A 113796-nucleotide genomic window follows, 5' to 3' on the forward strand; every position below is an offset into this window, starting at 1 on the left:
CTCTGAGAGCCCTGAACACTACAAACGGATGGATCTGGTATGCGGGTAATAGCTTTTTTCATTCTGGCATTAACCAGCAGTGCAGTTTTTGCTGGGTACGATTTGCACATCACTCGAAAGGCCTTTTGGGCAGACGAGGATGGGCCAACCATCAGCATTTCAGACTGGGAAAAATACATTGCCCAAGACCCGCAGATCACTTTGGACACGAAGAACACCAAGAACGATTTTTTAGTAACGCTAGGTACTGAGACATTCCCAATCTGGTTTAACCCGACACTGGGAGAGCTCTACACCAAAAACCCGTCTGATGACGCGATAAAAAAAATGATCGATGTCGCGAGTCGACTTGGCGCGAACGCCCAGGGTGATGATGGCGAGCTGTATCCTCCAGCCCCATAAATAGAGAATAAAAAAAGCCCCGCCAGCAGATCCTGAGCGGGGCTTTTTAATGCCTGAAGCAATCCTTTTGCACCCACCCCGCACCCATGAGGTTTTGAAGCTGAGGGCTTAAATCGCTGGAGGCCTTGAATTATATGGTGTCCCAGGGCAGGTTCGAACTGCCAGCCTTCCCCTTAGGAGGGGGATGCTCTATCCAATTGAGCTACTGAGACAAACGCCACTGCGCGAGGACCGCGCTGCGATGGACGGCGTGCATGTTAACGGCCACACCCGTTTTTGTCATGTCGTCCGTGGGCTTTTTAAGTGTAGGCAAGTGCCACAGGTCTCTGTGGCTTTTGTTTACCGTGCAAATTGCATTACCCCAAACCCATCCTCATTGCAAAATGCAATCACACCTCTCCACCATAGATAGCTAATTCATTGTTTTTAAAGGATTTAATAGCCTGTAAACTCTTGGCATGCCGGCTGCTTGAGCTGTTTTCGAAGAACAGCGGAGGACAACCTCTTGAAAAGCGCCCTTTTACTCTCGAATGCGATGGCTCTGGCCATGTTGCTCGGTGTTCATTTTGCACCTGAGAGCGGCGCTGAACCGGTTGCCCAGCGCATGCCTCATTACCTGCAATTGCAAAAAGCACCACAACTAGCGGTCATGAATGTTCAGCGCGGCGCTGTAAACCAAGCGGTCAACCAACCTGTTGACGGGGCAGGACAGCCGCCTTCAGAACGCTGGATATTTTGAATCACCTCACCAGGAGCACCCGATGTCCAAATCTGCGACAGGATTTTTAATTCTGGCCTTGTTTAGCGGCCTTCTTCATCTGTCATGGGTCAAGGACACGTTTGTCACTCCGCCCCTGATTGCCTGCGGCGTATTTGGCGGACTGTTTGTACTGGCACTGATTGCCGGGCGACGGATCAAGTTCGATCCGGTACTGCGCTAGAAGCCAGCAGCCTGAGGAGATTGGCGACCGTGACGTCCAGGTCGCCCGAGTTATCTAGTCGATGAAGAGGTACTTCGCCGATTGAAACTCCAGTTGTAAACAACTCATTACGGCGCAGCCTTGCTTCGATTTCCTCCAGGCTTTCACGGCCGCGCCTTAGCAATCGCTCACGCAATACTTCATCCTTGACGGTCAACATCACCGGCACCAGCGCAGGGTATTGACGCAGCGCCTCAGGCAAGTGCGCACGAGAGCCGTTGATCACTACGTGTATACCCTCGCGAAGCCACTGATCAATGACGACAGGAATACCGTAATCCAGGCCATTGGCGTGCCAAGACAGGGCGAATTCACCGTCAGCCTGCTGATATTCGAACTCCTCGCGGGACACACCCACGGCATCTTCGCCCACGGATTCGGCAGAACGCGTGATGACGCGGCGCACTATCTTGCAATTAAGCGCCCGCAAAGGCACTCGGGCGGCCTCAATGAGACTGTCTTTGCCCGACCCGGAAGGCCCCATCAGGTAAATCAGCCTGCCATCCATCCTGAAATCATCCCGCAAAACGCGTTCGCCTCTAGTAAATCGGCCATTTGCCACTATCCTGTACAGGTAAGGAACAATGATCGAATCCGCATAGCATGCACCTTCAGGCGTCTTCGGACATCACCTGATAGGCACGAGGACGCGGTCAGCGATGCAGACCCAGGCAGAGATTTCAAACCAGTCCGCATTTCTGATAATTGGTGCTGGCATAAAGCCTTTAGCCAGTTCAATATTTGTCACAGAATTGACGCCAATGATCTGGCAACCTTGAGGCATGATGCGAGCCTCTATCAATTCAGGTTGAACATTTGGCCAGAGTTCTTGTCCTATCAGACATCCTGCGGCCAATCCCGAGAACCGCTCCCCTGAACTAACCGGTTAAATATATGCGCCCATTGAAACAGGCAATTTATTCGAGCCGTACGGCTGACAAATTCGTCGTACGTCTGCCAGACGGAATGCGTGAACGCATTGCCGAAGTGGCTCGCAATCATCATCGCAGCATGAACTCCGAAATCATTGCGCGTCTTGAGCAGAGCCTTATCCAAGAAGGCGCGCTGGGTGAAGAGTTGAGCATGCGTCTGGACAGCCCTGAGCTGTCTTTGCACGAGCGCGAGCTGTTGCAACGCTTCCGCCAACTCTCTCATCGCCAGCAAAATGCGCTCGTTTCGCTGATCGCCCATGACGCTGAAATGGCCGCAGACGCTTCCTGATTCAACGCGAACGCTCAAGCCAGCTTAATTGCTGGCTTTTTTTTGTCTGAAATTTGACCGAAAGATGCTCTATCGGCAGCGAGGCCAATATTGAAAATACTGAACTGAAAAAGAAACAGCCCACCGATTGGCAGGCCGTATTAACAAATCAAAGCAGGAAAATGGTTGCCAGCCCGAGGAAGATAAAGAACCCGCCACTATCGGTCATGGCCGTGATCATTACGCTGGCGCCCATTGCCGGGTCACGCCCCAGTCGCACCAACGTCATGGGAATCAACACCCCCATCAATGCCGCCAACAGCAGGTTGAGCGTCATGGCTGCAGTCATCACGACGCCAAGCGACCAACTGCCATAAAGCAGATAGGCCACAACACCAATCACCCCACCCCACACCAGTCCGTTGATCAGCCCGACCGCCAATTCCTTACGCATCAGGCGCGACGTGTTGCCCGTACTGACCTGATCAAGGGCCATGGCTCGAACAATCATAGTGATCGTTTGATTACCCGAATTGCCACCAATACCCGCCACAATCGGCATCAATGCCGCGAGCGCCACCAGCTTCTCAATAGAGCCTTCGAACAGACCAATCACTCGGGACGCAATAAACGCCGTAATCAGGTTCACCGCCAACCAGGCCCAACGGTTACGCAGAGACTTCCAGACTGAGGCAAAAATATCCTCTTCTTCGCGTAGACCCGCCATGTTGAGCACTTCGTTTTCGCTCTCTTCACGAATCAGGTCGACCATTTCATCGATGGTCAGACGACCGATCAGCTTGCCGCCCTTGTCGACGACGGGCGCGGAGATCAAGTCATAACGCTCGAACGCCTGAGCGGCGTCATAGGCATCTTCGTCCGGGTGAAAACTCACCGGGTCGCTGGCCATGACGTCCGTAACTTGCTTGTCGGGGTCGTTGACCAGCAAACGTTTGATCGGCAGCACGCCCTTGAGCACGCCATCATAATCAACCACAAACAATTTATCGGTATGGCTTGGCAGTTCCTTGAGACGACGCAAGTAGCGTAGAACCACTTCGAGACTGACATCCTCGCGAATGGTCACCATTTCAAAGTCCATCAGCGCACCGACCTGCTCCTCGTCATAGGACAACGCGGAGCGGACGCGCTCGCGCTGTTGACCATCAAGGGTTTCCATCAGCTCGTGGACGACGTCTCGCGGCAGCTCTGAGGCCAAGTCGGCAAGCTCATCAGCATCCATGTCCCTGGCCGCTGCCAAGAGCTCCTGATCGTCCATGTCAGCGATCAGGGTTTCACGAACCGAGTCGGATACTTCGAGCAGAATGTCGCCGTCGCGATCAGCCTTGACCAACTGCCAGAGCATCAGACGATCGCCCAGCGGCAAGGCTTCAAGAATGTAGGCAACGTCGGCGGAGTGCAGATCATCAAGCTTGCGTTGCAGCTCAACGAGGTTTTGACGATGAACCAGGTTCTCGACCCGGTCGTGATTCGGACCTTCCTGGCGATGCGTCAGGTCTTCGACCACCCGCTGGCGCTGCAGCAGCTCAACGACTTGAGCGAGGCGGTCTTGCAAGCTTTCCTGCGTTTTCTTTACTTCTACTTCTGACATAGGCGAACTCCACTCCCAGCAGCGGGGAACGCCGGAAGGATCAATCAGTCAATTCATGATTGGAAAAACGGGACACTGAGCAACTACTGGGTAAGTCCATGGAGGTTTTCCACAAGCCCCGGCGGGGCTGACGGGCGCAATGATACACCGCTCGACGGTTTAAACGTTAAAAAAGCGCGGCCGAAACAAGCGCTTGCGAGACAAACCTAAGCACTGTCTTGATCCATGAAACTGCGACGACTCATCCTGAAAAGAAAACACACCACTGCCGCAAAATGTAGCGGCTACCCTTTAGACAGACCGTCATGGAGGACGATTAATGCCATCGCGCACCCAGTATTTTTTACTCACCACCCTGCTCTGGCTGCCCACCTGGGCGCCCGCGACGATGATTAATCGATGCGCGTCGCCCGATGGCAGCGTCACCTTCACCACAATGAGCTGTGCAACCGGAGACAGCCTCTCACACCAAGACGTAAAACCGTTTACGCCAGGCACCACCGCTGCGGTCATGCCCGAAGCCAGCGATCACGCCACATCCGGTAAAAATATAAAAAGAAGGGAGCCTACCGTTGTCGGTCAATCAGAGGATCCATGCGCAAACGTGATCAACGCCAAACAACGTCGCGAGGCCATCATCAATCAGAGGGTCATCTCCGGCATGACCCAGCGGGATGTTGAAAGCGCCCTCGGCAAACCCGACAAGATCAGCATTCGAAATTCGACGACAAACTACCGCTACGAGCTCAAGCAAGGTCGCACGGCACAGGTCTCATTTGATGAGAAAGGATGCGTCAAAGGAAAACCTAAAACCCAGACAGCAAAAAGCCCGCGTTAGACGCAGGCTTTTTGGTGTTTGGTGCACTCGACAGGATTCGAACCTGTGACCGCTCGGTTCGTAGCCGAGTACTCTATCCAGCTGAGCTACGAGTGCATTTTGTGTTTTTTAACCAGACCACAACTGGTTGAAGCAAAGTCATTCACATTACTGCAAATGGCTCTTAAATGGTGCACTCGACAGGATTCGAACCTGTGACCGCTCGGTTCGTAGCCGAGTACTCTATCCAGCTGAGCTACGAGTGCATTTGTTGCCGCGCATTATAGGCCGTTGAATCTTTTTGTAAAGCGCTTTTTTCTAGTAATTTCAACAACTTACCGAAGAAGCCAGATTACAACGTACTACGCAAATAATGGCGGAGAACGGGGGATTCGAACCCCCGACACCCTTTTGAGGTGTACTCCCTTAGCAGGGGAGCGCCTTCGGCCACTCGGCCAGCTCTCCGCAACACGGGGCGTATATTAACCAGCTTCTTCCCCGTTTGCAAACATAAAAAACGATAAAAATTAATGGCTTGGTTCTTCGTCCTTCTCTTTCTTGATACGCAGGTAAATTTCCTCACGATGCACAGCCACCTCTTTCGGGGCGTTGACACCAATACGCACTTGATTTCCTTTGACGCCGAGCACCGTCACAGTGATTTCGCCATCACCAATAATCAGGCTTTCTGCGCATCGACGAGTCAGAATCAGCATACCTTTCTCCTCACGCATTTCATTTCAGGAACAACAGTCTGCAAAAAAAAGGCACCCGACCTACAACCGAAATGATCGCAGCCCTACATGCCTGAGTATTGACCAGCGCGAGCAAAAGAAAAGTTTTAGGTCGCGCCACTCAAAAAAACGAAGGGCGCGGTCTGACCGCGCCCTTCGAGGAACGCACTCACTCGCCTTGACGGGCCGGCGCATCCAATTCGAAAGCTGTGTGCAGAGCGCGCACAGCAAGCTCCAGGTACTTCTCTTCGATCACGACGGAAACTTTGATTTCCGAGGTCGAGATCATCTGGATGTTGATGCTTTCCTTGGCCAGCGATTCAAACATGCGGCTAGCCACACCTGCGTGGGAACGCATACCAACACCGACGATAGAAACCTTGGCGATCTTGATGTCACCAACGATTTCACGGGCACCGATCTCACGAGCCGTGTTTTCCAGCACGGTTTGCGCCGCCTGGAAGTCGTTGCGGTGTACGGTAAAGGTGAAGTCGGTGGTGTTATCGTGCGCAACGTTCTGCACGATCATGTCGACTTCGATGTTCGCGGCGCTGATCGGGCCGAGAATCTTGAACGCAACACCCGGGGTGTCTGGCACGCCACGGATGGTCAGCTTGGCTTCATCGCGATTGAAAGCGATGCCGGAAATGATCGGCTGTTCCATGGTTTCCTCTTCATCAATAGTAATGAGGGTGCCCGGACCCTCCTTAAAGCTGTGCAATACGCGCAGCGGAACGTTGTACTTGCCGGCGAACTCCACCGCGCGAATCTGCAACACCTTGGAACCGAGGCTGGCCATTTCCAGCATCTCTTCAAAGGTAATCTTGTCCAGGCGCTGAGCCACAGACACCACGCGCGGGTCGGTGGTGTACACACCGTCGACATCGGTATAGATCTGGCACTCATCCGCCTTCAAAGCTGCTGCCAACGCCACACCAGTAGTGTCGGAACCGCCGCGACCGAGGGTGGTGATGTTGCCGTGCTCATCGACGCCCTGGAAACCGGCGACAACGACAACACGACCGGCCTTCAAATCAGCACGAATCTTCTGATCGTCAATCTGCAAGATACGCGCTTTGTTATGCGCGCTGTCCGTCAGAATCCGTACCTGGTTGCCCGTGTAGGACACCGCAGGCACGCCACGCTTGATCAACGCCATGGCCAACAGGGCAATGGTCACCTGTTCTCCGGTGGAGACGATCACATCCAACTCACGCGGGACGGGTTGATCGTCGCCACTGATTTGCTTGGCCAGATCGATCAGACGGTTGGTTTCGCCGCTCATTGCAGACAGCACAACCACCAGGTCATCACCGGCATCGCGGAATTTCTTAACCTTGTCGGCGACCTGCTCGATTCTCTCGACGGTGCCGACTGAGGTGCCTCCAAATTTCTGTACGATCAAAGCCATTTCAAAGCCGCCTCTGCCCATGAAGGGCGCCCAATAATCACTCAAACAGCTGCTGGGCCCGCCACTAGACTGCGAGCCCGGCACACTGCCTTATAGACCCTGTTCCACAAATGGAACGGTCAGGGCCAATGCAGCGTCCAGTGCGCCAGCGTCTACACCACCGCCCTGCGCCATGTCCGGACGACCACCGCCCTTCCCGCCCACTGCCGCAGCGGCTTGCTTCATCAAATCACCGGCTTTGAGTTGGCCAGTCAGGTCTTTGGTTACGCCTGCAACCAGAACGACCTTTTCCTCATGGACACTGCCGAGCAGGATCACTGCGCGGCCGAGTTTATTTTTCAGTTGGTCGACCAGCGCCAACAACGCTTTGCCGTCCTGACCGTCCAGACGCACGGCCAACACTTTTACGCCTTTAACATCCAGCGCCGAAGCCGACAAATCGTCGCCGGCCGCGCTGGCTGCCTTGGCCTGCAACTGCTCGAGTTGTTTCTCCAGCAGACGATTGCGCTCCAGCACAGCCGACAGCTTGTCTATCAGGTTCTCGCGACTGCCCTTGACCAGGTTCGCCGCTTCCTTGAGCTGCTCTTCCGCACCGTTCAAGTAAGCCAATGCAGCGGCACCGGTCAAAGCTTCAATACGACGCACGCCAGAGGCCACACCGCCTTCGCTAATGATTTTCAGCAGGCCGATATCGCCCGTGCGGTTGGCGTGGATGCCACCGCACAGCTCGACGGAGAAATCACCGCCCATGCTCAGTACGCGCACATTGTCGCCGTACTTCTCGCCAAACAACGCCATCGCGCCTTTTTTCTTGGCGGTGTCGATGTCAGTTTCTTCTGTCTCAACGGCGGAGTTCTTACGAATCTCGGCGTTGACGATATCTTCCAGCGCCTTCAACTGCTCGGGCTTGATGGCTTCGAAGTGGCTGAAGTCAAAACGCAGGCGCTGACTGTCGACCAGCGAGCCTTTCTGTTGAACGTGATCGCCCAGTACCTGGCGCAGTGCAGCGTGCAGTAAGTGAGTGGCCGAGTGGTTCAGCGATGTGGCGTGGCGCACGTCAGCTTCAACGTGAGTGTCCACTGGCGAACCTACCATCAGGCTGCCTGACGCCAACACGCCGTGGTGCAGGAATGCACCACCGGTCTTTGTCGTGTCGCGCACGTCGAAACGACCGCTGCCGGTCTGCAGATAGCCGCAATCACCGATTTGACCGCCGGACTCAGCGTAGAAAGGGGTCTGATCGAGAACAACCACGCCCTCTTCGCCTTCACTCAACACATCGACCGACGCGCCGTTTTTATAGATAGCGACAACTTTCGCCGAACCGCGGGTGGCGTTGTAGCCGGTGAACGCGGTCGCTACGTCGACCTTGACCAGTGTGTTGTAATCCAGACCGAACGAACTGGCCGAACGCGCACGGACACGCTGGGCTTCCATTTCGCGCTCGAAGCCTTCCTCGTCCACGGTCAGACTGCGTTCGCGGGCGATGTCGGCGGTGAGGTCCATCGGGAAGCCGTAGGTGTCATACAGTTTGAACACCACGTCGCCCGGCACCACTGTGCCTTTAAGCTCAAGCAGATCCTGCTCGAGAATTTTCAGACCGTGTTCCAGGGTCTTCGAAAACTGCTCTTCTTCAGCCTTGAGCACACGCTCGATGTTGGCCTGTTGCTGCTTAAGTTCAGGAAAGGCTTCGCCCATCTCGGCCACCAGCGCGGCAACGATCTTGTAGAAAAAGCTGCCCGTGGCCCCCAACTTGTTGCCGTGACGGCAGGCACGACGAATGATCCGGCGCAGCACATAGCCACGACCTTCATTGGATGGCAGTACGCCGTCGGCAATCAGAAAGCCACATGAACGGATATGATCGGACACGACTTTGAGGGACGACTGATCGTCATTGCTGCACCCAATAGCCTGAGCCGACGCGACTAACAGGTTTTTGAACAGGTCGATTTCATAGTTGGAATGAACGTGCTGCATCACCGCACTGATCCGCTCCAGGCCCATGCCGGTGTCCACCGACGGGGCTGGTAAGGGATGCAACACGCCGTCGGCGGTGCGGTTGAATTGCATGAACACGTTGTTCCAGATTTCGATGTAACGGTCGCCGTCTTCTTCCGGCGAGCCCGGTGGGCCGCCCCAGATATCAGCGCCGTGATCGTAAAAAATCTCGGTGCAAGGACCACACGGGCCGGTATCGCCCATGGTCCAGAAGTTGTCAGAGGCGTATGGCGCCCCTTTGTTGTCGCCGATGCGGATCATGCGCTCGACAGGAACCCCGATCACCTGAGTCCAGATGTCATAGGCTTCGTCGTCGCTCGCGTAGACCGTCACCCAGAGCTTTTCTTTGGGCAGGGCCAATACACCCGTCAAGAAGGTCCAGGCGTAGGTGATCGCATCACGCTTGAAGTAATCGCCGAAGCTGAAGTTACCGAGCATTTCAAAGAACGTGTGGTGACGAGCGGTATAACCGACGTTCTCCAGGTCGCTGTTCTTGCCACCGGCACGCACACACTTCTGGCTGCTGGTTGCGCGTGTATACGCACGTTTTTCCTGGCCCAGGAAGCAGTCCTTGAACTGGTTCATCCCCGCGTTAGTGAACAGCAGGGTTGGGTCGTTGCCCGGAATCAAAGAGCTGGAGGCTACACGGGTGTGGCCTTGTTCTTCGAAGAAGCGAAGGAAGGCTTCACGGATTTCTGCGCTTTTCATAGGTTCTTCCACGGAGGCTGCGGCCAAAGGCCTGTGCAAAACGTCATCAGACGAAGCGACGGCAAAGGGCCGCATTATATCGGCCCTGCGCGCGGGGTACAGCGTGTTTATACGATAGAAACGGCCAATTGGACGGCTAATGCCCTCAGTGGCGAGAAAACTCGACGAATCTAGCGACCACCTGCTCGATTTGCGCAGCACACACGTCCATGTGCGTGACCATTCGCAGGCGCGAGGCAGCGCTGAGCTTGATTGCACGTTCAGCGGCGAACGCCTTGATCGCTTCGGCCTTATCGCCCACGTTCACGTAAACCATGTTGGTCTGCACCGGCTCGACCTCATAACCCGCGGCTCGCAGCCCCTCGGCCAGGCGTTGAGCGTTGGCATGATCATCGGCCAGACGCTGAACGTTGTGATCAAGCGCGTACAAACCTGCCGCTGCCAGAATCCCGGCCTGACGCATGCCGCCGCCGACCATTTTGCGCAGACGACGTGCCTTGGTGATCAACTCCACCGTGCCAAGCAACACCGAACCAATCGGCGCCCCCAGGCCCTTGGACAGACACACCGACACGGAATCGAAATGCTGCGTGATCTCTCGGGCATCAACGCCTAATTTAACCGCCGCGTTATAGAGCCGAGCCCCATCCAGGTGCAAAGCCAAGCCGTGCTCACGGGTAAAACTGCGCGCCTGGGCCAGATACTCCAACGGCAGGACCTTGCCCTGCATGGTGTTCTCCAACGCCAACAGGCGGGTGCGGGCAAAGTGGAAATCGTCGGGCTTGAGCGCGGCGGCTACATGCGACAGGTCCAGGGAGCCGTCAGCCTGCATTTCCAGCGGCTGCGGCTGGATCGACCCCAGCACTGCCGCGCCGCCACCTTCGTACTTATAGGTATGGGCCTGCTGGCCGACGATGTATTCATCACCGCGTTCGCAATGCGCCATCAGGCCCAGCAGGTTACTCATGGTGCCCGTAGGGACAAACAATGCAGCGGCAAAACCCAGTCGACTTGCCAGCTCAGCTTCCAAACGATTGACCGTCGGGTCTTCGCCGTAAACGTCGTCACCGGTGGCCGCGCAGGCCATTGCGTCGAGCATCTCTGGGGTCGGCTGAGTGACGGTGTCGCTGCGAAGATCGATCACGCTCATGAATCTGGCCTCGGTTAACAGGGGAAGTCCCTTTCTGGATTGAATTACTGCGGTCATACCGAGGAATAATCAACCCTTGGGTTAGGAAAAGGCGCTTTGAGCCTTCGAAAAACTCGATATCACTTATCAGAAAGCAGCCATGCGCAGGCACCGAATATGTGTTAAAAACGCTTCGCCGCCAAACAAACTGGCGGGGAAACGTTCTCAGGGCGGGGTGCAACTCCCCACCGGCGGTAATTGCGCGCAACGCGCATAGCCCGCGAGCGCTTGGTGGCAGGCACGGCTTCGGCACTGCCTGACGGCAAGGTCAGCAGACCCGGTGTGATCCCGGGGCCGACGGTCATAGTCCGGATGAAGAGAGAACGGGATTGGCGCCAAAGGGCCGTCCGCGAGCATTCGTGCGAGCGTGCATACCCTTTAAATCCCATTCGATTCATAAGCCCTGTTTTTTACACAAACAGGAGTCAGAACATGCAACCCACCGCAATCGACAGCAAAAGTAAAAACCACCAAGGCGAGCGCGTAGCGTTTATCCAGGCCTGCTGGCACAAGGAAATCGTCGACCAGAGCCGTAAGGGCTTCGTCGCTGAAATGATTGCTCAGGGTTATCAGGAGTCGGACATCGACTGCTTCGAAGTCGGCGGCGCCTTTGAAATTCCGCTGCACGCCAAACTGCTGGCTAAATCTGGCCGGTACGCCGGCATCGTCGCCGCTGGCCTGGTAGTGGACGGTGGGATCTACCGCCACGAGTTCGTCGCCCAGTCGGTGATCAGCGGCCTGATGCAGGTACAACTGGAGACTGAAGTGCCCGTGTTTTCAGTGGTTTTGACGCCGCACCACTTCCATGCGGGCGAGGAACATCAGAAGTTTTTCTTCGAACACTTCGTGCATAAAGGTCAGGAAGCGGCGAAGACGTGTGCCGACACACTGCACAAAACGCGTGCGTTGCGTCGTAGCGAGCCGCGGGCTCTAGCGGTCTAAACACAAACCTATGTAGGTGGGTGAGGTCTCAGGCCTCACTCAAATCAAACGTGGGAGCTGGCCCGCTCTCGATGACGCAGTGTCAGTCGACGACTATTTTGACTGATACACCGTGATCGGCAGCAGGCTTGCTCCCGTGTTTTGTGGCGTGCTTAAACGAGGTTTTCTTCGGTCGCCGGCACCACCAAAATACCGGCGCGCAGGCCGTTCTTCACTTTAGGGTTCGGGAAAATGATCCGGGCACCCTGCTCTTCGATGACCCAGCGGGTCTGGGCGATGTCTTCGGCCAGTACGTAACCCACTTCTAGCTCCGAAAAATTCTCGATATCCGCTGGCAGGTTCAAGCTGAAGCTGTCGCTGTGCTTAATGATTTCCCGCGCAACGCTAAATAGCTGCAACCCGTCCAGCCCCGCGTCGGTCATCGCAGGCTCGTCACCTTGGATGATTTGCTTCAGGCGATTTTCCAGCAGAGAAACGTTAACCCCTTCGTTTTGCCCGAACGGGCGCGCCTTGCCCAACTCGAGGGTAAACGACTCAGCTCCGAGTTTGTCGTAGGTATAGGCGCTGAACACGATGGAAGGTTTGTTCTGCAACAGCACCGCTTCCATGCCAGCGGCGCGCAGGCGTGCTAATTCAAGACGCGAATGCTGGCGACCTTCCTTCCACGGGTACAGGGCGAACTGTTCGATTTTCGAACCACGAATCGCAGTATGCAGGTCGTAGTGCAGTCGGTTTCGATCCGGCAGGCTAAAGAAACTGGCCGCCAGTCGCTCCAGTTCACATGCCCGTAACGCTTCAGAGCCGCTGCTGTGTTCGTGACGGCCATTGAACAGCCGGTTGACGTCCTGCTCGACGAAACGCTCGCCGCGACGGATAGCCTCGGGATTGCCAAACAAAAACAGAATACGGGCACGCGGTTTAAGATCACCGCGGGCGATGTCATGCAACAGGCGATCAAGCAACTCGATAGGCGCTGTTTCGTTGCCATGAATCCCGGCCGATAACAGCAGATCGAGGCCATTATCGCGGGCTTCAGGTGGCCGAACTTCCAGCGCACCTTCGCTCAACCAGCGCATACGCACGCCTTCGACAGTCAGTTGAGTCTTCTCTGCCGGTTCGCGGCCGGCGAGGGTCAGTTCAAGCAGTTTGCCGAGGGCGAGCATAGCGCTATTCCTTAGTGGTCGTGATTGCAATCCGGGCCGTGAACATGGTCTTCGTCGTCGCCGACCTCAGCTGGTTCCATCTCCAGTTGCAGACTGACCAGATTAGTCGCCAATGGGCGCAGCAGCAGGTTTGCGTATTCAGCGTCGCCTTCTTCGACGTCCACACCGATCAGCAATTGGCCGCGACCGTCCTGCTGGATCCACAGCTCTTTGCCTTGCCACATGACCGCGACACGGGTGCAGGAAGTTTCCAGTTGCGTGCCGTCGGTGTCTTCAAGGATCAGCTGCAGGGTATCGCTCATTTTTTACGCTCTCATTGGGAGATAAAACGCAGCGCTCACTCATTAAATGAAGCAAGCGCAACGATTTTCAATTGATCTGGAATGGATAAACCGCGCCCAGTTTAAGGATTTGCGTCAGTTCATCCAGTGCCGTCCGGCACTCAAGCAGCAATTGCGGGTCCGCGAGATCATTTTCGGTCATGCGGTCGCGATAGTGTTTTTCGACCCACTGGGTCAGCGAGCCGTAAAGCGGCGCCGTCATGATAACCCCAGGGTTGACGGCCGCCAGCTCAGTTTCGTTGAGCGCGACACGAAGTCTCAGGCACGCCGGGCCACCGCCGTTCTGCATACTCTGCTTGAGGTCGAACACCTTGACTTCACGGATCAGGCCGCCAGAGCGGGTCAACCCTTGCAGATACTGCCAGACGCGCTCGTTAACACGGCACTCTTCCGGCACGATCAACAGCATCGAGCCGTCAGGACTCGACAGCAACTGGCTATTGAACAGGTAGGACCGAACCGCATCTTCAACGGTTACCGCAGCCCGCGGCACACAGATCGACTGAAATTTGCCACCCACCTTTGCAAGTTTTGCTGAGAGTTCAGCCAGCATCTGCTCGGTGTCGAGAAACGCGTCCTCGTGATAGAACAACACCTCACCGTTACCCACCGCGATCACGTCGTTGTGAAACACGCCCTGATCGATCACCGACGGGTTCTGCTGGGCATAGACCACGCCGTCATCGCTTAAACCGTGCAGACGGGCAACGGCCTGGGAAGCTTCAAGGGTTTGCCGCGCCGGGTATTTCTGCGGTGCCGGGTAACGGCTGTCGAACGCGCTACGCCCGAACACGAAGAACTCGACACCGGCCTCGCCATATTCACGGCAGAAACGGGTGTGGTTGGCCGCGCCTTCGTCACCGAACTGGGCCACTGCAGGCAACGCTGCGTGGTGTGCGAAATGGGTCTGGTCGGAGAACATTGCGCCCAGCACCCGGCTGGTGGTCGGGTGTTCGATGCTGCGGTGGTACTTGCAATTCAGGTTGGCGGCGGTGAAATGCACACGCCCGTCGGCCGTGTCGGCGCTAGGGCTGACCGTGGCGGCGTTGGCCACCCACATGCTCGACGCCGAGCAACTGGCAACCAGCAACGGCATCGCCTCTTTGGCGGCGCGCTCGATCACTTGGGCATCAGTGCCACCGAAACCCAAACGGCGCAACGCGGCGACGTCCGGACGCTCTTGCGGTGCCAGCACGCCTTGCTGAAAGCCCATTTCCATCAGCGCTTTCATTTTCGCCAGACCTTGCAACGCCGCTTCCTTCGGATTCGAAGACTGTTGACTGTTGCTCTGGGACGCGACGTTGCCGTAGGACAGGCCGCCGTAGTTATGGGTAGGCCCCACTAGACCGTCAAAATTGACTTCATAGGATTTCATCAGCGAGGCTCCACAAGAATCTGTTTTTTATAGGCATCAAGTAACTATTCAGTAAGACCGAGGCGCGGCCTTCGCGAGCCGGCACGCTCCCACAGGGATTGTGCAAAACCTGCTCGCGGAGGGGTGTCACGACATCCGTACACCCGGCGTCAGCGAGGCAGGCATCACCAGATTCGGGGTCTCTAGCGAAGCCACCGGGTACGCGCAGTAATCTGCCGCGTAGTAGGCACTGGCACGATGGTTACCCGAAGCACCTACGCCACCGAACGGCGCGCTGCTCGCGGCACCAGTCAACTGTTTGTTCCAGTTAACAATGCCGGCGCGGCTTTCCAGCCAGAACTGCTGGTAACGCGCTTGCGAGTCCGACAGCAGGCCCGCTGCCAGGCCATAGTTGGTGTCGTTGGCTTCAGCGATCGCAGCTTCAAAATTAACGTAGCGGATCACTTGCAGCAGCGGACCGAACAGCTCTTCGTCAGGACGATCAGCCACTTCGCTGACATCCACAATCCCCGGCGTCAGCAAGGCGGACTGAGCCTGGGGCTGAGTCATTTCCAGCAGTGCGACGGCGCCATTGGCCAACAAATGCTCCTGCGCATCCATCAACGCTTTCGCCGCGCCAAGGGAAATCACCGAGCCCATGAACGGCGCAGGCGTCTGATCGAATGCACCCACTGTAATCGTCGAGGTGACCGCAACCAGGCGCGCCAGCAACGTGTCGCCCCAGGCGCCCTGAGGAACCAGCAGACGGCGGGCACAGGTACAGCGCTGGCCGGCGGAAATGAACGCCGACTGAATAATCGTGTAAACGGCGGCATCGAGGTCCGCAACCTGATCGACTACCAGTGGGTTGTTACCGCCCATTTCCAGCGCGAGGATCTTGTCCGGACGACCGGCGAACTGTTGGTGCAGGTGATTACCGGTACGGCTGGAACCGGTGAAGAACAAGCCGTCGATACCCGCGTTCGCCGCTAGGGCGATCCCGGTTTCGCGGGCGCCTTGCAGCAGGTTCAACACACCTGCCGGCAGACCGGCGTCGATCCAGCACTTGACCGTCAACTCGGCAACTTTCGGGGTCAGCTCGCTCGGTTTGAACAGCACGCTGTTTCCGGCCAGCAGCGCGGGCACGATATGACCGTTCGGTAAATGGCCCGGAAAGTTGTAAGGGCCGAACACTGCGACCACGCCGTGTGGCTTGTGGCGCAGTACGGCAGTGGCATCGCCCAACGGGCCGCTTTTCTCGCCGGTTCGCTCGCGGTAGCTCTGCACAGAGATCGCAATCTTGTTGACCATACTGGTGACTTCAGTCGCCGCTTCCCACAGCGGTTTTCCGGTTTCTTCGCCAATGCAGCGAGCCAGTTCTTCAGCGTGATTTTTCAGGGCAGCAGCAAAAGCTTCCAAAACCGTGATGCGTTCATCCAGGGTACGTCGGGCCCAGCCCGGAAACGCCTGACGTGCGGCCTGCACGGCCGACTCAACTTGCGCAGCGGTGGCGCCTTCACCGGTCCACAGCACTTGCTGGGTCACTGGATTAAGCGATTGGAACGCTTCACCCTGGCCGGCCAGCCACTCACCTGCTATGTATAGCGAATTCATTATTTGGACTCCCGGGCAGCGGACAACGGAACGGCGCGCACCTGATCGCCGGCGTTGAGTTGAAGACGTTTGGCCGTCAGCGGATCGACCACCAGCGTACCGGCAGCGAAGCGTGCGGGAGCAGCAGTGATCCGGCAGTCTTCGCGCTTGCGGTTGTGAATAAGGAATGGGGTGGCATCGTCACCCGGCGTGCCGATGGCCAGCACCAGCGCCTGACTGTCGCGTACAGCGCGAATTTTTCCGGTTTCGCATTCAACCGCAGGGCCGGCGTCGAAGATATCGACATAGCCTTGGTAGCTGAAGCCTTCACTCTTGAGCATGGCCAGGGCTGGCTCGGTGTCGGGATGTACCTGGCCGATAACGTTGCGCGCATCGGGCGACAGAAAGCAGGTATACAGCGGGAATTTCGGCATCAATTCAGCGATGAACGCCTTGTTGCCGACGCCGGTCAGGTAGTCCGCCTGGCTGAACTCCATTTTGAAGAAGTGTCGGCCCAAGCTCTCCCAAAACGGCGAGCGTCCGGCCTCGTCAGACACACCGCGCATTTCGGCGATGATCTTGTTGCCGAACAGTTGTGGGAACTCTGCGATGAACAGCATCCGCGCCTTGGCCAACATACGACCGTTGAGGCCATTGCGAAAGTCGGCGTGTAGGAACAACGAGCACAGTTCGGAGTTGCCGGTCAGGTCGTTGGCCAGGAACAGCGTCGGAATTTCGCGGTAAATGTTCAACTCTTGCGAAGCGCTGACGGTCAGGCCGACGCGAAAGTTGTACCAGGGTTCACGCATGCCGACGGCGCCGGCAATGGCAGAAATACCCACGACACGACCGTTGTCATCTTCGAGCACGAACAAGTAGTCCGCATCGCCACGCCCGGCCTCGCCGCGAAAGGTCTTCTCGGCCCAGCCGACTCGATGGGCCAGGCGTTCTTCGTTGGCCGGCAAGGTAGTCAGGCCGGTGCCGGTGCTTCGGGCCAGGTCGATCAGCGCGGGTAAATCGCTACTGCGTACAGGACGAACGATCATGCTTTCTCCTCAAACGGGCCGCTTGCGCCACCCGCGAAACTCACTGTAAGGCGTTAAACCGCCACCAGGCGCACGCTGGCACCCTCACCGACGCCCAAGGCTTCGGCCGCTTCAAGATCCAGGGTCACGGGCTTGCCTGGCGCGTAATCGAGCTCAAGCAAAACAGCCCGGTAATCCTGTAACTGAGCGTTGGCCACCAGGTACTGACGACCGGCGCCTTTGACGGGTTCACCGATTTTCACCGGAACCACACGGCTCTGGGCGATCGAGCGGATCCCCGAGACGCGGGCATGCAGGGTTGGGCCGCCGTCGAAAATATCGATGTAGTGGTCGGTCTCGAAGCCTTCGCGCATCAGGATGTCGAAGGTGATCTGCGCCCGCGGATGAACCTGGCCCATCGCCTCCTGAGCGGAGTCCGGCAGCAGCGGCACATAGATCGGGTAGTGCGGCATCAATTCGGCAAGGAACGTCCGACTCTTCAGCCCGCACAGACGCTCGGCGGCCGCGTAATTGAGGTCAAAGAAGTTACGACCGATGGCATCCCAGAATGGAGAATCGCCATTCTCGTCGCTGTAACCGACGATCTCAGTGACGACAGAATCGGCAAAACGCTCCGGGTGGCTCGCTACAAACAGCAGGCGACCGCGCGAATTGAGCTCCGCCCAAGGCGACCCCACCAGTTCCCGCTGCACGTAGAAACTGGTCAGCAAGCTGTTGCCGGTCAGGTCATGGCACTGCGAGAGCACATGAATCTTGTTATGAATTTTCAGTTCACGAGAAGCGTGGACAAAGGTTTCATTGCGGAAGCTATAAAACGGCTCGGAATAACCGGCCGAGGCAACAATGGCCGAACAGCCCACCAGTTTGCCGGTGACCGTGTCTTCAAGAACAAAGAAATAGCTTTCTTCACCGTTGAAACTGACCTCGGCAGAGAAAGAGGCTTCGCTTGCCGCGATCTTGTCGCTCAGGCGTTCAACGTCATCCGGCAAGGAAGTGACACCAATCGGGCTGTCCGCAGCCAGACGCTGTACCTCGCCCAGATCAGCCATTTGCGCGGGGCGCATCACCAGCATGGTGTCACTCCTTTCTCGAAAAACTCTTAGAGGAAAATAGTCCAGACAGACCACTGAGCCACTGCGGGAGCGCAGCCTGTTCGCGATAGCGTGGCCTGACAGAAAACAATAACGTTGGCTGTCAGATCCTCTTGGCGAGTCGGCCAGCCCCACATGGGCTCTGGTCTGGAACACAAAATTTGGATCGACACCTGAACAGTCAGGCGTCGAAGGGTCTATCAGGCTTGCGTCAGTTTCACCGCAGCGCGCTCGAAACGGTCGAGGCCGGCATCGATATCTGCGTCTTCAACCACCAGGCTTGGGGCGAAACGAATCACGTCCGGGCCGGCTTGCAGAATCATCAGGCCTTCACGCTCGGCGGCGTTGAAGATGTCCTTGGCCTTGCCTTTCCAGGCATCGCTCAAGACGCAACCGATCAATAGGCCCAAGCCACGCACTTGAGTGAACAGGCCATATTTCTCGCCGATCTGCTCCAGACGTGTCTTGAACTTGTCGTGCTTTGCATTCACACCGTTCAGCACTTCAGGGGTATTGATGACATCGATCACGGCTTCAGCCACCGCACACGCCAGCGGGTTGCCGCCGTAAGTGGTGCCATGAGTGCCGACGACCAAGTGTTTAGCCAACGCCTCAGTAGTGAGCATTGCCGCTATCGGAAAACCGCCGCCCAGGCTTTTGGCGCTGGTCAGGATGTCCGGGGTCACGCCGTAATGCTGATAGGCAAACAGCTTGCCGCTACGGCCCATGCCGGTTTGCACTTCATCGAAAACCAGCAGTGCGTCGTGCTCGGTACACAACGCACGGGCAGCTTGCAGGTAAGCCAGTTCAGCCGGCAGCACGCCGCCCTCACCCTGTATAGGCTCCAACACCACCGCACAGGTCTTGTCGGAAATGGCGGCTTTCAAAGCAGCCAGATCGTTGAAAGGAACGTGAGTGATACCGGTGATCTTGGGGCCGAAACCGTCAGAATATTTCGACTGACCACCGACATTGACGGTGAACAGGGTGCGGCCGTGAAAGCTGTTCAACGCGGCGATGATTTCGTATTTTTCACTGCCGAAACGGTCGAACGCGACGCGACGGGCCAGCTTGAAAGCGGCCTCGTTAGCTTCAGCACCAGAGTTACAGAAGAACACCCGCTCGGCAAAAGTCGCGTCGATCAGTTTATGCGCCAGGCGCAACGCCGGCTCATTGGTGAACACGTTCGACACATGCCACAGCTTGTTGGCCTGCTCGGTCAGCGCGCCGACCAGCGCCGGGTGCGCGTGGCCCAATACGTTAACGGCAATCCCGCCGGCGAAGTCGATCAGCTCGCGGCCAGTCTGGTCCCAAACGCGGGAACCGGCACCACGCACAGGAATGAAAGCGGCAGGCGCGTAGTTGGGAACCATTACCTGGTCGAAATCGGCGCGTTTTACCGCAGCGTGCTCAACGGACATCGGAGTCTCCTGATGAGGAACACCCGCCTGAAACTGGCGAGCGATGGGGGGATTGTAAGGACAGTTCTCAGCCCGGCCTTGCCGCCAAGCGACAACTTCTTATAGCGCAAACCCCGGTTTCAGCCGGGTTTACGGCAATGCGACATATAGCGTCGCAAAGGCGCAGTTTAAACTGCCGACGGCGCATTGCGGCATGTTAGCGGGATATGAATTGAGTTCTGGCATAAATATGTACCGCACCTTCAATCGCATATCCTGCTTTCATTTCTAGCCGAGAGGGTTGCTCAGCCGCCTGCAATTGAATGGGTAAAAACCTGCGCGTCACCGCCACCCACTTTCAACGCACAGGGGATTACTTGGGAGTCGACGAAGTCGTTTGCGCACCTGAGGCGTCGCCCTCAGAGGGCAATGAACAGCAGCGCGGTCAACCGCGCTCTGAAGGCACAGACGACAATTCGAATGGGCTGCTGCTGCGTCGCTGGTTGCGATCTTCCCGCGGCGTAGCACCGAAGAAGTTGCGATAGGCGCTGGAAAAATGCGGCCCAGAGGAGAAGCCACAGGACAGGCCGATCTGGATGATCGACTTGCTGGTTTGCATCAGCATTTGTCGGGCTTTGTTCAAGCGCAGTTCCAGGTAGTACTGGCTCGGAACCCGGTTGAGGTACTGCTTGAAAATCCGCTCCAATTGCCGACGAGACACACACACATGCTGGGCGATTTCGTCAGTGGTCAGGGGCTCTTCTATATTGGCTTCCATCAGCAACACCGCCTGGGTGAGCTTAGGATGGCTGGAGCCGAGGCGGTTTTGCAGCGGAATGCGCTGGCGTTCACCACCTTCGCGGATGCGTTCGACCACCAACTCTTCCGACACCGCACCGGCCAGTTCGGCGCCGTGATCACGAGCGAGCACCGCCAGCAGCAAGTCGAGTACCGACAGACCGCCGCATGCGGTCAGGCGATCACGGTCCCAGTCAAACAGGTGGCTGGTGGCGATGACTTTCGGGAAACGCTCTGCGAAATCGTCCTGCCAGCGCCAGTGTACGGCGGCGCGATAACCGTCGAGCAGGCCCAGCTGCGCCAACGGATAAACGCCTGCGGACAAGCCACCGATCACACAACCGGCGCGCACCAGTTGTTTCAGCGCGCTGCTAAGGGGCGACGCAAGCGCAGTCGGCGGCTCATCAGCGAGCAGAAACAGCTTCTGAAAATTTTCCAGCTTGCCCACCCAAGGCTCACCCGGCAATTGCCAGGCGCCTTCCGTCGGCGGTTCGGCCTGCAAAAACGACAGTTCGTAAACAACGTCCGGATGCACACGCTGAGCAACACGCAAGGCCTCCTCAGCCAGCGCAAGCGTCAGAGCTTTAGTGCTGGGCCAAATCAGGAAACCAATTCGATGGGCAGTCATGGCGGGCAATCCGAAACGAAAACAGTGTTAAAGCCGAAAGCGGCTGCAACCAAATTAGACCATCTGGCGCGCGGCGCGAAGCATGACCTAATTAGGTGCATAACGGCAGCGATTACTTGAGGCTGCCGGAGAGGAATTGCTGCAAACGCTCGGACTGTGGATTAACCAGCACCTCACGCGGGTTGCCGCTCTCTTCAACGACACCTTGATGCAGGAAAACCAGCTGGCTCGATACTTCACGGGCAAAACCCATTTCGTGAGTCACCACCACCATGGTCCGGCCTTCCAGCGCCAGGGCCTGCATGACTTTCAGCACGTCACCCACCAGCTCAGGGTCGAGGGCCGAAGTCGGCTCGTCGAACAGCATCACTTCAGGCTCCATCGCCAACGCACGGGCAATCGCCACACGCTGTTGTTCGCCGCCGGACATGTGGCCAGGGTAGGCGTCCTTGCGATGGGACACACCCACCTTGTTCAGGTAGTGCTCAGCCTTCTCGCGCGCTTGCGCCTTGGTCATGCCGAGCACGTGGACCGGCGCTTCCATGATGTTTTCAATCGCGGTCATGTGCGACCACAGGTTGAAATGCTGAAATACCATCGACAGGCGCGAACGCATGCGCTGCAACTGTTTCGGGTCGGCGGCCTTCAGCGCGCCGTCCTTGTTGGCGACCAGTTTCAGCTCTTCGTTATTGAGCAGAATCCTGCCCGCGTGCGGCTGCTCCAGCAGGTTTATACAGCGCAAAAAGGTACTTTTTCCGGAGCCACTGGAGCCGATGATGCTGATCACATCGCCAGCCGCCGCTTTCAGGGACACGCCCTTGAGCACTTCGTGACTGCCATAGCGTTTATGCAGGTCTTGGACTTCAAGTTTGTACATGCGGTCGGTTCTCACAAAAACAGTCAGTCAGTCGTTGAGCAAGCGCCCGTGACGCAGCGCTTCGCGCCCCGCCACCTTGGCCAGCCAGAAACCGGGTTGGGCATAACGTAGCCGTTCAATGGCAAACAGCACCCCGCAGGTGCCAGCACACACCGTGCTGACCCGATCGGATAAAGGATCAATCACTTCAAAGATCTCGTCGCCAGCTTCAATCCACTCGCCGGGTTGACGCAAAAAGCTCACCACACCAGGGTGCGGCGCAAACAGCAATTCAGTCCCCTCGAACGGCATGCCTTCGCACGCGTCGTGCGCAGGTTTCGGCCATTCGCCGCTGATCAGGCCTTGCTCGGCGAGGAACGCCAAAATACCTTCAGCGTGAGCCTTCGCCTCGGGGCGGCCGGTGTCAGCCTGGCCGCCCAATTCAAGGGTGGTCGCCAGGCACGCCAGCGGAATCTGCGCATCAGGAAACTGTCGCGCCAGGTGCAACCACGGCAGCGAGCAGGCCTCGTCAAAGGAGCTGCCACCGGAATCTTCCGCCAACAGGCAAACCCGCATATTCAAATGGGCGGCCAACGAGCGCCATTGCGGCCAGTGTTGCGGCAACGCATACATGTGCAGCGCGGCTTCGGCATCGCAGTGCAAATCCAGCACCACATCGGCGGTGCAGGCATGACTGAGCAAGATGCGCTGCATGCCTTGCAACTGACTGGTGGCCGCAGGTAATGCAGCGAGGGCATCACTCATGGCCTGACGGATCATTCGGATGTTGGCGTGAGAATCATCGCCAAGGCGCCCTTCCAACTCGGCGATCACTGGCGCGCTAAGCGCCACAAAATCCCGGTTGAAATTCTTACCACTGCCGGCCTCGAAGCGCCCTTGATGATTGCCTTGCAGCAGTTGACCGAGGCCCAGCGGGTTGGCCACTGGCACTAACTCGATCACGCCATTGAGCATGCCTTTGGCTTCGAGTTCAGCCAGGCGTTTCTTCAGTTCCCAAGCGGTACGCATGCCCGGCAGTTCATCGGCGTGCAGGCTGGCCTGGATATAGGCTTTACGCTCGCCATGACCAAAGCGGAACACCGAAATCTGGCGCTCGCTGCCCAAATGGCTCCATGGCAATGCATGATCGATACGTTCCATATCAGTGCTTCCGCGGGGCCAGATAGCCCAGCCAGCGGTGCTCAGCCAGCTTGAACAGGCGCACCAGAATGAATGTCAGGCACAAATAGAAAACACCCGCGGTGATGTACGCTTCGAACGGCAAGTAGTACTGAGCGTTGACCGTGCGCGCGGCACCGGTGATGTCGATCAGGGTCACGATGGAGGCCAGACTGGTGGTCTGCAGCATCATGATCACTTCGTTGCTGTACTGCGGCAGCGCCCGACGCAGGGCCGACGGCAACAAAATACGCTTGTACATTTTGTAGCGCGACATGCCCATTGCCCTGGCCGCTTCGATCTCACCGTTCGGCGTAGCTCGCAGGCTGCCGGCGATAATCTCGGCGGTGTACGCACTGGTGTTAATGGCAAACGCCAGGCACGCACAAAACGTTGCGCTGGACAGCCATGGCCAGAGGAAGCTTTCACGGACTGCCTGAAACTGCGCCAGACCGTAGTAGATCAAAAACAACTGCACCAGCATCGGCGTGCCACGGATCACGTAGGTGAACAGCCAGGCACTCATGTTGACGACGGGCTGCTTGGAAACGCGCATCAGCCCCAAAGGCAATGCCGCCATCAGACCGAAAAACAGCGAAATCGCCAGTAATTTCAGGGTTGTCAGCAAGCCACCGAAGTACAGCGGCAAGGCCTCATAAATGACGTTGTAGTCGAAGATCATAGATCAGCCGCCCTTACGCCTACCGAGTAGCGCTTCTCAAGTTGACGCAGTACCAGCAACGAGACACTGGTGATCACCAGGTACATCGCCGCTACTGCAAGGAAGAAGGTGAAAGGCTCACGCGTGGCATCTGCCGCCTGCTTGGCCTTGAACATCATGTCTTGCAGACCCACCACCGAAATCAGCGCGGTGGCCTTGGTGAGGACCAGCCAGTTGTTGGTGAAACCCGGAATCGCCAAGCGAATCATCTGCGGCACCAACACCCGGAAAAACACCTGAAAACTGCTCATGCCATACGCCATACCGGCCTCGGCCTGACCTTTAGGAATCGCCATGAAGGCGCCACGAAAGGTTTCCGACAAGTACGCACCGAAGATGAAGCCCAAGGTGCCGATACCGGCCGCCAGTGGGTTCAGGTCGATGTAGTCGTTGAAGCCGAGCATCGGCGCAACGCGGTTGAGCAGGTCCTGACCACCGTAGAAAATCAGCAGGATCAGCACCAGATCGGGGATACCGCGGATTACCGTGGAGTACAGATCGCCCAGCCAGGCCAGCCAGCGTACCGGCGAAAGACGCAGCGAAACGCCGATCAGCCCCAGAACAATGGCCAGGGCCATGGACGACAAGGCGAGCTGAAGCGTCAGCCATGCGCCATCGAGGATGACAGCCCCGTAGCCTTTCAACATGATTCAGGTCCTCGAAAGTTGGGATGAAAAAATGGCGCAAACCTCAGAGATCCTGCTGCTTGCGCCATTTCGAACGTGTCGCCGGGACGTGTTACTTGCCGTAGATATCGAAGGCGAAGTATTTGTCCTGGATTTGCTTGTACTTGCCGTTCTCACGAATGGCAGCAATCGCGGTGTTGATTTTGTCTTTCAGTGCGTCGCCCTTACGAACCGCGATACCGACGCCGTCGCCGAAGTATTTGATATCGGTGAAGGCCGGACCCACGAACGCAAAACCTTTGCCAGCGTCGGTTTTCAGGAAACCGTCGTCCAGCAAGGTGGCATCTGCCACGGTACCATCAAGGCGACCAGCGGCCACGTCGAGGTAGATTTCATTCTGCGAACCGTAAGGCTTGATCTCTGCACCCAGCGGGGCGAGGACTTCGCGGGCGAAACGCTCGTGGATCGAGCCACGTTGCACGCCGATGTTCTTGCCCTTGAGCTCAGTCAAGCCTTCGCTGACTTGAGTGCCAGCCTTCATCACCAGACGAGCCGGGGTGTTGTAGTACTTGTTGGTGAAGTCCACGGACTTCTTGCGGTCTTCAGTGATCGACATCGAGGACAGGATCGCGTCGATCTTGCGCACTTTCAGTGCAGGGATCAGACCGTCAAACTCTTGTTCGACCCATACACACTTGACCTGCATCTGTTCGCACAGGGCATTACCGATGTCGTAGTCAAAACCGACGATGTTGCCATCCGGAGCCTTTGAAGCAAACGGAGGGTAAGCCGCTTCAATACCAATTTTCAGAGGCTTTTCATCGGCGAAGGTCGGCAGGGACAGAACGGACAGCGCCAGGGCGCCGAGCAGCACAAGTTTCTTCATCTTGGGACTCCATCGGTAAAGGGCAAAAACGGCAGAGTGAGCACAAGCCCAATATGCGAATGGGTGGAACCGCAAAGCGGTGCTGCGTCCTAGGAAGCCCACGTTGATTTCAACGCGAGCAACGACGAGCGAGTGATCGGCATTCTAACGACAGGCCCGAAGCCGATATTTCTTCAATGCGACAACAAATTACAGATGCACCGAGAAAGCCGCTTGAGCTCATTGACAGCCTCGCACTTTCATGCAAGAGCAAAAGATTTAGAACCGATCTATGTTGCAAATTGCGGGCCTATTATTGGCAAACCCTTCTAATCCGGCAAGCGCAGCGTGGTGTCTTATTTTTCCGAAGGGCTTGGGACGCCCTGATCCTGGACTTTGCGTTTCCCAATGCCCCGGATCAGGGCGGGCGGTTACACATTCAGTTACTTTCATCGGGCGGGGTAACAGTGGGAAATCGCTTACAGGTGAGGCCGATAATTATTGGACGTTGTTTAAGTGATCGTTCCCTGGCGAAGCGGAACGAGCAGGCAATAAAAAACCCCGCCAGGCTCATCGCCTGACGGGGCTTTGCGTCACTCATGAACGGCGGTTACGCAGCGTTCATGGTCTTGTGCGTATCAATCAAATGCTGCACCACACCTGGGTCCGCCAGCGTGGAGATATCACCCAACCCGTCATATTCGGCGGTCGCGATTTTGCGCAGAATTCGCCGCATGATCTTGCCCGAACGGGTTTTCGGCAGTCCCGGAGCCCATTGAATAACGTCTGGCGAAGCAATCGGGCCAATTTCTTTACGCACCCAGTTTTTCAGCTCCAGGCGTAGTTGCTCGCTCGGTTCCTCGCCACCGATCAGGGTGACGTACACATAAATGCCCTGCCCTTTGATGTCATGCGGCACACCGACCACCGCTGCTTCGGCGACTTTGGGGTGAGCAACCATCGCACTTTCAATCTCGGCAGTACCCATGCGGTGGCCAGAAACGTTTAGCACGTCATCGACGCGACCGGTGATCCAGTAGTAACCGTCTTCGTCACGACGAGCACCATCACCGGTGAAGTACATGCCACGGAACGTCTTGAAGTAGGTGTCGACGAAACGGTCATGGTCGCGATACAAGGTGCGCGCCTGACCCGGCCACGAATCGAGAATCACCAGGTTGCCCTCGGCAACGCCTTCGATAATGTTACCCAGGTTGTCCACCAAGGCAGGCACCACGCCGAAGAACGGGCGCGCAGCCGAACCTGGTTTCAGGGCATGAGCGCCGGGTAAAGGACTCATCAGCGTTGCGCCGGTCTCGGTTTGCCACCAGGTATCCACGATTGGGCAACGGGATTGCCCTACGTTTTTGTAGTACCAATCCCACGCTTCCGGGTTAATTGGCTCACCGACCGAACCCAACAGACGCAAGCTGCTGCCATCGGCGCCTTCAACAGCCGCCTTGCCCGACGCCATCATTGCGCGGATCGCGGTAGGTGCGGTGTAGAGGATGTTGACCTTGTGCTTGTCGACAATCTTCGCCACCCGGGTGATGTCTGGGTAGTTCGGGACGCCTTCAAACAGCAGCGTGGTCGCGCCATTGGCCAACGGACCATAAACGATATAGGTGTGGCCGGTGATCCAGCCAACGTCGGCGGTACACCAGTACACTTCGCCCGGACGGTAGTCGAACACGCGCTCATGGGTCATGGCCGCATAAAGCAGGTAACCGCCGGTGGTGTGCTGTACGCCCTTCGGCTTGCCGGTAGAGCCGGAGGTATAAAGAATGAACAGCGCTTCTTCAGCGCCCATCTCTTTCGGCGCGCAAACACTGCCCGCTACTTTCATCAGGTCTTCGTACCAGATGTCGCGATGCTGGTTCCACTTGATATCGCCGCCGGTGCGCTTGCACACGATGACTTTCTGGATGCTGCTGGTTTCTGGATTGGTCAGCGCGTCATCGACGTTGGTCTTGAGCGGGATCCGCTTACCGGCACGAATGCCTTCGTCAGCAGTGATCACCACTTTGGAGCGGCAATCGATGATCCGGCCAGCCAGAGCTTCCGGCGAGAAGCCACCAAACACCACCGAGTGAATCGCACCGATCCGGGTGCAGGCCAACATGGCGACCACAGCTTCGGGGATCATCGGCATATAGATAGTCACCACGTCGCCGCGGTGTACATCCTGCCCGCGCAGGGCGTTGGCAAACTTGCAGACTTCTTCGTGCAACTCGCGATAGGTGATGTTGCGACTCTCGGCAGGGTCATCCCCTTCCCAGATGATCGCGATTTGATCGCCACGTTCGGCCAGATGACGGTCGAGGCAGTTGTAGGAAACGTTAAGGGTGCCGTCGGCGAACCACTTGATATCAACATGGTGATCGTCAAAAGAGGTCTGCTTCACCGTGGTGAAAGGCTTGATCCAGTCGAGGCGCTTGGCTTGTTCGCGCCAGAAGCCGTCGGGGTTGACGACCGACTGCTGGTACATGGCTTTGTAGGTCGCCTCGTCAGTCAGCGTATTGGCCGCTACCTCGGGACGAACGGGATACAGAGAAGCCGCACTCATCTTTCTTACCTCGGTGGAATAGTTGTTTTTGTAGACCTATGTTGTAGCCGGGCTGGGCCTATAGAACCATTCGACGATGGTAGTAACAAGCCCCTACAAAACGTGCCTATACCTCGATAAATCGCTCAAACACGTTGATTTCAGAGGCTTGAGGGACTTTGTGAAATTGTCGTCATCCACGACTAAAGTACGCTTTCGGGAGATTGTTACAGAATTTGTCAAAGGTGTTTATCAAAAGCACGGGTATATGAATGTAAACCTCACGCCTAGAATCTGCCTCGCCAACAAGGCAAACCTGATTAACCAAGTTGCAGCCCCCACGAAGGCAGTTAATCAAACACCCAGTACCGAAGTTCCACACGCAATCCCAAAAAGATTGCGTGACCCCTCTCGACTTTAGAAAGGTAAATTTTAAATGAAAGCTTTATTAGTTCTGGCCCTCAGCAGTCTGTGCGCAACCGCCATGGCAGACGAGGCCCCGACTGATGTCGCACAGCAGCAACCCGTGGCAGTAGAGGAATACACCTACTCTACTCATCTGGACATCGCCAACATTGTGTCCATGAGCGAAGTACCCAATGTGTGTGAAGTGGTTCCGATGAAAATGGAATACGACGACTCTAAAGGTCAACGTCACATCCTTCGTTACAGCGTGATGGGTAACGGCTGTTCTAACGGCTGATTACCTGCCTCCCCCTTGACGGTTCGACCCACTTGCCCGCTTTAAAGGCAAATGAAGCGCCGAACCTAATATCGATAAATACGATTGTTTTGTGCAAATATATGCACTTTTAAATCGATTTAGTTGGCGTAGCATCTGTTCCACACCAAGGCACATCACGCCAACGAACCTGGAGCCACTCCCATGAAAACCCAATTGATTCTCGCCCTGACCCTTTCTGTACTCGCTGGCAGCGCTTTCGCCGCTGACGGTTATGACCGCACGGGTTCGGCTGCTTTCACCAATGATGCAGCTGTCGCTTCTGACGGTTACGACCGCACCGGTTCGGCCTCTTTCGCCTCCGATGGCGCTGATCACACCAACGCCGCCAAACTGGCCGCCGACGGCTTCGACCACACTGGCACTGCCAAGGTCGCTGCTGACGGTGCTGATCGCGTCGGTGCCGCTCGTTTTAGCTGATGACTGAACGCCACATTAGGGCCCGACTTCGGTCGGGCTTAGTTGTGTCTTGGAGCGCCGAAACGCAACTCAAAACACAACATGTAGTGAAAAAGCGGTTTTTTGGCTATTTTTTGAACAAAAAAACCTCGCTCCAAAAATTATGAAAAAAAAATCTATACCCGCGATATCCAGCCAAAGCCCTGTAAACCCTCGCTCCAACCGAAAACCCTCCCCCCGCCGACCGTCCTCAGCGCCACTTCGTCGCACCACAGCCCGATTTTTTTCCCTATAATGCGGCCTCAAACGGGCCTGTAATATTCCCTTACAGGGGCGAAAAGCCAGTCTGAAGTCCACGCGAAAGCCGTTAACGCTATTTGCGCCCATCAGAGGCTTCGGAAACCCATACGATTTTCTGTTTATTGCCTGCGTATAGCTGCTGCAAAAAACGATTCCTATAGATCCAACGCGGTCAGTACGACCGTGTGAAAAACCATCACACGGGCAACTGGCCCTCACGCAGGAGACGACACGTCATGCTGAGCTGGGACGAATTCGACAAAGAAGACAGCGGCGAAGCCGTGGTAAAAGGCGCCAACGCCGGCCACGCGACTGAAGCCAACATGGACCGCCTCGACACCGCTGGTGGTGTTGCTGCCCAAGAAGCGCGCGCCGTGACCGCTTCCGATTCCGCCGCGATCGCCCGCGCCAAGGCCGCCCTGGACACCCTCGACGTCGCAGAAGGTCTGGCCGAACTCGAAGGCGCCTCCGCCCGTGTCGCCGTTGATGAAAAGCGCATGATCAACTGCCGCGCCGACCTCAACCAACTCGTACCCTTCAAGTACGACTGGGCCTGGCAGAAGTACCTGGACGGTTGCGCAAACCACTGGATGCCTCAAGAAGTCAACATGACCGCCGACATCGCCCTCTGGAAAGACCCGGAAGGCCTGACCGACGACGAGCGTCGCATCGTCATGCGCAACCTCGGCTTCTTCTCCACCGCCGACTCCCTGGTTGCCAACAACCTGGTGCTGGCCGTGTACCGCCTGATCACCAACCCGGAATGCCGCCAGTACATCCTGCGCCAGGCCTTCGAAGAGGCGATCCACACCCACGCCTACCAGTACTGCATCGAATCGCTGGCCATGGATGAAGGCGAGATCTTCAACATGTACCACGAGATCCCATCGGTCGCGAAAAAGGCCACTTGGGGCCTCAAATACACCCGTTCGATCTCCGATCCGAAGTTCGAAACCGGCACCGTCGACACCGACAAAGAGCTGCTGCGCAACCTGATCGCTTACTACTGCGTACTGGAAGGCATCTTCTTCTACTGCGGCTTCACCCAAATCCTCTCCATGGGCCGCCGCAACAAAATGACCGGCGTCGCCGAGCAGTTCCAGTACATCTTGCGCGACGAATCCATGCACCTGAACTTCGGCATCGATGTGATCAACCAGATCAAAATCGAAAACCCACACTTGTGGGACGCCGAGATGAAGGAAGAGGCTTCGCAGATGATTCTGCAAGGCACTCAGCTGGAGATCGAATACGCTCGCGACACCATGCCTCGCGGCGTGCTGGGCATGAACGCGGCGATGATGGAGGACTACCTGAAGTTCATCGCTAACCGTCGTCTGTCGCAGATCGGTTTGAAAGAAGAGTATCCAGGAACGACTAACCCGTTCCCTTGGATGAGCGAGATTATGGACTTGAAGAAAGAGAAGAACTTCTTTGAGACGCGCGTAATCGAATACCAAACCGGCGGCGCACTTAGCTGGGATTGATTCCATAAGCAAGCCGTGATTTGGCGATGACGAGCTGAAATCGACAAATCGAAAAACTGAAAGCCCTGATCTTGATCGGGGCTTTTTTTGGTCTAGGAAAAACCATTAATGACAAGCACCAAGGGGTGACGCGTTGGTATTCGAAAGTTAAGGAGGTTTTCCAGTTATCGAAGTATTCAGTGGGCTCGTGCAGCGTGTCTCTGTAGAGATCGGCTGAACGATGCATAGGTCTTTGCTGTAGGAATTTTCGTAGACAGCCGTAAGGGCCACTCAGTATCGTCCGAAGGTGTTCAACCCTCGGCGATGTCATGAGCGTAAAGAAGAAAGAAAGCGATTGGAGTATTCCGGAAATTAAGGCAGCGGTAGACGCCTATCTGGAGATGCTCGCGCTGGAGAAAAAGGGCCAGAAGTTCGTTAAGACTGCGGCGAATATTTCTTTACGCGAAACGGCCTTACCCACCCGTACCAAAGGGTCTGTCGAATTTCGGATGCAGAACATCTCTACGGTTCTGATGAAGATGGATCGGGAGTTCATCAAAGGATATAAGCCGGCCAGAAACGTGGGCGCTAACGTTGAGCAATCAATCCGCGCAGTGCTAAGTGAAAAGGGCATTCAGCCTGGCGACCCTAAAGCTCCAACTGCCGATGAAGAGACGCTCGAACGTCGCGCTGCGGCGCTACAAAAGCAAAAGATAAAGGAACCCCCCAAGGGCATTAAAAAACCAACGCAGGCGGCTAGCTCGCGCACGGTATATTTCCGTGACCCCGAGGTTAGGGCATGGGTTCGAAATGAAGCCGAAGGCCATTGCAATGGCTGTGGCGAGCCCGCTCCGTTTCAAAAATTTGATTTGCCTTATCTGGAAGTTCACCACGTTAAGCCCCTCGCCGAAAAAGGTTCGGATCAAATCACCAACGCCGTAGCGCTGTGCCCAAACTGTCATCGTCGGTGCCATTACTCGAACGACAGGGAGGCGTTTACTGCTTCGCTTTATTTAAAGGTTGGACGATTAATTCCAGAGTAATTCATCCCACCTCCCACTATTAATACCCTCCCCCACTCAAGGACCCGAGCCCACCATGAAATTCGACCTCGCCTACTGCCTCAGCCTCGACGACAAGTTGTCGATCTACGACGTGCGGGATTTGAATTTCGACGAGACGATGGAATTCGATTCCGCCAAAGAACACTTTCAGTGCCCTAACGATGCCTGCCGCTTGGCGTTCGATGTGACAAATGTGTTAACGACACTTAATGCCAAGAATGTGAATTACGTGCGCACGCCGCACTTCAAGAACACGCCAAGCACTCGGCATGTAGCGGATTGTCCTTACGTCAGTCTCAAGACCCAGGCTTTGGGTGTGGACGGTGCGGAGGCGGATGACGGTCGTGAGGAGCATTTTCCGTCGGAGTTGTTGCTGACTCGGCGTGAGTATGTGCGCAAGCCGTCGACCCCGGCGGTGGCGGCGGATGGCCTGCGCGATGACGTAAAACCCGTTGCCGCAGACAACCTCGCTGCGCATCAAACTCGCGATTCAGCGCCGGAAAAGACCACTGTCTTCGCCCATCCGGTGGAGTGTTTTGTGTCGAACTTCGAGGACAAAGAATTGCTTAAGCGCATGCCGCTGAAGATTGGCGAGCACACCGCGCCTTATGGGTCGTTCTTCAAGAAGATCGAATATCTGCAGGACAACAAGGGGCTGATTTACTGGGGCAAGATCAAGGAGATCAAGGATTACACCCAGAGCTTGCGCATCGATTTCGAGCAGAAAGTCTGGTTCAAGGCACCGGACGAGGCGAAGAAGAAGCCTTACTCGGTAAATGTTTATTTGAGCAAGAAGCTGATCGACAACTACCGCAAGCGCAAAGCGTTTCTGGAAGAGATCAAACACGCCATTGAGAGTGGGAAAGAGTTGTTCTGTTTCTTCTATGGCGTGACGCCGGAGTTAAAGCAGGTGCCTAGCAAGAAAAACCCCGAACAAACGTTCGGAGTGTTCAGCGTCAGTATTGAAAACCTGGATCACTTTATTGTTCGAGAAGCGCCGGGGTTGGAGTAGGGATTAACCCTTGGGTAGTTCCAGTTTCACTGCGCCGGGGTGCTGTTTGATCAGCGAATACGGCAGCACCGACCAATCAGGCGAGTCGCATCCCCGTTGGTACCGGGCGAAGTAGGCGCCCAAGTATAAGCCCGTCGCAGTGAAGTGCCAGTTGGAGTAACTCCAGACACTTTCGTCCGTGTAGTCACAACTGTCTTCATCACCTGCAGCCGGTTTTTTCATTTCTTCCGGGTAAAGCGTGGTGAATTGCTTAATCAGCCAAGGCACCATGACGTCGTGCTGATGGCTGGCGCGGGTGTCGCTGTCGGGTGTCGTCGAAGGTGTGTCCGCCTCGTCAATCCATAGCACGTCGGCCAGCACTAAGACTCGCCCCGTGTGAACGTCGAAGTTGAGCGGTGAGTCGCCAAAGTCCGGGTGCGCACCGCCGCAATCGTAGCGGGTTGAAATGTTCAGGCTGACCACATCAGGCGACAGGAACGTCGGGGCGGCGCCTTGTTCGAATTCGGCATTCTTCCCTCCCCGCAGTTGGCAGCTGTAATAGTTGATGGACTCGCTCCAGAGTCGCCCCAGCAACTGTTGATTGACGCGCTCCAGGTCGGCTTTCGGGTAGCCGGATTCCACGCTGAACAGGGAGACCTTGGACACTGGCTCGCTCCACCATTGCAGACCGTAGCCCATGAACATTTCTTTTTTGCCTGGCTTGAGCGTCAACCCTTGCACACGCAAATACTCGTAAGGATCGCTTTTAGTCAGCGCGGCGATGAAGGGCAAAGCAGTCGCTGCTGGCGCTTTGGGCTCAGCTTCAGTCAACTGCACCTCAAGGGTTCGACCCTTGGGACTTGCCCATTTACCCTGCCAACCATTGGCGGTTTGTTTCAGCTTCAGGGTTGGCAGGGGCTTGTCATCGCCGTAGCGGTTGTCGCCCTCGTTGAGCGTCAGGGTCTTGTCCGCAAGCGTCCCGCTCAACGCCAAGTCGCGATGAAACTTCTCATAGAAGTAACGGCCAGTGACTTCGTTCGCATCGCGGGTGTTCAGTTCCACCACAATTGGCATCTTGCCCAAGGTGCCAGTGAACACCTGCCCACCCTCTTCAGCGTGAGCGGTCGAAACCAGCGTGAATAAAAAAGCAGCGCAAGGTGCGAGGCGCAACAGTCCTTTGAGCATTGATCAGTCCTTGAAAAGTGGCAAACGCCGCCAAGCAGTTGAATCCGGCGCGAGTGAAAACGAAGGGCGGATTATCGCGGGATTACGTGGAGGAATCGAGCCTCATCACGCCAGTGAGTTCAGCGTCATGCTGAACATCACCAGCATCAGTAAGCCAATGTAAACCCGCGCATGCACACTATCCGGTATCCGCCCCCTCCACGGAGTTGCCAGCCAAATGCCCACCAGCGCCCCGAGCGTCAACAGGGCAAATGCCAGGAGATCCACATACCCGATAAACCAAGGTCCCAGACCAAGCCCGGTAACGCCGGCCATCGTCATGTAAGTCAGCGTTCCGGCGACGGCCACCGGCAAACTCAATGGATTGGCCATGGACGTTGCCTGGGACATGCTCAATCCACAGCGGCGCAGTAACGGTACGGTCATGACACTGCCCCCTACGCCGAGAAACGTTGCGATCGCACCGATTCCTACACCGGCCGCCTCAACTCTCCTCAATCGCCGTGGTACTCCATCATTGGGTTGCGTAAGAAAACCGCGCCTGAATACGCAATCGAGAATCGTAATGCCGAGGTAGACAATGAAGGCATAGCGAATCATCTCTCCGCTGGCCCACACCGCAGCGGCAGCCCCGACAATCGCGCCCACCCCGATAAACCCACCCAACGGCCATAAATAGTGGCGGATGAGATGACCGGCGCGCTGATGTTTGAGCGTGGCGATCAAAGCATTGACGATCATCACGCAGGTCGAAGTGGCCACGGCAATGTGCATTGCCGATTGCCCGATGGGATCGTCTGCGCCATGACTGGCCATGAGCATGCGGTACAGCAGCGGCACTACAACGAAGCCGCCGCCAAAGCCGAACAACACCGCTGTGAGCCCAGAGATACAACCGAAAAATGTCAGCAAGAGATAGAACATCGCAATCGCCCAGGGATTAAGAGGAGTCGACGATAGAGCGGCGCGCACTGGCCCGCCTCAGCAAGCCGGACAATAATGCGTGCGTTTACGCCAATTGCTGGAGGCCGCTCGATGCGCAATGTTTCGATTGATTTACTGGATGACACGCCAAGGCCAGTGGTGGCGATCGGTACGGACTATTCCCACGGCCACTTATTGCCCCGTCATACGCACCGTCGAGCCCAACTCCTATACGGCGCCACCGGGGTGATGCAAGTCAGCACCCAAAACGGCAGCTGGGTGGTGCCGCCGCAACGGGCGGTGTGGATCCCGGCGGGAACCGAGCATGAAGTATTGATGCAGGGGGTAAGCACACGCAGTTTGTATATCGAACCGAGGAGGGTCGATTTAGGGAATCGCTGCCAGGTGATCAGTGTTTCACCGCTGATGCGGCACTTGCTGATGGCGGCGGTTGAAATACCGCTTACTTACGACGAGACCGGGCGTGACGGAGCGTTGATTGACTTGTTACTGCACGAAGTAGCGCTGAGTACACACCTGCCGCTGCACATTCCGTTACCCGTCGAGGCGCGACTGCTGAAATTGTGTCGGGCGTTTCTCCAGCAGCCGAATGCTCATCAGACACCGCAACACTGGGCCGATCAGTTGCATATCAGTTTGCGCACCTTCAATCGGCTGTTCCGCCAACAGACCGGTCTGAGTTTCAGCCAATGGCGGCAACGAGCCTGCGTGGTACTGGCGCTGGCGCGGCTGGCGGTGGGAACGCCGGTGACACGAATTGCCCTGGACCTCGGCTATAAAAGCCCTGCGGCGTTCTCGACAATGTTCCGGCGCCTATTGGGCCAGCCACCGTCCGTCTGGTTGGAAGGGGTGAAATAGCAAAAATCAAAAAATGCGTTTGATCCGAGCACAAAACAACTGTACAAAAACACAGTACATTTTAAACCAACACTCTCGAGCCCGGAGAACACCATGGCCTCTCTTGCGATGAAAATCACCCTGGAACGTATCGCCCTCTTCCAATTCACCCCGGCCCACTGCGCCCAGGCCCGAGCGATGCTGGGCTGGAGTGTAGAAGAACTCTGCGAGGAGTCCGGAGTTTCCGTGGACGCCATTCAACGTTTCGAGGCAGAGCGTGAGGTGCTGGATGTGACCCGATTAGCACTGGCTTATCGGTTTGAATCGCAGGGACTGGTGTTCTTCCCGGGGTTTGCGCCGGGCAGAGGAATGAATGTGAAGGGGTCAACGCCGAATCCAGTGGCGCGGGCGGATTATGCAATGGTGGAGTGAGGTGTCAGCGCGGGTCGCCTTGATGCCTAGCGACCCAGTGCCTGAACGCCAGACGTTCTATGCCGCCACCTGTTCGGCCTCCCCTTCCATTTCCAACCACCATGGACTTCCTCGCTGCGGATGCATCAAATTGAATGCCTCCCCCATTTGCGGTGTGGTGATGGAAACACTGCGCTCCCAGGCCAACGCCAGGATGCGGTCGAAGGGCTCGTACCAAACGTGCATCGACAAGTCGAACGTACCGTTGTGAATTGGCAGAAGCCAGTGACCTTTGAGATCGATGTGCGCTTGTAACGTCTGCTCAGGTTGCATGTGAATGTGCGGCCATTCAACGTTGTAGGCACCGGTTTCCATCAGCGTCAGATTAAATGGGCCGTACTGTTCGCCGATGCGTTTGAAGCCGTCGAAATAGCCGCTGTCGCCGCTGAAAAAGATCCGCGTGTCGCCATCGATCATCACCCATGAAGCCCACAGCGTGCTGTTGCCGTCGAACAGGCCACGACCGGAAAAATGTTGCGACGGCGTGGCGATGAACTGGATGCCATCAACCTCAGTGCCTTGCCACCAATCCAATTGACGCACCTTACTGGCGTCGATGCCCCACTTGATCAAAGTGTCACCTACACCCAGCGGCGTGAGGAAGTACTTGGCCTTGTCTGCCAGTTTGAGTACAGCCTGGTAATCGAGGTGGTCATAGTGGTCGTGGGACAAAATCACGGCCTCAATGGGCGGTAACTCTTCCAGGCTGATCGGCGGTTGGTGGAAGCGCTTGGGGCCGGCCCACTGCACAGGAGAGGCACGCTCGGCGAAGACGGGGTCGGTGATCCAGAACTTGTCGTGCAGCTTGAGCAGCACGGTGGAGTGACCGAGGCGGTAGACGCTGTGATTAGGCGCCGCCAGCAAGGCCGCGCGAGTCAAGGTCTGCAAAGGCACCGCAGCAGTCGGCCGGGTATTGCGTGGCTTGTGAAAAATCATGTTCCAAATAATACGCAAGGTTTTACGAAAGCCTTCACGCGTCACAGGAACATGATTTTGGTATTGCCCTCCGGCCTGTCGGGAAGCTTCAGGCGTGGAGGCGTTTTGCGCAGGGGAAGTTGAGGTGGCCATGACTGAATGACTCCAGAAAAACCGCGTAATTCACAGTTTTCCGCTTTGGGACGATAAATGGCCAAGGCACGCAAGCGCCAGCCGAACAGAGTATTTCTTAACCGACTGCTTTTGCCATGGCAGTACACTGCACAGTGTAGTTTCTAGGTTGCATCAAACGCGTTCACAAGTAAACTGCCGAGTGTAATGCTCTACCTCCCTCTGCCGAAGCGTACTTATGACAGCTCCAAAGCGCCTCACCGACCGAAAACGCGAAGCGATTATTCAGGCTGCGATTGCCGAGTTCCGTACCAACGGTTTCGACATTACCAGCATGGATAAAATCGCCGCCACCGCCGGCGTGTCGAAGCGCACGGTGTACAACCACTTCCCGAGCAAGGAAGAGCTGTTCGCCGAGATCCTCAACCAGCTGTGGGAGCGGGTGACAGCAGAACAGGAAACCCCCTACAACCCTGACCTGCCGTTACGCGATCAATTGCGTCGAATGTTGATGGCTAAATTGCAGATGCTGGGCGATGACAACTTTCTCGACCTGGCGCGCGTGGCAATTGCTGCCACCATCCATTCGCCCGTGCGCGGTCAGAACATGGTCGCCCGTTTGGGGGAGCGCGAAGAGGGCCTGACCGTCTGGATTCGCGCAGCCCTGGCCGATGGCCGCTTGAAGACACTCGACCCAAATTTCGCTGCGCAACAACTCCAGGGTCTGCTCAAGTCCTTCGCCTTCTGGCCACAGATCTCCATGGGCCAGACAGTTCTGTCGCCCGAGATGCAGAACACCGTCGTAGAGTCGGCGCTGGATATGTTTCTGGCCTGCTATCAGCGCTGAATGATGTACACGCCGCGCCACGCTTTCGTTAAATGGCTTCAAAGGACACTGATCATTGCGCTTGGAATAAATGACAATGTCCGACAATTTACCGGTGAGCGGTAATCTGAAAAAACACTGCAAAGTGTTTCAGAATGAATCTGGCGCAGAGAATTATGGAAAAACAACACGGCAAGGGGCTGTCATTTGCCAAACGCATCTACTTGCCCAGAATTATCGGTCTGAGCATTGGCAGTCTCAGCGTCGCCGGTGCGCTTTATCCGTTGAACATGCCTACTTGGGTTTGGGTGTTATTGCTGTTCAATGGTTTTTTCTGGCCGCACCTGGCCTACCAATTATCAATCCACTCAAGCTTTCCCTATCAAGCTGAGCGCCGAAACCTGCTTTACGATTCGTTGTGCGGTGGCTTCTGGGCTGCAACTTTTCAGTTCAACCCCCTCCCTGCCGTGACCATCTTGTCGATGATGACCATGAACAACGTCGCAGCGGGCGGCCGCAGGCTGTTCTTGCCCGGCGTCATGGCCCAAGCAGCAGGTGTATTGATCTCATGGGCGTTGTTCGGTGCGGCATTCACGCTCTCGACTACACAATTGCAGATAGCGGCCTGCCTGCCGATGCTCACCCTCTATCCATTGGCGTTAGGCATGGTCTGCTATCAGTTGGCGATCAAACTGTCTGAGCATAAACGCACCCTGAAAGCCTTGAGTCGTACAGACAGCCTGACCGGCCTGCTAAACCACGGTGCCTGGAAAGACCTGCTCCACTTCAAGTTTCAACAGTGCCGACAGAAGCAAGAGCCCGCGGCGATTGCGCTGATCGACATCGATCACTTCAAAGCCATCAACGACACTTACGGGCACATCGTCGGCGATTCGGTGTTGCGTCAGCTAAGCACGGAGCTACAGCGCACTCTGCGAGAAAGTGACTTGGCGGGGCGTTATGGTGGTGACGAGTTTTGCGTGATCTTGCCCAACATGGCGTTGCATCAGGCCTGCGATGTCATGGAGCGGCTGCAGACAGTGATCTGCGATTTCCGCCATCAGGACGTCTCTCAGTTACGAGTCAGCCTGAGTATCGGCCTTGCCGCTTTTCAACCATCGTTCGCCGACGCGATTGACTGGCTCGATGACGCGGACAAAGCGCTATACGCCGCAAAAAATACCGTGCGCAACAAGATCAGCCTCTCGGAGACCGGGCCCACCATCGATACGGCTAACCAAACCGCCACGCAAAAACTTATACACGACATCAAAAAAAAGCCAACTTGTACAAGTTTACGAAGTTTTGTATAAGTATTTTACTGTCAGTCATGGAACGCTGGCATTGAGCAGACAGCGCCGAAGACAACCTTGATTTTCGGCCTGCAAGCGCAGGAATAGGGACTGACTCCTTGTTTCGCCCACTTCTCGAGCACTGCCACCATGCTGTTCAACCGCCATAAATCCACTGTTGAAGCGCTACAGCAAACTATCGCTCAGCAAAATAGCCTGCTTGAAGCGATCAATCACTCGATGGCCGTGATCGAGTTCAATCTGGACGGTGTCGTGCTGCACGCCAACGACAACTTCCTCAAGACCATGGGCTATTCGGCCGAACAGGTGATCGGCAAGCCCCATCGCCAGTTCTGCACCCTGGAATTTGCCCGCAGCAGCCAGTACACCCAGTTGTGGTCGCGCCTGAAAAACGGCCAGTTCGAATCGGGCACCTTTGAGCGAGTTGACGGCAAGGGCCAACCGATCTGGCTGGAGGCCAGCTATAACCCGATCAAGGATGCCTCGGGCCGGGTGATTAAAGTGGTCAAGTATGCGATGGATGTCACCGCTAAGGTGCAGCATGAAAGCGAGTCGGCGGCCAAGTTGCAGGCAATCGACCGCGCCATGTCAGTCATCGAGTTCAACCTGGACGGCAGCATCATTACTGCCAATCAGAATTTTCTGTCACGTATGGGTTACACGCTGGCCGAAATAAAAGGCAAACATCATCGAATTTTTTGCACCCAAGAACTGATCAACAGCAGTGCGTATCAGGACTTCTGGCGGCGCCTGAATCAAGGCGAACTGTTCAACGGCCAATTCCAGCGCGTCGATAAACAAGGGCACGCCGTGTGGCTGGAAGCCAACTACAACCCGGTGTACGACGCGGGCGGTCGTTTGTGCAAAGTGGTGAAGTTCGCCTCGGACGTCACCGCACGGGTCGAGCAACATGCCCAAGATGCCCGCAGTGCCAACGAGGCTTATCACATCTCGGTGGAGACCCGAAAAGTCGCCGAGCAAGGCACTCATGTGATTCAGCAAGCGGCCAGTGAAATGCGCGAAATCGCCGCCAACATCGCCGAGTCTTCGACACTGATTGCGCAACTCGGCGAGCGCTCCGAGCAGATCACCGCCATCGTCAACACCATCCGCGCGATTGCCGACCAGACCAACCTGCTGGCACTCAATGCCGCCATCGAGGCCGCCCGCGCCGGTGAGCAAGGGCGCGGATTTGCGGTGGTGGCTGATGAGGTACGGCAACTGGCAGCTCGCACCAGCGGGTCCACGGCAGAAATTTCAAGCATGATCGGGTTAATCCTCAGCGAAACGCGGCGGGCGATCAAAAGTATGGACGGCACCCGTGACCGGGCGGCGGAAGGCGTCGAACTAGCCAATCAAGCTGGGGCAGTGATCTTGCAGATTCGTGATGGTGCGAGTAACGCAGTGCAGGCGGTGAGCATGTTTGCCAACGAACGGGAGCCTGGCTAAACCGGTTTGCCGGGGTCACTTTCCTCGCCAGCCCCACTACACCGACCACCCACTTCGCGAGCGGCCACGCTCGCGAAGGCGATCCAGGCAACCCAGCCTGCTACTCAACATCAGAGCTCAGTGAAAACCTCATCACAATGATGCTGCGCGCAACGGACTATAGTGACCGCTAGTCCAAAAGCCTTGCAGAGAGCCTCATGAATTCAGACAAGCCCAACACCGAAACCAAAGCCCCCGTCGATCACCTGCGCTTCCACCGCCCTCACGCTCACCTGGCGACAACCTTCGGCAACGACGCCTTCGCCCTGCGCGCCGAATCCTTTGCACGGTTCTTCGGGACGCCGACCTTTCTCGGCGCACAAACCCTGATCGTGTTGATCTGGATCTGCCTCAACCTTTTCGGCATTACAACCTTCGACGTTTACCCATTCATCCTGCTCAACCTGGCGTTCAGCCTCCAGGCGGCGTATGCCGCTCCGCTGATTCTGCTGGCCCAGACCCGTCAGGCTGCACGGGACAAAGCCCAGTCTGATGCGGATGCACAACACCGCGAAGCGCTCGCCGTGGCCAATACAGAACGTCAGGCCCTGGCAGCACAAAACTCCGAGCAACTGCTGGCGCTGCTTGAGCAAAATACCAAGCTCACCGAAATGACCAAGGCCCTGACCGAGCGCATCGAAGGCCTGACCCTGGAAATGCATGAGCATTTCGTTACCAAGGATCAGCCAAACGCTTGATCATCGAACAGCCACGTGGTTGACGGCATCCGCCACCGTCGGTTGCGAAGGCTGTTTACGATGTGCCATCAAGAAAGGGCGCGGCGGTTAAGCAGGTAAGCGAATGTTGCGCCCCAGCTCATCAAACAACGTCACCACCGAGCGCAGGGCGCGACAATCCGGGCGGGTCAGTAACCAGAGGGCGGTGTCGTAACCGAGCAAAGGCTCAGTCAATGGTTGTAGTCCGTCATCAATCAGAAAGTCCGGCAACGCCGCAACACCCAGTCCCGCTCGCACCAGCTCGGTGACCGACTGCATGCTGTTGCAGCGATAGCCCGGCACCACGCCGGGTAAGTGCTGACGACGCCAGGCGATGGTCGGGTGATCCGGGAGGAAATCGTCGGGAGCGATCCAGGTCAGTGCGGCCAAATCAACAGGCGCCACCCTTTCCAGGTACGCCGTACTCGCACACACCCGATAGGAAATGTCCGCCAATCGCCGGCCGACCAAGTGTTCTGGCGGCGAGCGGGTCAGACGCAAGGCGATGTCGGCATCCCGACGGCTGAGGTTGGCGAAGTCGTTGGAGGTACTCAGCTCTAGGGTCAGCGCCGGGTAGGACGGCATGAATCGCGCCAATGCCGGCAACAACAAACCTTGCAAGACCGAATCGGTGCAGGTCACGCGCACCGTACCGCTGATGACTTCGCCGCCCAGCTCAACACCCACACGGGCGGCTTCCAACGCTTGCTCGGCCCTTTGCGCCTGCTCGGCCAGCGTCTGCGCCAACGTCGTGGGCAGGTAACCGGCACGGCTCTTTTCAAACAGTTGCTGGCCCAACGCCGTTTCCAGCCGGCGCACGGCACGAAACACCGTCGAGACGTCGACTTTCAACAACGTCGAGGCCCGGGCCAGAGAGCCGCCGCGTACCAGAGCGAGAACCAGCGCTAGGTCCGGATATTCCAGCCGGTAGTGCGTCGCTGCATTGAACAATTGGGATAACGCCAATATTGAGTGCGTGGACGCCAATCTATAGTGGCTGCCAGGAATCAACAAGCACAGAGAGAACCCATGGAAACCACCGCGCTGCGCATCGCCCTGATCGGCGATTACGACCCCCTGGTCAGCGCTCACCAAGCCATTCCCGTCGCACTCGGCATGGCCGCCAAACACGCGGGCCTGGACGTGCAATGGCAATGGTTGGCCACTGACCACATCAACGCAGCTACACCGCTCGATGCGTTTGACGGCTTTTGGTGCGTGCCCGCCAGCCCGTATCGCGACGAAGAAGGCGCCTTACGGGCGATCCGTTTTGCCCGCGAACAGCAGCGACCGTTCCTCGGTACATGCGGCGGTTTTCAACACGCCGTATTGGAATACGCCCGCAACGTTTTGGGCTGGGCAGACGCCGAGCACGGTGAAACAGCACCCGGTGCCGCACGGGCCTTGATCACGCCACTGACGTGTTCGTTGGTGGATGCCGTCGACAGCCTCTATCTGGTTGAAGGCTCGCTGATTGCCAACGCGTATGAAAACACCGAGATTCGCGAAGGCTATCACTGCCGCTACGGCGTAAATCCGGCGTTCGAACGGGAACTGCTGCACTCACAACTCAACGCCGCTGGTCACGACTCGACGGGGGATTTGCGGGCGGTGGAATTGAAAGATCATCCCTTCTTCATCGCCACGCTGTTCCAGCCGGAGCGTGCGGCCCTCAAGGGGACTTTGCCCCCCTTGGTGCGCGCCTTGATCGAGGCCTGTGCGAGGCAAAGAGCATGAGCGCCACCCCCTCGCCTGCGGCTTACTATGCGGTGATCTTTACCTCGCTGCGCACTGAGGGTGATCAGGGTTACACCCAGGTGGCCGAGCGCATGGTCGAACTGGCTCGCGAGCAACCGGGCTTCCTCGGGATTGAGTCGGCCCGGGGTGAAGATGGGTTGGGGATTACCGTGTCTTACTGGGCCAGTGAAGCAGCGATCCTTGCCTGGAAGCATCACCCCGAGCACAGCGAGATTCGTCAGCGTGGGCGCTCGACGTGGTATGCGGCGTGTCATACGCGGGTATGCAAGGTTGAGCGAGAATATGAGTTCAAGCGGTAAGTGATGGAGCGCCAAGCTGGACCAAACTCCTAACCGCCGATATCTCCAGCACTTCCCGTCGAGTCATGTACACCCGCAAGGGCTCGGTAATGTTGATCCGGTCATCGATGTTCTGGTCCAGCAACAACTGAATCAACTCACGCTTGAGGGTCATGGCCTGCTCAGGCCCTGCGGCCCATACAAACTCACTGGCAGGAATGATGCCGTCGTCGGCAACGTCCATGCCGAAGGAGTCTTCGCTGAAACGCACGATGTAGTGGCCGGTCTTGCGATTGAAACCGACGAAACCTTTGAGTTGGTCGGCGGCCTGACAGATGAGCTGAGAAGTGATGCGCATGGTAAACCTCACAAAAGGTCAAAAGGACCGGTGATCGATGGTTTACACGCAGGACAAACGAACGGATTTCCCTCTTCCGGAGAAATTACCGGGGCCAAGAATACTGCAAAAAACGGCCTGAACGCGCAGAAAAAAATGGGTTTTAACCACGTTTATGTCAGTCGGACGATGGCGTTAAGCGCGCTCAGTTGTTAAAAGGTACGTCTTTGAAATTTAACTGCGAAAGGATCTCGACCATGCCTGCCACCTTTTCCAAAAGCGCGCTGTTGCTGAGCCTGATGCTCGGCCTCGGCCAGGCACAGGCTTCCAGCCAGCCAACGCCTACCGAATTGGCGACCTCGATGGGGATCCCGCACCCGGCGGTTATCGCCCACCGTGGTGCGTCTTTTGATGCACCGGAATCTACGGCTGCGTCCTATGCGCTGGCCCGCGACCTGGGCGCCGACTATCTGGAAATGGACCTGCAACGCAGCAAGGACGGCGTGCTGTTTGCGCTGCACGACAATAATCTGCAACGCACCACCGATGTCGCTACCCGATTCCCTGAGCGTAAAAACAGCCCCGCCAACCAGTTCACCCTCGCTGAACTGAAAACCCTCGACGCGGGCAGTTGGTTCAATGCGGCTTACCCGGACCGTGCCCGTCCTTCCTACGTCGGTTTGAAAATCCTGACCCTGGACGAAATCATCGACATCGCCCAAGGCAACCCGCTGCACAAACCTGGCCTTTACATCGAAACCAAAGAGCCGAAGCAATTCCCAGGCATCGAACGCGACCTCAGGGAAAAACTCCAGGACCGCGGCTGGCTGAGCCCGGCAGGTTCGAAATTGGCGAAGAGCGAGTTAGCGGTCGGCCAGGGCAAAGGTAAGGTTGTGCTGCAAACCTTTGAAAAGAGCAGCTTGGTTCTGCTGCAAAAAGAAATGCCTAACGTGCCGAAGGTCCTGCTGCTGTGGGTCGGTGAAGGCAGTATCGAGCCGAAATCCACGGTGACGTTCGCCAAATCCGGGGCCACGGACAAAGCCACCTACTACGCCAGCCAGGAGCCGAAAGACAAAGCCGAATTCCAGCAATGGGTTGCATACGCCAAGGCCCAAGGCGCCATCGGCACCGGCCCTTCGGCGGCACTGACCAAGGGCGGCGATCAGAGCTACTCCGACTTGGTGCAACCGTGGATGAACCAGTACACCCACGATCAAGGCATGCTGGTACACGTCTACACCATCGACGATGCGGTGGATTACCAAAAGGTGATGGACGCTGGCGTCGATGGCATCTTCACCAACCGCGCCGGCGAATTGCTGAAGTTCTACAACCGTCCACCGGCGGCGAGCGTCACGCAGTTGTTGCAGAACAATGGGTACTGATCGGCGTCGGCTGTGATGCAGCGTCAACGTCTTCGCGGGCTGGCTCGCGAAGGCGGAATAACCGTCGGGGGAGTTAATTAAGGGTGAGTTAAGTTCGGCTGGATAACCTGAGCGCACTTAAAGAGTTAACCCAAGGAACGAACCTGATGAAAACCCTGACTGCCCTGTTCACTGCTACTGCTCTGACCCTTTGCGCTGGCCTGGCCCAGGCTGATGTTCGCCCGGACCTGATTCCCGGTCTGCTCCAGGCCGGCACCATTATGGACCTGGAAAAACTCAACCAGACCGCCCTCGCCCAGCACTCTGGCACAACGGCGGCGAACATCACTGAGACCGAACTCGATAAGAACGCTGCCGGCGCGTATGTCTATCAGGTGGAAATCCGCGACGCCAAAGGCGTTAAGTGGGACGTGGACCTCGACGCCAAGACCGGTCAGGTACTGCGCAACAAGCAAGACAAGTAACCCCACCCGCACAAAAGCCGCACGATCTTCGGATCGTGCGGCTTTTGTGCGTGTGGCTCAGGCAAAGGAAATCCAGCCAACGCCAGGCGAGCCGGCTAGAATCCCCCAGGACTAAACAGCGTGTATAAGCAGAGACGACGGCTATGGGGCAAACAGCGGCAGCAGACATTGCCACAATCGGTCGAATCAGCGCTGTTCCGGCGATTCTTCAAGTCATACGTGAACTGACTGGCCTTCGCTTCGCCGCCGTCGCACGGGTAACAGAACACTCATGGACAGCGTGTGCGGTGCTTGATCAGCTGGATTTCGGCCTGCAGGTGGGTGGGGAGCTGGACGTGGTCACGACCTTATGCCACGAGATTCACTCGGCCCACGGTGCGGTGGTCATCGACAAGGCCAGTGAAGACCCGCTCTACAGAGACCATCACACGCCTCGCCTGTACAAATTCGAAAGCTATATCTCGGTGCCCGTGTTCCGCACCGATGGCAGCTTTTTCGGCACGATCTGCGCACTCGACCCGGAACCGGCCCTACTCAAGTCCAGCAAGATCCAGAGCACCATGGCGTCGTTCGCACGGATGCTGGCGCTACAGATCGAGGCTGAGGAAAACCATCAACAGACCGAAGCTGCACTGCATCAGGAACGGCACACCTGCGAGCTGCGCGAACAATTCATCGCCGTACTCGGTCATGACTTGCGCAACCCGTTGTTCGCCATCAGTGCGGCGGCCGAAATGCTCCAACGCAAGTTTTCGAACCCGGCCAGTGACCGACTGGTGAACCACATTCTCACTAGCTCGCAACGCGCCGCGCAGTTGGTGGATGACGTCCTCGACTTTGCCCGTGGACGACTGGGCAATGGCATTCCGGTCAATATCCAAGCGTGCCAAGACCTTGACGACGCGCTCAAGCATATCGTTTCAGAGATCCAGAGCCTGTATCCGCAACGGGTCATTCGCTCATCGATCAGCCCTTTACGGGGTATTCACTGTGATCGCGCACGCGTCGCACAGCTGTTGTCCAACCTGCTGGCCAATGCCATGGTGCATGGTGATACCGACGGTGAGGTCGAGATCACTGCACTCGCGGATCAAGGCACCTTGATGCTGGCGGTCAGAAACCAAGGGGAAATCCCCGAGCAAGTGCTGCCGCACCTTTTCCAGCCCTATACGCGCCACAACCGCGACGCCCCTCAAGCGGGCCTGGGGCTGGGCCTCTACATTGCCAGCCAGATTGCTCAGTCCCATGGCGGTCGCCTGCATGTTGCGTCCACGGCACAGCACGGCACGCTGTTTACGTTCAGCCTGCCCTCGACAATTTAAGCCGTGGTGCTGACCAAAGAACCCGAGGTGCTCGAACTGGATTTTTGCAACGCCTGCAAAAGTGCCGCGGTCGCGGTCTGCAACGAACCGGAAGTGGCTGCGATCTGCGATTGCGCCGCCGCGACAGCCGTCGCTTTGGCCTCAGGGCTTTCCTGCTTGGCCTGAATCGCTTGCAGTTGACGCTGCTGTTCCTGCAATAGCTTTTGCAGCTGGGCGATCTGCTTGCGCATTGCTTTTACCGCCGACGATTCAGTGCTACCACTGGTGCTGCCGCCGCCAGACACAGGTGCCCCGCCGCCAGACGCCTTAGCGGTGCCGCCGGATGCGCTGGCAGTGCCCGTGGCCGTCGTTGCGCTGGTGTCTTCGCTGCTGCCCTTGACGGCAACGTTGCTGGACGGCGTAGAAAGGGTCTGGTTGATCGAAATCGAGGTGATGCTGACCATGGGTCCAATCCTTTTTTAAGTTAAAGGTAAATCCGTCATCGACACAGACGGGCCAAACTTGAGGGAAACTGTGTACCGCGTCGGTAAAAAAACCGGTACACAGGTATTTTCCGTCAGGCGCTCAGACGGGCCGTGACTTCGTTCAACTGCCCCGACAACCCATGCAGGTTGTGGCTTGCCGCCTCAGTGCGCTGCACGTTGTCCAGGTTGGTGCTGGCGATACTGGTGATCTCAGTGAGGTTGCGCGAAATGTCCTCGGCCACCGAGGTCTGCTCTTCGGCAGCGGTAGCGATCTGGCGGTTCATGTCACGAATCGCTTCCACGGCATGGGTGATGCGCTCCAGCATGGCCCCAGCCTCAGTCACCTGAGCGACACTTTCTTCGCTGCGCGACTGGCCGCTTTCAATCGCCTGAGCTGCGTCCACCGCACCGGTCTGCACACTTTGAATGATCTGGTTGATCTCGATGATCGACGCCGCCGTGCGCTGGGCCAGGCTGCGCACCTCATCGGCTACCACGGCAAAACCGCGTCCGGCTTCACCCGCACGTGCCGCTTCAATCGCGGCATTGAGCGCCAGCAAGTTGGTTTGCTCGGCGATGCCGCGAATCACTTCAAGAACCTTGCCGATACGCCCGCTATCAGTTTCCAGACGCCGGATGACCGTGGCAGTGTTGGCGATTTCGCCGCGCATCTGAGTGATCGTGTGAATGGTGCCCTGCATGACCTGCTCACCCTGCTGGGCGGATTGGTCGGCATCGTCGGCCGCACGCGCCGCATCGGCCGCGTGGCGAGCCACTTCCTGCGCGGTGGCGGACATTTCGTGCATGGCCGTGGCCACCTGATCGGTGCGGGTGAACTGCTCGTTGGTGCCGCTGGCCATGAGGCTGGCGATGGCATTCAGTTCGCCGCTGGCGCTGTCCAGTTCCGACGCACTGCGCTGCAAACGGCTGAAGGTTTCAGCGAGAAAGTCACGCAGCGTATTGGCAGCGGTCGCCAGCTTGCCCAGTTCGTCCTGACGGCGGCTGTCCACACGCTCGGCGAACTTGCCCTTGGCCAGTTGCGCCACGTAATCGATCAGTTTGCGAATCGGCGCCACCAACTGACGGTTGACCAGCCACAGGCTAAACAGGCCGATCAACAACCCTGACACCAACATCACGATGATACCCAGCAGCACCGTGCGTTCGGCGCTGGCGCTGATCAATGCCGACTGCTCGGTGCCATGCTTGCGTAATTCGCTGACCAGCTCACTCATCTGATCGCTGGTAGCACGGTCCACGCCCTTGACCGCGTTGTCGCCGGCCGTTGGGTCGGCACCGGCAGCAACATAGGCATCGCGGCCCTTCTGATAAGCAGCGCCCAGCAGGCGGTGTTCGTCACGCAGTCGTTCAATGCGCGCCTTGAGTTGTGCGTCCAGGTCTTTCTGCGCGGTCAATTCGCCGAGAATCCCCTGCACGTCGCGTTGGCGATCTTCGAACTGCTGCCAGTATTTATTGAGATCGGCCGGCTGCTTGCCGCGAAGCAGAACGTTTTTCCATTCCTGGACCTGAACCTTGAATTGCAGGTTGGCTTCGTCGATCAGTTGCGAAGTGTGCAGCGGACCGTCGATCAGGTTGGCGTAGTTTTGTACGCCGCTGGACAGAAAGTGAAAGCAGGCCAGGGCGATCAGTAACATCGCCAGCAGGCTGCCACTTAACAGGGCGAGAATTTGTGCTCTCAAGGATTTTTGCAGCATCGGCTGATACTCATGACAGGAATAAGGCACGCTTTGATGGGCGTGAAAAGACATCCGAACATCCCTGTCTGCGCCGCTGGCTCGTGACAAGCGCCGCACAACTACATGCCTGCGTCATCGGCGTTCCATCGCCGTTCTTGAACCCATTCCGACCACTGGTAACAGTCAGTTTTACGGCGCCATACAACCGTCACAAAACGGTCAAAACACCCTGCAATGATGCGGTTCAGTGAGCCTGTGAAATCCCGGCAGGCGCTTCCTTCAGCGAGACTTCATGAACCACAGCATTGATCAAAGCCACCGTGATCCCGATCTGTTCGGCCTGCTTTACGGGTTCCGTTTCCTCCCCGGCGAACGCGGCCAAGAGATCGATTCGGCCAAAGCCCTGCAATGCCTGCAGCAACCAGACGCTGCCGAAGAGTTCCTCTGGCTGCACCTCAACCTCGCCCACGCGGCCTGTGAGCGCTGGATGAAAAGTCACCTGGAGCTGCCAGTAGAGTTTTTCGAAGCGCTGCACGAAGGCTCACGCTCAACGCGCATCGAGCACGTCGACTCAGCATTGTTGGCCGTGGTCAATGACGTGGTATTCAACCTCCACAGCATGGTGTCGTCGGATGTCTCGACGCTCTGGGTGTGTGCCCGCAGTCGCTTGATTATCAGCGCGCGACTACAACCGCTGCACTCAGTGGACAAGCTGCGCTCGTCAGTCAAAGCCGGTGAATGCTTTCGTTCGCCGCTGGAGTTACTGGTGCATTTATTGCGCGATCAAGGGGAAGTGCTAACGCAAATCGTGCGCAAGACCAGCCAAAGTGTCGATCAGATCGAAGATGAGTTGTTGTCGTCAAAACTGTCCACCAACCGCGCCGAGCTAGGGGCTAACCGTCGATGGCTGGTGCGCCTGCAACGGCTGTTGGCGTTGGAGCCGGGATCATTGCTGCGCTTGCTCAACCGTCCACCGCAGTGGTTACAAAAGGAGGACGTCAAGGAGTTGCGCAAGTCCACCGAGGAGTTTGCCCTGATCATCAACGACCTCACGGCCCTCGGCGAACGGATCAAGTTGTTGCAGGAGGAAATCGCCGCCAACCTCAACGAACAGAGCAACCGCACGCTGTTCACCCTGACGGTGGTCACGGTACTGGCACTGCCGATCAACATCATCGCCGGCTTCTTTGGCATGAACGTCGGCGGTGTCCCGCTCTCCGGCGACCCTGAGGGTTTCTGGATTCTGGTGGCGCTGGTGGTGACGTTTACCCTGATTGCCGGACGCTGGGCGTTTCGCAAGCGTCAGGATTATTGAGCGCAGCTGAGATCAAACGCCCCCCAGAAAGACCAAACACTGACGCAACGCAGCCTCTCTGTAACATTTTGAGACGATCATGACGAACATTCCTTCCGCCCTCAGGATTGCCCGTCATGGCTACGCCCTCATTGACCGCCGCCCCAGCGTCCGCCCGCGGTGCCAGACCACGGTTTGATAAAAAGCCCGGTGTGTTCACTCTGGTGATTTTTTTCGCGGTACTGGGCAGCGGGCTACTGTTCACCGCCTACAGTTTGATGCACGACATGCACGAACTCGGTGCGGTGGTGACCACCTGGACACCGTTTCTGCTGCTGGGCGTGGCATTACTGATCGCCTTGGGCTTTGAGTTCGTCAATGGTTTCCACGACACCGCGAACGCCGTCGCGACGGTAATTTATACCAACTCGCTACCGCCGAACTTTGCCGTAGCCTGGTCGGGTTTCTTTAATTTTCTCGGTGTGCTGCTTTCCAGTGGTGCAGTGGCGTTCGGGATCATCGCCCTGCTCCCCGTCGAGCTGATTCTGCAAGTCGGCTCATCGGCCGGTTTCGCAATGATTTTTGCCCTGCTGATCGCCGCCATCCTGTGGAACCTCGGCACCTGGTGGCTAGGGCTGCCAGCGTCGTCGTCCCACACCTTGATCGGCTCGATCATTGGCGTCGGCGTGGCCAACGCCCTGATGCATGGCCGTGATGGCACCAGTGGTGTGGACTGGGCCCAGGCAACCAAAATCGGTTACGCCTTGCTGCTTTCGCCGCTGGTAGGATTTGGCTTTGCCGCGTTGTTGCTGCTGGCCTTGCGCGCTTTCGTCAAGAATCGGGCGCTGTACAAAGCGCCCAAAGGCGATGCCCCGCCACCGTGGTGGATTCGTGGCCTGCTGATCCTGACCTGCACCGGCGTGTCATTTGCTCACGGTTCCAACGACGGCCAGAAAGGCATGGGCCTGATCATGCTGATTCTGGTCGGCACGTTGCCGATGGCGTATGCGCTGAACCGCACGATGCCGGCCGATCAGGTATTGCAGTTCGCCGCCGTCGCCGAAGTCACCCAACAAGCACTGGTAAAAAATACGCCGTTGCCAGCCCCAGCCGACCCTCGGGCGGTGCTGTCCGATTACGTGCGCAGCAAGGACGCTACGCCACAACTGGTTCCCGCCCTCGCCGCACTGGCCGGCAACATCGGTAGCGAAGTGAAGGGCTACGGCTCACTGTCCAAAGTGCCGGCTGAAGCCATGGGCAACGTGCGCAACGACATGTATTTGACCAGCGAAACCATTCGCCTGATGGACAAGAACAAGGTCGGCAATTTCGACGCCGACACCCACGACAAGCTGCAACTGTTCAAGCAACAGATCGACAACGCCACCCGATTCATTCCGCTGTGGGTGAAAATTGCCGTGGCCATCGCGCTGGGCCTGGGCACCATGGTCGGCTGGAAACGCATTGTGGTGACCGTCGGCGAAAAAATCGGCAAGACACACCTGACCTACGCCCAAGGCGCGTCGGCAGAAACCGTGGCCATGCTGACCATCGGCGCTGCTGACATGTTCGGTTTACCGGTCTCCACGACGCACGTCTTGTCCTCAGGGGTAGCCGGGACCATGATCGCCAACGGCGGTGGCTTGCAGATGAAGACCATCCGCAACCTGTTGATGGCCTGGGTGCTGACGTTGCCAGCAGCGATTGTGCTGTCGGGCAGTTTGTATTGGCTGTTCACTCAATTGTTCTAACCTTCGGCGTATCACCCGAATCCCGGCCGGGTTTCCGTCCGGGATTTTTCAGTTTTGGCCCTGCCATTTATTCGTCATGACACGGGCATTGACTGGCCAGCGCGGGCTCGCGCTTCAGTTTGCAAACGTCAGGCCGATGCTTATGAGAGTCGATGCATTCAGGAGGAAGAGCCGTGAATCTGTACATCAATCAGCTTCAGAAAAAAGCTGACTTCAAAGAAGCCATCTACACCGGCGATATTTTCTTGAACACCGAGCTGAGTGCCGCCAAAGCGCTGTGTGCATTCGCCCAGGAAAGCATCACCGCCGCGTTCAATGGCGAGACCCGCCACCAGGCCCTGCACACCCTGATGCCGGTGGAAGAATTCGTGGTGCTGGTGACACGACTCAAGGGCCAGTTCACCAACAGCCTGCGCGCCAAAGAATTGATCCTCAGCTTCATCAATGAAATCGGCGCCGACCCGCGCGAGTATATTTTCGACGTGCCGCGGATTCGCGTCGTGCCCAACTACGAGTACCTGCACGCGGGCGTCAGCTACGCCTACAAGCCCCATCGCGATACCTGGTACGGCAGCGTCGATTGCCAGATCAATACCTGGATGCCGGTTTACACCATCAGCACCGACCAAACCATGATGATCAACGGCGGCTATTTCGACGTGCCGGTGCAGAACACCTCCAGCGAATGGAGCCTCAACGACTGGATCAGCAATCAACGGCACAAAGCCAAGGACAACCTCAAAGAGGAAGTCCGCCTCCACCCAGTGCCACTGGAAGCGATCAATAGCGCGTCTGAAGTACGCATTGCCGGTAACACCGGTGACATGCTGATTTTTTCCGGCTCGCACCTGCATGGCACCGTTCCCAACCACACCCAACAGACCCGTTTCAGCGTGGACTTTCGCCTGATGCACCTCGACGACCTAAAGCACAAACGCGGTGCGATCAACGTCGACAGCGCCTGCACTGACGTTGCCGCAGGGTTCAAAGACTATTTCCACGCCCACGACTTTTCGAACTTCCAAGGAATCCAGCAATGACCAAGCGTCGCATCACGCCCGCCGAGGCCCAGTACAACGAAACACGCGCCAATGTCCTGAAACGGGTCGATGCCGAGTATGTAGCCGATGCGCCGTTCGTCTTCGCCAACCGCATCGGCGTGACCGCGGCACTGTCGCGCATGGAACTGTTCAAGAAAGTGGCCGAAATACCGGGTGCGATCATCGAGTGTGGTGTGTACAAGGGCAATTCGCTGATGCTCTACATGCATTTGTCGATGATTCTGGAACCCTACGCGATCAACCGCTCGATCATTGGCTTCGACACGTTCGAAGGCTTCCAGAGCATCGACCAGAAAGAAGACCCGGCCGACGTCAACGAGACCATGTTCTCGGACACCGACCAGTCACTGATCCAGGACATGATCGACGCCAACGACCTGCTGCGCCCGGTCAACCGGATACCGCGTTGCGAGCTGGTCAAAGGCGACATCGTCAAGACCGTTCCGGAATGGGTCAAGACCCGTCCTGACTTGGTAGTAGCGATGCTGATCCTCGACACCGACCTGTACGAATCGACCAAAGTTGCGCTGCAAACCTTCCTGCCGTACATGCCAAAAGGCGCAATCGTGGTTCTGGACGAAGTCGCCTACCGCAACTTCCCAGGTGAAACCAAAGCCCTGCGTGAAGTGCTGGACCTGAACAAAATCGAACTCAAGCGCCTGCCGTTCGACTCCTGCGTAGGCTACTTCCACGTCTGACGCCTAAACGCTTTGGGAGCGAACCTGCCCGCGATGGCGGACCCTCAGTCAACATCCAGGTTGCAAGTGCGCACAGGCCTTCGGGTCAGTGCGCTGTCGCAATGATTTGCCCCAGCCAATCCATGAACGCTCTCACCCGCAAGGGCAAGTGTCGTTGCCGTGCATACAGCAGCGACACTTGCATCGACGGCGCGCAGTGCTGCGGCAACACCGCCACCAGCTCACCGCTCTGCAAGTACGGCTGCATGCCCATCAGCGGCGCCTGAATTAACCCGAGGCCGCCCCGACACGCCGACTCATAAGCATCCGTGCTGTTGACCGTGATGCTGCCGGCCATCGGCACCCGATGCAGCTCGCCCTGCTGCTCATACAAAAAACCTTCCGGGCGCGAACCCAACACGCCGACGTAATGAACCAGCCGATGCTGGGCCAAATCTTCCAGGCGCTGCGGTATGCCGAAACGCTGCAAGTAAGCCGGGCTGGCGCAATTGACCATGGCGAAGTCGCACAGATGGCGCGCGACCACCGATTGATCAGGTTGCGCGCCGACCCGCACCACGCAATCGAAACCCTCGCTGAGCAGATCGACCCGACGGTCGGTGCAACTGATTTCCAGCTCAAGGCGGGGATGCTCGGCCATGAATTCTGGCAATCGCGGCATCACCACCCGACGGGCAAGAATGTTCGGCATATCAATACGAATTCGTCCGGCGAGGGACGCCTTGTCCTGCTTGAACAGCCCTTCGATTTCATCCATATGCGACAGCAAATCTTTGCTGCGCTCGTACAACACCAGACCATCCTGGGTCGCTTGAACCTTGCGCGTGGTCCGTTGCAGCAGGCGCGTGCCCAGCAGCGCTTCCAACGCACGGACGTGCTCGGACACGGTAGACCTGGGCAGGCCAAGGCTTTCGCCGGCGAGGGTAAAACTCGACACTTCGCTGACGCGCACGAACGTGCGCAACAGTTCAAGTTTGTTCATGGGCAGCCCTCTATTGTTCGGATTAATCGGCCAGTGATTCCGATTTACTCCTGTTTATCACCCTGAGCCGGACAAATAAACTTCCCAGCACATCATCACTCACTGCTCTTGAGCTGCTTGTTAAGGAAACCCGCCATGAACCGTAAAATCGCACTGATCACCGGCGCCAGCCGCGGCCTGGGTAAAAGCACCGCCCTGCACTTGGCCGCGCAAGGTATCGACATCATCGGTACCTACAACAGTCGCGCCGACGAGGCACACGCGCTGGTCGCAGAAATTGAACGGCTCGGTGGCCGCGCCGCCATGCTGCAACTTGATGTCAGCAACAACGAACACTTTGGCGCATTCAGTACCGAAGTCGCTCAGGTGCTGCAAAACCACTTCAGTCGTCAGCACTTCGACTTCCTGATCAACAACGCCGGCGTGGGTGTGCATGCGAGTTTTGTCGACACCACGATCGAGCAGTTCGACTTGTTGATGAATATCCATTTGAAGGGGCCGTTTTTCCTCACCCAGACCTTACTGCCACAGCTCAATGACGGAGGCCGCATCATCAATATTTCCAGCGGCCTGACCCGTTTCAGCCTGCCAGGTTATGGCACTTACGCGGCGATGAAAGGGGCGATGGAAGTCTTGACCCGTTACCAGGCCAAGGAACTCGGCGCACGTGCAATAGCGGTCAATACCTTGGCCCCTGGCGCGATTGAAACCGATTTCGGCGGCGGTGCAGTACGTGATAACGCCGGCGTGAATCAAATGGTGGCGAGCAATACCGCGTTGGGCCGCACGGGCCAACCGGACGACATTGGCGCCGCGATTGCGCTACTGCTCGCGCCGGGCAGCCAGTGGATCAACGGGCAGCGGATCGAGGCATCGGGCGGGATGTTTTTGTAGTCCAGAACAAAAGATCGCAGCCCTGGGCTGCGATCTTTGCTTTTTATCCCGCGTAAGACCGGCGCATCATCACTTTCGCCCGTAGCACGTCATACACCCAGTGGTACACGTAGGTGTAGGGCAGGAAGAACAGCAGCACCCCGATGTCCAGCAAGAACGCCTGCCACAGGCTGACCTTCAGCCACCACGCAATCAGTGGCACGCCGAACGCAACCAGCCCCCCCTCGAACAACAGCGCATGCACCACGCGGACCCAAGCGCTGCGCACGATCTCGAAGTGCTTGAGCGCGCGGTCAAACAGAGCATTGAAGACCACGTTCCAAGCCAGCGCAATCGCCGCAATGGCCATGGTCACCAAGCCCATTTGCGCCATCGGTTTGTCCATCACCCACGCCAGCAGCGGGGTACAAATCAAGATAGCCAGCAGTTCGAATCCCACGGCTTGGACAATACGTTCGGTGATGGATCTGTTGGCGTTCATGGCTGAGTGTCCTGAGTGACTGTGGTTGCCATGATCTGTCAGTAGATCGATACTTCATAACCAATAACCATCGATCAAGACGATAGCTCATGGCCTCTCACGAAGTATTGCTGGCATTTGTCCAGGCGGCGACCCAAGGCTCGTTTTCCGCCGCAGCACGTAAGCTGGGTCGCAGTCAGTCGACCATCAGCGCGGCAGTGGCCAGCCTGGAAATCGATTTGAACCTTAGGCTGTTTGATCGCAGCAGCCGCAAGCCCAGCCTGACCCCGGCCGGGCACGTCATGCTGCAAAGGGCCGAAGAGATTTTGGCGGCGACCAGTCGTCTCGAGATGACCGCCAGTCAGCTGTCTCAAGGCGTGGAGGCGAAACTGACGGTGGCCATTTCCGACACTTACCAGTCCAACCGTTTCGAAGCCGCCCTCAGCGCCTTCGAGCAGCGTTATCCGGACCTCGAGCTTGAATGCCTGATCGCCGAGTGTGATGACCTGATAGCACTGGTGCAAAGCGGTCGGGCCCATCTGGGCTTCGCCGAAATGCGCGACAGCTACCCGCCAGACCTGGTCAATTCGACCGTCGACGAGCGCACGGAAATCGCCCTCTTCGTGTCCCGTCAACACCCATTGGCCGCGCTCACCCGGGTTGACCAGGACATGCTGCAACAGCACCGGGAGTTACGCCTGGCAACCATCGTCAACCCCTATGAGAGCCGGGCCAAAGGCCGGGTCTGGTCGGCACCGAGTTATCTGATGTTGCTCGAAATGGCCCAAGGCGGATTTGGCTGGGCGCCCTTGCCCCGCTGGCTAGTGGGACGGTTTGGAGCCGGCTCACTGGTGGAACTGGAGGTTCGTGGCTGGCCAAAACCGGTGTATGTCGACGCACTGTGGTCGCGACTGAACCCGCCGGGGCCGGCAGGGAGTTGGCTACTGAGCAAAATGCTGGAATAGCGGTATGGCCTTTCGCGGGCAACATCACCTCGCGTCAACGCCCTGATCCGCCGTTCAGTGAATCGGCGCACCGGCAAAGCACCCATTCGACCGCCGAAATAAACATAATCCGCCGACTAAAATTCGCTAAAATCCGCAGCCCCAGTGTGTGTATGTTGGAAAAGGACACTCCAGTGATCGCCCGTCTTGTGCCTTACGAAAGCCTTACTGCCCTCCAGCGTCAGCAGATCGAGGCCATCGAAGTTCATCCTGAACAAATAAAGTTTTCCGGCGACATCCACGGTGCGTTGCACTCCTTGCTGTCCAAACCCGGTCCCGGCGTCAAAGGCTTTGCCCTGTTGGCCGAGGACGTACCGGTGGCGTTCCTGCTGCTCAAGCGCCCGCCCGTGCTGCCGGCCTGGGCCAACGAACACAGCGCGACCCTGCACGCGCTGCAAGTCGATCAGCGCGCGCAAGGCAAAGGCTATGGCAAAGCCTGCCTGCAATCGCTGCCCGCCCTGGCGCGCCAAGCGTTTCCGGAAATAAAGGCATTGGAATTGTCAGTCGATGCCGACAACGAGCCGGCCATCGCGCTGTATGCAAAGTTCGGCTGGATCGACAGCGGCGAAGCCTACAAGGGCCGTATCGGCTACGAGCGGCGGATGGGATTGACGCTCTGAAGCGCCGACCTCACACATTCATCTGCATGTTCAGAGCGTCAGGACCATCTCATGCCACGCCATCGCGCCATGGTCTGACGCCGAAGGCTTGATGTAGGCAAAGCCAAATCCGGCGTAGAGCGGGATGTGCCGTTCCTTGCACATCAGATGAATGCCGACCTTGTTCAGCGCGCGCATCCGCTTAATGAATTCGCTCATCAACCGCTTGGCCAAACCCAGCCCCTGATAGTCCGGATGCACCACCACCGACATGATCACCACCTGCGGTCCAGCCGGGTCGTGGCCAATCAGTTCTTTGAACGCCTCGTCCGACATCTGCACCTCAAATGCCGCGCCGCTGTTAATGAAACCGGCTACAACGCCGTCCACTTCAGCGACGATGAAACCTTGCGGCCACGTGGCAATGCGGATGGCAATTTTTTCGCGGGTGGCTGCTTCGTCGCCCTCGTAGGCAACGGTTTCGATGGCGAAGCAGCGGTCCAGATCAGCAGGCGTGACAGGGCGGATGACGGTGTTCATGGCGACTCGGAATAAACGACGGATAGGCGCGCAATCATAAATTAATAAGGGGTTCATATCGATCACCGAAAACCCCGTAAAGCCTGCGTATAGGCGCTGGTATTGCTCAGCGGTTCGGACTATTTGTGTTTCCTGTGGACTGGCCCCTATCAAACCGGACACCTGCACCCCGTTAAATTGATGCCGCTGCCAAACGCCTAAACTCCCGTGGTGAACGGTATTTCAGCGCGCTGTGCGGATGCTCCTCGTTGTAATGCTCAAAGGCAATCGTCAGGTTACGCAAGGCTGTTTCCCGGTCAGGTTTGGGCATGTGCGCGACGTAGTCGCGTTTCATCGTTTTGACGAAGCTCTCGGCCATGCCGTTGCTCTGCGGGCTACGCACCGGTGTGGTCACCGGTTGCAAACCGATCTGTCGGGCAAACTGGCGTGTCTGTTCAGCGATGTAGGCCGAGCCATTGTCGCTCAGCCATTGCACCGGGGTGGCAGGCGCCTCTTCACCGAAGCGTTTTTCCACCGCCTCCAGCATCAGATCACGGATATCGTCGCCGCTGTACCCGGTCGGGCTGGCCACCCAACCGATGGCTTCGCGGTCGCAGCAGTCCAGGGCAAAGGTCACGCTCAGCTTGGCGTTATCATCACAGCGAAACTCAAACCCGTCCGAGCACCACCGGGTATCGCTGGTGGCCACGGCAATTCGGCCTTCGTGACGGCGTGCCACACCCGGTTGTTTAATCCGTCGCTCCAGCAGCAACTGATGATCGCGCATGACGCGATAAACCCGCTTGACGTTGATCGGCGCCTGACTCTGCTTTTCACGCCGACGACGCAGCAACCCCCACACACGGCGGTACCCGTAGCTGGGCAGTTCACTCACTTCAGCCTGAATTTCTTCGACCAGTGCGGCATCGTCCAGCGCAGGGCGACGCCGCTCGACCTGAGCATTTGGGTTGAGTCGAACCGTCAATTGCGAGCGCGCTACACCGAGACTTTCACTGATCAGCTTCACTGGTCGTCCCCCGGCAACAAGGGTGAGTGCGCAATCCATTTTCGCGACCGAGCAATCTCCACAGCTTCCTGAAGGATCTCGACCTGCATGGTTTTCTTGCCAAGCATGCGCTGTAGCTCGCGGATCTGCTTGAGCGCATCGGCCAGCTCGGAAGCGGGCACCACGCTCTCCCCAGCACTGACAGCCGAGAGACTGCCGCTCTGATAGAGCTTGCGCCACTGAAACAACTGGTTGGCATTCACGCCATTCTGTCGAGCCACCACCGAGACGCTTTGCCCCGGTTGCAGGCTCTCGCGAACCATGGCCAGTTTTTGCTCCGGGCTCCAGCGGCGACGCCGCTCCTGACCCAAAAGCTCCCCACCCTTATCGTTTCTATTAGTCATATACACAGTCGTTTGCCTATCCCTTATGTTAAGGGGGAAACGGTGTCCTGTCTTTCAGGGGGCTCGTCCATCCTGTCTCTGGCCATCATTAGGGGAAACTCACCATGAGTAGTATTCAGATCGGTCTTCTTATGTTGTTAGGTATCAGCACTTTCGGCTTCATCACCTTAGCCGTTGACCTGTTGCGGGCGCGACGGGCGAAACATGGCAACTAGGCCTCAACACGGTCAGCGAGAGGCGGATGCCGGGTCCGCCCCTCGCAGTTTTCAGGCCTTGAGCGGCAACCAGATTTCCAGCGTTCCAGTCGCGAGCTTCGGGTTGAAATCTTCGCTGTAGCGCTCGAACTCCGGGGCATCCGCCGCCGCCCGACCGGACTGCGGCAACCAGGTTTTCCAAATGTACTGAAAGGTCTGGGGCAACGTATCCAGCGCTCCGTGATGCTCGAACACAGCGTAGTGCTGAGGCTGAACTTCTACCCAACGGTACTTTTCCGGCAAGTCGTCGAGCTTACTGATTTCGACACCCGCAATGTATTCGAACCCACCCTTGCCATCCGGATTGCAGCAAACGCCGTAAGTCACTTCGCCTTTTTGGCTCGGAATACGCCCGAGATGGGGAATGAATTGCTCCCAGAGTTGGGGGATCTGCCCAGACGTTGCCTGGGTAAATCGCCCGCCAAGCCCGGCAATGAGCAGGAAATGCCCATTTTCGAAGCGTGGTTCGGCCGGTTTGATGCGTGTTTGCTCATCCATGACTCGACTCCTGGAACGAAAAGGTGTGTTCGGCTGGGAGTATAGAAGCCAAACACGATTCGCCCAGTCAGAGCCCGGGAAGCTGCCCGACGGCAGCCTTGACGATAAACTCGTTGTAGCCGGATAGGATCACGTAGACCGCGAAATAGCAGAAGATCGCTGCTGATGCCATGTAGGAGTAACGCAGTAACTTGTCGCCCAGCAACTTGCCACCGTGACTCGCGGCGAAGCACAAGCCGGCGCTCCAGAGCAGACCGGCACACACAAACCCGCCGAGGAACAACGCCGAGCTGAGCGCGCCACCACCGCCGGAGCGCGCGATCAGGGTGCCACCTACCGCCGCGAACCAAAGAATGGCGCTGGGGGATGACATGGCAAGGAAAATGCCGCGGAAAAATTCTTTGCGATGCGAGTTTTGACCGACTTCGGCAGCCTGGGCCAACGCTGCTTCATGGTGGATGGCGGAGTAAATCATCTTGGCTGCGAAGTACAACAGCAACGCCGAACCCCCGATCCACAGTACCCAGCGCACGGTTTCGTATTGCAACAAAACGGTCATTCCGGCGAGTGCGAGTACGGCGTAAATGAGGTCACCGACGCAGGTCCCCAGCCCCAGCGCAAAGCCTTGAAAATAGCCACGCTGCATGGCCAACGTGATCATAGCGATGTTGGCCACACCAATGTCCAGGCACAGCGAAAGGCTCAGCAAGAAGCCACTGCTAAATTCCATTAACCCGTTTCCTTCGGCAAAAATTGTTTACACAGTCGCTGGACAGTTTGCCACAACAGCCCTTACATTCCGCCACAGGCCACCGCAGTGGCCAGCGTCGCTCGGACGGTTCCGGGCGCTCACGTTCTCCGAGGCAACAATGGCCAACCCAGGTTCGCCGCGCCGCTTTGCGCGCATAGATCGACTCCCTCCTTACGTTTTCAATATCACCGCCGAGCTGAAGATGGCCGCCCGTCGTCGTGGCGAAGACATCATCGACTTCAGCATGGGCAACCCGGACGGCCCGACACCGCCGCACATCGTCGAAAAACTGGTGACCGTCGCCCAACGCGAAGACACCCACGGTTACTCGACATCCAAGGGTATTCCGCGCCTGCGCCGGGCTATTTCCAACTGGTACAAGGATCGCTACGAGGTCGACATCGACCCGGAAACCGAAGCCATTGTGACCATCGGTTCCAAGGAAGGCTTGGCGCACTTGATGCTGGCCACGCTCGATCAGGGCGACACCGTGCTGGTGCCGAATCCCAGTTACCCGATTCACATCTACGGTGCCGTGATTGCCGGCGCCCAGGTGCGGTCAGTGCCGCTGATCCCAGGCGTGGATTTCTTCGCCGAACTGGAAAGCGCGATTCGCGGCTCGATCCCGAAACCGAAAATGATGATCCTCGGCTTTCCGTCCAACCCTACCGCCCAGTGCGTAGAGCTGGATTTTTTCGAGCGGGTGATTGCCCTCGCCAAACAGTACGACGTACTGGTGGTGCATGACCTGGCCTACGCCGACATCGTCTATGACGGCTGGAAAGCCCCGTCGATCATGCAGGTTCCCGGCGCCAAAGACATCGCGGTGGAGTTTTTCACGCTGTCCAAAAGCTACAACATGGCGGGTTGGCGCATCGGTTTCATGGTCGGTAACGCTGAACTGGTCAACGCCTTGGCGCGGATCAAGAGCTACCACGACTACGGCACATTCACCCCGCTACAAGTCGCGGCGATTGCTGCGCTCGAAGGTGATCAGCAATGCGTCAAAGACATCGCCGAGCAGTACCGTCAGCGCCGTAACGTGCTGGTCAAGGGCCTACACGAACTGGGCTGGATGGTCGAAAACCCGAAAGCGTCAATGTACGTCTGGGCCAAGATCCCCGAGGCATACGCGCACTTGGGCTCCCTGGAGTTCGCCAAGAAGCTGCTGGCCGAGGCCAAGGTCTGTGTCTCGCCGGGTGTCGGATTTGGTGAGTATGGGGATGATCATGTGCGTTTCGCGCTGATCGAAAACCAAGACCGGATTCGTCAGGCAGTACGCGGGATTCGCGGCATGTTCCGAGCGGATGGTCTGGTCACCAAAACCAGCGCCTGATTTATTCAGCAGCCAAAAAAAAAACCGCATTGCTGCGGTTTTTTTGTACGCGCACGTTGCCTGATCGCTACCCGCTCACTCTGCGCGGAAACGATCAGCGTGAGGTGTTCACACCACCAACGACAACAGCAGGATAAAGCCCAGCGCCACAACGGACAGGATGGTTTCCATCGCGGTCCAGGTCTTGAAAGTTTCGGCCACGGTCATGTTGAAGTACTGCTTCACCAGCCAGAAACCCGCGTCGTTGACGTGTGACAGTACCAGCGAGCCAGCACCCGTGGCCAATACCAGCAGTTCACGGTTCACACCCGGAATCATCCCCACCACCGGCACCACAATGCCGGCACCGGTAATGGTTGCGACCGTCGCCGAACCGGTCGCCACACGAATCACCGCCGCCACCAGCCACGCCAACAGAATCGGCGAGATTTGCGCATTGACCGCCATGTGACCGATCACGTCGCCCACACCACTGGTCACCAGCATCTGCTTGAAGCCACCGCCGGCACCGATGATCAGAATGATCGCGGCAGTCGGCGCAAGGCTCGCATCCAGCAGTTTCAGAATCTGTTTCGAACCAATGCCCTGACGGTGGCCGAAGGTGTACAGCGACAACAGCAATGCCAGCAGCAGCGCAGAAATGGGGTGACCGATCAGGTCCATCCAGCTGCGGAAGAAATGCCCGTCTGGTAGCGCAACATCGGCAAAGGTCTTAAGCAACATCAGGAACACCGGCAGCAGCACGGTGATCAGGGTAATCGCGAAGCTCGGCAAATTCGCGGACGCCGGTTCGCGCGCCAACTGATCCACCAAATCCTGATTGGCATGGCCTGGAATGTATTTGGAAATGAACGTGCCATAGATCGGACCGGCAATAATCGCAGTCGGCAGCGCCACGATCAGACCGTACAAAATGGTCTTGCCAATGTCGGCGCCAAACACCCCGATGGCCAGTAACGGCCCTGGGTGCGGCGGCACCAGACCGTGTACCGCCGACAAACCGGCCAGCAGCGGGATACCGATCTTGATAATCGAGACGCCGGTCCGCCGGGCGACGATGAACACCAGCGGAATCAGCAGCACGAAGCCGATTTCGAAGAACAGCGGAATGCCCACCAGAAACGCCGCAAACATCATGGCCCACTGCACGCGCTCTTTGCCGAACGCACGAATCAACGTTTGGGCAATCTGATCCGCCCCACCCGACTCGGCCATCATTTTGCCGAGCATGGTGCCAAGCGCCAGGATGATGCCGACAAAGCCCAGCACACCACCGAAGCCGTCCTGGAACGCTTTGAGGATGGTGCCCACCGGCATGCCCGAGGTCAGACCGAGAAAACCGGCGGCAATGATCAGCGCGATGAAGGGATGCAGCTTGAATTTGGTAATCAGGACGATAAGCCCAATCACCGTGACCACGGCATCCAACAGTAAAAACGTATCGTGGGACATGCCAAACATGGGGGTGTCTCCTGTTTGTTGTTGTTATGAAAGCGGTTATTCAGAAGCCGTCAGGACAGCGCTATCTCTTGGGGCAACACTTAAACCGGACGGTTCAATCCGTGTTCAAGCCACCAGGCATTGGCCTGCTCCGCCAGTTGTTCAACGCTATGCGTCGAGGCATCCAGCGCCAGGGTCAGCGGCTCGCCAACGGGTGACTCAAGGGTAGCGAACTGGCTGTCGATCAAGGTCGATGGCATGAAGTGCCCCGGACGATGGGACACGCGGTCGGCGGCCACTTCAGGGGTCAGTGCAAGGAACACGAAACCCAAGCCCGGCAAAGCACTGCGCAGCACTTCACGGTAACTGTGTTTGAGCGCCGAGCAGGTCAACACCGGGCGTTCGCCCTTGGCATCGACGCGGCGCAGTTCGTCGCACAGGCTGTCGAGCCAGCCGGCACGGTCTTCGTCATTCAGGGGGATGCCCGCGCTCATCTTTTCGATGTTGGCGGCCGGGTGAAAAGTGTCGCCTTCAATGGCTGTTGCGCCGCTGAGCTGGCACAGGGCCTGACTCACGCAGGTCTTGCCGCAACCGGCAACGCCCATGATGACCAGGGCGGTGATGGGATGATTCATGTAACACCTCAGCGCGCAGACAGCGCTACCTCTGACACCTGAAAAAGTTGTACAAAAGTAGAAATTGCCGACGCCTTCTTGTCATTTTTGTGGGTTGCAGCATGTGTGTTCCCAGCGCTAAAAAACGAGGTTCAGGCAAAACTCGCTTACGCATTTGCAGCCGCTTCGGGACAGCGCTACCTTAGTGCCTCGAATTTTGTTTGGCAAGCCGTCCGATGATCGCCCCTAAAAACGATAAGAATCCACGCACTACTGGCCGCCCGACCCTTAACGAAGTCGCACGCCTGGCCGGTGTCAGCCCGATCACCGCTTCGCGTGCCCTGCGCGGTGTCAGTACAGTGGCCACCGAGCTGGTGGAAAAAGTCCAGAAAGCCGCCCTCGACCTCAACTACGTGGTCAACCCTGCCGCTCGCGCCTTGGCTTCAGCGCAGAGCCATTCGGTCGTCGTATTAGTGCCGTCGCTGTCCAATTTGCTTTTCATCGACACCCTCGAAGCCATTCATCAGGTACTGCGGCCCAAGGGCTTCGAAGTGCTGATCGGCAACTTCCACTACTCACGTGATGAAGAAGAAAACCTGTTGCGCAACTACATGGCCTATCAGCCGCGCGGTTTGCTGCTGACCGGTTTCGACCGTACCGAAAGCTCGCGCCGGATGATCGAAGCAAGCAACATTCCCTGCGTATACATGATGGAACTGGACAGCGCGGCCGGCCTGAATTGTGTCGGCTTCTCGCAACTGGCTGCCGGCGAAACGGCAGCCGAGCATTTGCTGTCCCGTGGACGTAAACGCCTGGCTTACATTGGCGCGCAGCTCGACCAGCGCACGTTGTTGCGAGGCGAGGGCTTTCGCAGAGCGCTGCAAAAGGCTGGTTTGTATGACCCGGACCTGGAAGTGCTGACCCCGCGAGCATCCTCTGTTGGCTTAGGTGGCGAGCTGTTCCTGCAACTGATGGCCAGCCACCCTGATGTCGATGCGATCTTCTTCGGCAACGATGACCTGGCCCAGGGCGCCTTGCTTGAAGCGATGCGCAGCGCCATCAAGATTCCCCAGCAAGTGGCGATCCTCGGCTTCAACGACCTGCCAGCCTCGGCGCACATGGTGCCGCGACTGAGCAGCATCAGTACCCCGCGCGAAGCCATCGGCCGACGTTCGGCGGAGTTAATGCTGACGTTGCTGGCCGGCAATGCCGTGGCGAAACCGGTGCAAGACATGGGGTTTGAACTGAAGGTGCGCGAGAGTACGTAGCCTGATCGTTATCAGGTTCGGCGTCACAGCGATCACGCCTCGGACATGAGGCCGACGAAGGCCAACGCGCCTTTCTGCAACGGCTGGCTCTTGAGCCACACCGCATGCACTGGCAATAGCAAACCGTTCTCGATGTTGCGAAAGCTCAGGCGCTTGAGCCTGCCGGCGTCGAGCAACGGCTGCACCACCGACAACGGAAAATTGCCCCAGCCCAGCCCCGCCTCGACCATTTCCATGGCCACGGCCAATGTGTCCGTGCGCCAGTAAGACTCGCCCACCAGTGGCCGGGTTTCGCTGATTGGCAGGTCGCGGCTGGCGACGATGATCTGCCGCACTGACACCAAATCCTCCAGAAACAAATCCTGCCCCTCCAGCAGCGGATGATCCGCCGCCAGCGTCGCGATCACCCGTTCGGTGCCGACAAACTGAAACCGCTCCAGTGCGTTCACGCTCAACCCGGCAAAGGCCAGGCAAACGCTGACTCGACCGCTGTGAAGCATCGCCAGCACATCGTCCTGAGGTGCGCTGAGCACTTCAATATCCAGCAACGGATGACGCTCGGCGATGACCTTGATTGCCGCCATCAAGCGGCGCTTATCAATATCCGCGACCACCGCGATCGACAACCTGCTTTCCAGCCCCAGCGACAGCTCGACGGCATGCACCTGCAACTGCTTGAGCTGCTCGGCTATCAGCCGTGCATGTGGCACTAGCGCATTGGCCATTGCCGTAGGCACCGGCTCGCGGTGGCTGCGATCAAACAACAAGTAACCCAGCTCGGCTTCCAGGTTGGCGATGCCCATGCTCACGGCCGAGGGGACTTTGCCCAACGCCCGGGCCGCCGCCGAAAACGAACCGCGCTCAACCACCGCGAGGAACAACTCAATGCTGTCGCTGTTGAAATTCATCGACCGTCCTATCAAAAAAACTGAAAGCTACTGACTTTTTCTATCAGTAACATTGAAGCTATCTTTCGCCGCCTTCGCCAGCTCCTTTTCATAAACCTGGCATCCAGTGTTAAAAACGAGGCAATTCACATGCAAGGTGTTAAACGCAAACTGGTCTACGTGTCGCTGTACGAATTGATCGGCATGACCTTTTCCGCCCTGGGCCTGGCACTCTTGTCCGGTACTTCGCCCGACAGCACCGGCCCGCTCGCCGTGATCATCACCACCCTTGCCGTGACCTGGAACTTCATCTACACCTCACTCTTCGAGCGCTGGGAAAGCCGACAGCCCTCGCGCACTCGCACCGTCAAACGGCGTATCGCCCATGCTGCGGGCTTTCAGTTAACGTTGATCGTGTTCCTGATTCCCCTGATCGCCTGGTGGATGAACATCAGCCTGGTGCAGGCCTTCCTGCTGGACCTGGCGCTGATCATTTTCATCCCGTGCTACACCTTTGCGTTTAACTGGCTGTTCGACCGCACGTTCGGGCTGCCGGCATCGGCGTTACCAGACGCGGTGTAAACCGCAAGAGGGTCGCCCATTGAGGCAGACGCTGCTAAATTCCCCAAGCCTCGACCGCTAACGGAGTAGCTCAATGGAACATGCACTGAAGATTCTGGGTAAAGCGTCATCGATCAACGTCAGAAAAGTGCTGTGGACCTGTGAGGAGCTGGGTATTTCCTACGAGCGAGAGGACTGGGGAAGCGGTTTTGCCTCCACCCACAGCGCCGCTTTTCTCACGCTCAACCCCAATGCCCAAGTCCCGGTGATCATCGACGACGCGGGCGTGCTCTGGGAATCCAATACTATTTGCCGCTATCTGGCGGGCAAACACCAAAATACTGATCTGTTGCCGAACGAACCGGCGGCCCGCGCCCGCGTCGAGCAATGGATGGACTGGCAGGCCACTGAACTCAATCCGACCTGGCGCTATGCGTTTCCCGCGCTGGTGCGCCAAGACCCGGCGTTTCAGGAGCCGGCGCTGATCATCGCGGGCGTCCGTGGCTGGAATCAAACCATGGGCCTGTTGGAGCAACAATTGGCGATCACGGACGCCTACGTCGCCGGCCCCCACTTCACGCTCGCCGATATCGTGGTGGGGCTGTCAGTCAATCGCTGGCGCATGACCCCCATGGAGCGACCGCCCTACCCGGCCATCGATGACTACTGTCAACGGCTGGCCAAACGCCCCGGTTTCATGATGCACGCTTGTAACGGTGTGCCTTGAGCGCTGACCACGCGATCAATCCGCAAAATGTAAACCGTTAGTGCAATAACTCGGCAGATCTCGCCGCAAAACTGCCGAGTTTCACACGCATCCATTTCCGATAGCAGGCTAAGCTTGCCCTTCCATACGAATCGGACCCGCCCATGCCCGCTCACGTCCCGGCTGCCACTGCGCCCGCTACCATCGACCCCGTTCGCGCCGCCCACATTAGCGCCCGTATTGATCGACTGCCCGCCGTTGCGACAATCTGGCGGCTGGTGGCGTTACTGTCGATTGGCGGTTTTTTCGAACTCTATGACCTGTTTCAGACCGCCTACATCAGCCCCGGCCTGATCCGTGACGGTATTTTCGCCACCGGCAGTCAGGGTGTGTTTGGCTTTTCCGACCAGGCAGCGTTCGCCTCGGCGACGTTTCTCGGACTGTTCCTCGGTGCCAGCCTGCTCAGCCCGTTGGCCGACCGTTTCGGACGGCGGGCGATCTTTACCTTTGCCCTGATCGGGTACACCGTCGCCACCGTGCTGATGGGCATCCAAAGCTCAGCGCTGGGTATCATCGGCATGCGTTTGCTGGTGGGCATCGGCTTGGGTGTCGAACTGGTCACCATCGACGCGTACCTCTCCGAACTGGTGCCCAAGCGCATGCGCAGTTCAGCGTTCGCCTTTGCGTTCTTCGTGCAGTTTCTGTCGGTGCCAGCGGTGGCGCTGATGTCTTGGTGGCTGGTACCGCAGGCGCCATTCGGGGTTTCGGGCTGGCGTTTCGTGGTGCTGGCCAGCGCCGTGTTCGCGCTGTTCATCTGGTGGCTACGCTCGAAGCTGCCGGAATCCCCGCGCTGGCTGGCACAACGCGGGCGGCTTGAGGAAGCCAGCCAGATCCTCGATCGCATAGAAGCCCGTTGCGTGAGGGATCAGGGTCGGCCGTTGGACGAGCCAGAACTCGCGGCAGTGGGCATTCAAGGCCAGGGCCGTTTCGCCGATATCTGGCAGCCGCCCTATCGTCGTCGAGCGTTGATGCTGATCGTCTTCCACGTGTTTCAGGCGATCGGTTTTTTTGGGTTCGGCAACTGGCTACCGGCATTGCTCTCCGGCCAGGGCGTAAGCGTCACTCACAGCCTGATGTACGCCTTCATCATCACCCTCGCCTACCCGTTAGGTCCGTTGCTGTTTGTGAAGGTCGCCAACCGCTTCGAAAACAAGTGGCAGATCGTCGGCTCGGCGCTGGGCGCGATGACCTTCGGCACCCTGTTTGCCATTCAAACCAGCGCCTTTGGCCTGATCTTCTGCGGGGTAATGATCACCTTCTGTAACGCCTGGCTGAGCTTTGCCTACCACGCTTACCAAAGCGAACTGTTCCCCACCCACCTGCGCGCCCGCGCGGTGGGGTTCTGCTATTCGTTCAGTCGTTTGTCGACGGTGTTCAGCAGTTTGCTGATCGGCATCTTTCTAGAACACCTCGGTACGCCCGGCGTATTGGCGTTCATCGCAAGCAGCATGCTGATCGTGATGCTGACCATCGGCTACTTCGGTCCGAAAACGCGCAACTTGGCACTGGAGAACATTGCTCATCACTAACGCCACGCGGTTGCCTTCTGCCGCCCAGCGGCAAGGATTGACCGCTAAGGCGGCGCCATCGCCGCGTAAACAGGGCATGGAGGATAGGCACGCTAATTGCGTCTACAGACCCGACAGCAATTACCTACAGGCTTACCCATCATGTTGGTCAGTGCGCAGAAAACGCCCATCATTCAACACACCCAACGCTCGGACATGGACCCGACGACGGCCGCCGCCAGCGCGCTTTACAGCGGTTTGATCCAGAACGCGCAAAACACTGGCGCCCAAGCCACGCAGGGCAGTTCCTCTGTCCAGGCGTCCGGCCTGACCTCTGCGACCCAGCAGGTCAACGCCGCGAGCACCATCAGCGACAACGTCAATGAAGCGTTCGCAAAAACCCGTGTAGCCCTGCAAGCCGCTGTTCCGGCGGCGACTCAAGCCAAGTCCACTGACAGCACGGCCCTGGCCGACTTCAAGGACTACATGAGTAAAACGCCGGAACAGCAGATGCGTGACAGCATTCTGAAAGGAATGGGCATTACGCAGACCCAATTGAGTGCCATGCCGGCGGACCAACAACTGGCGATTGGTAAACAGATCACTCAAAGCATCGAAGACAAGATGAAACTGGCGCAAACCGATACCGCCAGCAGCAGCACCGATAAAGCCACCACGAATCAGCTCGCCGATAAGTTTCTGGCTTCGCTCTAATACGCCTGGCACCGCTGGAACGGGGCCCTTCACGGGCCCTTTTTAGTGGATCGATATCAGTTCAACTGCAACGTCGAATTGAACTGATTGATCGCATCCACCACGTGCCGTGACCCTTGTTGAATCTCCAGAATCACCTCCCCCGCCTCGTTCGCCAGCTCCACCCCAAGCCCGGTTCGGCTAAGGCTCGACTGCATGCTCGACACTGCACTCAATGACAAATCGTGGTTCTTGCGCACCACGTCGACGATCTCCAGCGTCGCCTGGCTCGTTCGGGCCGCAAGGGTGCGTACTTCGTCGGCAACCACTGCAAAACCCCGCCCATGCTCACCTGCCCGGGCCGCTTCGATGGCCGCGTTGAGTGCCAGCAGGTTGGTCTGATCGGCGATGCCGCGAATGGTCTGGACGATGCTGCCGATAATGTCGGACTGTTTACTCACGGCATCGATGCTCAGCGCGGCTTCGTTGAGGTCGCGGGAAATATCCTGAATGACCTGCACGGTTTGCTGAACGACCTGGGAACCTTTCTGCGCGCAGGCGTCGTTTTGTACCGAAGTGCTGTGAGCCGATTCAGCAGCCGTTTGCAGGGTGGTGACTTGCCGGGTGATGTCGCTGGCGAACTTGACCACTTTGTACAGCCGTCCTTTAGTATCGAACAACGGATTGTAGGACGCCTCCAGGAAAACCGTGTGACCGTACTTGTCTTGGCGCTCGAAACGGTGCGAGTGATATTCGCCGCGATTAAGTGACGCCCAAAACGCGTTGTACGCCTGGGATTCAGCGTCTGCAGGGTGGCAGAACATGCTGTGGTGTTGGCCCACCACTTCGTTAAGCGAGTAATGCATGGTTTTCAAAAAGTTGTCGTTGGCCGTGATGACGTGACCGTCCGGGGTAAATTCGATCACCGCCATAGAACGCCCGATGGCCGCGAGCATGCTCTCGTTTTCGTGCTCCTGATAAATTCTCTGAGAAATGTCCGACGCCACTTTCACTACGCTTCTGACCTGGCGATCAGGGCCAAATACCGGCATGTAACTGGCTTCGAGCCAAATCTCTTTGCCATTTTTATCCAGCCGTAAAAAAGTGCCACTGATGGGCTCGCCATGGGCCAGGTCACGCCACAACTTGACGTACTCTTCGCTGCGATAGAACGCTTCCTCACAGAAAATGCGGTGATGCTTGCCACGAACTTCCTCGACGCTGTAGCCCATGGTGGCGCAAAAATGCTCGTTGGCACCTAGCACGATGCCATCCGCAGAAAACTCAATCATCGCCATGGAACGGCTGACCGCCGCCAACTTGGCGTTAGCTTCGATCAGCGCACCGTTGAATCGCTCTATCTCCAGCAGGTCTGCCTTGTGATGTAGGTTAAACATGGTTCTATCACCTTCAGCGCGGTCTTTTGATTGATGAAAGCGTCGGGGTGGCTTTCACGACTTTCCACGAAACAGGCACACGAATCCCTCCAAAGGAAGGATGGGTCAGGTGATCGATGATGTTTAATCGGAGAGTCCATGTCGCAACGCTCTTATCAAGACATCCTTCTCTTGATAGCCCGGTGTCGGGCCAACCCTAACTTTTTCAAATCACTCCTTGTACGCAAAAGCTCCTGGTTGCTCAGTATCGGTGCCTTGGGTTGCGCACACTTGAGGCTTTTTTCACCGCGGCCCAGGCACCTTGCGGCGGCGCCTGGCAGCGCATGTTACGGCTGAGCATAGCCAGCGCAATCAGGGACGCAAGGCCACTAGTCGGCCGGTATCGGCGACAATCATGCCTCAGCCGCCAACGCCGCTGATTGATCGGCGAGAACCTCCAGCAATGCCCGCACAGCAGCCGAGGGCGCCTTGTGCGGAGAAACAACCAGGGCGAACTCACGATCGATGCGCGGCGTCACTGGCACGATATGCAGACCTTGGCGATGAATAGGCAAAGTCATCTCCGGCACCAGCGTCACGCCGACATTTTCCCGCACCAGAGTAAACGCACTGCTCCACTCGCGGACCTCGACCCGCACATCCCGCAGTTGCAGACCGGCATCAGCCGCCAGGCTGCGGGCATTGGTCGAACAACCGCCCGTGGCGAGCACAAAGGGTTGCTCTGCCAATTGCGCGAGGGTGATGCCGTCTTCAGCCGAGTGACAGGCCAACGGATGGCCGACGGGCAGCACCGCCATCCAGGTATCGCGCCCCAAACGACCCGCATTGCACTCACGCAATGGGTTCAACACCGTACCGACATCGACGAGCCCGGCCGCAAGCAAGGTTTCCACTTCATCGTCGCTGACTTCCAGAGTGACCACCTCAATGCCGGGGTAGAGTCGATTAAATCGGCCCAACAAGGGTGGTAAAAACGTCGCTAACACCAAGGGGAAACCGGCCAGACGCAGGGTCCCACGCTGGATGTCACGGGCGGCATCAGCCGTGCTGCGGATATTTTTCAGCGCCCCCAGCATGGTTCGCGCCTGTTCAATGACCGGCAAGCCGATGGCGGTGGGCAGCGTCTGGCGATTTTCCCGACTGAACAGCTGAACGCCCAGGGTTTCTTCAATCAGGGCCAAGGCCTGACTAGCGCCCGACTGGGTCATCCCGACCCGCTCGGCTGCCCGGGTGATGTTGCCGGTATCGGCTACCGCCACCACCATTCGCCAATGCGTCAGATTCATCATGGCAGTAGCTATCCTTATGGCCGTGTTCTGAAAGACTAATTTTACGAAGTTCGCCGCGCACTATGACACTGGCGTAAATTCGCAACCAGAGCCCTGCCCATGAAGCTGTATTACGCCCCGCAAGCGTGTTCGCTGGCGCCGCACATTGTGCTGCGCGAACTCGACCTGCCGTTCCAATTGATCCGTGTCGATAACCACACCAAAACTACCGCCACAGGTGATGACTTCCTCACGATTAACCCCAAGGGTTACGTCGCGGCACTGCAACTGGACAACGGCCAGGTGCTGACTGAAGGCCCGGCGATCCTGCAATACCTGGCGGATGTGCGGCCGACGGCGAACCTGGCGCCCGCGAACGGGACGTTTGAACGGGTACGCTTGCAGGAATGGCTGAACTTCGTCTCGACCGAGATTCATGGCGGGCTCGGCTGGCTGTTCAATGCGCAGTTCCCCGACGAGGTAAAAGCCCTCATCAAGGACAAACTGTTCAAACGCTTTGCAGTGTTAAGCCAGACACTGGAGCAGCAGGATTATGTGCTGGTCAGCGGCTTCAGCGTGGTTGATGCCTATCTGTTTACCGTGCTGCGCTGGACATCGGTGTTTGGCATCGACCTCAATCAATGGCCAGCCCTGGCACGGTTTCAGGCAAGGATTGAAACGCGTCCAACGGTGAAAGCGGCGTTGGCGGCAGAGTTGGCGTAGGGCTTTAGATCGATCGCAAGCAGGCTCGCGCCCACGAAAATCATCAGTGTTTGCAGCCGATTTCATGGGGGACTGACCAGCAGCAATCAGGTTGGCCACTCGGTACGAGCCTTCGGGCGTCGGCCCAGGTGTCGATTTCTTTTCGGCGGGCAGCATCGAAGTAATAGGGCATGGCTTTGCCCAGAACGGGAACCTGTCCCCCTCTGTGCAACGGCGCAGGGATTTTTTGCAGATCGTTTAGTTATGTCGTTAGAGCTGAAACCGGAGCCCGAGAACCGGGCTCCGTTGACGCGAAATCAATGACCGAACACATCCACCTTTTTGGCCTTCTTGTCCGCGCGCTTTTCATCGGCGGTTTTTGCCGGTTTTTTCTTCGCAGCTTTCTTTGAATCCATGCCTTTGGCCATGATACGTACTCCACTCATACGGGATGTGAAGTCAGGTATACACCTATCGCGCCGGCCGCGTTCTTTTATAATCCCTCGCTTTACGCATCGACAGTCAGAACCCATGCCCGACACTCAGTACACCCTGCTCGCCGAGCCCTTATGGCCATTGATGAATAAGTTTTACCGTGCCCACCAATCACCGATGAAAGCGGTGCGCGAGGCGCAACTGTGGGTCGCCCGGCGCGGTGAGATCGTCGCCGCCCTGTGTTTGCGCCCGGTGTCCGGTGGGCACTGGCTGACGGGGCTGTTTGTCGCTGCACACTGTCGGCAACAGGGAATCGCCGCGACACTCATCGACAAAGCTGTCACCGGCCTCGACAGCCCGGTCTGGCTCTACTGCCACCCTGATTTGCGCGGCTTTTATGAGCGACAGGGCTTTTGCGCAGACCCACAGATGCCCTACGCCATGGTCGAGCGTCTGAGCCGTTACGCCCGCAGCAAACCGATGATCGCCATGGGCTTGGATCCGTGGGTGAGAGCGTCCCTCGATAAAGTGTGATCGGTGGTCGAAGGCCGCGTGCTAGCCTCGGGGTCGACATCGACTTCGCAAAGGACGCCCCATGAAACCTGCCCTGCTGGCTTTAACACTCACCGCCCTGCTCGTCCCTGCCGTCAGTCAGGCGGCGGACACCGCGCCAGTGTCCGCCGAGCAATACGCAAAGGTACTCGCCGGCACTTGGCGCGCGCCGCAAAACGCCGCGCGCGATGCTTACCGACACCCGCAGCAAACGTTGCAGTTCTTTGGCTTGCGAGCGAATCAGAGTGTGATCGAAATCACGCCGGGCGGTGGCTGGTACAGCGAACTGCTGGCGCCGCTGCTCAAGGATCAGGGCACTTACATTGCCGCCGTGCAGGCACCCTCAGTCAGTGATAACGCACGCAAAAGTTACGCAACGCTGCGGCAGAAATTCGCCGACACCCCCGCCCAATACGCCAAGACCCAGATGGTCGAGTTTGATCCCAAGGCCCCGGTACTGGGAAAGCCGGGCTCGGCGGACACCGTGCTGACTTTTCGCAACGTACACAACTGGGTGCTGGCCGACACCGCACCGCTGATGTTCGAATCGTTTTTCAAGGTATTGAAACCGGGTGGCACGCTCGGCGTGGTAGATCATCGGGCTCGAGATGGCGCCTCACTGGACGAGATCAAACACAGCGGATACCTGACCACCGCGTATGTGGTGAAACTGGCGACGGCAGCGGGGTTCAAGCTTGAGGATCAGAGCGAGATCAACGCCAACCTCAACGACACCAAGGACTATCCCGAAGGCGTGTGGACATTGCCGCCAGCGTTGACGTTAGGAGACAAAGATAGGGCGAAGTATGTAGCGATCGGTGAGTCGGACCGGATGACGTTGCGGTTCGTCAAACCGGCCCAATAAGCCCGTACTTCAGAGGTGGCGAGGCGGATGGAAGGTCAGTCGTCCGCCGCTGGGTCCATGTCCGGGAACATCACTTCAATGAAGCCAAACTTACTGAAATCAGTAATGCGCGACGGGTACAAGCGGCCGATCAGGTGATCGCACTCATGCTGCACCACGCGCGCATGAAACCCCGATGCAATGCGCGTAATCGGCTCACCCTTGGGGTCGAAGCCTTCATACCGAATCTGCTGATAGCGATCCACCGCACCGCGCAAGCCCGGCACCGACAGACAGCCTTCAAACCCCTCTTCCAGAGTTGGGCTCAATGGCGTGATCAGCGGGTTGATCAAAATAGTCTGCGGCACCGCGTCAGCCTCGGGGTAGCGCTCGCTGTGTTCAAAACCGAAAATCACCAGTTGCAGGTCTACACCGATCTGCGGCGCGGCGAGGCCGACGCCGCCCACGCTTTCCATGGTCTGGAACATGTCGTCGATCAGCGCCCACAATTCCGGGCTGTCGAACATTTCGGCCGGCACGGGTGGAGCAATGCGCAGCAGGCGTTCATCGCCCATTTTCAGAATGTCACGAATCATGTTCAGGCTTCGTCAGTGTTCGGGTTGAGCGAGTGATCCCGCCCCAGACCCGAAACATGTTGTTTTTCGTCGTTCTGGCCGGGGACCTTTTCGCCAGGGTCCTTGCCTTCGGTCGACATGTGTTCAATCACCGCGTTCATCTCCGCACCGAGCAGCAGCACGGCGGAGGAGATATAGAAGTAGAGCAACAGCACGATAATCGCGCCGATACTGCCATACATGGCGTTGTAATTGGCGAAGGTCTTGACGTAAAAAGCAAACCCCAAGGACGCAATGATCCACACCACCACCGCCAGCACCGAACCGGGCGTAATGAAGCGAAACTCCTGCCTAACGTCTGGCATGACGTAATAGATCAGCGCCACTGCCATCATCATCAGAATCACGATGACCGGCCAGCGCAGCAGCGTCCAGACGGTAACGATGAAGTCCTCCAGACCGACTTGCGCGGCGATCCAGCCCATCACCTGCGGCCCGAGCACCATCAGCGCGGCGGCGGCGAGCAACATGCCGGCGATGCCCACGGTGTAGAGAATCGACAGCGGGAAACGCTTCCACACCGGGCGGCCCTCGACCACGTCGTAAGCAGCGTTCATCGCACTCATCATCAACCGCACGCCGGCAGAAGCGGTGTACAGGGCAATGACGATACCGACCGAGAGTAAGCCGCCCTTGGATTGCTGAAGCTGATCGATCACCGGGTTGACCTGCTCCAGGGCTTGGGGCGGCAGCACCAGCTCCGATTGCAGGCGCAGCCAGGTAAAAAAGTCCGGCAAGTGCAGAAAGCCGATCAGTGCAATCAGAAACAGAATGAAGGGGAACAGCGAGAACAGCATCTGGTAGGCCAGTGCCGAAGCGTAGGTCGACATTTCATCGTCGATGAACTCTTTGACCGTTCGCAATATCACCCGATGCAGGGGCAGACCTTTCATGTCTGGGAAAATCATTAGCGTCTCCTTTCGCCGCAAAAGGGTTGAAGTCATGGCGACTCAAGGGCCGGTTTTTACATCAAAGTTGCCTGCTTGGCGACTTTGAAACAATTTCGCGGGTTTACAGCGACACCTGACACAAAAACGGCCATCCGCGGATGGCCGTTTCTTACCTTTGATTAAAGGCGGTTTCAGGCTTTATCGACGGTTTTCTTTACCGCGTCCTTGGCCTTGCCAATCGCTTGCTGAGCTTCGCCTTTCTTTTCCTGAATCTTGCCTTCGGCCTGCAGCTTGGTGCTGTCAGTGGCTTTACCCACACCTTGCTTGATGTTGCCGACCGCTTCGTTAGCCATACCTTTAACTTTATCGCCAGTGCTGCTCATGGTCTTTCTCCTGTGAACAATTCAAGGGTCATAGTCGTTACACAAAGATTGACCAGCAGCCTTTCGGCAGAGTTTCATTTATTTTTTGCCCGACATTTCATCGATCAGCGCAGGTTAGGCTTTATGTTTGCCAGCCAACCCCCGAGAATGCGCAACGTATTCAGGCCATGGCGCTGAAGATCCAATCCCGTAGGAATGTTATGAAACTTGATAAAAAGCAGGCCATTGCCCGCAGAAACCTGGAACTCGGCGGTGCTGTGCTTGGCGTCAACAACTGCCACTTCACCGAATTGAACCGCAACCGCAACATCTGGTGGTTCGACATTCCCGTGGCACGCCTGGCCGTTGGTCAGTACGAGTGGGTTCATCTGTTGATGCACACACCGGACACCGACGAACTGCTGCACCTTAAAGTGCCAACGGTGTTCCTGCGCGAAAAACTCGAAGGCCTGGTAGTACGCAACGAAGGCAAGCGCAAAGCCGCGCTGAGCCTTGAACTGAGCGCGGACAAAGATGCCTACCTGCAAGACATGCGCCCGGCAGGCACCAACGTCAATTTCGCACCGTTCCGGTTGTAAGCTGATCGCTCCCACGCAGCGTGGGAACGGCAAAGCCCCACACTGTGGGGCTTTTTTTGTTTTAGGAGGGGCTTATTTCTTCAGGCCCAGCTTCTTTAGTTCTTCGTCACGCAGCTCACGTCGCAAGATCTTGCCGACGTTGGTGGTCGGCAGCGCATCACGAAATTCCACCGAACGCGGCACCTTGTAACCCGTGACGTTGGCGCGCATGTGCGCCATGACCTGCTCCTTGGTCAGCGTCACACCAGGCTTGACCACGATGAATATCTTGATCGACTCGCCCGACTTCTCGTCCGGCACGCCGATGGCCGCACATTGCAACACACCCGGCAGGGCCGTCAGCACGTCTTCCAATTCGTTGGGGTAGACATTGAAACCAGACACCAGAATCATGTCTTTCTTACGATCGACAATGCGCATATAGCCGTCAGGCTGAATCAGCGCGATATCACCTGTTTTCAGCCAGCCTTCGCTGTCGAGCATCTCATCGGTGGCGTCCTGGCGCTGCCAGTAGCCCTTCATGACTTGGGGACCTTTCACACACAATTCGCCGATTTCGCCCAAAGGCTGCTCAACACCAGCATCATCGATAACTTTGCACAGGGTGGATGGCACAGGAATGCCAATCGTGCCGATCTGGATGTTCTGAATCGGGTTAACCGTAGCCACCGGGCTGGTTTCGGTCATGCCGTAACCTTCACAAATGGCACAACCCGTCACCGCTTTCCAACGTTCGGCTGCCGCCAGTTGCAGCGCCATGCCACCGGACAGGGTGACTTTCAAGGCGCAGAAATCCAGCTTGCGGAATGCGTCGTTGTTGCACAGGGCCACGAACAGCGTGTTAAGGCCGACGAAGCCACTGAACTTCCACTTCGACAGCTCTTTGACCATCGCCGACAGGTCGCGCGGGTTGCTGATCAGGATGTTGTGGTTGCCGATCAACATCATCGCCATGCAATGAAAGGTGAACGCATAGATGTGGTAAAGCGGCAGCGGAGTGATCAGGATCTCGCAGCCTTCATTGAGGTTGGAGCCCATCAGAGCCTTGCACTGGAGCATGTTGGCCACAAGGTTGCGATGAGTCAGCATCGCGCCCTTCGCTACGCCGGTCGTACCGCCGGTGTATTGCAGCACCGCGACGTCGTGACGGTCGGGATTGGCTTCAGCCACTGGCTGGCCATGCCCCTTGCTCAACACGTCATTGAACTTGATGGCCTTGGGCAAGTGATAGGCCGGGACCATCTTCTTCACGTACTTGATGACACTGTTGATCAGCAGACGCTTGAGCGGTGGCAGCAGGTCGGCCACTTCGGTGACGATGACGTGTTTGACGCCGGTTTTCGGCACTACCGTCTCGGCCAGATGCGCCATGTTGGCCAGGCAAACCAGCGCTTTGGCACCGGAATCATTAAATTGATGTTCCATTTCCCGCGCGGTGTACAGCGGGTTGGTGTTGACGACAATCAGGCCGGCGCGAATCGCACCGAAGACAGCCACCGGGTACTGCAACACGTTGGGCAGTTGCACGGCGATTCGATCACCGGGCTGCAAGTCGGTATGCTGCTGCAGATACGCGGCAAAGGCACCGGACAATTCGTACAGTTCACCGTAGGTGAGTGTTTTGCCCAGGTTGCTGAATGCCGGCTTGTCGGCGAAGCGTTGGCAGGACTGCTTCAACACTGCCTGAATATTCGGATACTCGTCTGGATTGATATCGGCAGCAATTCCAGCTGGGTACTTATCCTTCCAAAAGTCTTCGATCATGGAAGCCCACTCCTCAGCAACGCGAATTCATCACCGCATTTGATGCGATTATTATTGGTGTGTGTTTGTTGGTGAGTCTGGCTGTTTAGATAGGCCCAGAGGTCACAAAGCGCGCCGAGAGTAGCAGCTTTGCCAAGGGCCGACTAGAGCCAAAAGCAGCCTCTACAGTCACTTAATTGACTCAAGAATATTTAATAGTCACTTTTAGAGTAAAGGTTCTACAGGCCTTTAAATACGTTGAAATAGCCCCTTAAAAACCTTGAAAACAGTGTAGGCGAGCCCACGCCCATCAAGGTCATCGCTGATCCCTGCAGGAGCGGGCTCGCCCACTTATTCGTAATGCCTGATGTACGCAACCTTTATTCGTTAGGCGATATCACGCAACTCCCGCCGCAGAATCTTGCCTACCGGTGTCATCGGCAACGACTCACGTAACACGATGTGCTTGGGGACTTTGTAGGCGGTGAAGTTTTCCTTGCAGTAGGCCTTCAACTCTTCAAGGCTGATGCCCGATTCACGAGCGACTACAAACAGCTTCACCGCCTCCCCGGAGCGCTCGTCCGGCACACCGATGACCGCACAGTTGGCGACTTTTGGGTGCGCCATGACCACGTCTTCGATTTCGTTCGGGTACACGTTGAAACCCGAGACGATGATCATGTCTTTCTTGCGATCGACGATGCGCACAAAACCGTCCGGGTCGATCACGGCGATGTCACCGGATTTAAACCAGCCGTCGGCGTCCAGCACTTCGGCGGTGGCTTCAGGTTGATGCCAGTAGCCCTTCATGATCTGCGGGCCCTTGATGCACAACTCGCCGCGCTCACCCATGGGTTGCTCAACACCGTCATCGTTGATGATCTTCAGGGTTGTGCCCGGCACCGGCATCCCGACCGTACCGATACGCGACTTGTTGCCATAGGGATTGGTGCATGCCACCGGAGAGGTTTCAGTCAGGCCGTAACCCTCGGTGATGCGGCAACCGGTGAGTCCCTCCCAACGCTCAGCGGTGGCCTTGACCAACGCGGTGCCACCTGAATTGGTGAGTTTGAGGCTGGAGAAATCCAGAGTCTTGAAGTCAGGATGGTCCATCAACGCGACAAACAGCGTGTTAAGCCCCAGCAGCGCCGAGAAGCGCCAGTTTTTCAGCTCCTTGATGAAGCCCTTGATATCCCGTGGATTGGTAATCAGAACGTTGTGGTTACCGGTGACCATCATGCACATGCAGTTCGCCGTGAAGGCATAGATGTGGTACAGCGGCAGGGGCGCGATCATCACTTCCTGCCCTTCGCGCAGCAACGGCTGACCGTCATCGCCGAACTGCCCCAGGCACGCCCGTGCTTGCTGCATGTTAGCGACCAGGTTGCCATGGGTCAGCATCGCGCCCTTGGCCAAGCCGGTGGTGCCACCGGTGTATTGCAGCACCGCGATGTCATCAAGACTGACCGTCAGCGGCTTGATCCCCAAGCCCCGGCCCAGGCGCAGCGCGCTTTTGAAAGAAATGGCCTGGGGCAATGAATAGTCCGGGACCATTTTCTTGACCTTGCTGACCACGGTGTTGATCAGCCAACCCTTGGCGGTGGGCATCATGTCGCCCATCTTCGCTTCGATCAGGTACTGAATATCCGTGTCGCCTAATACTTCCTGGACCTTGGCACCGAACAGGTTCAGGTAGACCAGTGCTCGGGCACCGGAGTCCTTGAACTGATGGCGCATCTCGCGTGGGGTATATAGGGGGTTGGTGTTGACTACAATCAGCCCAGCGCGCAACGCACCGAACACGGCGATCGGGTATTGCAGGACATTAGGCATCTGCACCGCGATGCGATCCCCCGGCATCAGATCGGTGTGAGTTTGCAGGTAACCGGCGAACGCGGCACTGCAACGCTCCAGCTCGGCGTAGGTCAGCGTCACGCCCATGCTACTGAACGCCGGGCGATCGGCGAATTTCTTGCAGGAACGCTCGAACACCTCAATCACCGACTTGTAAACCCCGAGATCAATATCCAGGGGCACGCCGGCCGGGCGCTTGTCGTTCCAGAAATCAGGTTGCATTGTTTTTGTCCTCTTTACCTGAGCCTATCCGGGGCCACTTTTCTGTCACTTTTGAAAAGCGGGGCTTCACGGACACTAGCAGCTATAACGAGTCAGGCAAATATGCGAAAAGGCCTCATTGATCGTGTGAATCTTCCTGCCGTGGCACGGCCTGATCAGACGGCAAGCGATGGATGCGCTATACAATGCAACGACCCCGTGCAAAGGAATCGCCATGATCCACGACACTTTCTGGCTGACCGCGAGTGACCGCAGCCGCCTCTTCGTTAACCAGTGGCTGCCCAAGGCGCCGCTCAAGGCCATGATCCTGCTGGCCCACGGCATGGCGGAACACAGCGGTCGCTATGCGCGTCTGGCAGCGAAATTGTGTGAGCAGGGTTACGGTGTCTACGCGCCGGATCTGCGCGGACATGGCAACACTGCCGAAAACGGGACACTGGGTCATTTCGCCGATGACGATGGCTGGTGCAAGGTAGTCGGCGACCTGGCCAGCCTTAACCAACACATGGGTCAACACCACCCCGGCACGCCGATCGTACTGCTGGGGCACAGCATGGGTAGCTACATCGCCCAGGCTTATCTGCTGCACCACAGTGCCAGCCTGCACGGAGCGATTCTCAGTGGTTCGAATTTTCAACCCGTGGCGCTTTATCGCGCTGCACGGCAAATAGCCCGGTTCGAACGACTGCGTCAGGGTCCCAAGGGGCGCAGCGCATTGATCGAGTGGCTGTCGTTCGGCTCGTTCAACAAGAAATTCAAACCGGCGCGCACGCGGTTCGACTGGCTAAGCCGCGACTCGACGCAGGTTGACCTCTATGCCAATGACCCACTCTGCGGCTTTCGTTGCACCAATCAACTGTGGATCGATTTGCTAGGTGGCTTGCAGCAAATCAGCAAAGCGTCCAATCTCGCCCAGATTGATCCGGGGCTGCCGTTGCTGGTGATGGGCGGAGAATGTGATCCGGTGAGCGAAGGCAAACGTCTCAAAGATCTGGCTCAGGCGTTACGCACCGCCGGCAGCCAGAGCCTGCAATTGAACATTTACCCCCAAGCCCGGCATGAACTCTTCAACGAGAGCAATCGCGATGAAGTGACCGCTGATGTGCTGATCTGGATTGCCCAGGCGCTGAGTCATCGCCGGCCCACCAGAACCGAATAGTTTTTGATGGATTTACTTAATTCGTTACAGGAATCGATACTGATGACCCAGGTTACCAACACGCCCTATGAAGCCCTTGAAGTCGGCCAGACCGCCAGTTATAGCAAGACGGTCGAAGAGCGCGACATTCAGTTATTCGCTGCAATGTCCGGCGATCACAACCCGGTACACTTGGACGCCGACTTCGCCGCAGGCACGATGTTCAAGGAGCGCATTGCCCACGGCATGTTCAGCGGCGCCCTGATCAGCGCAGCGGTGGCGTGCGAGTTGCCTGGGCCGGGGACTATCTATATCGGTCAGCAAATGAGCTTTCAGAAACCAGTGAAAATCGGCGACACCTTGACCGTGCGCCTGGAGATTCTCGAGAAGCTGCCGAAGTTTCGTGTCCGCATCGCAACCCGAGTATTCAACCAGCGTGATGAGTTGGTGGTGGATGGCGAGGCCGAGATTCTGGCACCGCGCAAGCAACAGACCGTCACGCTGCCAATATTGCCAGCGATCAGCATCGGCTGAAATGCCCCGTCCCGTCCCACTGTGCGCGGGGAACGATCGGGCATAAAAAAACGCCAGACTGGCTGGCGTTTTTTTGGCAAGCTACGAACGCTTACGAACGCGCGCGAGCCTGATTACGCAGGGCCTTCACTTGATCGTGATTGCGTTGTACACCGTGATACTGGCGTTCAACCAGGTCACGAATGCCAACCAAGCCGTGCTTGTTGATTTTTTCGATGGCTTCTTTATAAGCCTTAAGCGCATGGTCTTCACCGCGCTCGGCTTCGTTGAGCACCGCTTCTTCGTCCTTCCCGGTGAACACAGCCTTCACATCGACCCAGCGACGGTGCAAGTCACCGCTGACGCTGGTAGAGGTTTCTGGGTCGCCGCCCATCGAACGAACAGTGCTCTGGAGTTCTGCGGCGGCGGTGGCACAGTCAGCGGAACGCTGAACAAACAGAGTTTTCAGTTCTGGGTGTTTAATGTCTTCAGCGCACGTCTTGAACCCTTCCTGACCGTCTTTGCACGTTTCAATCAGGTCGTTGAGTACAGAGATGGCTTCTTTATTCATGTCGGTCATTTTCAATTCCTCGCGGGTTGATGAAAGATGCAATAACCATTGCAGCCTGCATGCCAGCTTTGAATTGAATAATTATTTGTTATTTTTCAATAAGTTAAAAAAATACGACAAATCTATGCCCGCTCTATTTGCATGATCTGTCATTTGGCCTGCATGCAGAATGCCTGTATTTTCGACGCTGGTTAAACCAAGACGGCTGATTGATGAATCCTGAAAAGCTCGAACTGCTGATTACCCGTGAAATGCCCTTCGGCAAATACAAGGGCCGTATCATTGCCGACCTACCCGGCCAGTACCTTAACTGGTTCGCTCGTGAAGGCTTCCCCAAGGGGGAACTGGGTGGTTTGCTGGCGCTGATGCAGGAAATCGACCACAACGGCCTATCCGATCTGCTTGAGCCGCTGCGTACCAAACACGGTAAACCCGCCCCTCGCCACTGAACCGTAAGAGTCACTAATGCCCGATAACACACGCCGTGCCCGTGATGAAGCCTTCTGGCAAACCTTTGCCGACCGCTACGCCGTTGAACCTGGCCCCATCAATCTGGAGAACGGTTACTTCGGGCGTATGTCGCGCACTGTGATCGAGGAATATCAGCGCAACATTGAGTTGATCAACGCTAGCAACTCGGTTTACGTGCGCCAGCGCTTCGAACAGGGCGATAGTCTGGACATCCGCGGACAACTGGCGGAACTGATGGGCGTACACGCCCAAAGCGTAGCCCTCACGCGCAATGCTACGGACGGCCTGCAAGCGCTGATCCGTAACTACAATCGCCTGCAACCGGGCGATCAAGTGCTGTTCTGCGATCTGGAATACGACACGGTCAAAGGAGCTATGCGCTGGCTGGCCCGCCATCGCGGCGTAGAAGTGATTGAGATCGAACACCAGCACCCCGCCAGTTTCGACAGTTTGCTCAGCACTTACCGCGAAGCCTTCGCACGCTATCCGCGCCTGAAGTTGATGGCCCTCACCCACGTCACCCACCGCACCGGTCTGGTGATGCCGGTCAAAGCGATTGCCGCCGCTGCCCGAGAGCACGGTATCGACGTGATCCTTGATGGCGCGCATGCCCTCGGCCAAATCGAGTTCAAACTTGATGAGCTGGGCATCGCCTTTGCCGGCTTCAATCTGCACAAATGGATGGGTGCACCGCTGACCCTGGGCTTCATATACATCGCGCCCCAGCGTCTGTCCGACATCGACCCGGACATGGGGGAAGCGCATTTCCCGATCAACGACATTCGTGCCAGAACGCCCTATAGCACACCTAACATCCCTGCCCTGCTGACTCTCCCACTGGTGTTCGAAGAACATAGGGCCATGGGCGGTGCTCCCGCCAAAGGCGCTCGGCTGAACTACTTGCGCAACCTGTGGGTCAGCGCTGTGCGCGAATTGCCGGGAATCGAAGTCATGACGCCGGACGACCCGCGACTGTATTGCGGTATTACCTCGCTGCGCTTTACCCATCACCCCGACCAGCAGCAGATGGCCGAGCGATTGCTCAACGAGTACAACGTGTTCACCGTCGCGCGCAGCGGCGCTGCCTGCGGCACCTGCATTCGCATTACGCCAGGGCTGACCACCACCGCCGCCGACATGAAGATATTGAGCCGAGCGCTGAGCGAACTGCGCTGACCTCATCGGCAACCTGCCCTAAACAGTGTATTTGTCGAAATCTTCGGGTTTGATGTGCGTCGACACCGCGAAGGTGTCGATACCGATACTTAAATGCCCGAAAAAACCGTCTTCGTGAGTGTCTCGACCGAGGGTGTGAATGGTCAAGGTCGAGGCGGCAGCCGCCCTTGAGTCGTCGCTATTCGCTGGCCGGTTGCTCTGTGACAAAGAGGTCAGGCCCCGATACTCCCTAGCGTTGAGCGCCGACCTGGAGACCGTCTCGGGAAAATAAAGCTTCCCGACCCAAGCCACCTGCTCCTCGTCCTGACAACGGGTGCCGGAGACCATTCGTACCGCCAAATGGATGTGCAGGACCCGACCCGCATAGAAACCCGGATAGATTGTGGTAAACCGCACGTTGCCTTTGTGGTCAGTGAATTGCCCACCGCGCAGGTAAGTATTGCCATCGGAACACGGGATAGAGTCGGTGCCGAGGACATCGACGTCTTCTTGTGGCTCGACGTCGTTCCATCCCGAACAGGTGTCGCGCATGTTGCAATGCCAGATATCCACCAACGCGTCGGTGACCGGTTCACTCGTCATCGCATCGACAATCGTCAGCCTTAGTATCAGGGGAATACCGTCGGCGCCTTCGCTGATATTTCTTCTGATGAGGTCCGGACGCTTTAAATGAGGGCCAGTAATCTGCTCAGGCGAAAGCAGGAAAACCGCGGGGTGGGGAATCACGACTGGGGAGTTGTCGTCCATGATGTTCTCTCTTCCATAAGATGAACGCAGGTTAGCGCTGGACGAGATTCAACAGGCGGTAACTATGTATCGGATCATGTGATGTCAGACCCGTTTTCATCAGGCAAAAAAAAACGGTGCACCGACCAAGCGCACCGTAAAACCGTAGAACACACAACGAAGTGTTGGGTAAGCGATCAGTCCAGCAGCGCCAATGCCTCGGCGGTGCATTCCTGAATGCGGGCCCAGTCGCCGTTCTTGATCCACTCGGGATCAAGCATCCAGCTACCGCCCACGCACATGACATTTTTCAACGCCATGTAGCTTTTGATATTGGCCGGACTGACGCCGCCGGTCGGGCAAAATTTCACTTCGCCGAACGGGCCGCCCAGCGCCTTGATGGCCGCTACGCCGCCACTGACTTCGGCAGGAAACAACTTGAAGCGACGATAACCCAAGCCATAGCCTTCCATGATCCCGGAGGCATTGCTGATGCCCGGTAACAGCGGAATCGGGCTGTCGACACTGGCCTCCAGCAGATCACGGGTGATGCCTGGCGTGACGATGAACTGCGAACCTGCCCTTTCAGCGGCCGCCAGCATGTTGCGATCAAGCACAGTGCCAGCCCCCGTACACAGTTCCGGACGCTGCTCACGCAGTATCTGGATTGCCTTGAGGCCGAACTGCGAACGCAGGGTCACTTCCAACGCTGTCAGGCCACCGGCAGCCAAGGCGTCAGCCAACGGCAACACGTCCTGCTCGCGCGCGATGGTGATCACCGGCAGAATCCGCGCCTTGGCACAGAGGCTATCGATCAGGGCAACTTTATCCGCCATGGAAACGGTCGGGGATGGGTTTGTCATAGCGGCTGATCCTTGGCTCATGGGCACCAGTAAATCTCTAACTTAGATTGCAAAAATGCGCGAACCGGCATGGCGGCGACATCGTCACCGGCCAATGCGGCGTTCAGGGTGATCAGCTTGGACTGACCGGAAATCGACAGCACTGTGTGCTTGGCCGATGCCAACAATGCGCGGCTCATGCTCAGGCGCTGGTGCGGCACGCTCGGCGCCAGCATCGGCCAGCAACGACGGGAGCCATCGGCGTCCAGGGCAGCGGCCAGATTCAGGCTGTTGGGGAACAGTGATGCGGTGTGGCCATCGTCGCCCATGCCCAACACCAGCACGTCAATCGGTGGCAATTCAGCCAGCATGTGATCGGCCTGCTCGGCGGCTTGTTCAAGATTGGCGCTGACACTGTAGAGGCTCAGAAACGTCGCCTTGGCCGCCGGGCCTTGCAGCAAGTAACGCTTGATCAGACCGGCGTTACTGTCAGCGTGCTCGACCGGCACCCAACGCTCATCGGCCAACGTCACCACAACCCTGGACCAGTCCAGCGGCTGCTTGGCCAGGTTCTGGAAGAACGCGACAGGACTGCGTCCACCGGAAACCACCAGGGTCGCCGTGCCGTGCGCGCTGATGGCCTCGCGCAGTTGCTCGGCCACGGCCAGTGCGAGGCCATCGGCCAACAGCACTGGGTTTTTGAACTCATGGGCGCTGACGCCCTGAGGCAGTTTCAATTCAGATATCGCCATACCACGACCTCCCGTCTCGCGTGATCAGAGCAATGGAGCTCATCGGTCCCCAGGACCCGGCCGCATAAGGCTTGGGCGCGTCACCGGATTTTTTCCACCCGGCGATCAACTGGTCACACCACTTCCACGCGGCTTCGATTTCATCTTTACGGACAAACAGGTTCTGATTGCCGCGCATCACTTCCAGCAACAACCGCTCGTAGGCATCGGGAATCCGCGCGCTGCGATAGGTATCGGAAAAATTCAGCTGCAACGGACCGCTGCGCAGCTGCATGCCTTTATCGAGGCCTTGTTCTTTGGTCATCACACGCAAGGAAATGCCTTCGTCAGGTTGCAGGCGAATGATCAGCTTGTTGCTGATTTGCAGACGCTGCTCGGGAGCGAAAATATAGTGGGACGGTTCCTTGAAGTGGATAACGATCTGCGACAACTTCTGCGGCATCCGCTTACCGGTACGCAGGTAAAACGGCACGCCGGCCCAACGCCAGTTGCGAATATCGGCACGCAGGGCGACGAACGTCTCAGTGTCACTCTGGGTGTTGGAATTTTCTTCTTCCAGGTAACCCGGAACCGACTTGCCTTCGCTGTACCCAGCGATGTACTGACCGCGTACCACTTGGGTAGTGAGGCCCTCAGGACTGATCGGCGCCAAGGCTTTGAGGACTTTGACTTTCTCGTCTCGGATGCTGTCCGCGGACAGGTCAGCCGGCGGGTCCATGGCGATCAGGCAGAGCAGTTGCAACAGGTGATTCTGGATCATGTCCCGCAACTGACCGGCCTTGTCGAAATAACCCCAGCGGCCCTCGATACCGACCTTTTCAGCCACGGTAATTTCCACGTGGGAAATGTAGTTCTGGTTCCACTGGGTTTCGAACAGGCTGTTGGCGAAACGCAGGGCGATCAAGTTCTGGACCGTTTCTTTGCCCAGATAGTGATCAATGCGGTAGGTACGGTTTTCCGGGAAGAACTGCGCCACTGCGTCGTTGACTGTACGCGAGGATTCCAGATCCGAACCGATGGGCTTTTCCAACACCACACGGGTGTTTTCGGCCAGCCCAACCTTCGCCAGGTTCTCGCAAATCGCGCCGTAAACCGCTGCCGGTGTGGCGAAGTAGGCAATCAATCGTTGAGCAGTGCCGGCTTGTTCGGCCAGGGCGACATAATCGTCAGCCTTGAGGAAATCGACGTGCAAGTAACTCAATCGGGAGAGGAAACGCTCGACCACGGCTTCGTCCAGCTCTTTGGCATCGACGTAGCGGCGCAGCTCGGTGGCGATAAACGCCATGTGCTGTTGCTCGCTGCCGGGTTCACGGGCCAACGCGATGATTCGCGTGTTCTCGTGCAACAGGCCGGCACCGTCAAGTTGATAAAGGGCAGGAAACAGCTTGCGCAAGGCCAGGTCGCCAAGGGCGCCGAACAAGGCAAAGGTGCACGGTTCAACCGTAATCGAAGGCATGATGTTTGTTCTTTTATCAAGTTAAGCTACAAATACCTTTTTTCAAGGCATCACTCAAGGGAAAATGTAGTAATAACCACAACATTTTCGCAAAATACAGATTCCGAGTGGTGGTCAGTCGGAGCCATCAGTAGGATAGGCCACCGTGACAGGCCGTATCAAAGGCCCAATTTGCATAGTCGAACGCTCATTTGCGCTGCTGACCTAAGGAACATGAAATGGACCGCGTGCGAAATCTACTGGAACAGATCCAGAATCGCCTTGAAGACCTGAACAAGGCAGAACGCAAAGTCGCCGAAGTGATCCTGCTTAACCCGCAGCAGGCCACCCGGTTCAGCATCGCCGCGCTCGCCCAAGCCTCGAAAGTCAGCGAGCCAACGGTCAACCGCTTCTGCCGTTCATTCGGTGTCAGCGGCTACCCGGAGCTCAAGCTGCAATTGGCCCAGAGCCTGGCCAGCGGCGCCGCGTATGTCAGCCGTGCGGTCGAGGCCGATGACAACCCTGAAGCCTATACCCAGAAAATCTTCGGCAGCGCCATCGCGTCCCTCGACAGCGCATTGCAGGCACTGGACCCGAGCCTGATCAGTCGTGCCGTCGACTTATTGATCCAGGCCCGGCAGATCCACTTCTTCGGCCTCGGTGCCTCCGCGCCCGTGGCGCTGGATGCACAACATAAGTTCTTTCGCTTCAACTTGGCAGTCACCGCTCATGCGGATGTACTGATGCAGCGCATGATTGCCTCGGTAGCGCACACCGGCGAATTGTTTGTGATCATTTCCTACACCGGTCGCACCCGCGAACTGGTGGAAGTGGCGCGCATTGCCAGGGCAAACGGGGCATCGGTACTGGGCCTGACGGCTGAAGGTTCCCCGCTGGCCAAGGCCAGCACCCTGAGCCTGAACATTCCGCTGCCCGAAGACACCGACATCTATATGCCAATGACCTCACGGATCATTCAGTTGACCGTGCTGGATGTGCTGGCCACCGGCATGACCTTGCGCCGAGGCGTTGATTTCCAGCCACATTTGCGCAAGATCAAAGAGAGCCTGAATGCCAGCCGTTATCCGGTGGGCGACGAGTTCAACTAACCCGTAGCGGTCGTTCCCACGCCAAGTGAGAACGACCTCTAGACACCCATCCGCGCCTGCAAACTCAAATGCGCCCGCGCCCCTGGTGCCAGGCTCAGGCTTTCGGTGCCTCCGCTGGCGGCCTCGACACAGATAAACTCGCAAATCTCATTCCAGTTCACGCCCAGCAGCGGCCGTGATCCGGGATGCCAGACCACCGTGTCTGCGTCGTCACCGGTATCGATGCACAACTCCCTCTGCCAGGCATGGTCCTTGAGCTGTAATTCGCCGTCATGCTGGAACACCCGCTGACAGCCACCCTCAACCCTCAAATCACCTTCCTGCTGGCAAGCTTGCCGGTTCAGTTGGTCGTAACCTTGCGCCCCATCGAGCCCAGACAGCGCTACCTCACCCACATCGCCAATACGCCAGTAGGCATGCAATGCCTGACTCAATTGGCAAGGCAGGCTGTCTTGATGTTCGGTACTCAGACGCAACTCCATGCGTTCCCCCAGATGCGCGTGTAGGTCGGCCTGCCAGTCACACAACTGAAGCCGCCAGTGCAGACGCACACCATCGCTCTCGCTGCTGCTGTCCAGCAGTTTCCAGTCGATCAGCCGCGCCCAGCCATGGGACGGCCACGCGTTTTCGCTCGGATGCCGGCCATACCAAGGCCAACACACCGGCACGCCGCCACGAATGGCGCCGACCTGCGGCCATTTCGCCGCACACCAAAGCCATGGTTTCTGCCCCGTCGGCTGAAAGTGCAACAACTGCGCCCCTTGACGACTGAACACCGCCTGGCACAGCGGATGATCGATTACCAACACGTCGCGCATCTGATAGCGCTCCCACGCAAACACTGGACGCTCACGCAGGGATTTGAAAAAGCGTTGTAGCGGATGCTCATGCATGTGCCGCAGTCCTGAAAATCATCTGTTGCAGGGGTGTGCGGCCCCCAAAAAAAAGCGGACAGCCTGAGCTGTCCGCAAAATGCGCACATAGAGAGGAGCTTATCGCAACAGCGTTAGAACACCGATTGAATTTTCAGACCGGCCACCAGAGCATTGTCGACTTCATCCACACCGCCCGGGTGAGTGACGTATTGCAGGTTAGGACGCACCGTCAGCCAATTGGTAACGTGGAAACCGTAGTTGATCTCGTAGTTGTATTCGGTGGAACGCAGCGGCGAGTACAACGGATTGTCGTAGTCGGTCACGCCATTAGAGGCGTTGACCAATTCAGCGTTTTTCTTCACATCGTCGTTGACGTGGATACGGGCGAAACCGATTCCGACGTCGTCTTTTGGACGCGCATCAAACGGACCTTTGTAGACAAACATCAGCGACTGATAGTTGTCGACGACGTTGGTGTCTTTGTCGTGGAAGGTCGCGTTGGCTGCAACGTTCAGACCGCGCGAAGCGTCGCCGTTGTGGGTGGTAAGTTGCTGCTGGATAACGCCCCAGTAGCCGTGCTTGCTGTCGTGAACGCGGTAGGCGTTACCGGTGGTTGCAGCATCGTTGCCATTGGCATCTTTAAGCACGTCAGCAGCAGGCGCGGTGCTTTTGTAGTAACCCACACGGTACTCGCCCGGCAAGTCGTTGACCTTCGGCGACCAGACCAATTCGACCGGCAGTACGGTGCCCTTGGTACCACTGCCGCTGAGCTTGAAGCCGTTACCGTGTTCCAGTTGCGACGGGTTCTGGTTGTACGCGCCAATCTGCGCATACAACTCAGGCGTGATGTTGTACTTCACGCGCAGTGCCGCTTGGCTGACGGGCCAGTTGTACCAAATACCGGTCGCCCAGTTACCCGCCTGAGAACCGCAGAACGCCAGGTTCTGGAACTCGCAAGGGAAGGTGTTGAAGTCTTCGCCTTCGCCGAAGTAACCGGCTTTGACGTCCAGTTTGCCGTCGAGGAACTGGTGCTGAACCCACAACTGGGTCAGACGGACCATATGGCCACGACCGTAGACTTCCTGGGAGGAACTCAAGGTGCCGGCACGCGGGTCGCCGACACGATCATTGGAAATGTTCTGACCGTTACGGTTGGTCAGTTGGATCTTGGCCTGGGTGTTATCCCAGCCCATCAGTTTTTGCAGGTCAAGCGCCACGCCCAAGCCAAACTGGTCGGCGTAACGCGCCGTCTTGTCGTCGTTGTAACCACCGTGGAGGTTGCCGCCCACTTCACCGACGTAATCAGCCTTAATGTCGATACCTTGCTCGATCAGCTTGGTCCGCTCGCCACCCCAGTCGCCCGTCATCCACTTGGAGTCGGCACTGAACGCGTCAGCCGCGTGTACGCTGCCGGCCAGCGTCATCGCCGCAACAGCAGACAACTGGCAAATACGCTGAACATTGGTGTTCTTCTTCATCCCTACATCCTCGTCTTTATTGTTATTAACTGTTTTTATCTAACGCGGTTTACACCACTTGCGACGGATGACAGGCCATCCGCCACGTATCCCCTTGTGGGAGCGATTGGGTGGCGGTGCTGGCTTGCCTGCGATGACTGCAAACCGGTCTGACGTCAAACCGATTTGCCTGTATCGCCGGCAAGCCCAGTGCCCACCTAACCCACTCCCTACCTATTCTTCAGCGGCCTTTGAACTGGGTGACGTTGCCTACCGATGCTTCCGCTTTTGGCAGGCCGGCCATGCCGAGGCGCTCCCCGGTCTTGGCATCGAACAATAGAACTTTCGACGGATCGAACTGCAATGTCAGCGTCTCGCCCACACCCGGCGCGACGTCCGGCGCCAGGCGACAGCAGACTTTGGTCTCGTTTAGCTGCACGAACACCAAGGTGTCCGGGCCGGTCGGTTCAGTCACCTGAACTTCGGCGCGAATGGTCGGCAAACCATTGGGCTCGCCAGCCGCCAGCACGATTTGCTCCGGGCGCAGGCCAAGGATCACTTCGCGATCTTCGAGCCCGGCGTCCTGCATGCCCAATGGCAACTCGCAACGCGCCTGACCGCTGTCGAGCAGCGCCAACAGACGACCGTCCTTGCGTTGCAAACGCAGCGGAATAAAGTTCATCGGCGGCGAACCAATGAAACTCGCCACGAACAGGTTGGCCGGATTGTTGTAGATGTCTTTCGGCGTGCCGAACTGCTGAATGATCCCGTCCTTCATCACCGCCACCTTGTCGCCCAAGGTCATGGCTTCGATCTGGTCGTGTGTGACATAGACCGTGGTGGTTTTCAGACGCTGGTGCATCAGTTTCATTTCGGTGCGCATCTCGACCCGCAACTTCGCGTCGAGGTTGGATAGCGGTTCGTCGAACAGGTAAATCTTTGGTCGCCGTGCCAATGCACGCCCCATGGCCACGCGCTGCTGTTGACCACCGGAAAGCTGGCCGGGTTTGCGGCTCAGCAGGTGTTCGATTTGCAACAGCTTTGCGACGCGCGCTACTTCCGCTTCGATGTCAGCGGCGGGCATTTTGCGGATCTTCAAGCCAAAGGCGATGTTCTCGCGCACGCTCATGGTCGGGTACAGCGCGTAGGACTGAAAGACCATGGCGATGTCGCGGTCTTTCGGGCTCATGCCGCTGACGTCCTGGTCATCGATCATGATCGCGCCGCCGGTGATGGTCTCAAGGCCGGCAATGCAATTCATCAGAGTCGACTTGCCGCACCCCGAAGGTCCGACAAGAATCAGGAACTCACCGTCCTTGATCGACAGTTCGATATTCTTCAGGGTGTCCGGCAGGCCGGGGCCATAGGTCTTGTTTACATTGCGAATTTCGAGCGTTGCCATGATTACCCCTTGACTGCGCCGGCCGTCAGCCCGCGCACGAAATACTTGCCTGCGACCACATAGACCAGCAGGGTTGGCAGCCCGGCGATCATCGCCGCCGCCATATCAACGTTGTATTCCTTGGCCCCGGTACTGGTGTTGACCAAGTTGTTCAGCGCCACGGTAATGGGTTGTGAGTCACCGCTGGAGAACACCACACCGAACAGGAAGTCGTTCCAGATCTGGGTGAACTGCCAGATCAGACAGACCATGATGATCGGGGTGGACATCGGCAAGATGATCAAGCGGAAGATGGTGAAGAAACCCGCACCATCGAGCCGAGCGGCCTTCACCAACGCATCGGGAACGCTGACGTAGTAGTTACGGAAAAACAGCGTGGTGAACGCCAGGCCGTAGACCACGTGTACAAACACCAAGCCGGTGGTGGTACTGGCCAGGCCCATCTTGCCGAGGGTGAACGAGGCCGGCAGCAGGACGGTCTGGAACGGCAGGAAGCAACCGAACAACAGCAGACCGAAAAACAACTGCGACCCACGAAAGCGCCACATCGACAGCACATAACCATTCAGCGCACCGATGGCGGTGGAAATCAGCACCGCCGGGACGGTGATTTTGATCGAATTCCAGAAATACCCGTCCACCGTGCCCCAGGCCTTGACCCAGCCAATGCCGGTCACCACGGTTGGCCAGCTCAGCAGGTTGCCGGTGTTGATGTCTTCCGGCGTTTTGAAACTGGTCAACAGCATGACCACCAGCGGTATCAGGTAAAGGAATACCGCCAGGATCAGCACCGCGTAGATCGCGATCCGACTCAAGCTGATAGAAGGTTTGGCAGCGAAACTAGTCATGACGCTTGGTCCTCAGCTCGGAGTACAGGTAAGGCACGATGATTGCGAGAATCGCACCGAGCATCAGAATCGCACTGGCCGAGCCCATGCCCATTTGGCCGCGACTGAAGGTAAAGGAATACATGAACATCGCTGGCAGGTCGGAGGAGTAACCAGGGCCGCCGGCGGTCATTGCTGCCACCAGGTCGAAACTCTTGATCGCAATGTGGGCCAAGATCATCACCGCACTGAAGAACACTGGACGCAAGCTGGGCAACACCACTTTTAGGTAAATCCGAGGCATGCTCGCGCCATCGATCTGGGCCGCACGGATGATCGATTGATCCACCCCTCGCAGACCGGCGAGGAACATCGCCATGATAAAGCCCGAGGCCTGCCAAACCGCGGCGATCACCAGGCAGTACACGACGCGGTCCGGGTCGATCAGCCAGTCCAGGCGAAATCCTTCCCAGCCCCAGTCGCGGAGCAATTTGTCCAGGCCCATGCCTGGGTTAAGCAGCCATTTCCAGGCCGTACCGGTAACGATCATCGAGAGCGCCATCGGGTACAGGTAAATGGTGCGAATGAAACCTTCGCGACGAATGCGCTGATCAAGAAACACCGCCAGCAGTACGCCGATCACCAGGGTGATGCCGATAAACATGCCGCCGAAAACCGCCAGGTTCTTGCTCGCCACCCACCAACGGTCGTTGTCGAACAGCCGTTGGTATTGCGCCAGGCCTGCCCATTTGTAAGTCGGCAGAAAGGTCGAAGTGGTGAACGACAGGACGAACGTCCACAGGATATAGCCATAAAAGCCCACCAGAACGATGAACATGCTGGGCGCCAGCACCAGTTTGGGTAGCCAGCGCTGCAATGCATCGAATGGCGAGGCCTTGCTGAACACAGCAACAGAACTCATGGGGAAATCCAGTACAGGGAATAAAACTACGGTGACATCCCTTGTGGGAACGAGCTTGCTGGCGATTGCGGAAGGTCAACCGGTGCATACACCGGACCAGCATCCGCCATCGCGAGCAGGCTCGCGCCTACAGGGCGCTAAGCGTTACTTGGCCGACTTGATCGCAGTGCCAAGTTGTTTGGCGGTTGCGGCAGGGTCGGCTTTCGGGTTGTTGATGAAGTTGGTCACAACATCAAAGAACGCGCCCTGCACTGCCAGCGTGGTCGCCATGTTGTGCGCCATACTCGGCTGCAAGCCACCCGACTTGGCGTCGGCCAGGAAGTCCTTGGCAGCAGTCTGGGCACAGGAGTCGAAGCCGAGCTTGTCCATTTCGTGGAGCATGTCGTTGCGAACAGGGATCGAGCCCTTGTTGATGCTGAAGACTTTCTGGAAGTTCTCACCCAGCACGATCTTGGCAATGTCCTGCTGACCAGCAGCAGTGCCTGCGTCTTTCTGCTTGAACACGGCCAGGGAATCGATGTTGTAGGTGAAAGCCTTGTCGGTGCCCGGGAACGCTACGCACTCGTAGTCCTTACCGGCGACTTTCTTGGCCGCTGTCCACTCGCTCTTGGCCCAGTCACCCATGATCTGCATGCCGGCCTTGCCGTTGATGACTTTGGCCGCTTCCAGGTTCCAGTCCTGACCTTTACCGTCGACGTCCATGTAGGTCACGACTTTCTTCAATTCAGTCAGCGCCTTGACCATTTCAGGACCGGTCAGGGTGGCGTTATCCAGGTCGACCAAGGCTTTTTTATAGCCGTCGACGCCCATCACCGAAAGAACCACCGCTTCGAACACGGTGCTGTCCTGCCAAGGCTGGCCGCCGTGGGCAAGCGCAATGAAGCCCGCAGCCTTGAGCTTGTCGCCGGCTGCGTAGAATTCCTGGAGGGTCGTCGGGGCTTTTTCGATGCCGGCTTTTTTGAAGACTTCCGGGTTGATCCACAGCCAGTTGACGCGGTGAATGTTCACCGGAACGGCCACGTAATCACCGTTGTACTTCACGGTATCAGCAACTTTCTTGTCGAGCAGGCTGTCCCACTTCTCTGATTTGGCAACGTCTTTCAAGACGTCGGTATCGAGCAGACCGGTAGACGCCCATTCCTGGATATCCGGGCCTTTGATCTGCGCTACACCCGGCGGGTTCCCGGCAACGGCGCGGCTTTTCAGTACGGTCATGGCGGTAGCGCCGCCACCACCGGCGACAGCGCCGTCCTTCCAGGTAAAACCGTCTTTTTCGACTTGGGCTTTAAGAACATCGACAGCGGCTTTTTCGCCACCGGAGGTCCACCAGTGAACAACTTCTACCGAACCTTTGGAATCGGCGGCAAGCGTACTGAGCGGGAACGCACTGAGAGGGAGCAATGAGGCAAGAGAAATGACAGTAGCGAGGCGAGAAATCGCATTCATCTAGAATTACCTTTCTTGTTGTTATGCATGCAAGTCTGGTGCTTGCGCTGCATAGGATTTTAAACAGGAGTTGCCCCTTCGCAGGTAACGAAGGGACGCTTGAATGTCACCGCATGGTTACACAGGAACGCTCTGGGACAACTGCCCCAAGGCGGTGGCCATGCTTGGTGCCAGCGGCAGACGCGGAATCAAGACCGCTTGCCAGGCGTGATAAAGGTCGGGCTTACCGCCCCATATATCGGCGCTTGGGCGGTTTTGCGGGTCGAGTTCGTGATGCCAACTGCCATCGCAACGGTCGATGAAATGACGCTCACAAAACTCCCAGAACACGCGATACCAGGTTTCGTAGCGCTCATCGCCGGTTCGTTTAAGCAGCGCACTGGCGGCGGCACTGGCTTCGCAATGGGTCCAGTGCAAGCGATGGCGAACCACAGCGCAGTTGTTCCAGTCGAGGGTATAGACCATCCCCGGCGCGCCATCGACATGCCAGCCGTAACGGCAATTGTGATCAAAGAGTTTTTGCGCATCGGTCGCCAGCCAACCCGGTGTGAGCATCCCCGCCTGCACACGCGCCGCTTCCAGGTGCAGCAACAGCCGCGCCCATTCAAAACCATGACCGGGCGTGGTGCCATAGGGACGAAAGCCATCGGCCGGATTGTCGCGATTGTAGTCACGCAGCGGCTGCCACTCACGGTCGAAATGCTCGACCACCAGGAAGTCGTTGGCGGCAGCATGGCCGTGGATCACCCGCTCGACAATGCGCAGGGCACGGTTAAGCCAGCGCTTGTCTTGGGTGACATCGGCCAGCGCGAGAAAGGCTTCGGTAGCGTGCATGTTGCTGTTAGCGCCGCGATACGCCTCCTCACCATTCCAGTCCCGAGGGAAGGATTCGCGCAGCGCGCCCTCCTCCTCACTCCAGAACCGGGTGTCGATGATATTGATCGCGTCGTCAAGTAATGCCTGGGCACCGGGGCGCTGGGCGACGACGGCCGAACTCGCAGCCAGTGCGACGAACGCATGCAGGTAAGCCGCCTTGCCGGTGTTGTCGTCGCGATGCTGTGCAACAGCGAACCACCCACCGTGCTCGGCATCTCGCAACGGACCGCCAAGGGCGGCGACGCCGTGATCCACGTACTCGGCGAAACCCGGCAGGCCCTGGATGTGAGCCATCGCAAAGCTATGGGTCATGCGCGCGGTGTTCATGGTCTCAGCATGGGCGTTAGCCGCGAGATGACCCTTTGCGTCAAGATTGCCGAACCCTTCAGGCAGCTTGGAAGCCTTGGCAAATGCCAGCAGGCGCAGCCCTTCGGCGGCAAGCCATTGCTGGTGGGCAGGCGCGTTCAGCCAACTGCTGAACGCGGGTTGGAAAGTGCTCATGGGCGGCCTTTTTTGTTGTTATGACTGAGGCAGTCTAAACAACGGTCGCCAACCGGCAGGTAACGAAGGGGGCGATTTATGTCACCGGACCGTGACATTAACCTTGGGAAAGGCTGAACGGTCTGGCGTCATCGCGAGCCTCTTCGCGATGAACGATAGCGCGGCCTGACTAATCAACGCTGCGCGGTAACTGCAACGTCACCCGCAACCCACCTTCACGTAAATTCTGCAAACTCACTTCACCGCCATGACTGTGGGCAATGTTGCGCGCGATCCCCAACCCCAATCCATACCCCTGCTGCTGGCCGGCGAGGCGGAAGTGCGGTTCGAATACCTGTTCAAGCCTTTGCTCTGGCACACCCGGCCCTTCATCGTCGACATGCAGGACGAATGCACTGTCATCGTCGTCAATGTGCAAATGCGCGTTCTGCCCGTACTTCAAAGCGTTGTCGATCAAGTTGCCGATGCAACGCTTAAGCGCCAGCGGTTTGCCCGGATACGTGGCCAGCGCTCGCCCGTTCTGCGTCACCCGGCCATTGCCGTTGGGCGCCAGGTACGGTTCTACCAGACAATCGAGTACATGATTGAGGTCCACCGACTCGATATTTTCGTGGATGTCGGTGTCTTTCACACACTGCAACGCACCTTTGACCAGCAGCTCCAGCTCATCCAGGTCGCGGCCGAACTTGGCTTGCAGCTTTTCGTCTTCGAGCAACTCGACCCGCAGCCGCAAACGGGTGATTGGCGTGCGCAGGTCGTGGGAAATCGCGCTGAACAACTGGCTACGTTCGTTCAGGTAACGGCTAATGCGCTCGCGCATTGCATTGAAGGCGCGACCGACTTCGACCACCTCACTGCCGCCGCCCTCGGGCACCGGTTCGACTTCGGCACCCAGCGACATGTCCCGCGCGGCGCGCGCCAAACGCTTCAGCGGTCGGCTCTGCCAATGCACCAGCAAGCCGATGAACAACAGCAGAAAACCGCTGGTGAGCACGATGAACCAGACCTGCTGCGCCGGCAGGCCTTGCTCTTCAAGACTGGTGTAGGGCTCTGGCAGTAGCGAAGCGATGTACAGCCATTCGCCCGGCGCCATCTGAATTTGCGTGACCAGCACTGGCGGGTTCACCGGTTCGAGGGTCAATGCGTAGTGAGCCCAGGAGCGCGGCAATTCATCGAGTTTCAGTCCGCTGTTGAAGATGCGCAGGTCTTCAGGGCTGACGAAGGTCACCGAGATATCCGTGTCATGGCCCAGGGACTCGCGCAGCACTTCGTCCACCGCTTTGAGCACAGCCGCTTTACGCGCAGTGATAGGCAACACATCCATACCCAAGGGTTTATCGTTCAGGGTCACCACGAACCGAGTGCCGCCCATGCTGCGCAACTGGTCGAGGACCAGCGGCCGAAAGGCCACCGGCAATGAACGAAAATAACTGACGCTGGCGGTCATCGAATGCGCCAGGCTGCGGGCACTGGTCACCAGGCCTTCGAGCTGGGTCGCGCGCAGTTGCGAGACCCAGATCACGCTAGACAGCGCCTGGGCAAACAGCACCACTAACAGGGTCAGCAGTAACATTCGCCCGAGCAAAGAGCGCGGCACCGGGACCTTGGCGGCGACACCGCGCAGCCATTCAATGGCCATTACTGGCCACAACATTGGCGGCCAATTGGTAACCACTGCCACGCACGGTACGGATCAGGCGCGGCGGTTTTTCGGTGTCGCGCAGGCGCTGTCGCAAACGGCTGACAGCCATGTCAACGATACGATCAAGCGGCATCAGGTCACGCCCGCGTGTAGCGTTGCCGATGGTGTCGCGATCGAGAATTTCCTGCGGGTGATCGAGGAACAGTTTCAGCAAGGCAAAGTCGGCACCGGAAAGAATCACCTCTTCGCCATCGATGTGAAACAGCCGGTGACTGACCATGTCCAGCCGCCAGTCATCGAAAGCCAGCACCTCACCGCTGGAACGGTCCTGGCCGAACTGCGCACGGCGCAACAGGGCTTTAATGCGGGCCTGCAACTCCCGAGGACTGAAAGGTTTACCCAAGTAATCGTCTGCTCCCAGCTCTAGGCCAATCACGCGATCAGCCTCGTCGGAACTGGCGGTGAGCATAATGATCGGCACCTGCGCCTGGCGCGGATGCTGGCGAATCCAGCGGCAGAGGCTGAACCCGTCTTCATCCGGCAGCATCACATCAAGAATCACCAGGTCGCTGGAGGATTCGTTCATTGCCTGGCGAAAGCCCGCACCGTCAGGGGTGGTGCGTACCTGAAAACCGGCGCGGGTCAGGTAGGTGTCCAGCAACTCGCGTATCTCTTGATCGTCATCGACCAACAAAATCGACTTGTTGACTGAGCTCACAGGGGCGGCATCCTTGTTGTTTGAGTTGGGCGGATTATGCCTTAAGCACGGAAGCTACAAACGTCGTAAACCAATGCGGGGCAAGCTCACCCCCTGCATTTTTATCGTGTTTCAGGCCTGATCGAGCGCCACGCCTGCGCCCATCAGCCCGGAATACGGTGCCGTCACCAGCCACACCGGTATGCCTTTGAAGTAATCGCTCATGCAGCCCTTGTCGGCAAAGCACCGGGCGAAACCACTGTTGACGAAGAAATCGGCAAACCGTGGAATCACTCCACCGACGATGTAAACGCCACCGCGGCCACCGGTAGTCAGTACGTTGTTGCCGGCCACACGACCGAGCCAGCAGCAGAACTGCTCAAGCACTTCGAGCGCAATCGGATCGCCGGCCAGCCCCGCCGCCGTGATGGCTTGCGGGGTGTCGAGCAACGGCGTATGACCGTCCACCGCGCAGATCGCCCGGTATACCCGCGGCAAGCCGCTGCCACTCAATGCCGTTTCGGCGCTGACATGGCCGATCTCGTTGAAAATGTGTTGCCAGAGCTGGGTTTCGCGCGGGCTACTCAGGGGCAAATCAACGTGCCCACCCTCTCCCGGCAACGCCGCGAAACGCGCGTTCCCCAGATGCAACAAGGTGCCGACCCCCAGACCCGTTCCAGGGCCGATCACCACCGCCGGGCGCAACGGCTCTGGCGTGCCCTCGCAGACCACCCGGAACTCGCCCGGTTGCAAGCGCGTCATGCCCAGGGCCATGGCCGAGAAATCGTTGAGCAATAGCAATTCGTCCACCTGCAAGGTCTGGCAGAACGCCTTGCGGCTCAGGCGCCAGTGGTTGTTGGTGAACTTGAATTCATCCCCGCTCACGGGGCCCGCTACCGACAGGCAGACCGAACCGATTGAACCCGGCGGCAGGCCGAGCCCGTCCAGGTAGAGCGCAATAGCCTCCTCCGGACTGGCATGTTGCGCCGTCGCCAGCACCTGGATTGATTCCAGTTGCTGGTTTTTCCACAACGCAAACCGTGCGTTGGTCCCACCGATGTCACCGACCAAAGCCAGTTTCAATTAAGCGTCTCCAGGGCAGAAGTAAAGGCGCTGGCGCCTTGCTCTGCGGAGCTGAAGGCCATACGCATGAAAGCAAACAGCTCGCGACCACTGCCAATGTTGTTGCTCAACAGGCCCTTGGCCGGGGTGCGCGCCGCGAATTCTTCGGCGTCCACCTTAATCTCCAAGGTGCCTTTGACGCCATCGACGCGAATGATATCGCCCTCTTGCACTCGGGCCAACGCACCGCCCACGAACGCTTCGGGACTGACATGAATCGCCGCCGGGATTTTCCCTGAAGCGCCCGACATACGTCCATCGGTTACCAGCGCCACTTTGAAGCCGCGGTCCTGCAACACGCCGAGGAACGGCGTCATCTTGTGCAGTTCCGGCATGCCGTTGGAGCGTGGGCCCTGGAAGCGCATCACCGCGACAAAATCTTTCTCCAGCAGACCAGCCTTGAAGGCATCGGCGAGGTCTTGTTGATCCTGAAACACCATGGCCGGTGCCTCGACGATCTGGTTTTCCAAGGCGACGGCGGAGACTTTCATCACCCCGCGCCCCAGGTTGCCTTCCATCACCCGCAAGCCGCCTTCTGGCGAGAACGCACGTGCCACCGGACGCAGGATAGTTTCGTCGAGGCTCTCAATCGGGCCTTCGCGCCAGACCAGTTCGCCCTTGTCGAGGAATGGTTCCACGGTGTAACGACTGAGACCGTGACCCAACACCGTGTTGACGTTTTCGTGAAGCAACCCGGCTTCCAGCAATTCGCGGATCAGGAACGACATGCCGCCCGCCGCCTGGAAGTGGTTGATGTCGGCTTTGCCGTTCGGGTACACGTGGCTCAAGGTCGGCACCACCTCGGAGAGGTCGGCCATGTCCTGCCAGGTCAGTTGAATACCTGCCGCCATGGCGATAGCCGGCATGTGCAAGGTGTGGTTGGTCGAGCCGCCCGTGGCATGCAGCGCCACGATAGAGTTAACCAGCGAACGCTCGTCGACGATTTCGCCGATTGGCATGAAGTCGCCGTTCTGCTTGGTCAGCCGGGTGACCTGATGCGCGGCTTCACGAGTTAGGGCATCGCGCAACGGGGTGTTCGGGTTGACGAAAGAGGCGCCCGGCAAATGCAGGCCCATGACTTCCATCAGCAACTGGTTAGTGTTGGCCGTGCCGTAGAAGGTACAGGTGCCAGGGCTGTGATAGGACTTCATTTCCGACTCAAGAAGTTCTTCGCGGCTCGCCTTGCCTTCGGCGTAGCGCTGGCGCACATCGGCTTTCTGTTTGTTGGAAATGCCCGAGACCATAGGGCCGCCTGGTACGAAGATCGTCGGCAGATGACCAAAACGCAGTGCGCCCATCATCAGGCCCGGCACAATCTTGTCGCAGATGCCAAGCATCAGCGCACCGTCGAACATGTTGTGGGACAGCGCCACCGCCGTAGACAGCGCGATCACCTCACGGCTTGGCAGACTCAACTCCATGCCAGGCTCGCCCTGGGTCACGCCATCGCACATAGCTGGGGTGCCGCCGGCAAACTGACCGACAGAACCAATTTCGCGCAGGGCTTTTTTGATCTGCTCAGGAAAAACTTCATACGGCTGATGCGCCGAGAGCATGTCGTTATAAGACGAAACAATTGCGATGTTGGCGGCATTCATCATCCGCAGGTTGTTCTTATCGTCAGTGCCACACCCTGCCACGCCATGGGCGAAGTTGGCGCATTGCAGCTTGCCGCGCATCGGTCCGTCGCTGGCGGCGCCGCGAATGAGCGCAAGGTAAGCCTCACGAGTTGCACGGCTGCGGGCGATAAGCCGTTCGGTGACCTCAAGGACGCGGGGATGCATGTGTAGAACTCCAGGCTAACGGATGTGGCGACCTGATTGTCTATGCTGATCAGGGACCGCTGTCGATGGGATGACGAACGGTTTTCTTGATCGATCGGACCAGTTGATTCAGGTCACTCGTTGTAGATTGAACAAAATATTGCCATTAAAAAGGCTTGTTTTCTATTTTTATGCGAATAATCTTGTAATTCCAACAACAAAACGACGGCGGCGCTGTTAAATGACTCTTCGAATCGCAATCAATGGTTTTGGCCGTATTGGCCGTAATGTCCTGCGCGCACTGTATACCCAAGGGTATCGCCAGGACCTGCAGATCGTCGCCATCAATGACTTGGGCGACAGCTCGATGAACGCGCATCTGCTCAAGTACGACACCGTTCACGGCACGTTCGACGCCGATGTCCAGCACGATCAGGAAAGCCTGACCGTCAACGGCGACCGCATCGCCGTCAGCGCCATTCGCAACCCGGCCGAACTGCCATGGGCGGCCGAGAAAATCGACGTGGTGTTCGAATGCACCGGTCTGTTCACCGACCGTGCCAAAGCCGCCGCGCATATTACGGCCGGTGCGCGCAAAGTAATTATTTCGGCCCCGGCCAAAGGCGCTGACGCCACCGTGGTCTACGGTGTGAACCACGACATTCTGCGCCAGTCGCACCAGATCATTTCCAACGCCTCATGCACCACCAACTGCCTGGCCCCGGTAGCTCAGGTGCTGCACCGCGAGCTGGGCATCGAAAGCGGTCTGATGACCACCATCCATGCCTACACCAACGACCAGAACCTGACCGACGTCTACCACACCGACCCATACCGCGCCCGCTCGGCCACCCAGAATATGATCCCAAGCAAGACCGGCGCCGCTGAAGCGGTGGGCTTGGTGCTGCCGGAACTCGCGGGCAAACTGACCGGCATGGCGGTGCGTGTTCCGGTGATCAATGTGTCGCTGGTGGACCTGACAGTGCAGCTCAAGCGCGAAGCCTCGGCCGATGAGGTCAATGCACTGCTGAAAGAAGCGGCCCAGCATTCGAAGATTCTTGGCTACAACACCCTGCCGCTGGTTTCCAGCGACTTTAACCACAACCCGCTGTCGTCGATCTTCGACGCCAACCACACCAAGTCCAGCGGCAAGCTGCTCAAGGTGCTGGCCTGGTACGACAACGAATGGGGCTTCTCCAACCGCATGCTCGATAACTGCCTGGTGCTGTGCAACGCGCAGTAGTCCGCATTCCCTGTGGGAGCAAGCCTGCTCGCGATCGCAATTTAACAGTCAGTAACACTGTTGACTGATAGACAGTCATCGCGAGCAGGCTCGATCCCAAAGGTTTCAGCTACGTTACAAGGTCATCACAAATCAGCACTTGACCATACGAGCAGATGATAAGCATTATCATTCGCTCAAAATGGATCAGGTCATCCCGTGAGTCAATCGCGCTTCAACCATGTCTTCATCACCCAGCGGGTTTCGTTGCTGCGCACCTTGGAGCGGATGGTCAACAATCACAGCACCGCCGAAGACCTGTTGCAGGAGACCTACCTACGCGTGACGCGGGCGCTGAGTGAACGGGCCATCGATCACCTTGAGCCCTTTGTCTTCCAGACCGCCCGCAACCTGGCGCTGGACCACTTGCGCGCGCGGCGTATTCACGCACGCACGATGCTCGACGATGTGCCGCTGGACGTCGTACAGGCAGTCGCCTCCCCCGTGAGCAGCGCCGAAGACGCCGCCCACGCTGAACAGTTACTCGAGCGTTTGAACGTGAGCCTCAGTGAACTCAGCCCGCGTCAGCAGCAAATCTTCATCCTTAGTCGCCTGCACGGACACAGCTATCTGGAAATCGCCGAGAAGCTCAGCGTGTCGTTGAGCACGGTGCAAAAGGAACTGAAGCTGATCATGGCCATCTGCATTAGCGTGGCCGAGCGCTTAAACAGCGACTGAGTCTGTAGCGCTTTGCTACCCTTGCCAGCACTTTTAAAGCTTCGCTAAAAAACACCAATGCTTGGACATTGCCGAGGAACCACCGTGACGGACACCCAACGCCCCCCTGCGCCCGCAGTCGCGCGGGACAGCGCAAGCGCGATGGACCAGGCAATGGACTGGCTGGTCGTATTGGACCGTCCAAGCGTCGAGCAAACCCGGCAATTTCAAGACTGGCTGGCCGCTGACCCGTTGCATGCCGAAGCGTTTGCCAAGGCCCAAACAATCTGGGATGGCCCGCAGGTCGCGCAATGCGCGCAAAACCTGGCCGTCGTGCCGACGAAAGTGGGCAGGCTTTCGCGCCTGCGACCGCACTGGAAACCATTGGCCGCGGCGGCGGTGTTGCTCCTGGGCGTGCTCAGTTTCAGCAACCTGCCGATGCGCCTGCAAGCCGACCACCTGACCGTGGTCGGCGAACGCCAGCGCCTGCAACTGGAGGACGGTTCAAAAGTCCTGCTCAATACCAATTCAGCGTTTTCCAGCACCATCAACGACCAACAACGAGTCGCACGCCTGTATCAGGGCGAAGCGTTTTTCGACGTGTCGGCCAATCGTGGGCAGCCGCTGGAAATTGACGCTGGCCCGGTCAAGGCAAGCGTGCGCGACACCGCATTTGCTGTGCGTTACCTCGACGGCGTGGCACAGGTCAGGGTGCAGCGTGGCGATGTCGATTTGCGCACGACCCGGGACGATGCCCGAGTCCGGCTGTCTGCGGGCGAAAGCATTCGCATCGGCCCCAATGGTTTTGACCAACCGGCCAAGCTCGATGCCGCCACCGACCTGGCCTGGGTCCAGGGCCGACTGGTGTTCGAAAACTGCCCACTAAGCCAGGTACTGGCGGAGCTGAGCCGCTATTACCCCGGCTGGATCATCAATAACAACGCACAGTTGGCCAACGTCACAGTGACCGGCAATTATCGCCTCGACCAGCCGCTGGATGTGGTCCGTTCCCTGGCCCACATCACCTCCGCCCGGCTTCAGGAATTTCCGGCATTGGTGATCCTGAACTAAATGAGAATTATTTTTACTCGATAACGAAAGCCCGTTCGTCTAGTTATAGCCAATGCAATTGATTCGCATCTCCACATGCCAATCAGCACCTATAAAGATTCGTGCGACACGGAGCGTTATTGATGTCTTCTCACCTTACCCGTCAGTCCTCTTCACCCTCGCGCGTGCTTTCGCTGCTGACCGCCGCCATTCTCATGGCCGGTGCCGCGCCCCTGCTGGCCGCTACCGCAGTCGAGCAACCGGCGCACAACCTGGGCGATTACGCGTTTGCCATTCCTCAGCAATCGCTGGTCTCTGCACTCAATGCCTTTACCCGCGTGACCGGATGGCAGGTCGGTTTGCCGGCCGAATTGGCCGAGGGCGTCGCCTCACCCGGCGTGCGCGGTTCGCTGCCACCGGAAAAGGCCCTGGATCAGCTGTTGGTGGGGACCAACCTGAGCTATCGCAAGCTGGGCAGCAGCAACATCGTGCTGGAAAAACGCAGTGCCAGCGCCACACTCAACCTGCAACAAGTCACGATCAGCGCGACGCGTCAGGAACAAAGCGTGAGCAGCGTGCCCAGCACCGTCACCGTCCACACCCGTGAAGAGCTGGATCGCAATAACGTCAATAACATCAAGGAGCTGGTGCGCTACGAACCCGGGGTCTCGGTGGGCGGTGCCGGCCAACGCGCCGGGCTGACGGGCTACAACATCCGCGGTATCGACGGCGACCGCGTACTGACCCAAGTCGATGGCGTGCAAGTGCCCGACGGTTTCTTCAACGGGCCCTATGCCCAGACCAACCGCAACTATGTCGATCCTGAGATCGTCAAACGCGTGGAAATCCTGCGCGGTCCGGCCTCGGTGCTCTATGGCAGCAACGCTATCGGCGGTGCGGTCAGCTATTACACCCTTGATCCGGACGACATCATCAAGCCCGGTAAAGACGTCGGCGCTCGTTTGAAAACCGGCTATAGCTCGGCCGACGACAGTTGGCTGACTTCCGGCACGGTGGCCGGCCGCACCGGCGACGTCGACGGTCTTTTGCACTTGAGCCAACGTAGGGGTCATGAAACTCAATCCTACGGCGAAACCGGCGGCACCGGCCTGGCCCGCACCGAAGCCAACCCCGAGGACGTGCGCACCAACAACGTACTGGCCAAACTGGGCTGGAATTACGCCGACGATGCTCGCTTCGGCCTGACCTACGAGCATTACAAGAATGACATCGACACCCGTCAGTTGAGTGCAGTTGGCGGTCCATTCACCTCCGGACGCGGTTTTGGTTTCTACAAGTCCCGTACCGGCAACGACACGATCACCCGCGAACGTTTTGGCCTGGAGCACAGCTTCGGTCTGGACAGCGCCCTGGCCGACAACATCAAGTGGTCGCTGAACTACCAGATTGCCAAAACCGACCAGAGCACCGAAGAAATCTACGCCCCCTCGCGCACCGTGCTGCGAAACCGCGACACCACCTACAAAGATCGTCAATGGGTGTTCGATGCCCAGGCGGACAAGTCGTTCGCCATCGCCAACACCGATCACCGCGTGACTTACGGCACCACCCTCAAACAGAACAAAGTCACCGGTTTGCGTACCGGTAGCGGCACCTGCCTGACAGTCTCCGGCGCCTGCCGGGTGATCGGCGCCGCCAGCGCCGCCGATACCCTGAAACCGGCCAGCGACTTCCCGGACCCCACCATTAACAGCTACAGCCTGTTCGCCCAGGACCAAATCAGCTGGAACAACTGGACCTTCCTGCCCGGCGCGCGCTACGACTACACCCAACTCACGCCGCACATCACCAGCGAGTTCCTGGCCACCGCCGACCAAAGCGGCAATGGGGTGGTCAGCGACGACAACAAAACCTGGCATCGCCTGTCGCCCAAGTTCGGCACCACGTATCGCTTCAACGATAACTACACCGGGTACGGCCAATACGCTGAAGGCTTCCGCACGCCGACCGCCAAGGCTTTATACGGTCGTTTTGAAAACCTGGCCGGTGGTTATCAGGTCGCGCCGAACCCCAACCTGGAACCGGAAAAAAGCAAGAGCTATGAAACCGGCCTGCGCGGGCAGTTCGAGGCCGGCACGTTCGATGTCGCGGTGTTCTACAACAAATACCGCGACTTCATCGACGAGAACGCGATCACCCCTGGTTACAACGAGACCACGTTCCAGAGCAACAACATCAAGCACGCCACCATCAAGGGCCTGGAACTCAAGGGCCACCTGAACCTCGACACTTTTGGCGCGCCGAGCGGCCTCTATACCCAAGGCTCACTGTCGTACCTGTACGGCCGCAACGATGACAGCGGCCAGCCGCTGAACAGCATCAACCCACTGACCGGCGTGTTTGGGCTCGGTTACGACCAAGACAATTACGGCGCGCTGCTGAGCTGGACACTGGTTAAACGCAAAACCCGCGTCGACAGCACCAGCTTCAAGACCCCGGATGGCACCAGCACCCAGTTCAAAACACCGGGCTATGGCGTGCTCGACCTGGCCGGTTTCTACAAGGTGACCAACGACGTGACCGTCAACGCCGGCCTCTACAACCTGACAGACAAGAAATACTGGCAATGGGACGACGTGCGCGGCTATGACAGCGTCGGTGAAGCCTCGGTAACGCAGCCGGCCAACCTGGATCGCCTGACACAGCCAGGGCGCAACTTTGCGGTCAACCTGGTCTGGGATATCTGACCGCGCCCACCTCTCGGCGCGATGATCCGATGGCGCGCCGTGAGGATTTTTACTGTCAGGCCTCTTCTTATTCGTCTCGTTACCACGCACCTCTATTTCTCAAGGACTTTTCATGACTTCTCAGGACACTGCTCAGCGCCCGGCCCTGCGCTCGCAACGCTTGAACCAGATCACTAACGAGCCGCACGCCAAACTCGATACCCTGGTCAAAGCCCATGCGCCTTTCGAAACCCAGGCCAACTTCGCCCGTTTTGTGGTTGCCCAATACTTGTTTCAATCAGAACTGGCGTCGCTGTACAACGATGCCGCGCTCACGGCCATTGTCCCGGACTTACCCGCACGCTGCCGCGCCGAAGCAGCCAAGGCTGACTTGGCCGATCTGCACACCGAGGTCCCGGCATCGGTCGCCGGCGCAGTGAAAAATCCTACCAAAGCTGCTGCACTGGGCTGGTTATTCGTTTCCGAAGGCTCGAAGCTGGGCGCGGCATTTTTGATCAAGCGTGCCGTCGGCCTCGGCTTGAGCGACACCTTCGGCGCCCGCCACCTCGGCGAACCGGCCGGGGGACGCGCCGAAGGCTGGAAAAGCTTCGTCAAAACCCTCGACGCACTGGCGTTCAGCGCTCAGGAAGAAGCTGAAATAGAGCAAGCGGCTGTTGCTGCGTTCAACCGCTTCACCGTGTTGCTTGAACGGGCTTACACCCCAGAACTCGCCTGACAACACTCAATCCCAGTGGACGCTGGCTTGCCTGCGGTGGCAGGCAAGCCAGCGTCCACAAAGGATCTGTGTACACCCGCCAGACTCAATCAACACTTGCCGATCGTGCGTCACACTGGTCAACATTACTCCCATGCCTCACCTCGCCGCCTCCAAACTCGCCCGAATACTGTTTGGCCTGCTGGCCTACGTCAGCCTGGGCATCGGCCTGATAGCGATCATCGTACCGGGCCTGCCAACCACCGAGTTCATCTTGCTGGCCGCCTGGGCCGCGACCAAAAGCTCGCCACGCCTGAGTGCATGGCTGGAAAACCATCGTGTGTTCGGGCCGATCCTGTGGAACTGGCGTAACGGTAAAGTCATCGCGCGCCGGGCCAAGGTCAGCGCCACCGTCAGCATGCTGCTGTGCGCAGGCTTGATGCTGATGATGCTTGAGCACGGTTGGCCGATTTACCTGGCCATTGCCGGCATGAGCCTGGGCAACCTGTGGATTTGGTCGCGCCCAGAATCCTTGCCTCGACCGTCCTGAAAGACCGGGTCGCCTGCAGCGCCAGCCTTGGCACCCTGCACGCATGCGCAAACATTTAAGCGGACCACTCATCCGTTTTACCTCATGCAGCCTTCTGCCACGCCGATGGTTCAAGGATGGCGCTGAATGGACTTGGCAAGCGGGAGCGCTCCCGACTCTTGGCCAACACCCCACCCATTAGCGAGTTCGCCCTATGTTCGATTCTCTGTCCATCCGCCTGAAAATCGTCCTGCTGTCGGGGCTGTGCCTGCTGGGCGTCGTTGCCCTGATCGTCGGGATGAACATGTACCAGACCAATCGCAACGATGAACTGGTCAGCGCCTCCAGCAGCAAAATGCTCACCGACAGCGTGCAGAACCTGCTCCAGGCCAAAGCGGCTGAGCAAGCGGTGCGGGTGCAGAAGACCTTCGGCGAGAACCTGCTGGTGGTAACCGCCCTGGCCGACCAGGTCAAGGACCTGCGCACCATGGCGAGTAAGCGCTCACTGGACGCCGGCGCCCTGCGTGAGGAGTTGAACCAGAGCCTGAAAACCACCTTCGAACGCAACGGCAAAGTGCTGGGCATCTGGCTCGCGTTCGAGCCCAACGGCCTGGACGGCAAGGACAGCGAGTTTGCCAATGATGCGGCTCGGCAATCCAACGGCGCCGGACGCTTTGCCAGCTACTGGAGCCGTTCCGGCGGGGCAGGAATCAATACAGTCATGGTCGAAGACGACATGACCAAAACCACCTTAAGCGTCAGCGGCACGCCCTATAACAGTTGGTATACCTGCCCTCGCGACAACAAACGCACCTGCTTGCTGGACCCGTATGCCGACACCGTGGCGGGTAAGGAAGTGCTGATGACGACTATTTCCGTTCCGCTGCTGGTAGACGGAAAAGCCATTGGCGCGGTCGGTGTGGACATTGCTCTCGACGCGCTGCAAGCCGCCGCCGTGGATTCCCAACGAGAGTTGTTCAATGGCGCCGGGCACATGCTGATCGTCTCCGGCAGTGGTGTACTCGCGGGCTACAGCGGCGACGGCACCAAGGTCGGTAAAAGTATCGCCGAGACGCTGGGTGCCGATGGCAAGGATGTCCTGCAATTGCTCGGCATTGGCACCCCGAAAATTCTTGAACAAGGTGACTTGATCCGCGCGGTGTACCCGGTCAGCCCGATCAGCGACTCCAGGGCCTGGGGCGTGGTGATCGACCTGCCAAAACACGTGCTGCTGGCCGATTCGCTGAGGCTGCAAACCGTACTGGATGAAGCTCAAGCCAGCGGCACCCTCAAAACCGTACTGGTGGCCGTCATCGCCGGGCTCGTCGGCTTGTTGCTGATTTGGCTCACCGCCTCTGGCGTCACCCGACCGATCAACAGCGTGGCTGAAATGCTCAAGGCAATTGCCAGTGGCGACGGCGACCTGACCCAGCGCTTGCATTACACCAAGCGCGACGAACTTGGCGAACTGGTGAGCTGGTTCAACCGCTTCCTCGACAAGCTGCAACCGACCATCGGGCAGATCAAGCAAAGCATCACCGACGCCCGGAGCACCGCTGACCAGTCTTCGCAAATCGCCCGGCAGACCAGCGAAGGCATGCAGGTGCAGTTCCGCGAAATTGACCAAGTGGCCACTGCGTCCAACGAAATGAGCGCCACCGCCCACGATGTCGCCAACAGTGCGTCGAACGCGGCCAATGCCGCCAAAGGCGCCGATCAGTCGGCTCGTGATGGCATGCAAATCATCGAACGCAGCACCCACAACATCAATCAACTGGCCAACGAAGTCAGTAAAGCCGTGACCGAAGTCGAAGCCCTGGCGGTGAACAGCGAGCAGATCGGTTCAGTGCTGGAAGTGATCCGCAGTATTGCCGAACAAACCAACCTGCTGGCCCTTAACGCCGCCATCGAAGCGGCCCGTGCCGGCGAGAGCGGTCGCGGCTTTGCGGTGGTGGCCGACGAAGTGCGCAACCTGGCCAAACGCACCCAGGACTCGGTGGAGGAAATCCGCCTCGTCATCGAACGCATTCAGACTGGCACTCGCGGCGTGGTCGCCACCATGCATTCAAGCCAGACCCAGGCTCACAGCAATGCCGGGCAGATCCAGCAAGCGGTCCAGGCCTTGGCCAAGATCAGCGACGCCGTCACCGTGATCAGCGACATGA

108 protein-coding genes, 4 tRNA genes, 5 pseudogenes and 1 riboswitch (1 of these 118 only partly in view) are annotated in these 113796 nt (G+C 57.7%); of the genes and pseudogenes, 53 read left to right on the forward strand and 64 right to left on the reverse strand.

The genetic code is table 11. From position 1 onward, the window contains the following. Positions 1-39 precede the first annotated feature (39 nt). Positions 40-402 (forward strand): hypothetical protein, encoded by a 363-nt coding sequence (locus RHM68_RS18390; protein WP_322217509.1) that lies wholly within the window; start codon positions 40-42, stop codon positions 400-402. Positions 403-537: 135 nt separating this feature from the next. On the opposite strand, the gene RHM68_RS18395 is transcribed toward RHM68_RS18390, so the two are convergent. Continuing rightward, positions 538-614, reverse strand: a tRNA-Arg gene (locus tag RHM68_RS18395). 293 nt (positions 615-907) lie between these two features. Here RHM68_RS18395 and RHM68_RS18400 point away from each other — a divergent pair. After that, entirely contained in the window at positions 908-1141 is a 234-nt protein-coding gene (locus RHM68_RS18400) for a hypothetical protein (protein WP_322217513.1), read from the forward strand. Between the two features lie 22 nt (positions 1142-1163). Continuing rightward, positions 1164-1343 (forward strand): PA3371 family protein, encoded by a 180-nt coding sequence (locus RHM68_RS18405; RefSeq protein WP_322217515.1) that lies wholly within the window; start codon positions 1164-1166, stop codon positions 1341-1343. Here the strand turns inward: RHM68_RS18405 and phnN are convergent. After that, the gene (gene phnN, locus RHM68_RS18410; protein ID WP_322217517.1) at positions 1318-1890 is read right to left on the reverse strand and encodes a phosphonate metabolism protein/1,5-bisphosphokinase (PRPP-forming) PhnN; all 573 of its coding nucleotides are present in this window, start codon (positions 1888-1890) and stop codon (positions 1318-1320) included. The two genes, RHM68_RS18405 and phnN, sit on opposite strands and share 26 nt — an antisense overlap. Before the next feature lie 386 nt (positions 1891-2276). Between phnN and RHM68_RS18415 the strand changes: the two genes are divergently transcribed. Next, positions 2277-2603, forward strand: coding sequence for an Arc family DNA-binding protein (locus RHM68_RS18415; RefSeq protein ID WP_003178899.1), 327 nt, complete (start codon positions 2277-2279; stop codon positions 2601-2603). Positions 2604-2751: 148 nt separating this feature from the next. Here RHM68_RS18415 and mgtE read toward each other — a convergent pair whose 3' ends face one another. After that, positions 2752-4194: a magnesium transporter gene (gene mgtE, locus RHM68_RS18420; protein ID WP_322217535.1), complete on the reverse strand. Its 1443-nt coding sequence runs from the start codon at positions 4192-4194 to the stop codon at positions 2752-2754. A gap of 319 nt (positions 4195-4513) precedes the next feature. On the opposite strand from mgtE, the gene RHM68_RS18425 reads away from it, so the two are divergent. After that, on the forward strand, positions 4514-5032 hold the full coding sequence (locus tag RHM68_RS18425; protein WP_322217538.1) for a cell envelope protein SmpA: 519 nt from the start codon (positions 4514-4516) through the stop codon (positions 5030-5032). 19 nt (positions 5033-5051) lie between these two features. On the opposite strand, the gene RHM68_RS18430 is transcribed toward RHM68_RS18425, so the two are convergent. The 7 genes from RHM68_RS18430 to ltaE form a co-directional block, all read right to left on the reverse strand. Further along, positions 5052-5128: transfer RNA gene (locus tag RHM68_RS18430), tRNA-Arg, on the reverse strand. A gap of 72 nt (positions 5129-5200) precedes the next feature. Further along, positions 5201-5277: transfer RNA gene (locus RHM68_RS18435), tRNA-Arg, on the reverse strand. A 108-nt stretch (positions 5278-5385) separates the two neighbouring features. Then, positions 5386-5476: transfer RNA gene (locus RHM68_RS18440), tRNA-Ser, on the reverse strand. 62 nt (positions 5477-5538) lie between these two features. Next, positions 5539-5727, reverse strand: a complete 189-nt coding sequence (gene csrA, locus RHM68_RS18445; protein ID WP_002554426.1) for a carbon storage regulator CsrA — start codon at positions 5725-5727, stop codon at positions 5539-5541. Between the two features lie 187 nt (positions 5728-5914). Further along, on the reverse strand, positions 5915-7156 hold the full coding sequence (locus RHM68_RS18450; protein ID WP_322217540.1) for an aspartate kinase: 1242 nt from the start codon (positions 7154-7156) through the stop codon (positions 5915-5917). A gap of 90 nt (positions 7157-7246) precedes the next feature. After that, on the reverse strand, positions 7247-9865 hold the full coding sequence (gene alaS, locus RHM68_RS18455) for an alanine--tRNA ligase (RefSeq protein ID WP_322217542.1): 2619 nt from the start codon (positions 9863-9865) through the stop codon (positions 7247-7249). A gap of 145 nt (positions 9866-10010) precedes the next feature. Beyond that, positions 10011-11015: a low-specificity L-threonine aldolase gene (ltaE, locus tag RHM68_RS18460; RefSeq protein WP_322217543.1), complete on the reverse strand. Its 1005-nt coding sequence runs from the start codon at positions 11013-11015 to the stop codon at positions 10011-10013. A gap of 196 nt (positions 11016-11211) precedes the next feature. Continuing rightward, positions 11212-11383, forward strand: a riboswitch (FMN riboswitch). Between the two features lie 103 nt (positions 11384-11486). Here ltaE and RHM68_RS18465 point away from each other — a divergent pair. Next, positions 11487-11996 (forward strand): 6,7-dimethyl-8-ribityllumazine synthase, encoded by a 510-nt coding sequence (locus RHM68_RS18465; RefSeq protein ID WP_322217545.1) that lies wholly within the window; start codon positions 11487-11489, stop codon positions 11994-11996. A gap of 152 nt (positions 11997-12148) precedes the next feature. Here RHM68_RS18465 and astE read toward each other — a convergent pair whose 3' ends face one another. From astE to acs, 14 genes are all read right to left on the reverse strand, one after another. Then, positions 12149-13159, reverse strand: a complete 1011-nt coding sequence (astE, locus tag RHM68_RS18470) for a succinylglutamate desuccinylase (protein WP_322217548.1) — start codon at positions 13157-13159, stop codon at positions 12149-12151. An 11-nt stretch (positions 13160-13170) separates the two neighbouring features. Beyond that, a complete protein-coding gene (locus RHM68_RS18475) occupies positions 13171-13461 on the reverse strand; it encodes a hypothetical protein (protein ID WP_030131779.1) in 291 nt (96 codons plus the stop codon). Positions 13462-13528: 67 nt separating this feature from the next. After that, a complete protein-coding gene (gene astB / locus RHM68_RS18480; protein WP_322217552.1) occupies positions 13529-14875 on the reverse strand; it encodes an N-succinylarginine dihydrolase in 1347 nt (448 codons plus the stop codon). A gap of 126 nt (positions 14876-15001) precedes the next feature. After that, a complete protein-coding gene (astD, locus tag RHM68_RS18485) occupies positions 15002-16471 on the reverse strand; it encodes a succinylglutamate-semialdehyde dehydrogenase (protein WP_322223850.1) in 1470 nt (489 codons plus the stop codon). Continuing rightward, positions 16468-17493 (reverse strand): arginine N-succinyltransferase, encoded by a 1026-nt coding sequence (astA, locus tag RHM68_RS18490; protein ID WP_322217555.1) that lies wholly within the window; start codon positions 17491-17493, stop codon positions 16468-16470. Before astA ends, astD begins: the two co-directional genes overlap by 4 nt. A gap of 53 nt (positions 17494-17546) precedes the next feature. Further along, positions 17547-18566, reverse strand: coding sequence for an arginine/ornithine succinyltransferase subunit alpha (aruF, locus tag RHM68_RS18495; RefSeq protein ID WP_322217557.1), 1020 nt, complete (start codon positions 18564-18566; stop codon positions 17547-17549). Between the two features lie 218 nt (positions 18567-18784). Next, entirely contained in the window at positions 18785-20005 is a 1221-nt protein-coding gene (locus tag RHM68_RS18500) for an aspartate aminotransferase family protein (protein WP_322217559.1), read from the reverse strand. Positions 20006-20429: 424 nt separating this feature from the next. Then, on the reverse strand, positions 20430-21410 hold the full coding sequence (locus RHM68_RS18505; protein ID WP_322217561.1) for a GlxA family transcriptional regulator: 981 nt from the start codon (positions 21408-21410) through the stop codon (positions 20430-20432). Positions 21411-21522: 112 nt separating this feature from the next. Then, positions 21523-22287 carry an ABC transporter ATP-binding protein gene (locus RHM68_RS18510; RefSeq protein ID WP_322217563.1) on the reverse strand — a complete coding sequence of 255 codons (765 nt, stop codon included), beginning with the start codon at positions 22285-22287 and terminating at the stop codon, positions 21523-21525. A 27-nt stretch (positions 22288-22314) separates the two neighbouring features. Beyond that, a complete protein-coding gene (locus RHM68_RS18515; RefSeq protein WP_322217564.1) occupies positions 22315-23427 on the reverse strand; it encodes a M14 family metallopeptidase in 1113 nt (370 codons plus the stop codon). 1 nt (position 23428) lies between these two features. Beyond that, complete coding sequence (locus RHM68_RS18520; protein WP_322217566.1) at positions 23429-24127, reverse strand: ABC transporter permease; 699 nt, start codon at positions 24125-24127, stop codon at positions 23429-23431. After that, positions 24124-24813: an ABC transporter permease gene (locus RHM68_RS18525; RefSeq protein WP_322217567.1), complete on the reverse strand. Its 690-nt coding sequence runs from the start codon at positions 24811-24813 to the stop codon at positions 24124-24126. Before RHM68_RS18525 ends, RHM68_RS18520 begins: the two co-directional genes overlap by 4 nt. A gap of 91 nt (positions 24814-24904) precedes the next feature. Beyond that, positions 24905-25678: an ABC transporter substrate-binding protein gene (locus RHM68_RS18530; protein ID WP_322217568.1), complete on the reverse strand. Its 774-nt coding sequence runs from the start codon at positions 25676-25678 to the stop codon at positions 24905-24907. A gap of 589 nt (positions 25679-26267) precedes the next feature. Further along, positions 26268-28223, reverse strand: coding sequence for an acetate--CoA ligase (gene acs / locus RHM68_RS18535; protein WP_322217572.1), 1956 nt, complete (start codon positions 28221-28223; stop codon positions 26268-26270). Positions 28224-28638: 415 nt separating this feature from the next. On the opposite strand from acs, the gene RHM68_RS18540 reads away from it, so the two are divergent. From RHM68_RS18540 to RHM68_RS18560, 5 genes are all read left to right on the forward strand, one after another. After that, positions 28639-28905, forward strand: a complete 267-nt coding sequence (locus RHM68_RS18540; RefSeq protein ID WP_322217574.1) for a DUF2790 domain-containing protein — start codon at positions 28639-28641, stop codon at positions 28903-28905. 183 nt (positions 28906-29088) lie between these two features. Beyond that, positions 29089-29364 (forward strand): hypothetical protein, encoded by a 276-nt coding sequence (locus RHM68_RS18545; protein WP_322217576.1) that lies wholly within the window; start codon positions 29089-29091, stop codon positions 29362-29364. Between the two features lie 515 nt (positions 29365-29879). After that, positions 29880-31130, forward strand: coding sequence for a ribonucleotide-diphosphate reductase subunit beta (locus RHM68_RS18550; protein WP_322217578.1), 1251 nt, complete (start codon positions 29880-29882; stop codon positions 31128-31130). A gap of 308 nt (positions 31131-31438) precedes the next feature. Further along, a complete protein-coding gene (locus RHM68_RS18555; protein WP_322217579.1) occupies positions 31439-32152 on the forward strand; it encodes an HNH endonuclease signature motif containing protein in 714 nt (237 codons plus the stop codon). A gap of 55 nt (positions 32153-32207) precedes the next feature. Further along, positions 32208-33185 carry a hypothetical protein gene (locus RHM68_RS18560; RefSeq protein WP_322217580.1) on the forward strand — a complete coding sequence of 326 codons (978 nt, stop codon included), beginning with the start codon at positions 32208-32210 and terminating at the stop codon, positions 33183-33185. 3 nt (positions 33186-33188) lie between these two features. On the opposite strand, the gene RHM68_RS18565 is transcribed toward RHM68_RS18560, so the two are convergent. Further along, entirely contained in the window at positions 33189-34349 is a 1161-nt protein-coding gene (locus RHM68_RS18565) for a hypothetical protein (RefSeq protein WP_322217582.1), read from the reverse strand. A gap of 105 nt (positions 34350-34454) precedes the next feature. Beyond that, complete coding sequence (locus RHM68_RS18570; protein WP_322217584.1) at positions 34455-35273, reverse strand: sulfite exporter TauE/SafE family protein; 819 nt, start codon at positions 35271-35273, stop codon at positions 34455-34457. Positions 35274-35384: 111 nt separating this feature from the next. On the opposite strand from RHM68_RS18570, the gene RHM68_RS18575 reads away from it, so the two are divergent. Both RHM68_RS18575 and RHM68_RS18580 read left to right on the forward strand, forming a co-directional pair. Beyond that, entirely contained in the window at positions 35385-36152 is a 768-nt protein-coding gene (locus RHM68_RS18575) for a helix-turn-helix transcriptional regulator (protein ID WP_322217586.1), read from the forward strand. Positions 36153-36245: 93 nt separating this feature from the next. Next, the gene (locus RHM68_RS18580) at positions 36246-36563 is read left to right on the forward strand and encodes a helix-turn-helix transcriptional regulator (protein WP_322217587.1); all 318 of its coding nucleotides are present in this window, start codon (positions 36246-36248) and stop codon (positions 36561-36563) included. 57 nt (positions 36564-36620) lie between these two features. On the opposite strand, the gene RHM68_RS18585 is transcribed toward RHM68_RS18580, so the two are convergent. After that, the gene (locus RHM68_RS18585) at positions 36621-37670 is read right to left on the reverse strand and encodes an MBL fold metallo-hydrolase (RefSeq protein ID WP_322217589.1); all 1050 of its coding nucleotides are present in this window, start codon (positions 37668-37670) and stop codon (positions 36621-36623) included. A 217-nt stretch (positions 37671-37887) separates the two neighbouring features. On the opposite strand from RHM68_RS18585, the gene RHM68_RS18590 reads away from it, so the two are divergent. From RHM68_RS18590 to RHM68_RS18605, 5 genes and pseudogenes are all read left to right on the forward strand, one after another. Beyond that, positions 37888-38496 (forward strand): TetR/AcrR family transcriptional regulator, encoded by a 609-nt coding sequence (locus RHM68_RS18590; protein WP_322217591.1) that lies wholly within the window; start codon positions 37888-37890, stop codon positions 38494-38496. 155 nt (positions 38497-38651) lie between these two features. Beyond that, the gene (locus RHM68_RS18595; RefSeq protein WP_322217592.1) at positions 38652-39788 is read left to right on the forward strand and encodes a diguanylate cyclase; all 1137 of its coding nucleotides are present in this window, start codon (positions 38652-38654) and stop codon (positions 39786-39788) included. 129 nt (positions 39789-39917) lie between these two features. Then, positions 39918-40685: pseudogene (locus tag RHM68_RS26785) on the forward strand (PAS domain-containing protein); the annotation flags it as partial. A gap of 114 nt (positions 40686-40799) precedes the next feature. Then, positions 40800-41237: pseudogene (locus tag RHM68_RS26790) on the forward strand (methyl-accepting chemotaxis protein); the annotation flags it as partial. A gap of 197 nt (positions 41238-41434) precedes the next feature. Continuing rightward, on the forward strand, positions 41435-41974 hold the full coding sequence (locus RHM68_RS18605) for a DUF1003 domain-containing protein (protein ID WP_322217595.1): 540 nt from the start codon (positions 41435-41437) through the stop codon (positions 41972-41974). Positions 41975-42061: 87 nt separating this feature from the next. Here the strand turns inward: RHM68_RS18605 and RHM68_RS18610 are convergent, their stop codons facing one another. Continuing rightward, positions 42062-43006 (reverse strand): LysR family transcriptional regulator, encoded by a 945-nt coding sequence (locus tag RHM68_RS18610; RefSeq protein ID WP_322223852.1) that lies wholly within the window; start codon positions 43004-43006, stop codon positions 42062-42064. Positions 43007-43021: 15 nt separating this feature from the next. Here RHM68_RS18610 and RHM68_RS18615 point away from each other — a divergent pair, with 15 nt between their 5' ends. Beyond that, complete coding sequence (locus RHM68_RS18615; RefSeq protein ID WP_322217597.1) at positions 43022-43729, forward strand: CTP synthase; 708 nt, start codon at positions 43022-43024, stop codon at positions 43727-43729. Next, positions 43726-44049 carry an antibiotic biosynthesis monooxygenase gene (locus tag RHM68_RS18620; protein ID WP_322217600.1) on the forward strand — a complete coding sequence of 108 codons (324 nt, stop codon included), beginning with the start codon at positions 43726-43728 and terminating at the stop codon, positions 44047-44049. Before RHM68_RS18615 ends, RHM68_RS18620 begins: the two co-directional genes overlap by 4 nt. Here the strand turns inward: RHM68_RS18620 and RHM68_RS18625 are convergent. Further along, positions 44039-44386 (reverse strand): DUF2025 family protein, encoded by a 348-nt coding sequence (locus tag RHM68_RS18625; RefSeq protein WP_322217602.1) that lies wholly within the window; start codon positions 44384-44386, stop codon positions 44039-44041. The genes RHM68_RS18620 and RHM68_RS18625 overlap by 11 nt on opposite strands. Positions 44387-44622: 236 nt before the next feature. Between RHM68_RS18625 and RHM68_RS18630 the strand changes: the two genes are divergently transcribed. The 3 genes from RHM68_RS18630 to RHM68_RS18640 all read left to right on the forward strand — a co-directional run bounded on the left by RHM68_RS18630 (position 44623) and on the right by RHM68_RS18640 (position 47536). Further along, positions 44623-45750: a glycerophosphodiester phosphodiesterase gene (locus RHM68_RS18630; RefSeq protein WP_322217603.1), complete on the forward strand. Its 1128-nt coding sequence runs from the start codon at positions 44623-44625 to the stop codon at positions 45748-45750. Between the two features lie 146 nt (positions 45751-45896). Further along, the gene (locus RHM68_RS18635; RefSeq protein ID WP_322217605.1) at positions 45897-46214 is read left to right on the forward strand and encodes a PepSY domain-containing protein; all 318 of its coding nucleotides are present in this window, start codon (positions 45897-45899) and stop codon (positions 46212-46214) included. A 143-nt stretch (positions 46215-46357) separates the two neighbouring features. Then, entirely contained in the window at positions 46358-47536 is a 1179-nt protein-coding gene (locus RHM68_RS18640; RefSeq protein ID WP_322217607.1) for a GAF domain-containing sensor histidine kinase, read from the forward strand. On the opposite strand, the gene RHM68_RS18645 is transcribed toward RHM68_RS18640, so the two are convergent. Together RHM68_RS18645 and RHM68_RS18650 are read right to left on the reverse strand one after the other, a co-directional pair. After that, positions 47533-47979, reverse strand: a complete 447-nt coding sequence (locus tag RHM68_RS18645) for a hypothetical protein (RefSeq protein ID WP_322217610.1) — start codon at positions 47977-47979, stop codon at positions 47533-47535. The genes RHM68_RS18640 and RHM68_RS18645 overlap by 4 nt on opposite strands. Positions 47980-48092: 113 nt before the next feature. Next, complete coding sequence (locus tag RHM68_RS18650) at positions 48093-49715, reverse strand: methyl-accepting chemotaxis protein (protein ID WP_322223854.1); 1623 nt, start codon at positions 49713-49715, stop codon at positions 48093-48095. A gap of 274 nt (positions 49716-49989) precedes the next feature. Between RHM68_RS18650 and RHM68_RS18655 the strand changes: the two genes are divergently transcribed. From RHM68_RS18655 to RHM68_RS18670, 4 genes are all read left to right on the forward strand, one after another. After that, the gene (locus RHM68_RS18655) at positions 49990-51012 is read left to right on the forward strand and encodes a transporter (protein WP_322217613.1); all 1023 of its coding nucleotides are present in this window, start codon (positions 49990-49992) and stop codon (positions 51010-51012) included. A gap of 116 nt (positions 51013-51128) precedes the next feature. Further along, positions 51129-52742, forward strand: a complete 1614-nt coding sequence (locus RHM68_RS18660; protein ID WP_322217615.1) for an inorganic phosphate transporter — start codon at positions 51129-51131, stop codon at positions 52740-52742. Between the two features lie 173 nt (positions 52743-52915). Beyond that, the gene (locus RHM68_RS18665) at positions 52916-53782 is read left to right on the forward strand and encodes a hypothetical protein (RefSeq protein WP_322217618.1); all 867 of its coding nucleotides are present in this window, start codon (positions 52916-52918) and stop codon (positions 53780-53782) included. Continuing rightward, complete coding sequence (locus tag RHM68_RS18670; RefSeq protein ID WP_322217620.1) at positions 53779-54501, forward strand: TylF/MycF/NovP-related O-methyltransferase; 723 nt, start codon at positions 53779-53781, stop codon at positions 54499-54501. The genes RHM68_RS18665 and RHM68_RS18670 overlap by 4 nt, the downstream gene beginning before the upstream one ends. A gap of 85 nt (positions 54502-54586) precedes the next feature. On the opposite strand, the gene RHM68_RS18675 is transcribed toward RHM68_RS18670, so the two are convergent. Beyond that, the gene (locus RHM68_RS18675; protein ID WP_322217622.1) at positions 54587-55483 is read right to left on the reverse strand and encodes a LysR family transcriptional regulator; all 897 of its coding nucleotides are present in this window, start codon (positions 55481-55483) and stop codon (positions 54587-54589) included. A gap of 135 nt (positions 55484-55618) precedes the next feature. Here RHM68_RS18675 and RHM68_RS18680 point away from each other — a divergent pair, with 135 nt between their 5' ends. Continuing rightward, on the forward strand, positions 55619-56377 hold the full coding sequence (locus RHM68_RS18680; RefSeq protein WP_322217625.1) for an SDR family NAD(P)-dependent oxidoreductase: 759 nt from the start codon (positions 55619-55621) through the stop codon (positions 56375-56377). Positions 56378-56420: 43 nt separating this feature from the next. Here RHM68_RS18680 and RHM68_RS18685 read toward each other — a convergent pair whose 3' ends face one another. After that, complete coding sequence (locus tag RHM68_RS18685; RefSeq protein WP_322217628.1) at positions 56421-56858, reverse strand: multidrug/biocide efflux PACE transporter; 438 nt, start codon at positions 56856-56858, stop codon at positions 56421-56423. An 89-nt stretch (positions 56859-56947) separates the two neighbouring features. Between RHM68_RS18685 and RHM68_RS18690 the strand changes: the two genes are divergently transcribed. Next, entirely contained in the window at positions 56948-57802 is an 855-nt protein-coding gene (locus RHM68_RS18690; RefSeq protein WP_322217630.1) for a LysR family transcriptional regulator, read from the forward strand. 173 nt (positions 57803-57975) lie between these two features. Beyond that, positions 57976-58461 (forward strand): GNAT family N-acetyltransferase, encoded by a 486-nt coding sequence (locus RHM68_RS18695; RefSeq protein ID WP_322217632.1) that lies wholly within the window; start codon positions 57976-57978, stop codon positions 58459-58461. Between the two features lie 30 nt (positions 58462-58491). Here the strand turns inward: RHM68_RS18695 and RHM68_RS18700 are convergent, their stop codons facing one another. The 4 genes from RHM68_RS18700 to RHM68_RS18715 form a co-directional block, all read right to left on the reverse strand. Next, positions 58492-58980: an N-acetyltransferase gene (locus RHM68_RS18700; RefSeq protein ID WP_322217635.1), complete on the reverse strand. Its 489-nt coding sequence runs from the start codon at positions 58978-58980 to the stop codon at positions 58492-58494. 172 nt (positions 58981-59152) lie between these two features. After that, positions 59153-60369, reverse strand: a protein-coding gene (locus tag RHM68_RS18705) for an IS3 family transposase (RefSeq protein WP_322216042.1) whose coding sequence is annotated in 2 segments (ribosomal slippage) — positions 59153-60024 and positions 60024-60369 — 1218 coding nt in all. Because the reading frame shifts where the segments join, the coding sequence is not laid out codon by codon here. A gap of 266 nt (positions 60370-60635) precedes the next feature. Beyond that, the gene (locus RHM68_RS18710) at positions 60636-61121 is read right to left on the reverse strand and encodes a GyrI-like domain-containing protein (protein ID WP_322217637.1); all 486 of its coding nucleotides are present in this window, start codon (positions 61119-61121) and stop codon (positions 60636-60638) included. 67 nt (positions 61122-61188) lie between these two features. Then, on the reverse strand, positions 61189-61851 hold the full coding sequence (locus RHM68_RS18715; RefSeq protein WP_322217639.1) for a LysE family translocator: 663 nt from the start codon (positions 61849-61851) through the stop codon (positions 61189-61191). A 139-nt stretch (positions 61852-61990) separates the two neighbouring features. Here RHM68_RS18715 and alaC point away from each other — a divergent pair, with 139 nt between their 5' ends. Next, entirely contained in the window at positions 61991-63208 is a 1218-nt protein-coding gene (gene alaC / locus RHM68_RS18720) for an alanine transaminase (RefSeq protein WP_322217642.1), read from the forward strand. 108 nt (positions 63209-63316) lie between these two features. Here the strand turns inward: alaC and RHM68_RS18725 are convergent, their stop codons facing one another. Both RHM68_RS18725 and RHM68_RS18730 read right to left on the reverse strand, forming a co-directional pair. Next, a complete protein-coding gene (locus RHM68_RS18725; protein WP_322217645.1) occupies positions 63317-64669 on the reverse strand; it encodes a GntP family permease in 1353 nt (450 codons plus the stop codon). Between the two features lie 80 nt (positions 64670-64749). Next, the gene (locus tag RHM68_RS18730; RefSeq protein ID WP_322217647.1) at positions 64750-65283 is read right to left on the reverse strand and encodes a gluconokinase; all 534 of its coding nucleotides are present in this window, start codon (positions 65281-65283) and stop codon (positions 64750-64752) included. Between the two features lie 215 nt (positions 65284-65498). Between RHM68_RS18730 and RHM68_RS18735 the strand changes: the two genes are divergently transcribed. Next, the gene (locus tag RHM68_RS18735) at positions 65499-66530 is read left to right on the forward strand and encodes a LacI family DNA-binding transcriptional regulator (protein ID WP_322217649.1); all 1032 of its coding nucleotides are present in this window, start codon (positions 65499-65501) and stop codon (positions 66528-66530) included. A 32-nt stretch (positions 66531-66562) separates the two neighbouring features. Here the strand turns inward: RHM68_RS18735 and RHM68_RS18740 are convergent, their stop codons facing one another. Next, positions 66563-67438, reverse strand: coding sequence for a LysR family transcriptional regulator (locus tag RHM68_RS18740; RefSeq protein ID WP_322217652.1), 876 nt, complete (start codon positions 67436-67438; stop codon positions 66563-66565). Positions 67439-67567: 129 nt separating this feature from the next. On the opposite strand from RHM68_RS18740, the gene RHM68_RS18745 reads away from it, so the two are divergent. From RHM68_RS18745 to RHM68_RS18760, 4 genes are all read left to right on the forward strand, one after another. Beyond that, positions 67568-67999, forward strand: coding sequence for a PACE efflux transporter (locus RHM68_RS18745; protein WP_322217654.1), 432 nt, complete (start codon positions 67568-67570; stop codon positions 67997-67999). A gap of 73 nt (positions 68000-68072) precedes the next feature. Continuing rightward, positions 68073-68705, forward strand: coding sequence for a glutathione S-transferase (locus RHM68_RS18750; protein WP_322217657.1), 633 nt, complete (start codon positions 68073-68075; stop codon positions 68703-68705). A gap of 143 nt (positions 68706-68848) precedes the next feature. Further along, entirely contained in the window at positions 68849-70273 is a 1425-nt protein-coding gene (locus RHM68_RS18755; RefSeq protein ID WP_322217659.1) for an MFS transporter, read from the forward strand. 141 nt (positions 70274-70414) lie between these two features. Continuing rightward, positions 70415-70966, forward strand: coding sequence for a hypothetical protein (locus tag RHM68_RS18760; RefSeq protein ID WP_322217661.1), 552 nt, complete (start codon positions 70415-70417; stop codon positions 70964-70966). Positions 70967-71022: 56 nt separating this feature from the next. Here the strand turns inward: RHM68_RS18760 and RHM68_RS26795 are convergent, their stop codons facing one another. The 3 genes and pseudogenes from RHM68_RS26795 to RHM68_RS18770 all read right to left on the reverse strand — a co-directional run bounded on the left by RHM68_RS26795 (position 71023) and on the right by RHM68_RS18770 (position 73631). Then, positions 71023-71466 (reverse strand): methyl-accepting chemotaxis protein, encoded by a 444-nt coding sequence (locus RHM68_RS26795; RefSeq protein ID WP_416195250.1) that lies wholly within the window; start codon positions 71464-71466, stop codon positions 71023-71025. Between the two features lie 99 nt (positions 71467-71565). Continuing rightward, positions 71566-72342: pseudogene (locus RHM68_RS26800) on the reverse strand (PAS domain-containing protein); the annotation flags it as partial. A gap of 392 nt (positions 72343-72734) precedes the next feature. After that, complete coding sequence (locus RHM68_RS18770; RefSeq protein ID WP_322217664.1) at positions 72735-73631, reverse strand: LysR family transcriptional regulator; 897 nt, start codon at positions 73629-73631, stop codon at positions 72735-72737. A 99-nt stretch (positions 73632-73730) separates the two neighbouring features. Here RHM68_RS18770 and gstA point away from each other — a divergent pair, with 99 nt between their 5' ends. From gstA to RHM68_RS18785, 3 genes are all read left to right on the forward strand, one after another. After that, positions 73731-74333: a glutathione transferase GstA gene (gene gstA, locus RHM68_RS18775; protein ID WP_322217667.1), complete on the forward strand. Its 603-nt coding sequence runs from the start codon at positions 73731-73733 to the stop codon at positions 74331-74333. Positions 74334-74843: 510 nt separating this feature from the next. Then, positions 74844-75281: a GNAT family N-acetyltransferase gene (locus tag RHM68_RS18780; RefSeq protein ID WP_322217669.1), complete on the forward strand. Its 438-nt coding sequence runs from the start codon at positions 74844-74846 to the stop codon at positions 75279-75281. A 61-nt stretch (positions 75282-75342) separates the two neighbouring features. Further along, positions 75343-76164, forward strand: a complete 822-nt coding sequence (locus tag RHM68_RS18785; RefSeq protein WP_322217672.1) for a methyltransferase — start codon at positions 75343-75345, stop codon at positions 76162-76164. Between the two features lie 35 nt (positions 76165-76199). Here RHM68_RS18785 and def read toward each other — a convergent pair whose 3' ends face one another. From def to RHM68_RS18800, 3 genes are all read right to left on the reverse strand, one after another. Next, a complete protein-coding gene (def, locus tag RHM68_RS18790) occupies positions 76200-76739 on the reverse strand; it encodes a peptide deformylase (RefSeq protein WP_322217675.1) in 540 nt (179 codons plus the stop codon). Positions 76740-76741: 2 nt separating this feature from the next. Next, the gene (locus RHM68_RS18795; RefSeq protein WP_322217677.1) at positions 76742-77686 is read right to left on the reverse strand and encodes a YihY/virulence factor BrkB family protein; all 945 of its coding nucleotides are present in this window, start codon (positions 77684-77686) and stop codon (positions 76742-76744) included. Between the two features lie 173 nt (positions 77687-77859). Continuing rightward, positions 77860-78051 carry a CsbD family protein gene (locus tag RHM68_RS18800; protein WP_322217680.1) on the reverse strand — a complete coding sequence of 64 codons (192 nt, stop codon included), beginning with the start codon at positions 78049-78051 and terminating at the stop codon, positions 77860-77862. Between the two features lie 200 nt (positions 78052-78251). Here RHM68_RS18800 and RHM68_RS18805 point away from each other — a divergent pair, with 200 nt between their 5' ends. After that, positions 78252-78629 carry a hypothetical protein gene (locus RHM68_RS18805; protein ID WP_322217682.1) on the forward strand — a complete coding sequence of 126 codons (378 nt, stop codon included), beginning with the start codon at positions 78252-78254 and terminating at the stop codon, positions 78627-78629. Positions 78630-78701: 72 nt separating this feature from the next. Here RHM68_RS18805 and fadD1 read toward each other — a convergent pair whose 3' ends face one another. Together fadD1 and fadD2 are read right to left on the reverse strand one after the other, a co-directional pair. Continuing rightward, positions 78702-80393: a long-chain-fatty-acid--CoA ligase FadD1 gene (gene fadD1, locus RHM68_RS18810; RefSeq protein ID WP_322217685.1), complete on the reverse strand. Its 1692-nt coding sequence runs from the start codon at positions 80391-80393 to the stop codon at positions 78702-78704. 366 nt (positions 80394-80759) lie between these two features. Then, positions 80760-82448, reverse strand: a complete 1689-nt coding sequence (gene fadD2 / locus RHM68_RS18815) for a long-chain-fatty-acid--CoA ligase FadD2 (protein ID WP_322217688.1) — start codon at positions 82446-82448, stop codon at positions 80760-80762. Between the two features lie 214 nt (positions 82449-82662). Between fadD2 and RHM68_RS18820 the strand changes: the two genes are divergently transcribed. After that, positions 82663-83607: an alpha/beta hydrolase gene (locus RHM68_RS18820; RefSeq protein WP_322217691.1), complete on the forward strand. Its 945-nt coding sequence runs from the start codon at positions 82663-82665 to the stop codon at positions 83605-83607. Positions 83608-83649: 42 nt separating this feature from the next. After that, the gene (locus tag RHM68_RS18825) at positions 83650-84120 is read left to right on the forward strand and encodes a MaoC family dehydratase (protein WP_322217693.1); all 471 of its coding nucleotides are present in this window, start codon (positions 83650-83652) and stop codon (positions 84118-84120) included. A 91-nt stretch (positions 84121-84211) separates the two neighbouring features. Here the strand turns inward: RHM68_RS18825 and RHM68_RS18830 are convergent, their stop codons facing one another. Beyond that, entirely contained in the window at positions 84212-84679 is a 468-nt protein-coding gene (locus tag RHM68_RS18830) for a PA2169 family four-helix-bundle protein (protein ID WP_322217696.1), read from the reverse strand. A 203-nt stretch (positions 84680-84882) separates the two neighbouring features. On the opposite strand from RHM68_RS18830, the gene RHM68_RS18835 reads away from it, so the two are divergent. Both RHM68_RS18835 and RHM68_RS18840 read left to right on the forward strand, forming a co-directional pair. Then, positions 84883-85119, forward strand: coding sequence for a DUF3820 family protein (locus tag RHM68_RS18835; protein ID WP_322217699.1), 237 nt, complete (start codon positions 84883-84885; stop codon positions 85117-85119). 16 nt (positions 85120-85135) lie between these two features. After that, a complete protein-coding gene (locus RHM68_RS18840) occupies positions 85136-86317 on the forward strand; it encodes an aminotransferase class V-fold PLP-dependent enzyme (RefSeq protein ID WP_322217702.1) in 1182 nt (393 codons plus the stop codon). Positions 86318-86335: 18 nt separating this feature from the next. Here RHM68_RS18840 and RHM68_RS18845 read toward each other — a convergent pair whose 3' ends face one another. From RHM68_RS18845 to zwf, 4 genes are all read right to left on the reverse strand, one after another. Further along, positions 86336-87064 (reverse strand): intradiol ring-cleavage dioxygenase, encoded by a 729-nt coding sequence (locus RHM68_RS18845; RefSeq protein WP_322217704.1) that lies wholly within the window; start codon positions 87062-87064, stop codon positions 86336-86338. Positions 87065-87240: 176 nt separating this feature from the next. Beyond that, the gene (locus RHM68_RS18850; RefSeq protein ID WP_322217706.1) at positions 87241-87906 is read right to left on the reverse strand and encodes a bifunctional 4-hydroxy-2-oxoglutarate aldolase/2-dehydro-3-deoxy-phosphogluconate aldolase; all 666 of its coding nucleotides are present in this window, start codon (positions 87904-87906) and stop codon (positions 87241-87243) included. A gap of 17 nt (positions 87907-87923) precedes the next feature. Continuing rightward, positions 87924-88637, reverse strand: coding sequence for a 6-phosphogluconolactonase (pgl, locus tag RHM68_RS18855; protein ID WP_322217708.1), 714 nt, complete (start codon positions 88635-88637; stop codon positions 87924-87926). Further along, the gene (gene zwf, locus RHM68_RS18860) at positions 88624-90093 is read right to left on the reverse strand and encodes a glucose-6-phosphate dehydrogenase (RefSeq protein WP_322217711.1); all 1470 of its coding nucleotides are present in this window, start codon (positions 90091-90093) and stop codon (positions 88624-88626) included. Before zwf ends, pgl begins: the two co-directional genes overlap by 14 nt. A 227-nt stretch (positions 90094-90320) precedes the next feature. On the opposite strand from zwf, the gene RHM68_RS18865 reads away from it, so the two are divergent. Beyond that, entirely contained in the window at positions 90321-91181 is an 861-nt protein-coding gene (locus RHM68_RS18865) for a MurR/RpiR family transcriptional regulator (protein WP_322223856.1), read from the forward strand. Positions 91182-91219: 38 nt separating this feature from the next. Here RHM68_RS18865 and RHM68_RS18870 read toward each other — a convergent pair whose 3' ends face one another. From RHM68_RS18870 to edd, 11 genes are all read right to left on the reverse strand, one after another. Beyond that, positions 91220-92074, reverse strand: coding sequence for a D-hexose-6-phosphate mutarotase (locus tag RHM68_RS18870; protein ID WP_322217714.1), 855 nt, complete (start codon positions 92072-92074; stop codon positions 91220-91222). Positions 92075-92187: 113 nt separating this feature from the next. Further along, positions 92188-93534, reverse strand: a complete 1347-nt coding sequence (locus RHM68_RS18875) for a carbohydrate porin (protein WP_322217717.1) — start codon at positions 93532-93534, stop codon at positions 92188-92190. 220 nt (positions 93535-93754) lie between these two features. Then, the gene (locus RHM68_RS18880) at positions 93755-94915 is read right to left on the reverse strand and encodes a sn-glycerol-3-phosphate ABC transporter ATP-binding protein UgpC (RefSeq protein WP_322217720.1); all 1161 of its coding nucleotides are present in this window, start codon (positions 94913-94915) and stop codon (positions 93755-93757) included. A 2-nt stretch (positions 94916-94917) separates the two neighbouring features. Further along, on the reverse strand, positions 94918-95763 hold the full coding sequence (locus RHM68_RS18885) for a carbohydrate ABC transporter permease (RefSeq protein ID WP_322217723.1): 846 nt from the start codon (positions 95761-95763) through the stop codon (positions 94918-94920). Continuing rightward, the gene (locus RHM68_RS18890; RefSeq protein WP_054044927.1) at positions 95756-96664 is read right to left on the reverse strand and encodes a carbohydrate ABC transporter permease; all 909 of its coding nucleotides are present in this window, start codon (positions 96662-96664) and stop codon (positions 95756-95758) included. The genes RHM68_RS18885 and RHM68_RS18890 overlap by 8 nt, the downstream gene beginning before the upstream one ends. 144 nt (positions 96665-96808) lie before the next feature. Further along, on the reverse strand, positions 96809-98110 hold the full coding sequence (locus RHM68_RS18895; protein WP_322217726.1) for an ABC transporter substrate-binding protein: 1302 nt from the start codon (positions 98108-98110) through the stop codon (positions 96809-96811). Positions 98111-98227: 117 nt separating this feature from the next. Beyond that, a complete protein-coding gene (locus RHM68_RS18900) occupies positions 98228-99487 on the reverse strand; it encodes an AGE family epimerase/isomerase (RefSeq protein ID WP_322217729.1) in 1260 nt (419 codons plus the stop codon). 169 nt (positions 99488-99656) lie between these two features. Further along, the gene (locus tag RHM68_RS18905) at positions 99657-101126 is read right to left on the reverse strand and encodes an ATP-binding protein (protein ID WP_322217732.1); all 1470 of its coding nucleotides are present in this window, start codon (positions 101124-101126) and stop codon (positions 99657-99659) included. Beyond that, the gene (locus RHM68_RS18910) at positions 101116-101847 is read right to left on the reverse strand and encodes a response regulator transcription factor (RefSeq protein WP_322217734.1); all 732 of its coding nucleotides are present in this window, start codon (positions 101845-101847) and stop codon (positions 101116-101118) included. The genes RHM68_RS18905 and RHM68_RS18910 overlap by 11 nt, the downstream gene beginning before the upstream one ends. A 111-nt stretch (positions 101848-101958) precedes the next feature. Next, positions 101959-102909, reverse strand: a complete 951-nt coding sequence (locus RHM68_RS18915) for a glucokinase (RefSeq protein WP_322217737.1) — start codon at positions 102907-102909, stop codon at positions 101959-101961. Next, entirely contained in the window at positions 102906-104732 is a 1827-nt protein-coding gene (edd, locus tag RHM68_RS18920; RefSeq protein ID WP_322217739.1) for a phosphogluconate dehydratase, read from the reverse strand. Before edd ends, RHM68_RS18915 begins: the two co-directional genes overlap by 4 nt. Positions 104733-104952: 220 nt before the next feature. Here edd and gap point away from each other — a divergent pair, with 220 nt between their 5' ends. The 8 genes and pseudogenes from gap to RHM68_RS26810 form a co-directional block, all read left to right on the forward strand. After that, positions 104953-105954, forward strand: coding sequence for a type I glyceraldehyde-3-phosphate dehydrogenase (gene gap / locus RHM68_RS18925; RefSeq protein ID WP_322217740.1), 1002 nt, complete (start codon positions 104953-104955; stop codon positions 105952-105954). Positions 105955-106152: 198 nt separating this feature from the next. Beyond that, the gene (locus RHM68_RS18930) at positions 106153-106671 is read left to right on the forward strand and encodes a sigma-70 family RNA polymerase sigma factor (protein ID WP_322217742.1); all 519 of its coding nucleotides are present in this window, start codon (positions 106153-106155) and stop codon (positions 106669-106671) included. An 84-nt stretch (positions 106672-106755) separates the two neighbouring features. Next, a complete protein-coding gene (locus RHM68_RS18935) occupies positions 106756-107721 on the forward strand; it encodes a FecR family protein (RefSeq protein ID WP_322217744.1) in 966 nt (321 codons plus the stop codon). Positions 107722-107843: 122 nt separating this feature from the next. Continuing rightward, a complete protein-coding gene (locus RHM68_RS18940; RefSeq protein WP_322217747.1) occupies positions 107844-110408 on the forward strand; it encodes a TonB-dependent receptor in 2565 nt (854 codons plus the stop codon). A gap of 112 nt (positions 110409-110520) precedes the next feature. Further along, positions 110521-111123: a biliverdin-producing heme oxygenase gene (locus tag RHM68_RS18945; RefSeq protein WP_322217750.1), complete on the forward strand. Its 603-nt coding sequence runs from the start codon at positions 110521-110523 to the stop codon at positions 111121-111123. Between the two features lie 133 nt (positions 111124-111256). Continuing rightward, positions 111257-111652, forward strand: a complete 396-nt coding sequence (locus RHM68_RS18950) for a YbaN family protein (protein ID WP_322217752.1) — start codon at positions 111257-111259, stop codon at positions 111650-111652. Between the two features lie 466 nt (positions 111653-112118). Further along, positions 112119-113078: pseudogene (locus RHM68_RS26805) on the forward strand (chemotaxis protein); the annotation flags it as partial. Between the two features lie 363 nt (positions 113079-113441). Beyond that, positions 113442-113796 (forward strand): annotated as a pseudogene (locus RHM68_RS26810) (methyl-accepting chemotaxis protein); its annotated part runs 188 nt beyond the window's last position; the annotation flags it as partial.

This window comes from Pseudomonas sp. DC1.2, from assembly GCF_034351645.1.
GTDB lineage: Bacteria > Pseudomonadota > Gammaproteobacteria > Pseudomonadales > Pseudomonadaceae > Aquipseudomonas.

What these genes read in the sequence shown, in the direction of transcription:
- RHM68_RS18390 (WP_322217509.1), top strand. Translation starts at nt 40, where the DNA reads ATGCGGGTAATAGCTTTTTTCATTCTGGCATTAACCAGCAGTGCAGTT.
- RHM68_RS18405 (WP_322217515.1), top strand. Translation starts at nt 1,164, where the DNA reads ATGTCCAAATCTGCGACAGGATTTTTAATTCTGGCCTTGTTTAGCGGC.
- phnN (WP_322217517.1), bottom strand. Translation starts at nt 1,890, where the DNA reads ATGGATGGCAGGCTGATTTACCTGATGGGGCCTTCCGGGTCGGGCAAA.
- RHM68_RS18415 (WP_003178899.1), top strand. Translation starts at nt 2,277, where the DNA reads ATGCGCCCATTGAAACAGGCAATTTATTCGAGCCGTACGGCTGACAAA.
- mgtE (WP_322217535.1), bottom strand. Translation starts at nt 4,194, where the DNA reads ATGTCAGAAGTAGAAGTAAAGAAAACGCAGGAAAGCTTGCAAGACCGC.
- RHM68_RS18425 (WP_322217538.1), top strand. Translation starts at nt 4,514, where the DNA reads ATGCCATCGCGCACCCAGTATTTTTTACTCACCACCCTGCTCTGGCTG.
- csrA (WP_002554426.1), bottom strand. Translation starts at nt 5,727, where the DNA reads ATGCTGATTCTGACTCGTCGATGCGCAGAAAGCCTGATTATTGGTGAT.
- RHM68_RS18450 (WP_322217540.1), bottom strand. Translation starts at nt 7,156, where the DNA reads ATGGCTTTGATCGTACAGAAATTTGGAGGCACCTCAGTCGGCACCGTC.
- alaS (WP_322217542.1), bottom strand. Translation starts at nt 9,865, where the DNA reads ATGAAAAGCGCAGAAATCCGTGAAGCCTTCCTTCGCTTCTTCGAAGAA.
- ltaE (WP_322217543.1), bottom strand. Translation starts at nt 11,015, where the DNA reads ATGAGCGTGATCGATCTTCGCAGCGACACCGTCACTCAGCCGACCCCA.
- RHM68_RS18465 (WP_322217545.1), top strand. Translation starts at nt 11,487, where the DNA reads ATGCAACCCACCGCAATCGACAGCAAAAGTAAAAACCACCAAGGCGAG.
- astE (WP_322217548.1), bottom strand. Translation starts at nt 13,159, where the DNA reads ATGCTCGCCCTCGGCAAACTGCTTGAACTGACCCTCGCCGGCCGCGAA.
- RHM68_RS18475 (WP_030131779.1), bottom strand. Translation starts at nt 13,461, where the DNA reads ATGAGCGATACCCTGCAGCTGATCCTTGAAGACACCGACGGCACGCAA.
- astB (WP_322217552.1), bottom strand. Translation starts at nt 14,875, where the DNA reads ATGAAATCCTATGAAGTCAATTTTGACGGTCTAGTGGGGCCTACCCAT.
- astA (WP_322217555.1), bottom strand. Translation starts at nt 17,493, where the DNA reads ATGATCGTTCGTCCTGTACGCAGTAGCGATTTACCCGCGCTGATCGAC.
- aruF (WP_322217557.1), bottom strand. Translation starts at nt 18,566, where the DNA reads ATGCTGGTGATGCGCCCCGCGCAAATGGCTGATCTGGGCGAGGTACAG.
- RHM68_RS18500 (WP_322217559.1), bottom strand. Translation starts at nt 20,005, where the DNA reads ATGTCCGTTGAGCACGCTGCGGTAAAACGCGCCGATTTCGACCAGGTA.
- RHM68_RS18505 (WP_322217561.1), bottom strand. Translation starts at nt 21,410, where the DNA reads ATGACTGCCCATCGAATTGGTTTCCTGATTTGGCCCAGCACTAAAGCT.
- RHM68_RS18510 (WP_322217563.1), bottom strand. Translation starts at nt 22,287, where the DNA reads ATGTACAAACTTGAAGTCCAAGACCTGCATAAACGCTATGGCAGTCAC.
- RHM68_RS18515 (WP_322217564.1), bottom strand. Translation starts at nt 23,427, where the DNA reads ATGGAACGTATCGATCATGCATTGCCATGGAGCCATTTGGGCAGCGAG.
- RHM68_RS18520 (WP_322217566.1), bottom strand. Translation starts at nt 24,127, where the DNA reads ATGATCTTCGACTACAACGTCATTTATGAGGCCTTGCCGCTGTACTTC.
- RHM68_RS18525 (WP_322217567.1), bottom strand. Translation starts at nt 24,813, where the DNA reads ATGTTGAAAGGCTACGGGGCTGTCATCCTCGATGGCGCATGGCTGACG.
- RHM68_RS18530 (WP_322217568.1), bottom strand. Translation starts at nt 25,678, where the DNA reads ATGAAGAAACTTGTGCTGCTCGGCGCCCTGGCGCTGTCCGTTCTGTCC.
- acs (WP_322217572.1), bottom strand. Translation starts at nt 28,223, where the DNA reads ATGAGTGCGGCTTCTCTGTATCCCGTTCGTCCCGAGGTAGCGGCCAAT.
- RHM68_RS18540 (WP_322217574.1), top strand. Translation starts at nt 28,639, where the DNA reads ATGAAAGCTTTATTAGTTCTGGCCCTCAGCAGTCTGTGCGCAACCGCC.
- RHM68_RS18545 (WP_322217576.1), top strand. Translation starts at nt 29,089, where the DNA reads ATGAAAACCCAATTGATTCTCGCCCTGACCCTTTCTGTACTCGCTGGC.
- RHM68_RS18550 (WP_322217578.1), top strand. Translation starts at nt 29,880, where the DNA reads ATGCTGAGCTGGGACGAATTCGACAAAGAAGACAGCGGCGAAGCCGTG.
- RHM68_RS18555 (WP_322217579.1), top strand. Translation starts at nt 31,439, where the DNA reads ATGAGCGTAAAGAAGAAAGAAAGCGATTGGAGTATTCCGGAAATTAAG.
- RHM68_RS18560 (WP_322217580.1), top strand. Translation starts at nt 32,208, where the DNA reads ATGAAATTCGACCTCGCCTACTGCCTCAGCCTCGACGACAAGTTGTCG.
- RHM68_RS18565 (WP_322217582.1), bottom strand. Translation starts at nt 34,349, where the DNA reads ATGCTCAAAGGACTGTTGCGCCTCGCACCTTGCGCTGCTTTTTTATTC.
- RHM68_RS18570 (WP_322217584.1), bottom strand. Translation starts at nt 35,273, where the DNA reads ATGTTCTATCTCTTGCTGACATTTTTCGGTTGTATCTCTGGGCTCACA.
- RHM68_RS18575 (WP_322217586.1), top strand. Translation starts at nt 35,385, where the DNA reads ATGCGCAATGTTTCGATTGATTTACTGGATGACACGCCAAGGCCAGTG.
- RHM68_RS18580 (WP_322217587.1), top strand. Translation starts at nt 36,246, where the DNA reads ATGGCCTCTCTTGCGATGAAAATCACCCTGGAACGTATCGCCCTCTTC.
- RHM68_RS18585 (WP_322217589.1), bottom strand. Translation starts at nt 37,670, where the DNA reads ATGGCCACCTCAACTTCCCCTGCGCAAAACGCCTCCACGCCTGAAGCT.
- RHM68_RS18590 (WP_322217591.1), top strand. Translation starts at nt 37,888, where the DNA reads ATGACAGCTCCAAAGCGCCTCACCGACCGAAAACGCGAAGCGATTATT.
- RHM68_RS18595 (WP_322217592.1), top strand. Translation starts at nt 38,652, where the DNA reads ATGGAAAAACAACACGGCAAGGGGCTGTCATTTGCCAAACGCATCTAC.
- RHM68_RS18605 (WP_322217595.1), top strand. Translation starts at nt 41,435, where the DNA reads ATGAATTCAGACAAGCCCAACACCGAAACCAAAGCCCCCGTCGATCAC.
- RHM68_RS18615 (WP_322217597.1), top strand. Translation starts at nt 43,022, where the DNA reads ATGGAAACCACCGCGCTGCGCATCGCCCTGATCGGCGATTACGACCCC.
- RHM68_RS18620 (WP_322217600.1), top strand. Translation starts at nt 43,726, where the DNA reads ATGAGCGCCACCCCCTCGCCTGCGGCTTACTATGCGGTGATCTTTACC.
- RHM68_RS18625 (WP_322217602.1), bottom strand. Translation starts at nt 44,386, where the DNA reads ATGCGCATCACTTCTCAGCTCATCTGTCAGGCCGCCGACCAACTCAAA.
- RHM68_RS18630 (WP_322217603.1), top strand. Translation starts at nt 44,623, where the DNA reads ATGCCTGCCACCTTTTCCAAAAGCGCGCTGTTGCTGAGCCTGATGCTC.
- RHM68_RS18635 (WP_322217605.1), top strand. Translation starts at nt 45,897, where the DNA reads ATGAAAACCCTGACTGCCCTGTTCACTGCTACTGCTCTGACCCTTTGC.
- RHM68_RS18640 (WP_322217607.1), top strand. Translation starts at nt 46,358, where the DNA reads ATGGGGCAAACAGCGGCAGCAGACATTGCCACAATCGGTCGAATCAGC.
- RHM68_RS18645 (WP_322217610.1), bottom strand. Translation starts at nt 47,979, where the DNA reads ATGGTCAGCATCACCTCGATTTCGATCAACCAGACCCTTTCTACGCCG.
- RHM68_RS18650 (WP_322223854.1), bottom strand. Translation starts at nt 49,715, where the DNA reads ATGCTGCAAAAATCCTTGAGAGCACAAATTCTCGCCCTGTTAAGTGGC.
- RHM68_RS18655 (WP_322217613.1), top strand. Translation starts at nt 49,990, where the DNA reads ATGAACCACAGCATTGATCAAAGCCACCGTGATCCCGATCTGTTCGGC.
- RHM68_RS18660 (WP_322217615.1), top strand. Translation starts at nt 51,129, where the DNA reads ATGGCTACGCCCTCATTGACCGCCGCCCCAGCGTCCGCCCGCGGTGCC.
- RHM68_RS18670 (WP_322217620.1), top strand. Translation starts at nt 53,779, where the DNA reads ATGACCAAGCGTCGCATCACGCCCGCCGAGGCCCAGTACAACGAAACA.
- RHM68_RS18675 (WP_322217622.1), bottom strand. Translation starts at nt 55,483, where the DNA reads ATGAACAAACTTGAACTGTTGCGCACGTTCGTGCGCGTCAGCGAAGTG.
- RHM68_RS18680 (WP_322217625.1), top strand. Translation starts at nt 55,619, where the DNA reads ATGAACCGTAAAATCGCACTGATCACCGGCGCCAGCCGCGGCCTGGGT.
- RHM68_RS18685 (WP_322217628.1), bottom strand. Translation starts at nt 56,858, where the DNA reads ATGAACGCCAACAGATCCATCACCGAACGTATTGTCCAAGCCGTGGGA.
- RHM68_RS18690 (WP_322217630.1), top strand. Translation starts at nt 56,948, where the DNA reads ATGGCCTCTCACGAAGTATTGCTGGCATTTGTCCAGGCGGCGACCCAA.
- RHM68_RS18700 (WP_322217635.1), bottom strand. Translation starts at nt 58,980, where the DNA reads ATGAACACCGTCATCCGCCCTGTCACGCCTGCTGATCTGGACCGCTGC.
- RHM68_RS18710 (WP_322217637.1), bottom strand. Translation starts at nt 61,121, where the DNA reads ATGGATGAGCAAACACGCATCAAACCGGCCGAACCACGCTTCGAAAAT.
- RHM68_RS18715 (WP_322217639.1), bottom strand. Translation starts at nt 61,851, where the DNA reads ATGGAATTTAGCAGTGGCTTCTTGCTGAGCCTTTCGCTGTGCCTGGAC.
- alaC (WP_322217642.1), top strand. Translation starts at nt 61,991, where the DNA reads ATGGCCAACCCAGGTTCGCCGCGCCGCTTTGCGCGCATAGATCGACTC.
- RHM68_RS18725 (WP_322217645.1), bottom strand. Translation starts at nt 64,669, where the DNA reads ATGTTTGGCATGTCCCACGATACGTTTTTACTGTTGGATGCCGTGGTC.
- RHM68_RS18730 (WP_322217647.1), bottom strand. Translation starts at nt 65,283, where the DNA reads ATGAATCATCCCATCACCGCCCTGGTCATCATGGGCGTTGCCGGTTGC.
- RHM68_RS18735 (WP_322217649.1), top strand. Translation starts at nt 65,499, where the DNA reads ATGATCGCCCCTAAAAACGATAAGAATCCACGCACTACTGGCCGCCCG.
- RHM68_RS18740 (WP_322217652.1), bottom strand. Translation starts at nt 67,438, where the DNA reads ATGAATTTCAACAGCGACAGCATTGAGTTGTTCCTCGCGGTGGTTGAG.
- RHM68_RS18745 (WP_322217654.1), top strand. Translation starts at nt 67,568, where the DNA reads ATGCAAGGTGTTAAACGCAAACTGGTCTACGTGTCGCTGTACGAATTG.
- RHM68_RS18750 (WP_322217657.1), top strand. Translation starts at nt 68,073, where the DNA reads ATGGAACATGCACTGAAGATTCTGGGTAAAGCGTCATCGATCAACGTC.
- RHM68_RS18755 (WP_322217659.1), top strand. Translation starts at nt 68,849, where the DNA reads ATGCCCGCTCACGTCCCGGCTGCCACTGCGCCCGCTACCATCGACCCC.
- RHM68_RS18760 (WP_322217661.1), top strand. Translation starts at nt 70,415, where the DNA reads ATGTTGGTCAGTGCGCAGAAAACGCCCATCATTCAACACACCCAACGC.
- RHM68_RS18770 (WP_322217664.1), bottom strand. Translation starts at nt 73,631, where the DNA reads ATGATGAATCTGACGCATTGGCGAATGGTGGTGGCGGTAGCCGATACC.
- gstA (WP_322217667.1), top strand. Translation starts at nt 73,731, where the DNA reads ATGAAGCTGTATTACGCCCCGCAAGCGTGTTCGCTGGCGCCGCACATT.
- RHM68_RS18780 (WP_322217669.1), top strand. Translation starts at nt 74,844, where the DNA reads ATGCCCGACACTCAGTACACCCTGCTCGCCGAGCCCTTATGGCCATTG.
- RHM68_RS18785 (WP_322217672.1), top strand. Translation starts at nt 75,343, where the DNA reads ATGAAACCTGCCCTGCTGGCTTTAACACTCACCGCCCTGCTCGTCCCT.
- def (WP_322217675.1), bottom strand. Translation starts at nt 76,739, where the DNA reads ATGATTCGTGACATTCTGAAAATGGGCGATGAACGCCTGCTGCGCATT.
- RHM68_RS18795 (WP_322217677.1), bottom strand. Translation starts at nt 77,686, where the DNA reads ATGATTTTCCCAGACATGAAAGGTCTGCCCCTGCATCGGGTGATATTG.
- RHM68_RS18800 (WP_322217680.1), bottom strand. Translation starts at nt 78,051, where the DNA reads ATGAGCAGCACTGGCGATAAAGTTAAAGGTATGGCTAACGAAGCGGTC.
- RHM68_RS18805 (WP_322217682.1), top strand. Translation starts at nt 78,252, where the DNA reads ATGAAACTTGATAAAAAGCAGGCCATTGCCCGCAGAAACCTGGAACTC.
- fadD1 (WP_322217685.1), bottom strand. Translation starts at nt 80,393, where the DNA reads ATGATCGAAGACTTTTGGAAGGATAAGTACCCAGCTGGAATTGCTGCC.
- fadD2 (WP_322217688.1), bottom strand. Translation starts at nt 82,448, where the DNA reads ATGCAACCTGATTTCTGGAACGACAAGCGCCCGGCCGGCGTGCCCCTG.
- RHM68_RS18820 (WP_322217691.1), top strand. Translation starts at nt 82,663, where the DNA reads ATGATCCACGACACTTTCTGGCTGACCGCGAGTGACCGCAGCCGCCTC.
- RHM68_RS18825 (WP_322217693.1), top strand. Translation starts at nt 83,650, where the DNA reads ATGACCCAGGTTACCAACACGCCCTATGAAGCCCTTGAAGTCGGCCAG.
- RHM68_RS18830 (WP_322217696.1), bottom strand. Translation starts at nt 84,679, where the DNA reads ATGACCGACATGAATAAAGAAGCCATCTCTGTACTCAACGACCTGATT.
- RHM68_RS18835 (WP_322217699.1), top strand. Translation starts at nt 84,883, where the DNA reads ATGAATCCTGAAAAGCTCGAACTGCTGATTACCCGTGAAATGCCCTTC.
- RHM68_RS18840 (WP_322217702.1), top strand. Translation starts at nt 85,136, where the DNA reads ATGCCCGATAACACACGCCGTGCCCGTGATGAAGCCTTCTGGCAAACC.
- RHM68_RS18845 (WP_322217704.1), bottom strand. Translation starts at nt 87,064, where the DNA reads ATGGACGACAACTCCCCAGTCGTGATTCCCCACCCCGCGGTTTTCCTG.
- RHM68_RS18850 (WP_322217706.1), bottom strand. Translation starts at nt 87,906, where the DNA reads ATGACAAACCCATCCCCGACCGTTTCCATGGCGGATAAAGTTGCCCTG.
- pgl (WP_322217708.1), bottom strand. Translation starts at nt 88,637, where the DNA reads ATGGCGATATCTGAATTGAAACTGCCTCAGGGCGTCAGCGCCCATGAG.
- zwf (WP_322217711.1), bottom strand. Translation starts at nt 90,093, where the DNA reads ATGCCTTCGATTACGGTTGAACCGTGCACCTTTGCCTTGTTCGGCGCC.
- RHM68_RS18870 (WP_322217714.1), bottom strand. Translation starts at nt 92,074, where the DNA reads ATGCATGAGCATCCGCTACAACGCTTTTTCAAATCCCTGCGTGAGCGT.
- RHM68_RS18875 (WP_322217717.1), bottom strand. Translation starts at nt 93,534, where the DNA reads ATGAAGAAGAACACCAATGTTCAGCGTATTTGCCAGTTGTCTGCTGTT.
- RHM68_RS18880 (WP_322217720.1), bottom strand. Translation starts at nt 94,915, where the DNA reads ATGGCAACGCTCGAAATTCGCAATGTAAACAAGACCTATGGCCCCGGC.
- RHM68_RS18885 (WP_322217723.1), bottom strand. Translation starts at nt 95,763, where the DNA reads ATGACTAGTTTCGCTGCCAAACCTTCTATCAGCTTGAGTCGGATCGCG.
- RHM68_RS18890 (WP_054044927.1), bottom strand. Translation starts at nt 96,664, where the DNA reads ATGAGTTCTGTTGCTGTGTTCAGCAAGGCCTCGCCATTCGATGCATTG.
- RHM68_RS18895 (WP_322217726.1), bottom strand. Translation starts at nt 98,110, where the DNA reads ATGAATGCGATTTCTCGCCTCGCTACTGTCATTTCTCTTGCCTCATTG.
- RHM68_RS18900 (WP_322217729.1), bottom strand. Translation starts at nt 99,487, where the DNA reads ATGAGCACTTTCCAACCCGCGTTCAGCAGTTGGCTGAACGCGCCTGCC.
- RHM68_RS18905 (WP_322217732.1), bottom strand. Translation starts at nt 101,126, where the DNA reads ATGGCCATTGAATGGCTGCGCGGTGTCGCCGCCAAGGTCCCGGTGCCG.
- edd (WP_322217739.1), bottom strand. Translation starts at nt 104,732, where the DNA reads ATGCATCCCCGCGTCCTTGAGGTCACCGAACGGCTTATCGCCCGCAGC.
- gap (WP_322217740.1), top strand. Translation starts at nt 104,953, where the DNA reads ATGACTCTTCGAATCGCAATCAATGGTTTTGGCCGTATTGGCCGTAAT.
- RHM68_RS18940 (WP_322217747.1), top strand. Translation starts at nt 107,844, where the DNA reads ATGTCTTCTCACCTTACCCGTCAGTCCTCTTCACCCTCGCGCGTGCTT.
- RHM68_RS18945 (WP_322217750.1), top strand. Translation starts at nt 110,521, where the DNA reads ATGACTTCTCAGGACACTGCTCAGCGCCCGGCCCTGCGCTCGCAACGC.
- RHM68_RS18950 (WP_322217752.1), top strand. Translation starts at nt 111,257, where the DNA reads ATGCCTCACCTCGCCGCCTCCAAACTCGCCCGAATACTGTTTGGCCTG.